Below are 111509 nucleotides of genomic sequence, written 5' to 3'. Positions count from 1 at the left end.
AACGCCATGATCGCCTCGGCCACGGACGCGAACGAGCGGCCCTCGCCCTTGACGTCACGCATCTCGCCGTCGGTGGTGAGGAAGAACAGACCGAGGACCATGTCCTGGGTCGGCATCGTCACCGGACGGCCGTCGGCCGGCTTGAGGATGTTGTTCGAGGACAGCATCAGAATGCGGGCCTCGGCCTGTGCCTCCGCGGACAGCGGCAGGTGCACGGCCATCTGGTCACCGTCGAAGTCCGCGTTGAACGCGGTGCACACGAGCGGGTGGATCTGGATGGCCTTGCCCTCGACCAGCTGCGGCTCGAAGGCCTGGATGCCGAGGCGGTGCAGGGTGGGCGCACGGTTCAGCAGCACCGGGTGCTCGGCGATGACCTCTTCGAGGACGTCGTACACCACGGTGCGGCCGCGCTCGACCATGCGCTTGGCCGACTTGATGTTCTGCGCGTGGTTCAGGTCCACCAGGCGCTTCATCACGAACGGCTTGAACAGCTCCAGCGCCATCGCCTTCGGCAGACCGCACTGGTGCAGCTTCAGCTGCGGGCCGACGACGATCACGGAACGCGCCGAGTAGTCGACTCGCTTGCCGAGCAGGTTCTGACGGAAACGACCCTGCTTACCCTTCAGCATGTCGCTGAGGGACTTCAGCGGGCGGTTGCCGGGGCCCGTGACCGGGCGACCGCGACGGCCGTTGTCGAAGAGGGCGTCAACAGCCTCCTGAAGCATGCGCTTCTCGTTGTTGACGATGATCTCCGGGGCACCGAGGTCCAGGAGCCTCTTGAGACGGTTGTTGCGGTTGATCACACGGCGGTACAGGTCGTTCAGGTCGGAGGTCGCGAAGCGGCCACCGTCCAGCTGCACCATCGGACGCAGGTCCGGCGGGATGACCGGGACGCAGTCCAGGACCATGCCCTTGGGGCTGTTGGAGGTCTGCAGGAACGCGGAGACGACCTTCAGGCGCTTCAGCGCACGGGTCTTCTTCTGGCCCTTGCCGGTGCGGATGATCTCGCGGAGCCTCTCGGCCTCCTCCTCGAGGTCGAAGGACTCCAGGCGCTTCTGCAGCGCCGCGGCACCCATCGAACCGTCGAAGTACGTGCCGAAGCGGTCACGCAGCTCGCGGTAGAGCAGCTCGTCGCCCTCGAGGTCCTGGACCTTGAGGTTCTTGAACCGGCTCCACACCTCGTCGAGGCGGTCGATCTCGCGCTGCGCACGGTCGCGCAGCTGCTTCATCTCGCGCTCGGCACCCTCGCGCACCTTGCGGCGCACGTCGGCCTTGGCGCCCTCGGCCTCCAGCTCGGCCAGGTCGGTCTCGAGCTTCTTGGCGCGGGCCTCGAGGTCGGCGTCGCGACGGTTCTCGATCTGCTGGCGCTCGACCGAGACGTGCGCCTCCAGGGAGGGCAGGTCGCGGGTACGGCGCTCCTCGTCGACGTACGTGATCATGTACGCCGCGAAGTAGATGACCTTCTCCAGGTCCTTCGGGGCGAGGTCGAGCAGGTAGCCCAGCCGCGACGGAACGCCCTTGAAGTACCAGATGTGCGTCACGGGCGCGGCCAGCTCGATGTGGCCCATCCGCTCACGGCGCACCTTGGCGCGCGTGACCTCGACGCCACAGCGCTCGCAGATGATGCCCTTGAAGCGGACGCGCTTGTACTTGCCGCAGTAGCACTCCCAGTCCCGGGTCGGACCGAAGATCTTCTCGCAGAAGAGTCCGTCCTTCTCGGGCTTGAGGGTGCGGTAGTTGATGGTCTCGGGCTTCTTGACCTCACCGTGGCTCCACTGACGGATGTCGTCAGCGGTGGCCAGGCCGATCCGGAGCTCGTCGAAGAAGTTGACGTCGAGCACTATGCGTCAATCCCTCTCAGGGTCGAAAGTCTGTGGTCTGAAACGGGGGCCTGGGGGTCGGCGGGGCCCTGTGGGTGAGGGCCCCGCCGGACTCCCGTCAGACCTCTTCGACGCTGCTCGGCTCGCGCCGGGACAGGTCGATACCGAGCTCCTCCGCAGCGCGGAAGACGTCCTCGTCGGTGTCACGCATCTCGATGGACATACCGTCGCTGGACAGCACCTCCACGTTCAGGCAGAGCGACTGCATCTCCTTGATGAGCACCTTGAAGGACTCGGGGATGCCGGGCTCGGGGATGTTCTCGCCCTTGACGATGGCCTCGTAGACCTTCACGCGGCCGGTGACGTCGTCGGACTTGATGGTCAGCAGCTCCTGGAGGGCGTAGGCGGCGCCGTACGCCTCGAGTGCCCACACCTCCATCTCGCCGAACCGCTGGCCACCGAACTGGGCCTTACCACCCAGCGGCTGCTGGGTGATCATCGAGTACGGACCGGTCGAGCGGGCGTGCAGCTTGTCGTCGACCAGGTGGTGCAGCTTCAGGATGTACATGTAGCCGACCGAGATCGGGTCCGGGAACGGCTCACCGCTACGGCCGTCGAACAGCCGCGCCTTGCCGGACGGGAGCACCATGCGCTCGCCGTCGCGGTTCGGGATGGTGTGCTGCAGCAGACCCGCCAGCTCGTCCTCGCGGGCACCGTCGAAGACCGGGGTGGCGACGTTGGTGCGCGGGGCGACCTGGTCGGCGCCGATGGCCTGCAGACGCTGGGCCCACTCGTCCGCGAGGCCGGAGACGTCCCAGCCGCGGCTGGCGAGCCAGCCGAGGTGGATCTCCAGGACCTGTCCCGGGTTCATTCGGGACGGCACACCCAGCGGGTTGAGGATGATGTCGACCGGAGTTCCGTCCTCGAGGAACGGCATGTCCTCGATGGGAAGGATCTTCGAGATGACACCCTTGTTGCCGTGACGGCCGGCGAGCTTGTCACCGTCGGTGATCTTGCGCTTCTGCGCGACGTAGACGCGGACCAGCTGGTTCACGCCCGGCGGCAGCTCGTCGCCCTCCTCGCGGTCGAAGACGCGCACGCCGATGACCTTGCCGGTCTCGCCGTGCGGCACCTTCAGCGAGGTGTCACGGACCTCACGGGCCTTCTCACCGAAGATCGCGCGCAGCAGGCGCTCCTCGGGGGTCAGCTCGGTCTCACCCTTCGGGGTGACCTTGCCGACGAGGATGTCGCCGGCGATGACCTCGGCGCCGATGCGGATGATGCCGCGCTCGTCGAGGTCGGCGAGGACCTCCTCGGAGACGTTCGGGATGTCCCGGGTGATCTCCTCGGGGCCGAGCTTGGTGTCACGGGCGTCGACCTCGTGCTCCTCGATGTGGATCGAGGAGAGGACGTCGTCCTGCACGAGGCGCTGCGACAGGATGATCGCGTCCTCGTAGTTGTGACCCTCCCACGGCATGAACGCCACGAGCAGGTTCTTGCCGAGGGCCATCTCGCCGTTCTCGGTGGCCGGACCGTCGGCGAGGACCTGGCCCTCGATGATCCGGTCACCCTCGTTGACGATGACCTTCTGGTTGACCGAGGTGCCCTGGTTGGACCGGGCGAACTTGTGCAGGCGGTACGTGATGTACGTGCCGTCGTCGTTGGCGGTGGTGATGTAGTCCGCGGAGACCTCCTGGACGACACCCGCCTTCTCGGCCTTGACCACGTCACCGGCGTCGACGGCGGAGCGGTACTCCATGCCGGTGCCGACGAGCGGGGCCTCGGACTTAATCAGCGGCACGGCCTGGCGCATCATGTTCGCGCCCATGAGGGCACGGTTGGCGTCGTCGTGCTCGAGGAAGGGGATCATGGCGGTCGCGACCGACACCATCTGGCGCGGCGAGACGTCCATGTAGTCCACGTCCTCGGGGCCGACGTAGTCGACCTCGCCGCCACGGCGGCGGACGAGCACGCGGCTCTCCTCGAAGCGGAGGTCGCTGGTCAGCGGCGCGTTGGCCTGCGCGATGACGAAGCGGTCCTCCTCATCGGCGGTCAGGTAGTCCACCTCGTCGGTGACCTGGCCGTCGATGACCTTGCGGTACGGGGTCTCGACGAAACCGAACGCGTTGACCCGACCGTAGGAGGCGAGCGAGCCGATCAGACCGATGTTCGGGCCTTCAGGGGTCTCGATCGGGCACATACGGCCGTAGTGCGAGGGGTGGACGTCACGGACCTCGAAGCCGGCCCGCTCACGGGAGAGACCACCCGGGCCGAGCGCGGACAGACGCCGCTTGTGCGTCAGACCCGACAGCGGGTTGTTCTGGTCCATGAACTGGGACAGCTGGCTGGTGCCGAAGAACTCCTTGATGGAGGCGACGACCGGCCGGATGTTGATCAGGGTCTGCGGCGTGATCGCCTCGACGTCCTGCGTGGTCATGCGCTCGCGCACGACACGCTCCATACGAGCCAGACCCGTGCGGACCTGGTTCTGGATCAGCTCGCCGACGCTGCGCAGACGGCGGTTGCCGAAGTGGTCGATGTCGTCGGTCTCGACGACGACCGTCTCGCCGTTGTCACCGGTCGTCTCGGTCTCGCCGGCGTGCAGCTGCACCAGGTACTTGATCGTCGCGATGATGTCCTCGACGGTCAGGATGCCCGCGTCCAGCGGGGTGTCCGTACCCAGCTTCTTGTTGACCTTGTAGCGGCCGACCTTGGCGAGGTCGTAGCGCTTGGGGTTGAAGTACAGGTTCTCCAGCAGCGTCTGCGCGGCCTCACGCGTGGGGGGCTCACCCGGACGCAGCTTGCGGTAGATGTCGAGCAGCGCGTCGTCCTGGCCCTGGGTGTGGTCCTTCTCCAGGGTGGCGCGCATCGACTCGTAGTCGCCGAACTCCTCGAGGATCTGCTCGGTCGTCCAGCCGAGCGCCTTCAGCAGCACGGTGACCGACTGCTTGCGCTTGCGGTCGATGCGGACACCGACCATGTCACGCTTGTCGATCTCCATCTCCAGCCAGGCACCCCGGGACGGGATGATCTTGGCGGAGAAGATGTCCTTGTCGGACGTCTTGTCGATGGAAGAGTCGAAGTAGACACCGGGGGAACGGACCAGCTGCGACACCACGACACGCTCGGTGCCGTTGATGACGAAAGTGCCCTTGTTCGTCATGAGCGGGAAGTCGCCCATGAAGACGGTCTGGGACTTGATCTCGCCGGTCTCGTTGTTGGTGAACTCGGCGGTGACGAAGAGCGGGGCGGCGTACGTGAAGTCGCGCTCCTTGCACTCGTCGATGGAGTTCTTCGGCGGCTCGAAGCGGTGGTCCCGGAACGTCAGCGACATCGACCCGGAGAAGTCCTCGATCGGGGAGATCTCCTCGAAGATCTCCTCCAGACCGGACTTGGTGGGGACGTCCTGACCGTTCTCAAGAGCCTCCTCGACCCGAGTCTGCCAGGCGGTGTTGCCGAGCAGCCAGTCAAAGCTCTCGGTCTGCAGCGCGAGCAGGTTCGGAACCTCGAGGGGCTCCTTGATCTTTGCAAAGGAGATGCGCAGCGGGGCGGTGCTTGCGCCGTTGTTCATATTCGCGGTCGAGGCAGTGCGCGAGGCGGCCAAGAGGGGGTCCTTCCGAGGGCTCGGACTCACTACGCGCGTACCGGTCCCCCTCCCGTACACAGAGACAGAAACCCAGAAACCCCAGGTCAGGGGAGTTTCGGTCGTTGTGCTCGAGTGAGGGCAGACCCCTGGTGACGGGCAGGGGACAGCTAACAGGCAGCGCAAAGGGTCAGTGTAGCCACTTGGCACACTGATGTCCAGTGCGGGTTTCGCGAGACCCTCGTTGTCCTCAACGCCTTCCGGCCTGCCTGCCCTCAACGCACGTTGATACTGCCCTCTTCGTCGTCGATCCATGCCTCGGATTCGGATCCTTGTGACGACGCGTCCTGAGAATTGCGCGCTGCGTGCGGTTCGTCAAGGCCCCCAAGCCCGAACGGAGCCGTCCGGAGACACAACGAAGATCACCATACCCCCCGCCGTGGCGAGTTCAAGGCAACCGCGGTCAGGCCCCGGACATGCCGAAGAGCGACCACCCGGATGGATGATCGCTCTTCGGTGTGCGCGCGTTACAGCCCTACGGAGCTGTAGTCAGCGTGCGGTGAGGTTCGAGGAACCCGGAAGGTCTTACTTGACCTCGACCGAGGCGCCGGCAGCCTTGAGGGACTCGGCGGCCTTCTCGGCGGCTTCCTTGTTGACCTTCTCCAGAACCGGCTTCGGGGTACCGTCGACCAGGTCCTTGGCCTCCTTCAGGCCCAGGGAGGTCAGCTCACGCACGACCTTGATGACCTGGATCTTCTTCTCGCCGGCACCGGTGAGGATGACGTCGAACTCGTCCTTCTCCTCCTCGGCCTCGGCGGCCGGGGCACCCGGGACGCCGGCCATCATGACCGGGGCGGCGGCGGCAGCGGTGACGTCGAACTTCTCCTCGAACGCCTTCACGAACTCGGAGAGCTGGATCAGGGTCATCGACTCGAACTCGGCGAGCAGTTCTTCCTGGGTGAGAGCCATGATGGCTTTCCTTCCACTAAATCGGCTGGTGCCGGATGTACATGACTGGCGGGCGTACGTTGGCCCGCTACGACCGCTGCCTCAGGCGGCGGTCATGATGCGAGCCGAATTACTCGGCACCGCCCTGCTCGTCCTGCTTGGCGCGCAGCGCGTCCACGGTGCGGACGAGCTTCGACGGCAGCGCCTGGAAGACGGAGGCAGCCTGGGACTGCTTCGCCTTGAAGGCACCGGCCAGCTTGCTGAGCAGAACCTCGCGGGACTCGAGGTCCGCAAGCTTCTTGATCTCGTCGGCGGACAGCGCCTTGCCTTCAAGGACACCGCCCTTGATGACGAGATTCGGGTTCTCCTTGGCGAAGTCACGCAGACCCTTCGCCGACTCCACCGGGTCACCGGTGACGAAGGCGACGGCCGTCGGACCAGCGAAGAGCTGGTCGTCCAGCGTGATCCCGGCCTCGTTGGCCGCAATCTTGGTCAGCGTGTTCTTCACCACGGCGTACTGGGCGTTCTCACCGAGCGACCGGCGCAGCGTCTTGAGCTGCGCCACGGTGAGACCGCGGTACTCGGTCAGCACGGCGGCGTTGGAGCTGCGGAACTTGTCCGTCAGCTCCGCAACCGCGGCAGCCTTGTCGGGCCTCGCCATAGAGCCTCGGCCTCCTTCCGGGTGATTCGGACCGCGCGGACCCGAAGGAGGACTGGGGAAAACGAAACGCCCCGGCGCAGGCGCACGGGGCGGACTCGACCGGCTGCACACGCGTGACGCGTCTGCCCCGGGAGTTCTTCCACTGTCACCTGCGCGGGTCGCCCACTTTTCAGCGGATCCTTCGGCCACCGCACCCTCGCTCGAGCGCACGGCAACGACCAGCGGTCTTTGGCTTCTGCAAGAGAGTACGGGACCCGGGCGCCGTCGAGCAAATCGGGCCGTAAAGGCGCTCAGCCCCGGGCCTTGGGCGCCGCAGGCGCGGGAACGACCACGGTGTCCCCGGCCGGAGGTCTCGCCACGCTCACCGGCTTCCCGTAGCCGCGGAAGGTGGCGGTCAGGTCGAGTTCGCCGTGCCGGCCGAAGCCGCGTATGCGCTGACGCCTGACGCGGTCCTGCCCGTCGATCCACACGTCCAGGGTCAGCTCATCGACGCCCATCTGCGCATACATGTCCAGGCTCCGCTTGCGTCCGGCGCGGCCGGGACCTCCCAGGCCCTTCAACCGGCTTCGCAGGTCGTGGACGGTGACCGTGCCCGTGTAGTGGGTGGTGCGGGTCTTGCCGACGGTCTCGGTGCCGGTGCGGCGGATGTTCTCGGCGGCGGTGAGGAACGCGGCCTCGCGGGCGGGATTCTGCGTGGCCTGGTCCCGCATTCCGCTCATGTCCATCTTCAGCCCGCCGTAGGAGCGGACGTCTGTGGTGCTGCCGAAGTCCGCCCAGTGCTTGCCATGGGTCTTCTGGGGCACACCGTGCTCGCTCATGCTCTCGTAGAGGTGGCCGTCGACCAGGCGCAGCTCGACGGCCGTGTCCGCGTCGGGGCTGCCGAGGTAGGTGATCCTGATCCGGCCGGTGGCCGGCTTGGCGCCGGTGGCCCCCTCGATGCCCAGCCGCTGTCCGGGCACCCGGCCGGTGATGCGGTAGCGCAGTGAGCCGACGGCCTCCGTCCTGCGTACGGCCTTGTCGACGGCTGCCGCCTGCGGCCTGCCGGGGGCCTTGTCGCCGTCGGCCGCCGCCGTACAGCCGGCCACGGTTGCGACGAGAGCTGCGGTCAGGGCGGCGAGCGGCATGCGTATGGACGACTTCATGGGAAAACCCCCCGAGGAACGCTCAGCTGGTGCGTGGTCGGCGCACAGCAAGATCGCGAGCGTACCTCAGCGGGTTCCCGGGGTTCCCGGTGTTCAGCTCTTCGGAGTCAGGACATGGTGCCGGTGCCGCCCGACGCGGCGCCGGCGGACTTCATCATGTCCGCGAAGTCCACGGTGTCGGCGGTCGGCGGCGCGGCGGCGGTGACCTTCACGCCGTAGTCGCTGTAGTAAGCGGTGCTGACCATGGGGCCGTTGGCCATGTCGGCCTTCTCGACCTTCTTGACCAGGAGGTTCTGGTCGCTGATCCAGAGGTCCACGTGCTCCGTGGTGATGCCCGCCTTGGTGAGCTGCTTCTTCAGGTCCGCCAGCTGGGAGGCGGTGAGGTTGTGGTTGGTGCGGTCGGCGAGGTCGGCCACGTTCACCGTGCCCGCGTAGTGCGTGGTGTGCTGGCCGGAGACCGTCTCCTCGCCGGCCTTCTTCACATCGCCGGAGGCCAGCAGCATCTTCACCGACTGGTTGGGCGTGGTGTTCTGCATCTGGTCCTTCAGATACGCACCAGAGCCGCCGCCGAGCTTGGCCATGTCGTCGTAGCCGTACCGCAGCCAGTGCTTGCCGCCCGTCTGCTGGGCGAACTTGTCGCTCATCTTGGCGTAGTAGGCGTCCGACAGGTAGCGCGCCTCGACGGACGTGGAGCCGGCCTTGCGCATCGCGTCGGCCATCTTGCCGCCGGTGTACGTGATGGTGAGGTCGCCCTGGAGGCCGTGGCCCCAGGCGAAGGCGCCGGTCGCGTCCATCGACATCGCGGTGCCGACCGACATGGTGGCGCGGACCTTCGCCGAGTCGGCGTTCTGGGTGGACTGCTCGGCGGAGCGCAGGGCGGCGATGGGGTTGACGTGGATCGGGTTCCCGCCGGCCGCCTTGTCGCCGCCCTTGCCGGAGTCCGAGGAGCCGCAGGCGGCCACTCCGGCCAGCGCGGCCACCACTGCGATGGAAAGGGTCGTCCGGCGCACGGTCGTGCTCTTCATGTTGGTGTCCCACCCCTGATGCGAGTCCTGTGCCTGCACCGTAACCCAGGCCACTGACAGTCGTACGGAAGGTCGTCGCACAAAGAAAGGACGGGCCCCGCAACCGAATGGTTGCAGGGGCCCGCCCTTTGCTTACGCGTCCGTGACGCGGCTACCGGGTGAGCGCGGGGCTCAGACGGCGGCCGGGTCCTCCTCGACGAGGAGGTTGCGGGTGCGGTTCGGGTCGACCGGGATGCCGGGGCCCATCGTGGTGGTGATGGCGGCCTTCTTGATGTAGCGACCCTTGGCGGCGGACGGCTTCAGACGGAGGATCTCCTCCAGCGCGGCGCCGTAGTTCTCCACCAGCTTGGCGTCGTCGAAGGACGCCTTGCCGATGATGAAGTGCAGGTTCGAGTGCTTGTCGACGCGGAACTCGATCTTGCCGCCCTTGATGTCGGTGACGGCCTTGGCGACGTCGGGGGTGACGGTGCCGGTCTTCGGGTTCGGCATCAGACCACGCGGGCCGAGGACGCGGCCGAGGCGGCCGACCTTGCCCATGAGGTCCGGGGTGGCGACGACGGCGTCGAAGTCCAGACGGCCCTTCGCCACCTCGTCGATCAGCTCGTCGGCACCGACGATGTCGGCGCCCGCGGCACGCGCGGCCTCGGCACGGTCACCGGTCGCGAAGACCAGGACCCGGGCGGTCTTACCGGTGCCGTGCGGAAGGTTCACGGTGCCACGGACCATCTGGTCGGCCTTGCGCGGGTCGACACCCAGACGGAAGGCGACCTCGACGGTGCCGTCGAACTTGGTCGTGGAGGTCTCCTTGGCGAGACGGACGGCCTCGAGCGGGGCGTAGAGCTTCTCCCGGTCGACCTTGGCGTCCGCAGCGCGGAGAGCCTTGCTGCGCTTGCTCACAACTTGCTCCTGTGTGTTCTGAAAGGAGTCGTGGTCCTCGGGCCGAGCAGGCCCTGCCACGTGCGGCCGGTCACGGCCGCATGACTACTAGGGGGTGGGGTCTCAGCCCTCGACCGTGACGCCCATGGAACGCGCGGTGCCGGCGATGATCTTCGCGGCGGCGTCCAGGTCGTTCGCGTTCAGGTCGGGCATCTTGGTCTGGGCGATCTCGCGGACCTGCGCCTCGGTGATCTTGGCGACCTTGGTCTTGTGCGGCTCGCCGGAGCCCTTCTCGATGCCCGCGGCCTTGAGGATCATCTTCGCGGCCGGCGGCGTCTTGGTGACGAAGGTGAAGGAGCGGTCCTCGTAGACCGTGATCTCCACCGGGATGACCCAACCGCGCTGCGACTCGGTCGCGGCGTTGTAGGCCTTGCAGAACTCCATGATGTTGACGCCGTGCTGACCCAGCGCGGGGCCGACCGGCGGGGCCGGGTTGGCGGCACCGGCCTGGATCTGGAGCTTGATGAGCCCCGTGACCTTCTTCTTCTTGGGAGGCATTACTCTCCGGGTCCTTTCATTCGGGTCCTGCCCGCCGTCCGGGGACCACCCGGATGCAGGCATACCGCACAACGATAACGGGTATGGATGTGCGGCCAAAAACCGAGCAGGTCAGACGGTCTCCCGCAGGCGGGGTCACCCCCCAGCGTGAGTCCGCCCGACCTGGCCGGTGGCTTAGATCGCCGAAGACGTCAGTTCTTCTGGATCTGGTCGAAGGACAGCTCGACCGGCGTCTCGCGGCCGAAGATCTCGACCAGGCCCTTGACCTTCTTCGAGTCGGGGTTGATCTCGTTGATGGTCGCCTGGAGCGTGGCGAACGGGCCGTCCGTGACGGTGACCGAGTCGCCGACCTCGAAGTCCAGCACCTGGACCTCGACCTTGCGCTGCGGGGCGGGCTTGCCCTCGGCCTCGGCGGCCTCGCGGGCGGCCTTCTCCTCGGCCTCCGGGGCGAGCATCTTGACGATCTCGTCCAGGGTCAGCGGGTACGGGTCGTAGGCGTTGCCGACGAAGCCGGTGACGCCCGGGGTGTTGCGGACGACGCCCCAGGACTCGTTGGTCAGGTCCATGCGGACCAGGACGTAACCCGGCAGCTTGTTCTGCTTGATCGTCTTGCGGTCGCCGTTCTTGATCTGGACGACCTCTTCCTGCGGCACCTCGGCCTGGAAGATGTAGTCCTCGACGTTCAGCGAGACGGCGCGCTGCTCCAGGTTGGTCTTCACGCGGTTCTCGTAACCGGCGTAGGTGTGGATGACGTACCACTCGCCGGGCAGGGTGCGCAGTTCCTCGCGCAGGGCCGCGATCGGGTCGACCGGAGCGGCCGGAGCCGTCTCCTCCTCGGCCTCGGCGGCCTCTTCGACCTCGGCGGCTTCCTCGCCCTCGGCGTCGTCCTCGACGTGCAGCGCGGCCTCCTCGGCCGGCTCGCCCGCCTCGGCCTCGGCAGCCTCGAACTCGTCCTGCTCGTCCGCGCCCTCGACGATGTCAAGCTCGTCGTCCACCGTCTCGTCCGGCTCGATGGCGTCGTTCAGGTTCGGGTCAGACACGATGGCTGCTTCTTCCTGGATACATAGGGGTGGAACATGCGAAAACGGGCGCCGGTACCACGGCGCCCTTCGCTCTTGGCTCAGCCGAAGACGTACTTGGCCGCGTGGTTGAGCCCATAGTCAATCACGGTCACCAGGGCGATCATGATGACGACGAAGAAGATCACCACGGTGGTGTACGACGTCATCTGGTTGCGTGTCGGCCAGACAACCTTACGGAGCTCCGCGATGACCTGGCGGTAGAAGATGGCGAGGCGCTTCAGCGGGCCCTTCTTGGCACGCTTGCCACCCTTGCGGGCCTTCTTCTTGGACTCCTGCACCTCGTCCTGGGCATCAGGCGTGTCGATGGAGCCCACGGCGTCCGTCATTCGTCCTCACCTGATCCCGGGTCGTGGCCGTGCCGCGCCCGGTTCCTGAGCCGCACGGCGGTGCATTGCTGTACGTACATACGCACACATCCTGGCGGTGTGTGTAGCAGGGCCGGAGGGACTTGAACCCCCAACCGCCGGTTTTGGAGACCGGTGCTCTACCAATTGAGCTACGACCCTTTGTGTGCCCCCCAACGTACCGCATCCGGCCGGGTGCTCGGTGTGCACCGGTTGTGGCGGCGGCTGCTGAAGGCCAACGAGGTGAGAGTGTACGTGGTCTGCGGCCCGGCGTCGAACAGAAAGAACCACTCCGGGGCGGTCGAACCGAAGATCGTCCTGGCCGGGCACGGAATTCGGACCCTTGTTCACACCGCGCACCCCGGTCGTTCCGTCCGCCGCCTTCTCGACCGCAATCGACAGCGCCACGCTCCCGGCCGGCCACGCCCCGTCACGCTCCGCGCCACCGCCGGCCGGGCCGGCCGGTGCCTTCAAGGGCCCACGGACCGGATGCTCCGGCCTGCAGCGTCAGCCATATCGTCCTACAGGTGAAACCGGCGTGCCGCGTGGGTTTCCGGTCTGAAACGATGTCCCCATGAGCGCTGCAACCCCTCCCACCGAGCGCCGGGTCTCCGCCCGAATCGGCGCGATCTCCGAGTCCGCCACCCTCGCCGTGGACGCCAAGGCCAAGGCCCTCAAGGCCGCCGGGCGTCCGGTGATCGGCTTCGGCGCCGGCGAGCCCGACTTCCCGACACCGGACTACATCGTCGAGGCGGCCGTCGAGGCCTGCAAGAACCCCAAGTACCACCGCTACACCCCGGCCGGCGGTCTGCCCGAGCTGAAGGCCGCGATCGCCGCGAAGACGCTGCGCGACTCCGGCTGGGAGCCCGACGTCTCCCAGATCCTGGTCACCAACGGCGGCAAGCAGGCCATCTACGAGGCGTTCGCCGCGATCCTCGACCCGGGTGACGAGGTCATCGTCCCGGCGCCGTACTGGACGACGTACCCGGAGTCGATCCGCCTGGCCGGCGGTGTCCCGGTCGAGGTCGTCGCGGACGAGACGACCGGCTACCGCGTCACCGTGGAGCAGCTGGAGGCGGCCCGCACGGAGAAGACCAAGGTCGTCCTGTTCGTCTCCCCCTCCAACCCGACCGGCGCCGTGTACTCGGAGGCCGAGACCGAGGCGATCGGCCGCTGGGCCCTCGAGCACGGCCTGTGGATCCTCACGGACGAGATCTACGAGCACCTGGTCTACGGCGACGCCGCGGCCGTCTCCCTGCCCGCGCTGCTGCCCGAGCTGCGCGACAAGTGCATCGTGGTCAACGGCGTGGCCAAGACGTACGCCATGACCGGCTGGCGCGTGGGCTGGATCATCGGCCCGAAGGACGTCGTCAAGGCCGCGACGAACCTGCAGTCGCACGCCACCTCGAACGTCTCCAACGTGGCCCAGGTGGCCGCCCTCGCGGCCGTCTCCGGCGGCCTGGAGGCCGTGGCGAAGATGCGCGAGGCCTTCGACCGCCGCCGCCGGACGATCGTGCGGATGCTCAACGAGATCGACGGCGTGTTCTGCCCGGAGCCCGAGGGCGCCTTCTACGCGTACCCGTCGGTCAAGCCCCTGCTGGGCAAGGAGATCCGCGGCAAGCGCCCGCAGAACACGGTCGAGCTGGCCGCGCTGATCCTGGAGGAGGCCGAGGTCGCGGTCGTCCCGGGTGAGGCCTTCGGCACGCCGGGCTACCTGCGGCTGTCGTACGCGCTCGGCGACGAGGACCTCGTCGAGGGCGTGAGCCGCGTGCAGAAGCTGCTGGCGGAGGCGCGGGACTGACGTCCGCTGCTCACGCAGGGCTCGCGCGGGACCGTGCGGGTCCAGGCGGGGGCCGGCTTCCGGATCCGGGAGCCGGCCCCCGTCCCTTTGTGCGAGCAAGACCACGTTCAGGGAAACCGCTACCGCGACTTCGGGGACGTACGGCAGGATCCTGGGATGGAGCGTGTACGTGATCTCTCTGAGCTGCCGAAAGCCCATCTGCATCTGCACTTCACCGGCTCGATGCGGCCGGAGACCGTCCTGGAGCTGGCCGACAAGTACGGCGTGCGCCTGCCCGAGGCGCTGACGGAGGCACTGACCAGCGGGGAGCCGCCGAAGCTGCGGGCCACGGACGAGCGGGGCTGGTTCCGCTTCCAGCGGCTGTACGACGCGGCGCGCTCCTGCCTTCGGCAGCCGGAGGACATCCAGCGGCTGGTCCGGGAGGCGGCGCAGGAGGACCTGCGGGACGGCTCGGGCTGGCTGGAGATCCAGGTGGACCCGACGTCGTACGCGCCCAGGCTGGGCGGTCTGATCCCGGCCCTGGAGATCATCCTGGACGCGGTGGACACGACGTCCCGGGAGACCGGCCTCGGCATGCGCGTCCTGGTCGCCGCGAATCGCATGAAGCACCCGCTGGACGCGCGCACGCTGGCCCGGCTGGCCGTGCGGTACGCGGACCGCGGCGTGGTCGGCTTCGGCCTGTCGAACGACGAACGCCGGGGCATGGCGCGGGACTTCGACCGCGCCTTCCACATCGCACGGGAGGGCGGTCTGCTCTCCGCCCCGCACGGTGGCGAACTGACCGGCCCGGCGTCGGTCCGGGACTGCCTGGACGACCTGCACGCCTCGCGGATCGGGCACGGGGTGCGCGCGGCGGAGGACCCGCGGCTGCTCAGGCGGCTGGCCGACCGCGGGGTGACCTGCGAGGTGTGCCCGGCGTCGAACGTGGCGCTCGGCGTGTACGAGAAGCCGGAGGACGTGCCCCTGCGCACGCTCTTCGAGGCCGGCGTCCCGATGGCCCTCGGCGCCGACGACCCCCTGCTCTTCGGCTCCCGCCTGGCCGACCAGTACGAGATCGCCCGCCGGGCCCACGGCTTCACGGACCTGGAACTGGCGGAACTGGCCCGCCAGTCGGTCCGCGGCTCGGCGGCCCCCACGGACGTCAAGGAACGGCTGCTGGCCGGCATCGACACCTGGCTGACCCACCCGACCACCTGAAGGCCTTCCCTGCCCGTTCCCGGAGAGCGGCCCGCGTGACCGGCTTCCCGCCGCCCGAGGTCAACCCGGCCGCCTGAGCGCGTACCCGCGCCGCCCGGGGTCGGCCCGGAGGGCCTTCTGGCCCCCACTGGGGAACCCGGCCGTCCCAGTGGCACACCCGACCGGCCCAGGCGCGCCGGCCGCCCAGGCGCGCCAGGCCGGCTCTCCGAGGCTCGCCAGCCGCCCGAGAAAGCCCACCCAGCCGCTTGACGACGTGCCGGGCGCCCCATGACCCGCCGGGCCGCCAGACCGCCGGGAACGACGGATCGTCCGCCGATGCCGCTCGTCCCGTGACGCGACAGCCGCTTCACGGCTCTGGCCCTCGCGGAGCCGGCCGTCGGCGGGTGCGCGGCGCTGACCACCCGAGGACGTCAGGAAGCGGAGCGTCAGGGGCGGGGAAGGGCGGGGTCGTCAGGTCCTGGGGCCAAGCCGTTCAGCAGGGTGCGGGCGAGGCGGGTGGCGAACTCGTCCACCGGGGGGCGTTCGCCGCTCTCGGTCGCCTCGTAGGCGAAGGCGCGCTGGGAGCAGGCGCCGAGCAGGAGGGCGGCGGCGGCGAAGGTGTCGGCGTCGGCGCGGATGCGGCCGGCGGCCCGTTCCGCGCGCAGATAGGCGTCCAGGTCCTCGATCGGCGCATGCGGGCCGGAGCCGAGCTTGCGCAGCGCCTCGTCGTGCCGCCGCTTGAGCTGCTTCTCGGCGAACAGGGACGCGGCTATCGGGAAGCTCTGCTCGTAGAAGAGGGCCGCCTGGCGGGCGATCTCGATGAGGTTCCCCTCCACGGTGCCCTGCCCCGGCTCGGCGACGAGGCTGCCCAGCAGCGGCTTGAGGCGCGGCAGCCGCTCCATGAGCACCCGCACGAACAGCTCCTCCTTGTTCGCGAAGTACTTGTAGAGCGCGGCTTCGGAGCAGCCGGCCGCCCTGGCGATCTCCTTGGTGGTGGCGCGGGCCAGCCCGACGGTGAGCATCAGTTCGTGCGCGGCGTCGAGGATGCGGACGCGGGCCGGCTTCGTCTCCATGGGGACGTCCAATCGGCTTGACGAGTGAGTGAGTGCTTACCCACTCTAGGGGGCACAAGGGTGAGTGAACGCTCACCCACCTCACAGGAGCAGGGGATGCCGCCATGAAGCTCACCGTTTTCGGCGCCACCGGAGGAATCGGCCAGGAGATCGTCCGCCAGGCCCTGGACGCCGGTCACGAGGTCACGGCCGTCGTGCGGGACCCCGCCCGGCTCACCGTCTGCGGCGAGCGCCTGTCCGTCGTCCGCGCCGACCTGGGGGACCCGGAGCCGCTGCGGGCCGCCGTCCGCGACCGGCACGCGGTCCTCTCGGGCCTGGGAGCGCGCAGCCGCAAGGACGCCGGTGTCGCCACCCGGCTGACCCGCGCGGTCCTGCGGGCCATGGAGGCCGAGGGCGTACGACGGCTGCTGGTGGTCAGCGCCGGCCCGGTCGGTCCGTCGGCGGCGGACGACAGCCTGCTGGACCGCGCGGTGCGGGGCCTGGTCTCGGCGATCCTCAAGAACGTCTACGACGACCTGCGCGAGATGGAGGCGGAACTGGCCCGCAGCGGCACGGACTGGACGTCCGTACGCCCGCCCCGCCTCCAGGACAAGCCGCTCACCGGCCGGTACCGCACGGTCGTCGGCGGCTTCCCGCGGAACGGCCGCTTCATCGCCCGCGCGGACGTGGCCCACGCGATGCTGTCGATGATCGACGACGAGGGAACGGTGAAACAGGGAGTGGGCGTGGCGTACTGAGACGGCAGCGCAGCGCCGCGCCGGACCGTACGGCTACAGGCTCACGCCCACCGTCACCGGCTCGTTGACCAGGGTCACCCCGAAGGCCTCGCGGACTCCGGCGACGACCTCGCGGGCCAGGGCCAGCAGGTCCTCGGTCGTGGCGGCGCCGCGGTTGGTGAGGGCGAGCGTGTGCTTGGTGGAGATCCTGGCCGGTCCGGTGCCGTACCCCTTGGTGAAGCCGGCCTTGTCGATCAGCCAGGCCGCGGAGGTCTTGGTACGGCCCTCCCCCGCCGGGTACGCGGGCGGCTCGGCCCCGTCGCCCAGACGTTCCCGCACGCGCGTACGGAACACCGCGAACTGCTCGTCGGTGAGGATCGGGTTGGTGAAGAACGACCCGGCCGACCATGTGTCGTGGTCCTCGGGGTCGAGGACCATGCCCTTGCCGGCGCGCAGCTTCAGCACCGTCTCGCGGGCGGTTGCCAGCGGCACCCGGTCGCCCGCCTCGACACCGAGCATGCGCGCCGTCTCGGCGTACCGGAGCGGCGCAGACAGCCCGCCCGCGTCCTCCAGCTCGAAGCGGACCCGCAGCACGACATAGCGCTCGGGGTCGGCCTTGAAGCGGCTGTGGCGGTACGAGAAGTCGCACTCCTCGTTCGTCAGCGTGACGGTCTCGCCCGCGCGCCGGTCGTAGGCGATCACCTCGGTGATGGTGGAGGAGACCTCCTGGCCGTAGGCGCCCACGTTCTGGATCGGCGTGGCTCCCGCGGAGCCTGGGATCCCGGCCAGGCACTCGATCCCGGCGAGTCCGGCCTCGACCGTGCGGGCGACGGCGTCCGTCCACACCTCGCCGGCTGCCAGCTCCAGCGTCGTCCCGCGCAGTTCGACACCGCGCGTGGCGATGCGCAGGGCGGTGCCGTCGAAGCCCTTGTCGCCGATGACCAGGTTCGACCCGCCGCCGATGACCAGCAGCGGGGTCCCGCTGTCGTCGGCTTCGCGGACGGCGGCGATCACCTCGGCGTCGGTCGGGGCGGTGACCAGCCGCGCCGCGGGACCGCCCAGCCGGAAGGTGGTCAGCGGGGCAAGGGGGGCATCGTGGAGTACCTGCACGGGCCAAGACTACGAGACCCCGCTGACAGCCCCGGCCGTGGCGTCGGCGGGCCCGGGGAGGTGCGCCCACGCGCGCCTGCGGCCCCGTCCTCGTGATCGGGGCCGCAGGCGCGCGTGGCGTTCACCGTGCGCCGTCACCGCGCTCTGTCACCGTGTGCGTCGGCGCCTTGCTCGCTTGTCTCAGTGACCGACGGTCTCCAGGGGTGACGCCGTCTCCCCCTTCACCACGGTGTGCGCCTGCGTGCGGCGCGCCGGGACGACCAGGGCCGCGACCGCCGCGAGGGCGACCACCGCCGAGCCGGTGACGAGGGCGGGCCGCAGGCCGTCCACGAAGGCCTGCGCGCTGCCGTAGCCGCCCTGTGCGGAGAAGATGGACGACATCACCGCGATGCCCAGCGCCCCGCCGACCTCGCGCAGCGCGTTGTTGGCGCCGGAGGCGATGCCCTGCTCGTGCGGGCGGACGCTGGACATCACCAGGTTGGCGGCCGGGGCGAAGAACAGGGCCATGCCGACACCGTTGATGATGAGGGCGGGCAGCTGGACGCCGTAGGAGGCGTCCGCGGTGACCACGGCGGCCAGGTAGCCGAGGCCGAGCGCCTGAAGGAAGAGCCCGGCGGCGACGACCGGTCGGCCGCCGATCCGGTCGGAGAGGATTCCGGCGACGGGCGCGACCAGCATCGGCATGCCGGTCCACGGCAGCATCCGGAGGCCCGCCTCGGTGGGCGTGTAGCCGAGCACGCCCTGCATGTACTGGCTCAGCAGGAAGATCGAGCCGAACATCCCGACGAACATCAGCAGGCTGGCCGCGTTGATCCCGGAGAACGCACGCGAGCGGAACAGTCGCATGGGCAGCATCGGATGCGCCGCGCGGGAGCTGTAGAGGACGAAGCCCACCAGCAGCGCGGCGCCGGCGAACAGCGAGGTCAGGACCACGGAGTCGGTCCAGCCGTCGGCGGGCCCGCGGACCAGGCCGTACACGATCCCGAAGAGCCCGCCGCTGGCGAGCAGCGTGCCCGGGACGTCGAGGCGGGCACCGGCGCCGAAGGACTCGGCGAGGCGAAGACGGGCGAGCGGCAGCACGGCCACCCCGAGCGGAACGTTCAGCCAGAAGATCCAGTGCCAGGAGACGTGCTCGGTGAGGCTGCCGCCGATGAGCGGCCCGGAGGCGATCGCGAGCCCGTTGACCGCACCCCAGATGCCGTACGCCATGCCGCGCTTCGCCGCGGGCACGGCGGCCGTCAGCAGCGTGAGCGTGAGCGGCATCATCACGGCCGCGCCGACGCCCTGGACCGCCCGGGCGGCGATGAGGGATCCGATGCCGGGGGCCATGGCCGCGGCGGCGGAAGCACCGGTGAAGACGGTGAGTCCGGCGAGGAAGAGCCGCCGGCGCCCGAAGCGGTCTCCGAGGGCGGCGCCGAACATCAGCAGGACGGCGAAGGTGAGCGTGTAGGCGCTCACGGTCCACTCCAGGTCGTCCAGCGCACCGCCGAGGTCCTTGCGGATGGAGGGCAGGGCGGTGGTGACGACGAGGTTGTCGAGGGCCGCCATGAATCCGGCGACGCTGGTGATGACGAGGGCCCAGACGGCTTCCCCGCGACGTGCGGTGTGCTGTGACATCGCTCCCCCAGAGCTGATCACTACGTTGATTAGTTATTGATGACTAACTTTCGCGCCCATGAGAGAGCCAGGGCGCCATCTGTGGTCGTCCTACTTCTCCAGCCGCCCGGTGACCCGGGCCGACGGGTACATCGCCTGCCAGACCCGGTGTTCGGGCGGAAACCCCATGGCCGTGAGCGTGTTGACGAGCATGCCGTACGCCAGGAAGGTCGTGGTCTCGCTGTCGTCCGCCCCCAGCGGCAGATGCACGGTCTCCCACAGCCTCATCCAGGCGGCCCTCACGGTCTCGCCGAACTCGTGGTCACCCTCGGCCTCGGCCGCCGCCACGGCGATGTACGTCTGCATCTGCATCCGCAGCCGCTCGGGGTGCTCCGTGATCAGCCGGACGTACGCGCTCGCCATGGCATGCAGGGCTTCCTCGCCCTCGAGCCCCTCGGCGGCCTCCCCGAAGACCCGGCAGGTGTCCGCCACGCACCGCAGCGAGGCGGCGACGAAGATCGCCTTCTTGCCCGGGAAGAGCCGGAAGAGGTACGGCTGCGACACACCGACCCGCTTGGCGATCGCCTCGGTGGAGGTGCCGTAGTACCCCTTCTGCGCGAACTCCGCGATCGCCGCGAGGATGACGCTCTCGCGCCGCTCCTCCGCACTCATCCTGACCATGAAAGTAAGTTAGTACTCAATCACTAACGGGGTCAAGCACAAGGGGCGCCCGCGGGAGAGCGCCCCTTGACGTCGGCATGCCCGGCAGGCGTCAGGCCAGCCGTACGACCGCCCGGGACATGCCCAGGACCTTCTGGCCGCCGCTGGTCGCGGTCAGGTCCACGCGCACGGTGCTGTCGTCGAGCTTGGCCGCGACCTTGGCGCTGACCTCGATCACCGCGCCCTTGTCGTCATTGGGCACCACGACCGGCTTGGTGAAGCGGACGCCGTACTCGACGACCGCGCCCGGGTCGCCGGTCCAGTCGGTGACCACGCGGATCGCCTCGGCCATGGTGAACATGCCGTGCGCGATGACGTCCGGCAGGCCAACCTGCTTGGCGAACGCCTCGTTCCAGTGGATCGGGTTGAAGTCCCCGGAGGCGCCCGCGTACCGCACCAGCGTCTCGCGGGTCACGGGGAAGGTCTGCGCCGGCAGTTCGGTGCCGACCTCGACGTCGTCGTACGCGATCTTCGCCGTCATCGGTTCCTCACGCCTCCTCGGCCGCGCGCGCGACCAGCTTGGTCCAGGCGGTCACCACGTGCTCGCCCGCCTCGTCGTGCACCTCACCCCGGATGTCCAGGATGTCGTTGCCCGCCAGGGACTTGATCGCCTCGATCGTGGAGGTGACGGTGAGCCGGTCACCGGCGCGCACCGGGCGGTTGTAGACGAACTTCTGGTCGCCGTGCACCACCCGGCTGTAGTCGAGGCCGAGCTGCGGGTCCTGGACGACCTGCCCGGCGGCTCGGAAGGTGATGGAGAACACGAAGGTCGGCGGCGCGATCACATCCGAGTAGCCGAGTTCCTTGGCGGCTTCCGGGTCGGTGTACACCGGGTTGGTCTCGCCCACCGCCTCGGCGAACTCACGGATCTTCTCCCGGCCCACCTCGTAGGGCGCGGTGGGCGGATAGGTCCGCCCCACGAAGGACTGGTCGAGCGCCATGGCCCGCAACCTCCTGGTCTCGCAGCGTGTGAAACGACGTGAGGCCGCCCCCCTGTCTGCTGGGGGCGGCCTCATGTACGAGCCTGATTTATCGCGTTTCGCGGTGCGCAGTGTGCGCATTGCAACGCGGGCAGTGCTTCTTCATCTCAAGACGGTCCGGGTTGTTACGCCGGTTCTTCTTGGTGATGTAGTTCCGCTCCTTGCACTCCACGCAGGCCAGCGTGATCTTCGGGCGGACGTCGGTGGCAGCCACGTGAGTGCTCCTATGACGAACGGGTGGACTGATTCAACGCAAGAAAGAGTAGCCGATCGAAGGACCGACCCCGCAATCGGCTACTGTCAGTAGCGGTGACCGGACTTGAACCGGTGACACAGCGATTATGAGCCGCTTGCTCTACCGACTGAGCTACACCGCTTTGATGAGATCAGTCCCCGTCTTGCGACGGGAACCTCTCACACCAGAGCCCCAAAACGGAATCGAACCGTTGACCTTCTCCTTACCATGGAGACGCTCTGCCGACTGAGCTATTGGGGCGAGCGATGAAGACATTACACGGTCCGCCGCCGTTCACCCAAATCCGTATCCCGGCACCCGTAAGGCGGTGCCACCTGGCGGTGTCAGGAGGAGCCGAGCGAGCCACGCGCGCGGGCGACTGGCGTACCCCCCAGGGCGGACCACACCGGTACGACTATTGCGCTCCTGCGCGCCGCGCACGGCTCGCCACCCTAGGCTCGAGTCGCTCTGCGTGATCTTGGGCACCTCACCGCCTCGACCTCTCACGCCCGGCCCGCCCCGAGCCCCGGCCCCGAGCCCGCGGCCCCGACCCCTGGAGCGCGATGCCCGACAGCCAGCCGCACCCGCACCCGCCCTCCGACCCCCCGGGGTCATCGGGGTCCTCGGGACAGCCCGACCCGGCCACCCTCCTGCTGTGCGGCGCGCGGCTCACGGACGGCCGGACGGTGGACGTACGGCTGGGCGGCGGGCGTATCGAGGCCGTCGGCACGGCCGGCAGCCTGGCGCCGGGCCCTGGGCACAGTCACGGGCCCGGTCCCGCGCCCGGTAACGGGCCTGGTCCCGCGCCGGGTCATGCCCGGGCGGGCGCCGCGCGCGTCGACCTGAGCGGCTATCTGCTCCTGCCGGCCCCGGCGGAACCGCACGCCCACGGCGACACCGCGCTGACCGCGGACCGCCCGGGGCCGGTGTCGTACGCCCCGGAGGATGTCGAGCGCCGGACCACGGAGGCGGCCCTGGTCCAGCTCGGGCACGGGGCTACGGCGGTACGCGCGCACGTGCGCGTGGGCGGCGTCCAGGGCCTCGGTGCGCTCGGCGCGGTCCTGCGGGCCCGGCGCTCGCTGCGCGGGCTCACGGAACTGACCACGGTGGCGATGCCGCGCCTGCTGACCGGGGCGGCGGGGGCCGACGGGCTCGCCATGCTGCGGGACGCGGTGAAGATGGGCGCCTCGGTGGTGGGTGGCTGCCCGGACCTCGACCCGGACCCCACGGGCTATGTGGAGGCGGTCCTGGAGGTGGCCTCCGAGCACGGGTGTCCGGTGGACCTGCACACGGACGCCACCGACCCGGCCCGGTTGTCCCGGCTCGCGGCAATGGCGGGGGGCCTGCGCCCCGGCGTGACGATCGGCCCGTGCGCCGGTCTCGCGCGCCTGCCCGCCGAGGCAGCGGCCCGGCTGGCGGACCAGCTGGCAGCCGCCGGTGTGACGGTGGTCTGCCTGCCCCAGGGCGGCTGCGGCGCCGCAGACCGCCGCGGTACGCCCCCGGTACGGCTGCTGCGCGCGGCCGGGGTGCGGGTGGCGGCCGGCAGCGGCGCCCTGCGGGACGTCTCGAACCCCGTCGGCCGCGGCGACCCCCTGGAGTCGGCCTACCTCCTCGCCTCCGGCCACGTCCTGCGCCCGGAGGACGCCTACAGCGCGGTGAGCGCCTCGGCCCGCGCGGCGCTGGGCCTGCCCGAGGTGCGCGTGGAGGCGGGCTTCCCCGCCGAACTCCTGGCCGTACGCGGCGAGCACCTGGCGGGCGCCCTGTCCCTCGCCTACAGCCGCGTCGTGGTGCACCAGGGCCGCGTGGTGGCCCGCACCAGCGCGGTCCGCCAGTACTGCAACTCGGCGGCGACAGCAGAGCCGCCCCTGCCGCGGCAGGGGCGCGGGGAGCTGTCGTAACGGGCGTGGGCCCACGGATGGCACGCAGGGTGGTGCGCGGTCGCGACCCTCGCCGGGCGCACGCCCCGGAAACGACACACGCACTCTCGGCGTGCGGCCGGAACTCATGCGGCGGATGCGGCTATTCGGGCGTACGGTCAAAGACATGCGCATCGTCATCGCTGGTGGTCATGGTCAGATCGCACTGCGCCTGGAACGGCTGCTCTCCGCGCGCGGGGACGAGGTCGCAGGGATCATCCGAAAGCCCGAACAGGGTGACGATCTGCGAGCGGCCGGCGCCGAACCGGTGCTGCTCGACCTGGAGTCCGCCACGGTGGAGGGGGTCGCCGCCCACCTGCAGGGCGCCGACGCGGCGGTCTTCGCGGCCGGCGCGGGCCCGGGCAGCGGTGCGGCCCGCAAGGAGACCGTGGACAGGGCCGCCGCGGTGCTCTTCGCGGACGCGGCCGTCCGCGCGCGCGTACGCCGCTTCCTGGTGGTCTCCTCGATGGGCGCGGATCCCGCGCACAAGGGCGACGAGGTCTTCGACGTGTACCTGCGCGCCAAGGGCGAGGCCGACGCCCACGTCGCCCGCCAGGAGGGCCTGGACTGGACGATCCTGCGGCCCGGGTCGCTGACGGACGACGCGGGCACCGGCCAGGTGCGCCTCGAGGCCCACACCGGGCACGGCACGGTCCCGCGGGACGACGTGGCGGCCGTACTGGCGGAGCTGGTGGACACGCCGGCGACGGCGGGTCTGACGCTGGAGCTGATCAGCGGCTCGACGCCGGTGTCGGTCGCCGTGAAGTCGATCGCGGGGAACTGAGAGCCCGAAGTCGGCGTCAGAAGAGCGGCAGCTGCCCGGGGAAGTCCGGCACGGTGTAGCCGTCCAACGACGGCTGGACGGGCCCTGGTTGCGCCTGCCGCCGCGACCCCGGGCAGGAGACGAGTTCCCCGCTCTCCCGTGCCCGTGGAGGATCGTGCCGGGCGAAGCGCCCCGCGACGACGGCGATCTCACGGCGGCACACCGGACAGGCTCTGCGACGGGAGGACATGCCGTCAGTCTGCCCGGCCTCGGACTCGGCCGACACGAAGATGCCCCTGCGATCCGCGGTGTGCACAGTTCGCAGGCGGCACCCGAGAAGGCCCTCGGCTCGCTGGAGGGCGCCCGGGGCAGCAGGTGCGGGGCGCGTGTCCGGAGGATGCCGAAGACCTCGTCCTTCGCCGCCCCGCAGTTCCATGAACGCGCAGTTCCATGAACGCGCAGTTCCATGAACGCGCAGTTCCATGAACGCACTGACCGAGGTGGAGGCGGTCTCCATGCCTTCTCGCCGTCCGTATGATCTTCGCCACGCCGGGGGGTCCTTCTGGCTCGGCTCAGGAGTCGGCTCGATGGAGTGTGCCCGCCGTGCCGGCCACAGCGTCGCGCTCCCGCACAGGATGTACGCCAAGGTCTTGGATCAGACCCGCGAACGGGCCGACAGCCGGATCGATGCCGCGCTGCGCGAGTGGCACGAGCCCGAGTGAGGGTTCGTTCCCACGAGGGGCGTGTGGGGGGACACGCGCTGATCAGAGGGGGTCCGGGCGGGACCGGTTGATCAGAGGGGAGTCCGGGCGGGACGGGCTGAGACACCTTCAGTGAGTCCGGCGCCGGATCGAACGGCCGCCAAGAACGAAGAAACCCCCTCCGACCTGCCGTAATGGCTGATCGGAGGGGGTCTTCTCCCGTGTGGCGGCGCCAGGATTCGAACCTGGGAAGGCTGAGCCGGCAGATTTACAGTCTGCTCCCTTTGGCCGCTCGGGCACACCGCCGGGTTTTGCTGCCGTTCGAACCGCTTTTCGGCGGTGCTCCCTGGCAACGACGTAAACAATACCCGATGCGGAGGGGTGCTTCGCCACCCGATTGATCTGCGCCCCCGGGGTCGTGGGATGGCTAGGCTGGTGCGGATGCGGTCCGGCCTGATGCCTGGCTCGGCGGCAGCCGCCTTGCACGCCCGCCCGCACCCGATACGCACCCTGATACAAGGAGCCACAGGACATGGCCGACTCCAGTTTCGACATCGTCTCGAAGGTCGAGCGGCAGGAGGTCGACAACGCCCTCAACCAGGCCGCCAAGGAGATCTCGCAGCGCTACGACTTCAAGGGCGTGGGTGCCTCGATCGCGTGGTCCGGGGACAAGATCCTCATGGAGGCGAACTCCGAGGACCGGGTGAAGGCCGTCCTCGACGTCTTCCAGTCCAAGCTGATCAAGCGCGGTATCTCGCTGAAGGCGCTGGACGCGGGCGAGCCCCAGCTCTCCGGCAAGGAGTACAAGATCTTCGCGTCGATCCAGGAGGGCATCTCCCAGGAGAACGCGAAGAAGGTGGCGAAGATCATCCGCGACGAGGGCCCGAAGGGTGTGAAGGCCCAGGTCCAGGGTGACGAGCTGCGGGTCTCCTCCAAGAGCCGCGACGACCTGCAGACCGTCATCGCCCTGCTGAAGGGCAAGGACTTCGACTTCGCGCTGCAGTTCGTGAACTACCGGTAGGACGCACGTACGCCGCGGACACCGCGTACGGAACGTGCCGCACAGATACGAAGGGCGGGCACCCGGTGGTGTCCGTTCCTTCGGTCGTCGTGCAGTCGTCGCGCAGGTGTCGTCGAGGCATCGATCAGTCGCGGGTGGTGCCGAACAGGATGCGGTGGACGACCAGCAGGACGAGTGAGCCGCCGATGGCTGCGGCCCAGGTGGCGCCGTCGAAGAAGTGCTTGCTGATGGGATGGTCCAGCCAGCGCGCCGAGATCCAGCCGCCGGTGAACGCGCCCGCGATACCGATGAGGGTCGTGCCGATGAAGCCTCCCGGGTCGCGGCCCGGCAGGAGCAGCTTGGCGACGACTCCGGCCGCGAGTCCGAGGACGATCCAGCCGATGATGCTCATGCCATGCCCCTGCCCTGCCGCGCCGTGAGCACGCCGTCCGCCGCTGAGGATTCGGTGAGGACCTGATGTCCCTCCCGCACGTGTTCGTGCCTCGTCGGTGAAGAGGACGTCACGGGTCCACCATCTGATTGCGGCGGCCCCGGTCACCGCCGCCCCCGGCGCCTCCCTTCCAGGCCGCGGTTCAGCCGGCTCCCTGCCGGTCCCGGGGGGTGCTCAGTAGGGTTCGGTGCATGACACGTCCCGGCACCGCTCTGCGACGCACTCTCGGCGTGCGTGACGCTGTGATCATCGGCCTCGGCTCGATGATCGGGGCCGGCGTCTTCTCCGCCCTGGGGCCCGCCGCGCGCGCCGCCGGGTCCGGGCTGCTGCCCGGTCTCACCGTCGCGGCCTTGGTGGCCTACTGCAATGCCACGTCCTCGGCGCGGCTCGCCGCACGCTATCCGGCTTCGGGCGGGACGTACGTGTACGGGCGGGAGCGGCTGGGCGCCTTCTGGGGCTATCTCGCCGGCTGGGCGTTCGTGGTCGGCAAGACCGCCTCCTGCGCGGCGATGGCGCTCACCGTGGGCGCGTACGTATGGCCGGAGCAGGCGCACGCGGTGGCGGTCGCGGCCGTGGTGGCCCTGACCGCCGTGAACTACGGCGGTATCCAGAAGTCGGCGTGGCTGACCCGGGGGATCGTGGCCGTGGTGCTGGCTGTCCTCGCTTCCGTGGTGGCCGTGTGCCTCGGCTCCGGGCAGGCCGCCGCCGGTCGGCTGGACGTCGGGCTGTCGTCGGGTGCGGGCGGGGTGCTCCAGGCGGCCGGTCTGCTGTTCTTCGCGTTCGCCGGGTACGCGCGGATCGCGACGCTCGGCGAGGAGGTGCGGGATCCGGAACGCACCATTCCGCGTGCGATCCCCCTCGCCCTCGGAATCACCCTGGTGGTCTACGCGTCCGTGGCCGTCGCCGCCCTCGCCGTTCTCGGCGCGGACCGGCTCGGACACACGACGGCGCCGCTGGCCGACGCGGTGCGCGCGGCGGGGGTGCCGGGACTGGTGCCGGTGGTGCGGGTGGGAGCGGCGGTGGCGGCGCTCGGCTCGCTGCTCGCGCTGATCCTCGGCGTGTCCCGGACGACCCTCGCCATGGCCCGGGACGGCCATCTGCCCGGCGCACTGGCCGCCGTGCATCCGCGGTTCCAGGTCCCGCACCGGGCGGAGCTGACGGTGGGCGCGGTGGTCGCCGTGCTGGCCGCGGTGGTGGACGTGCGGGGTGCCATCGGCTTCTCCTCCTTCGGTGTGCTGGCCTACTACGCCGTGGCCAATGCCTCGGCGTGGACGCTCAGCCCGGCTCCGCTGTCGCGGGCGGTGCCGCTGGTGGGGCTGGTGGGCTGCGCCACGCTGGCGTTCGCGCTGCCGGCGGCCTCGGTGGTCGTCGGGGCGGGGGTGCTGGCGGCCGGGGTGGCCGCGTACGGTGCACGACGCTGGTGGGCGGCCCGTCCGGCCCGCCGGTGATCTCACGGCCACGAGTTCACCTGGGCGCGTGGCCGGTCGATACTTGTCTCAGCAGGCAGTGCCGGCGGACCGACCTGGAGAGGTGCCGATCATGAAGGTGTTCAACCTGCTGCTCAACATCCTGTGGCTCGTCTTCTGCGGCCTGTGGATGGCTCTCGGCTATCTGATCGCTGCACTGGTCTGCTTCATCCTGATCGTCACCATCCCGTTCGGCATCGCGTCGCTGCGCATCGCCGGCTTCGTCCTGTGGCCGTTCGGCCGGACCACCGTGGACCGGCCGGACGCTGGGGCGGGATCGTTCGTCGGCAACGTGATCTGGGTGATCTTCGCGGGGTGGTGGCTGGCTCTGGCGCACCTGATCACGAGCATCCCGCTCTTCCTGTCGATCGTCGGTATCCCCTTCGGCTGGGCGAATCTCAAGCTCATTCCGATCTCGCTCATGCCGCTCGGCCGTGAGGTCGTGCCGACGGACCAGGGATTCGCCGGGCGCTGATGCCATGTTTGGGGACGCCGCCGAGGATCACACCGTGTGGTGACACTCGCGCGCAGGTGACAAGGGGTGAGCACAGTGGCGAAGGAGCAGAAGGCCAGGGCGAAGACGGAGCAGGCCACGGGCAAGGCCAAGGAGAGGGCCGGCCAGGCGGTCGACGACCAGGGGGCCGCGCTCAAGGGCAAGGCCCGCAAGGCCAAGGGCGATGTCCGTCAGGCGAAGGAGAAGGCGAAGGACGCCTTCAAGGACTGACAGTGAGGCACCCGGCGGGGTTCCCGTTCCCGTTCACCGAAGGGGGTCCCCGCCGCTCCTTGCGCGAAGGTGCCGTCGGTTCGCGCCACCGGCGCCGGCGGCATCACCGCAGTCCGACGCCGTCGACGTTCAGCAGTTCCATGAGCTGGGGCCGGTGCAGGCCGGCGACGCCTTCCAGCAGGTCCGGATGCCGCAGCAGCGCGGCGGCTTCGGTGTCCCGGCCGCTGGGCTCGGTCAGCCGCTGCACCCCGCCGACCTCCGTGTGGTGCTCGGTTGCCGTCAGGGCCTGGCGAGCGCGCGCGGCCAGGTCGGGGTCGGCCAGGAGACAGGCGGCCCAGCTGACGACGGTTTCGTCGACCCATGTCCGCCAGGCCAGGTCCTCCGGCTGCGGATCGCATCCGGTGAGCCAGTCCAAGCGGTCGGATCCGCTCGGCGCCAGCAGATGAAGCAGCTGCACGTCCAGGCTGGTGGGATAGCGCAGGGTGGCGGCGAGAGTGGCGGCCTGTCGGGCCTGGGCCTCGGCCAGCGCCCGGCTGAGCGCGCCTGTCGGGGCCGGATAGGCGGCCAGGAGCCAGCGGGTGGAAGCGGCTATGACAGGTGTCAGGTCGTCGGACACGGCGGTTCGTCCCTCGGCAGCTGCTCGCCTGTGTCCGTGTGATCGGTCCCGCGAGCTGTTTCACGGAGCCGCGCTGCCCCGCTCGTGACGCACCAGCGTAGGCAGCGGAGTCTGGAAGAGGGAATGGTCCGCGTCACAGCGCGGGTCACGGGGTCTACGTCGTCTGCGTCACAGTGGCCAGGCCAGAGGGTCCAGGTCGCTGGGGCCGGGTCAGACGGTCCACGTCACAGCGGCCGGGTCCAGCCTCCGCCTCCACGTCACTGCCTCCGGGACGCGGCGTCCGTCCCTGCACCCGGGTCACGGCATCCATTTTCTGCGTCCCGATCAGGTCCACAGCCCCCGTCGGAACGCGGGAGCCGGCCCCGACGGGGGCAGCAGCGCAGCGCGGGTCCAGAGCGTCCACGTCACAGCGGCCGGGTGCAGCCTCCGCCTCCACGCACCACTGCGCGCGGAACGCGGCGTGCGTGCCTGCGGGCCACGGCATCCGTTTTCTGCGTCCCGGTCAGGCCACAGCAGCCGGGGAACGCGGGAGCCGGCCCCGACGGGGGCAGCAGCGCAGCGCGGGTTCAGAGCGTCCACGTCACAGCGGCCGGGTGCAGCCTCCGCCTCCACGCACCACTGCGCGTGGGACGCGGCGTGCGTGCTTGCGGGCCACGGCATCCGTTTTCTGCGTCCTGGTCCGGCCCGCAGCAGCCGTCGGAACGCGGGAGCCGGCCCGACGGGGGCAGCAGCGCAGCGCGGGTCCAGAGCGTCCACGTCACAGCGGCCGGGTGCAGCCTCCGCCTCCACGCACCACTGCGCGCGGAACGCGGCGTGCGTGCCTGCGGGCCACGGCATCCGTTTTCTGCGTCTGGTCAGCCCGCAGCAGCCGTCGGAACGCGGGAGCCGGCCCGACGGGGACAGCAGCGCAGCGCGGGTCCAGAGCGTCCACGTCACAGCGGCCGGGTGCAGCCTCCGCCTCCACGCACCACTGCGCGCGCAACGCGGCGTGCGTGCCTGCGGGCCACGGCATCCGTTTTCTCGTCCCGGTCAGGCCACAGCAGCCGGGGAACGCGGGTGCCGCCCCGACGGGGGCAGCAGCGCAGCGCGGGGCGCCGCGGGGGCAGACAGAGCACGCGGGGGCCGGCCCCGAGGGGCGGACAGCTCGGACAGCCCATGTGCTGCCCGGTCCCGGTCCCGGAGCCGGCTCCGGGTCAGGACCTGCCGCGGCCGGTGACGAAATCGCGGGCCCGGTCCACCAGCCCCGCTCCCGGCGCGAGCAGCTTGTTCATGGGCGGGGTCGAGGGAGCCGCGGGGTGCGGGCGGGTCGGGGCCATGGCCTTGGCCCGGCGGACCTTGTCCCCCAGGTCGTCCAGCGCCTCGGCGGAGCAGGCCTGGCGCAGCATGGGGAAGAGGTTGTCCTCCTCGTCCTGCACGTGGGCGGTCACCTCGTCCATGAGCTGCTGCAGCAGCGGCATCATCTGGCGGTCGTCGGGTTTCATCCCCTCCAGCTGCTTGAGCAGCTTCTCGACCCGGCTGTGGTCCGCGATCTCCTTGTCCGCGAGGGCGTCACCGCCCTCGACGTGCTCGCGCACCGCCGGGTACAGGTACTCCTCCTCGGCGACCGAGTGACGGACCAGCTCGATGGTGACCTCGTCCACGAGATCACGCAGCTCCTGCCCGCCACCCGTCATGGTCTGGATCCGGCCGAAGAACTCCTCGACCTCCCGATGGTCCGTCATCAGCTCCTGCAACACGTTTCCGCCATGTCCCATCACGCATCCGCCTCTCGTCTGGCATTTCCGGGCCGGCTCGTCTCCCGCCCAGCGGTCAGTGATTCCACCCCGGACAGCCCCTGCACGACCGCAAGCCCGCAGCTCACCCGCTCGGACGCACCGCCGGGATGCACCTCTGGTCTGGATGCACCTCCTGTCTGGAACGCACCTCCTGTCCGTGCGCGGCTCGGAGGACTCCGAGGCGAGCGGGAGCGGCGGCCCGCAGAGCGCCGTGCAGGGCACCCCGATGCGGCGCCGGGTCGAGCCGGAAGGCTCAGCTCTTCTTCGCGTTCAGCGCGCGCTGCAGCTGCGCCTTGTTCATGTCCGAACGGCCCTTGATGCCGCGCTCCCGGGCCTCGTTGTACAGCTGGTCATACGTAGGGCCCTGGGAACCCTTGCCGGACCGCTGGCCACCGCGCTGTCCGGACGACTTGTCCTGGGTCGAGCTGCGGCTGGCGGTCCTGGACTCGCCGGAGCGGGCGCGTTCCTTGTTCACGGTCCGCGCGGCGATCTCCTTGGCCCGCTTGGGCGACTCGCCCCGGTCCTGTGCGCTCTCCTTGATGTGCTCGTACTGACGTTCTCGCTTGGGGCTCGATCCGGCCGGCATCGTGTCTCCCCTTTCCTGAGCACGGAGGTCCCACGTCATGGTGGTCCGACGCGATCAATCCGGCCTCACGGATGGTCTGGCTGCTGCTCCGGCGGCACGCCGCCGCCTTTTCCTCCGCCCTTCCGACTCCGCCGTGACTTGGGCTCGGCGCTGCGCTCCTGCGCCTGCCGTGCCTTCAGCTCGGCGCTGTCCTGCGGTGTGGCGCCGCCCTTCTGGCTGCGCCGCCGCTCAGGTTGCTGTGGATTGGACATTGCGGACACCCCGTCCGTACCGTTCCTGTCGGTTGTGTGTGGAGCACCGAGTTCCCCGTCGAAACCACCCGACGCATGCGGCCGGCACCCGTCGACCGGACGGCCGACCGTTACCGAGGTCCCTCTGTCCGTCGCCCTGCCTCGACGAACGTAGGTGTCGTCACGGAAGCTGATCCGCCGTCATGGCGGCAGCAGCGTGCCCAGCGGTCCGAGGTCGAGGTTGAGATCGGCCAGGGTGAGGCCGTAGCGGTCGCACAGTTCGGCCATCCGGTCGTGCAGGAGCATCAGGGTCAGCCCCAGACGTTCCTCCTGCTCCTCGGTGAGGTCGCCCTCGTCGACACGGTGGAGGGCCTGCCGCTCCATCAGCTGGCGCAGCAGCTCGACGATGGTCAGCACGAGCTTGACGAGGTCCCGCTCCACCGTGTCCGGCTCGAACCGCAGCCGGCGTGCGGCGCTCGAGTCCCGGCCGGTCAGCGAGGGGGAGATCTCCCCTGGGCGGGCGGGCAGCAGCGAGAACGCCCGGTTCGCGGCCTCGGCCACTTCTCGCAACCGGTCGGCGCTCGGGCGGTCAGCGGGGCTCGTCACCGTGACCGCCGTGTCCGGTGAGCGCTGCCCGCGCCGGAAGGAGCGTCGTCCATTGGTCGTCCAGCTGCTCGCGGATGGCGACCACCACGGCTCGCAGCGAGATCCGCACGAGATCGATGTCGGCGATGGACAGAACGACATCTCCGGTGAGCACCACCCCGCCGTTGAGCAGCCGGTCCAGGAGGTCGATCAGGGCCACCTGCGGCTGACGGACCGGGCCGTCGTCGTACGCGCCGTGTTCGCTCACCGCTGCCCGGCCTCCTCGTGCGCGTCGGGGGCGAGCGGGGCGGTGAAGGAGTACGGGGCCCAGGGGCCGGTGACCTCCACACGGATCCCCTCGAGGCCGTCCGCGGCATGCAGCATCCGGCTGCGGAACTCCTCGGCCAGGCGTCGCGGGACCAGATAGGCGTCGTTGGAGACGTTCGCGCCGGGCACCTGGGCCAGAGCACCCTCTTGCGGCCGGTGCCGGGCCCGTTCGACCGCCAGCCCACGGGCCTCCTCCTCCGTGCGCCGGACTGCCTCCTCGGCGAGCCGCCACGCGTCCTCGCGCTCCTGCCGCTGGCGCCTGCGGCCCCGCAGGTAGGCGCGTCCGGGGTTCACCTCGCCGGTCGGCCCACCGGCTTCCGCCGTGGCGGGCTCGGACGCGGGCGGCTCTTCGGCGTACACCTTCACACCCCATTCGATGTGATCGGCGAGCCGGTCCAGCTGTGCGGTGAAGGCTGTCTCCCCCTCGCGCAGCATGTCGCGGACCCGGTGCTCGTCCAGATACACGGTGGCCAGCCGTAGCGGCAGGACGGTGGTGTGCGCGGCCAGCGTCTCGATGACCAGGTGGTGTGCGCGTGCCGTGGCCTCCAGCCACCGCACGTCCTCCAGGCCGGACCTCAGTGCCTCCTCCGAGAACTCGTCCAGGGGCACCGGACTGACCGCTGCGGCCACCGGACCCGAGCGGACCAGGGTGACAGGGGCGCCCGCAACCCCTCGGACGCCGGCGAGGGCCGTCCGTTCCGGTTCGGCGGACGACCTCACCACGGCGTAGGCGTAGCACAGCTGCTCGTCCACCGTTCTCAGCTCCGGTCCTCGTCGTCCTCGACTTTGCGGCGTTTGCGGGGTGGCTCGGCGCTGGTCGTGCGCCGGTGCTCGTGGTCACCGGCGTCATGGGACCGGCGACGGCCGCCGGATCTGCTTTCGGTCAGCTCCGGCTCGCCGAGCTGTCTGCGCAGCGTCTCGATCTCGGCGCGCAGCCGCTCGTTCTGCTCCCGGAGGTCGTGTCGGCGGTCGGCGCGGGAGGACAGGGCGGGGTCGTTCTCCCACCAGTCGATACCGATCTCCTTGGCCTTGTCGACGGACGCCACGAGGAGCCGCAGTTTGATGGTGAGCAGCTCAATGTCGAGGAGGTTGATCTTGATGTCCCCGACAATGACGATTCCCTTGTCGAGCACGCGCTCGAGGATGTCGGCCAGGTTCGTGCTGGACCCCTGACTGTACGGGGAGAGAGGGCGTGACGACCTGGGGGCGGGCTGGTACTCGGACACGGCGTCTTACCTCGTTTCCCTGGTCCGCGGCGCCGACGACACGGGCACCGGGCGGCTCGCGCACTCCGGTGGTCGGACCCTGTCCGCGAGGGCGGCGACCCTCGGCGGCTTCTCGGTCCGCCTCGTCCTAGCGGCCTTCGGGTTCTCCGCCTTCCTCCTCGTCCTCGTCCTGTTCCTCGTCCTGTTCCTCGTCCTGTTCCTCGTCCTGTTCCTCTGCCTTGTCCTCTGCCTTGTCCTCTGCCTTGTCCTCTTCCCCGCCTCCCTCCTGCTCGTCCTCGGCCTCGTCGTCCTCGTCCTCGTCCTCGGCCCGGTCCTCGTCCCGGCCCTCTTCGTCTGGCTCCTCGCCCTCCTCTTTCACACCTCTCGCCTGCTCCTGCCGCTCCTCCGCCTCGACCTCCTCGGAGCCACGCACCCCCTGGTCGTCGGGGGTCTCCCCGCGTGTCATCACAAACGTGCGGAAGAGCTTCAGGTCCAGCCGCGCGCGACGGCCCTGGGCCCGTACGAGGCCGCCGACCCTCTCGGCGACGCCCTTGGGGAAGTACTCCAGGACCAGCAGCACCTTGGTGAGGTTCTCCCCGAGGGGATGGAAGGTGACGACGCCCTTGGTGGTCGCCTTGTCCCCCTCGGTCGTCCAGGCGATCCGTTCGTCGGGCACCTGCTCCGTGATCACGCCCCGCCAATGACGTCCCGCCTTGGCGATCTTGACTTCCCAGTGGGTGGTGATGTCGTCCTCCTGCTCGGCGCTGACGCCGTTGGCGAACGGTTCGAACTCCGTGAACTCCGTCCACTGCCTGTAGGCCTCGCGGACCGGCACGCCCACGTCGATGTCCTCGATGATGGTCAGGCCCCTGCCCACGCCCGCGCTCTCAGGAGCCCTCTCGTGCCGCTTCTCCGTGATGTCCTTGGCCTTGTCCAGCAGCGCGTCCTTGGCGTGTGACGCGGTCGACGTCAGCACGCCCGAGGGCGCGTGCTTGAGGAACTGCTTGCCGCCCTTGGCCGCGGCGGTGGTCAGCGCCCGGGGACCGATGTGCGTCTCGCCCAGCTTGCGTGCCCCCTCACCGAGCCGGTGACCCACGCCCCGCAGCATCAGCTCGAGCCGGGCCTCCAGGTACTTCTCGACCTCTTCCTTCAGCCGGTTCGCACTAGGGCTGTGCAGGGCCTCCTCACGGACCTTGGCAAGGGTCCCCGGACCGCCCGAGCCGCGTTCCGACGTCTTGCCCTCAGCCATCGTTCGGCCGCCTCCTCGCATGTGCTTCGCCGCTCCGGCTCCGGTGCTCGTCGGCCTCGCGGTCCTCTTCCTGGCGGCCCTCGTCCTCGGCCTCTTCGTCCTCTTCCTCCTGGCGGGCCTCCGGGTCGTCGTCCCGGTCCCGCTCACCGTCGGCATGCCCCTTCTCGTACAGCCCCGCGGTGCGTTCATGGATGGCGGCGGCCAGGCTGTCGGCCTTCGCCGTCAGCACAGAAGTCGCCGCGGCCTTGCCCGCGTCCGACAGCTCGGTGCGCACCTGCTCAGTGATGGTGTTGAGGAAGGGCGAGTCCTGTACGGACTTCACGAGTTGTCCGGGCCTCATCCGCGACCCCGCCAGCAGCGCGCCCAGACCCAGGGCGAGCCTGGCCTTCTTCGTGCGGCCCAGCATGTATCCCCCGACGACGGCCGCACCGATCTTGGCGTTGTTCATGGTTCCGGCTTCTTCCTTCCCCCCTCACGGTCCTCCCTGCCCGGCCTTGCGCAGCTGATAGGCCCTGATCTCCTCCAGGCGCTGCAACAACTGGTCCTCGCGCTGTTCGAACTCCTCCTCGTCGAGGCTGCCCTCCGCCCGGGCACGCTCCAGGGTCACGAGTTCTTCCTGAATGGGCGCGGGATCGTAGTACTCGTCCTCGGCGACCTGGACGACCTTGTCGAGCACCCACCAGATGCCCCGCACCGGGGCGGCCGGCAGAGCCAGGATCTGGGTGACCAGTCCCATACCGCCTCCTCGTGCTGTGTGGACCGGCAACGGCAGGACTTCAGGTGAAGCTGTACGGCGGCAACGGCCCCCGCAGCCGCAGTTCGACACCGTCTCCGCATCGCTGCTCGACTTCCTGGACGGTGCGGGCGAACTCTTCGGACCGTTCGCCGTCCACCAGGAAGGACACGTTCACGAAGTACTGCTTGGACGGTTGCGCCAGCTTCTCGGACAACGCGAGCGGACGCAGGGCGTCCAGCACCTCGGCGGCAAGGGCCTCCTGCCGGGCCGGCAGTTCCTGGGCGATGAGCTGGCCCAGCGCCAGCTTGTCCTCGTACGTCCCTCCGCCGCCGCGAATCGCATCGTTCAGCGCGCGGGCCTGCTCGGACGTCTCGAGGATGGCGCGCAGCGCCATGTCCTCCTCCTGCACGCCCTTGACGTTGAACTCCGCCCGCCCGGTGAGTTCCTCCAGGCGCTGGGAGAACTCCTGCGCGCGCGACTCCAGGACCGTGCGTACGGCGTCGTCGTCCTGGGCGACGAACCCGAAGCTCAGCGGGAGGACCGTGCCGTCGCCCCACAGGTGGTCCAGCACGTCGAAGTGCGCCTGCAGGTCCCGGCGCTTGACCGCGAGGTCGTCCGGGGCCTCGCTGACCACGGCGCACAAGGAGTCCCCGCGCACGACACGCAGCTCGGAGGGGGATTCGCCCACCCCTTTGAGGCCGTCCACGTCCAGCGGATGCGATTCCCTGGTGATCGCGTACACGTACACGGACATCGGCTAGCTCACTCCTCACGTTCCTTCGAGGTACGCCGGCTCGAGCCGCGTTCGATGTGCTCGTGCTCCCGCTCACGGCGGGAACTGCGCTCGCCCGCGTCGCTTCGGCCCTTCTGGAAGGACTCGGTGAGCGCCTCGACCGCGCCGGTCAGCGCCCCTTTGCTCTTGCCCTGGGCGCCGCTCTCGGTGATGCCCTGAACGACGTCCGTGAGCTGAGCGGGGGCCTTGCGGCCCGACTCCAGATCCAGCCGGTTGGCGGCCTCGGCGAAGCGCAGATAGGTGTCGACGCTGGCCACGACCACGCGTGCGTCGACCTTGATGATCTCGATGCCCACGAGGGACACCCGTGCGAACACGTCTATGACCAGACCTCGGTCGAGGACCAGTTCCACTACGTCGTACAGGGTTCCCGATCCTCGGGCCGGCCCGGCAACGCCACCGCCGCCCTGCGGTACAACAGTCACTGCTCTTTCCTTCGAACGAAGGGGATAGCCGCCCAGTGAGTGCCCTGTGCAGGACCTCTCTAACGTCGGCCCTCTGTTTCGACCTGCGCACGGGTGTAACGACGCACACGCTCGTACGCCATCAGAGTGCCCGCCGGATCCATGACGACCCGGTAGCCGGCCATCACGCTGCTCGTCTGCGGCACGCGCTCCAGCTCCAGGACCTCGACCTGGGCCTCCCAGCCCTGCTCGGTCGGCTTCAGTGCCGAGACCGAGTCCGGAGCCCGGCCCAGCAACTCTCCGAGCTGCTGGATGGCCCTTCGCATGGCATCAGCTGCCGACACCCGCTCCGGGGCGGATTCTTCGCGCGACGGAGTGCGTTCCTGGTTCGGCTCACGGTCGTTCGTGATCAGTCACCTTCTAGCTCTCTGTCAACCATCGACCCTGCTGCCTCTGGGGCACCGGTCGCCTGCCTGACACCGGGTTCCCAGCGGAGCGAGGTCGAACCACGACGAGTCAGCAGGACTTCAGCGGTTACGGCCCGCCATCTGCTCCAGCCGGGTGATGCGGTCCGCCATCGGCGGATGCGTGGAAAACATCCTGGTCAGTCCCTGACCCGGGCGGAAAGGATTCGCGATCATCATGTGGCTCGCGGTCTCGATCCGGGGCTCGGGGGGCAGCGGCAGCTGCTGGGTGCCGATCTCCAGCTTGCGCAGGGCGCTCGCGAGGGCGAGCGGGTCGCCGGTGAGCTGGGCGCCAGAGGCGTCCGCCTGGAACTCCCGGGAGCGGCTGATCGCCAGCTGGATGAGGGTGGCGGCGATCGGCCCCAGAATCATGATCAGCAGCAGGCCGAGCAGACCGGGGCCCTCGTCGTCGTCGGAGCGGCCGACGGGGATCAGCCAGGCGAAGTTGACCAGGAACATGATCACCGAGGCGAGGGCGCCCGCCACCGAGGAGATCAGGATGTCTCTGTTGTAGACATGGCTCAGCTCGTGGCCGATGACACCGCGCAGCTCGCGCTCGTCCAGCAGGCGCAGGATGCCCTCGGTGCAGCACACGGCGGCGTTGCGCGGGTTGCGGCCGGTGGCGAAGGCGTTGGGCGCCTCTGTGGGGGAGATGTACAGGCGGGGCATGGGCTGTCGGGCCTGTGTGGACAGCTCACGCACCATCCGGTAGAGCGCCGGGGCCTCGAACTCACTCACCGGGCGGGCACGCATCGCACGCAGGGCCAGTTTGTCGCTGTTCCAGTACGCGTACGCGTTCGTGCCGAGGGCGATGAACACGGCGACGACCAGCCCGGTGCGCCCGAAGAAGCTGCCGATGACGATGATGAGCGCGGACAGCACCCCGAGGAGTACTGCCGTCCTGAGCCCGTTGTGCCGGCGGTGCACGGTACGCCCTCCAAGTGGTGCGGCAGAGGAACCCTTTGGTCCAGTGGACCCTCCCGATCTGGTCAACGCCATGCGACGGCCGCGAGTTCCCCGGCACCTGCGGCACCGGGCCTCGGCCGTACGGGTGACGTGCTCCGCAGGGGCGAGGCCCGGGTGCTCAGACGCCCGGGTGCTCAGACGCCCCGGGTGCTCAGAACAGGCCGGTCGCCGTGAAGCGCAGCACCAGCTGGGGCGCTCCGGACAGGGCCACGCCGAGGACGCCGGTGACGGCGAGCGCAGCGGTGAGCGGGGCCGGGAGGCGGTGCCGGGCGGGCTCGCCCTCGGGAGCGCGGAAGAGCAGGGCCGTCCACTGGAGGTAGTAGAAGAGAGCGATGACCACGTTCACAGCCATGACGACGGCGAGCCACCCGAGCCCGGCGTCCACGGCGGACGCGAACACGGTGACCTTGGCGAACAGGCCGATGACACCCGGCGGCAGCCCGGCCAGGCACAGCAGGAAGAAGGCCAGGAGCAGGGCGGCCAGCGGGTTCGTGGCGTACAGGCCGCGGTAGTCGCTCACCCGGTTCAGCGACTTCGTACGGCCCACCAGGGCGGCCACCGCGAAGGCTCCGAGGTTCACGGCGGCGTACATGAGGGCGTACGCGACGGTGGAGCCGATCGCCTTCTGGGCGTCCTTGGCGTACCCGGCGGCGGCGATCGGCACCAGGAGGTAGCCGGCCTGGCCGACGGACGACCACGCGAGCAGCCGTACGGCGCTGTACGCGCGCGTGGCCTGCTGGCGCAGGGCGCCGACGTTGCCGACGGTCATGGTGAGGGCGGCCAGGGCGGCGAGCGCGGGCCCCCAGACGTCCGCGTACGACGGGAACGCGACGACGGTGACGAGGATCAGGCCGGAGAAGCCGACCGCCTTGCCGACGACCGACAGGTAGGCGGCGATCGGCAGCGGTGCGCCCACATAGGTGTCGGGCACCCAGAAGTGGAACGGGACGGCGGCCGTCTTGAAGGCGAAGCCGATGAGGGTGAGGACGACACCGGTCTGGGCGAGGGTGTGAAGCTGCCCGTCGACGTGCGGGAGGCGCTGGGCGACCTGGGTGAGGTACAGGGTGCCCGTGGAGGCGTAGACGAAGCTCACCCCCATCAGGCTCACCGCGGTGGCGGTGACCGAGGACAGGAAGAACTTCAGAGCCGCTTCGGAGGAGCGCTTGTCGCCGTGCCGGATGCCGACGAGGGCGAAGGCGGGCAGGGAGGCGACCTCCAGGGCGACGATCAGGGTGGCCAGGTCGCGGGAGGCGGGCAGCAGGGCGGCGCCGGCCGCGGAGGAGAGCAGCAGGAACCAGTACTCGCCCGCCGGGATCCGCCGCTGCTCGTCCGTCAGGGTCGTCATCGACAGCAGGGCGGCCAGCAGGGCACCGGCGAGCACCAGGAACTGGATCACGAGGGCGAACCGGTCCGCCGTGTAACTGCACGCGTGCGTGCCGTTCACGCAGAAGGTGCTGCGGTCGCCGTCCCGGATCGGCAGCAGCAGGAGAGCCGCGACGGCCAGTGCGGCGACGGAGATCCAGCCGAGGACGGCCTTCTTGGCCTCGGGCACGAACAGGTCGGCGACGAGGACGACCAGGGCCACGACGGCCGCCGTGGCGGGCGGGGCGACGGCGAGCCAGTCGACGGACTGGACCAGCGACGCGGCCAGGGGCTGGGCCAGGGCGCTCATCGGGTGCCTCCTGCGAGGAGCTGGTGCACGGCCGGGTCGGTCAGGCCGAGCAGCGCCCTCGGCCACAGTCCGGCGACGACGGTGAGGGCGACGAGCGGGGTCCAGGCGGCGAACTCGTACCCGTACACATCTGCGAGCCGCGGGGTCTGCTCCGGCAGGGCGCCCATGCAGACCCGGCGGACCACGACCAGCATGTACGCGGCCGTCAGCAGGGTGCCGAACGCGCCGATCGCCATGAAGGTGAGGAACGCGGGCCGGCTGAGGCCGGCAGCGGGTTCGAACGCGCCGAACAGGGCCAGCATCTCGCCCCAGAACCCGGCGAGGCCGGGCAGTCCGAGCGAGGCGACGGCGCCGAAGGCGAGCAGCCCGCCCAGGCGCGGGGCCTTGGCGTAGAGGGCGGCGCCGGTTTGGACCTGATCCGGTGCGGCGGAGCCGCTCGTCGAGGGGTGGTGGTCGGGCGACGCGAGGGAGAGGGTGTCGAGCTCCGTGCTGCCGGTGCGGTCCTTGAGGGCACCGACGAGGAAGAACAGCAGGCCGGTGATGAGGCCGTGGGCGATGTTGGCGAACAGGGCGCCGTTGACGCCGGTCGGGGTCATGGTGGCGATACCGAGCAGCACGAAACCCATGTGGCCCACGGAGGAGTAGGCGATCAGGCGCTTGAGGTCACCCTTCGCACCCTGCCTGGCCAGGGCCAGGCAGGCCAGGGATCCGTAGATGATGCCGACGACGGCGAACGCGGCGAGATACGGGGCGAAGATGTGGAAGCCGTGGGGCGCCACCGGCAGCAGGATGCGCACGAACCCGTACGTGCCCATCTTCAGCAGGACGCCGGCCAGCAGGACCGAACCAACGGTCGGCGCGGCGGTGTGGGCCTCCGGCAGCCAGCTGTGCAGCGGCCACATCGGTGTCTTGACCGCGAGCCCGAGCCCGATCGCCAATACGGCGATGACCTGCACGGATGTGGTCAGCGACCGGCCGTTGTCAGTGGCGAGTGCCACCATGTCGAACGTGCCCGCCTTGATCCCGATCAGGAGCAGGCCGAGCAGCATGACGACGGAGCCGAGCAGCGTGAAGAGGATGAACTTCCACGCGGCCCGGGTGCGGCCCTCGCCGCCCCAGCGGGCGATGAGGAAGTACATCGGGACGAGCACCATCTCGAACGCGAGGAAGAACAGCAGCAGGTCGAGGACGGCGAAGGTGGCGAGGGTGCCGGACTCCAGCACGAGCAGCAGCGCGACGAACGCCTTCGGGGACGGACCCGACGGCATCTTGAAGTAGGAGTACAGCGCGCACAGGAAGGTCAGCAGCGCGGTCAGGACCAGAAGGGGCAGGGAGATGCCGTCGATGCCGAGGTGGATCCGCACGTCGAGTGCGGGGATCCAGCTGATGTCGGTCGTGGCCTGCATCCTCGACGGGTGGCCGTGGTCGAAGCCGAGCGCGAGGACGACCGCGGCGACGAGGACCGCGCCGGTCACGGTCACGCCGTGGCGCAGCACGGCCTGCTCGGGTGACTTCCCCTTCAGTCCGGGCGGGGCGGGCAGGAGGGCGGCGACGGCTCCGAGGAGCGGGCCGACTACGACGAACGCCAGAAGAAACTGCATCACGGACTCGCTGATATCGATCACGCCTGCTCACGCTCCCGTGGCGACGAGGACGACGACGACCGCCAGGACGACGGTGCCGGCGAGCAGCGCGCTCACGTAGGTCTGCACATTGCCGGTCTGGGCGCGCCGTACGGCGGCCCCGAGCAGCCGGGGTAGCGCGGCTGCGCCGTGGACGTAGGTGTCGACGACCTCGCGGTCGAGGAACCGGACGAGGCTCGCCCCCGCCTGGACCGGACGGACGAAGAGTGCCGAGTACACGGCGTCCAGGTGGAAGCCGACGACCGCGTGCCGGTACAGCGGGCCGAGCAGCAGCCGTCCGGGGTCCGCCGGGTCGGGGGCGGAGGCCAGGTCGCCGTAGGCGGGTCCGTGGCTGGCGATGGCCTCGGCCTCGACCAGCCCGGCGTCGCCCTCGGGGTGGGCGGCGACGGCACCCAGAGGGACGCGGGCGGCGAACGCGGTGGCGCGCTGCCAGATGCCGTAGGTGAGCAGCCCGCCCACCGCGGCCAGGCCCGTGCCCAGGACGGAGGTGAGCAGGGTCGGGGTCAGGTCGCGGCCGTCGAACCAGTCGGGCAGCACACGGTAGGCGAGCCCGCCGAAGGCGAGGGACGGGACGGCCAGGACCCACAGCACCACGGTCATCGTCAGCGGCTGCTTTCCGTGGTCGGGGGCCTCGGCGCCCCGGCCGCGGAAGGCGAGCAGCCACAGCCGGGTGGCGTACGCGGCGGTGAGAAACGCGGTGAGGAGACCGGCGACGAGGACGATCCAGCCCGCGCCGCCGGGGGCGTGCCCGGTGGGGCCGGTGGCCGTGCGCTCGGCGGCGCCGAGGACGGACTCCTTGGAGAAGAAGCCGCTGAAGGGCGGGATCGCGGCGAGCGCGAGGAGCGCCACGGTCATCGTCCAGTAGGCGTCCGGGATCCGGTCGCGCAGGCCGTGCATGCGGGACATGGCGGCCAGCGAGTTGGTGCCGGCGGCGTGGATGATCACGCCGGCCGCGAGGAACAGCAGCGCCTTGAAGGCGCCGTGCGAGAGGAGGTGGAAGACGGCGGCACCGCGGTCGCCGACGGCGAGGGCGCCTGTCATGTAGCCGAGCTGGCCGATCGTCGAGTAGGCGAGGACGCGCTTGATGTCGTCCTGGGCCAGCGCGGCGAGCGCCGAGCCGGTCATCGTGACGGCGGCCATGACGGCCATGACCACCATCGCGGCCGAGGAGGCCTCGAAGACCGGGAGGAGACGGGCGACGAAGTAGACACCGGCGGCGACCATCGTCGCGGCGTGGATCAGCGCCGAGACGGGCGTCGGGCCCGCCATCGCGTCCGGGAGCCAGGTGTGCAGCGGGAACTGCGCCGACTTGCCCGCCACGCCCGCGAGCAGCAGCAGGGCGATCAGGGTCGGGTGGTGCAGGCCGCCGCTCGCGACGGCGCCGAGGACGCGCGTGATGCGGAACGATCCGGCATCGGTGCCGAGGGCGAACAGGCCGATCAGGAACGGCACGTCGCCGAGCTTGGTGACCAGGAAGGCCTTCAGCGAGGCGGCACGGGCCTCGGGGGTCTCCCAGTAGTGGCCGACCAGGAAGTAGGAGCAGATGCCCATGACCTCCCAGCCGACCAGCAGCACGATCAGGTCGCCGGAGTAGACGACCAGGAGCATCGCGGAGGTGAACAGGGAGACGAGCGCGGCGTAGGAGGGGTAGCGCGGGTCCTCACGCAGGTAGCCCGTCGAGTAGATCTGCACGCAGGTCGCGACGAAGGCGACCAGGACGGCGACGAGCGCGGCGAAGCCGTCGATGTGCAGGGCCAGCTCGACCGGGATCGATCCGGTGGGCGTCAGCTCCGTGTGGGCGTCGACGGCCTGCCCGCCGCCCTGGCGTGCGGCGACCAGCGCGGCAAGGACCAGCGCGGTGCAGGCCGGCAGCACGGCGAGCGGGCGGACGAACGCGGGAGCGGTGCGGCCGAGCAGCAGGCCGGCCGTGGCGCCCAGGAACGGCAGAAGGGGGACGAGGAGGGCCAGGGTGGTCGTGGTCACGCGTTGGCCTCAGCCTTCTCGGCCGCGGAGGTGTCGCCGTCGTCGGGGCCTTCGTCCTCGTGGCCCTCGGCGCTGTCGCGGAGCTTGTCGATGTCGGAGGTGCCGCGGTTGCGGTGGACGGCGAGGACGATCGCCAGGCCGATGCCGATCTCGGCGGCGGCGATGGCGATGGTGAACAGGGTCAGCGCCTGGCCGGAGTGCAGGGTCTCCACGGCGGCCCGGCTGAGCCAGACGTCGAAGGCGACCAGGTTGAGGTTGACGGCGTTGAGCATCAGCTCGACCGACATCAGGACCAGGATCGCGTTGCGCCGGGCGAGGACGCCGTACAGGCCGGTGCCGAACAGGAGCGCGGAGAGGACTGCGGGATAGGCGAGGTGCATCTCAGCGGGCGCCTTCCTGCGCGGACGAACTCTTTCGGGTGACCGAGGCGGACGGGGAACTCCCGGTGGGAGTCAGGGCGTTGTCAGCGCGAGGGGGTTGCTCCGCCTTCGCCTTGCGGGACAGGACGATCGCGCCGACCAGTGCCGCGAGGAGCAGGACGGACAGGGCCTCGAAGGGCAGGACCCAGGTCCGGAACAGGCTCTCGCCGGTGACGCGGGTGCTGCCGGCGGCCGGGCCGTCGAGGTCGATCCAGGTCGTGCGGAAGGCGTCCACGACGACCCACACCAGGGCCCCTGTGGCGGCCACGGCGACGGTCAGGGCGGCCCAGCGGTTGCCGGAGTCGGCGTCCGGGGAGCGCCCGATCGGGGCCTTGGTGAGCATCAGACCGAACAGGAGGAGGACGACGACGGAACCTACGTAGATCAGGACCTGCACCCAGGCGATGAACTCCGCCGTGAGCAGCAGGTACTCGACGGCGAGGCCGCCGAGGGCGACGACGAGCCACAGGGCGGCGTGCACGAGCTGCTTCGTGGTCACGGTCACCAGCGCGGCACCGAAGGTGGCCAGCCCGACGAGCAGGAAGGCGATCTCGACGCCGGTCGGGGACAGGAAGCCGTGGCTGTGCGCGGCGGCGGTCGTCGTGGGGTGTGCCGCGACAGCGGCTGCGGCGAGGCTCACGACTCCCCCTCCTGAGTTTCGGCTCGCGTGGCCGCCAGTTTCTCGGCGGTCTTGCGAGCAGCGGCGACCTCCTTCGGCTCCTCCGCGCCGGGGTCCAGGGCGGGCGGCGCAGGGACGGTCCACATCCACTCGCGGAGCTTGTCGCGCTCATGGGTGAGGTCGCGGATGTCGGTCTCGGCGTACTCGAACTCCGGCGACCAGAACAGCGCGTCGAAAGGACAGACCTCGATGCAGATACCGCAGTACATGCACAAGGAGAAGTCGATCGCGAACCGGTCGAGGACATTACGGCTGCGCTCACGGCCACCGGGGGCGGCGGGCGGCACCGTCTCCTTGTGCGAGTCGATGTAGATGCACCAGTCCGGGCACTCGCGGGCGCAGAGCATGCAGACCGTGCAGTTCTCCTCGAACAGTCCGATCACGCCCCGGGTGCGGGGCGGCAGGTCGGGCAGGGCGTCCGGGTACTGCTCGGTGACGTGCTTCCTCGTCATCGTGCGGAGGGTGACGGCCAGACCCTTGGCCAGGCCGGAGCCGGGGATGGGGGCCATGGTTACGAGATCACCACCTTGACGACGCCGGTGAGGGCGATCTGAGCGAGGGAGAGGGGGACGAGGAGCGTCCAGGAGAGCTTCTGCAGCTGGTCCTCGCGCAGGCGGGGATAGGTCACGCGGAGCCAGATGACGAGGAAGGCGAGGATCGCGGCCTTCAGCAGGGTCCACAGCCAGCCCAGGCCGTCGGTGCCCCACGGGCCGTGCCAGCCGCCCAGGAAGAGGACGGTGGTCAGGCCGCACAGCACGACGATGCCGGCGTACTCGGCCAGCAGGAACAGCGCGAACCGCAGGCCGGTGTACTCGGTGTACGCGCCGAAGATGATCTCGGAGTCGGCTACCGGCATGTCGAAGGGCGGGCGCTGCAGCTCGGCGAGGCCGGCGACGAAGAAGACCACCGCGCCCACGATCTGCCAGGGCACCCACCACCAGTGGAAGGCCTGGAGGATGCCGGGCAGGGAGACCGTGCCGGCCGCCATCGCGACGGAGGCCGCGGCGAGCAGCATCGGAAGCTCGTAGGCGAGCAGCTGGGCGGCCGTGCGCAGGCCGCCGAGCAGGGAGAACTTGTTCGCGCTGGCCCAACCGGCCATGAGCGAGCCGAGGACGCCCACGCCCATCACGGCGAGGACGAAGAAGACACCCGCGTCCAGGGCCTGCCCGACAGCGCCCTTGCTCGGCCCGATCGGGATGGCGAGCAGGACCAGCAGGTACGGCAGCAGGGCCACGGCGGGCGCCAGCTGGAAGACGCGGCGGTCGGCGCCCGCCGGGACCACGTCCTCCTTCTGGGCGAACTTCACCCCGTCGGCGAGCAACTGGGCCCAGCCGTGGAACCCACCGGCGTACATCGGGCCGAGACGGCCCTGCATATGGGCCATCACCTTGTGTTCGGTCTGGCCCACGATGAGGGGGAAGGTGAGAAAGACGACGAACACGACCACAAGTCGCAGGGCGACGTCCAGCGCGTCGTTCACTGCGGTCCTCCTGCGGGCTCGTCGGGGGTCGGGGTCTCGGTTTCGGGTGTCCGGTCCTCAGATGCCGGCGCGGCCTCGGAAGCGGGGACTTCCGGCGGAGCGGCGTCCGCATCGGCGGCGTCGGGGCGCTGCTGCGCTTTCCGCTCCGGCTCGTCCTTCCGTCCGGGCTCGTCCTTCCGTCCGGGCTCGTCCTTCCGTTCCGGCTCGTCGAAAGCCGGGCGGGCGTGGTGCCAGGGGGCGTCCGCGCTGCGGGCTGCGGTACCCCGCGGGGCCGGCCGGGCGGACCTTGGCGGCGCAGGGGTCTCAGGGGTGACCCCGGTTTCAGGGGTGACCGGGGCCTCGGCGCGTTGCGAGGCCGAGCCCTCCGAGGCGCTGCGGGCACGCCGGGGCCCCGAGGGAGCCGCAGCCGCCGGCTCCGAGGCCGCGGCCGGCTCCGCTCGCTGTGAGGCCGAACCCTCGCTCGCGCTGCGCGACCGGCGCGCGCCGGGCGTCCGGGCGCCGGAGACCTCGCCCGTTTCGGCCTCGCGCCGGCTCGCCGTGCCCTCCGAAGCGCTGCGGGAACGGCGTGGAGCGCCTGCGGCCGGCACCGGAGTGTCGCCGGGAGGGGTGGTGTCCGGCGTGGTCCCGGCCGTCTGGCTCACCGAGCCCTGCGCTGCCGTGCGGGCGCGTCGTACCGGACGCTCCCCCGCAGCCGCGCGCTCGCCGGCCGCCCGTGCCGGGCGTTCCCCCGCCGCACGTCCCGCGGCGCGGGCCGGGCGGGCCGGGGCGGGTGGGAGTTGGCCCTTGAGCGGGCCCCATTCGTTCGGGTCGGGGACGCCCGGGGGCAGCATCTGGCGGCGCTTCGGGCCGCCGTGCTCCGATTCGCCGGGTTCCTTGGCGCCGGGCCAGGCCTTGGCCACGCGGGCGGCGAGGACGAAGTCCTTGCGCAGGGGGTGGCCCTCGAAGGTCTCCGGGAGGAGGAGGTGCTCCAGTCCCGGGTGGCCCTCGAACACCACGCCGAACATTTCATGGGTCTCGCGCTCGTGCCAGGCCGCGCCGGCGTAGACGCCGACGGCGGAGGGCAGCGTCGGGGCGTCGTGCGGGACGGTCGTGCGCACGAGCAGACGGCGGACCGGGTACAGGGCGACGACATGGGCGGAGACACAAAAGCCCGTGCCCGGTTCGTCGACCGCGCTCAGCCAGTCGAAGTAGCTGCACGACAGGGTCGTACGGGCCGTCTCCAGGGCGGTGATCCAGGAGGACGGAGGGACGTCCACCGTCAGGACGCCGTAGGACTCCTCGGCGGTGGCCTGAGCGCCGAAGAGTTCCTCGGTGGGGGCGGGCAGCCAGCCGACCGTGCTCATCGGGCGCCCCCCTCGGCGGGCGGCGGCGGGGGCTGGACCAGGCCGCTCTGCAGGGCGGCGGCGGAGGGCCGGGCGGCTGAACCGTTGCCGTAGCGCTCGCCCAGGGACTCCTGGGCGATCTTCTCCTGGAGCTTGAGGATGCCCTGGAGCAGCGCCTCGGGGCGCGGCGGGCAGCCGGGGACGTAGACGTCGACCGGGATGATCTGGTCGACGCCCTTGGTGACGGAGTACGAGTCCCAGTAGGGGCCGCCGCAGTTGGAGCAGGCGCCGAAGGAGATGACGTACTTCGGCTCGGGCATCTGCTCGTACAGGCGCTTCACGGCCGGGGCCATCTTGTCCGTCACCGTGCCAGAGACGACCATCAGGTCGGCCTGGCGCGGGCCCGGCGCGAAGGGGATGACGCCGAGGCGGATGAAGTCGTGGCGGGCCATCGACGCGGCGATGAACTCGATCGCGCAGCAGGCGAGGCCGAAGTTGAAGACCCACAGCGAGTACCGGCGGCCCCAGTTCAGGACCACCTTCATCGGCTCGGGAGCCAGGCGCGCGAGGGCGCCCAGCCGCTGTGGCCGGGGAAGCAGCACGGGCTCCGGGGCAGACGGGTTCACGTCCATGTCAGGACGCCCTTCTTGTATGCGTACAGCAGGCCTACGGCGAGGAAGCCCAGGAAAACGAACATCTCCACGAGGGTCGTCGCGCCGTATCCGGGAGCGGCGAAGATCGTCGCCCAAGGGAAGAGGAAGATCGAGTCGACCGCGAAGATCACGTACAGGAAGGCGTAGACGTAGTAGCGGACCTGGGTGTGCGCCCAGCCCTCGCCCACCGGGTCGACGCCGCACTCGTAGGTCAGGAGTTTCTCAGGGGTGGGCACCACCGGGCGCAGCAGGCGTCCTGCCCCGAAGGCGACCGCGACGAAGAGCACGCCGACGACGGCGAGCAGCCCCACGGCCGAGTAGGACCGGAAGTATCCGGCCGCGACGTCCGCCGCGGCGAGCGTCGTGCCCCCCAACGTCTCCCGCACCGTCCGTCCCTCGCTCTCCGACCTTGTGCCCTTGTGACCTTGGTGAACTCCGTGATCCCACGCAATTTCAAGGATCCGTACGCACGGGAGTCTAGGCCCTGATAAAGAGACGGTAAGCAGCCCGTCGCGCCGTGAGACTCGGCCCGTGGCCCCTGGTGGCGTCGACGGTGACGGTGACGGCCGCCCGCTGGTGGGGTTTTCCCCCGGATCCGGAGGGCGGCGCACCACATGGCGCAGGCGGTGGCGGGCAGGGCAGGCTGGCCGCCATGACCGCTCCCACGCCCGCCACCGACCGGGCCGACGGCACCGACCGTCCGCCTGCGGCCCGGTTCGCCTACGACGCGCACACCTGGAAGGAGATCGTGCATCTCCTGCTGAACCTGCCGTCAGCGCTGTTCGGCTTCGTCTACGTGTGCACGACCCTGTTCACCAGCGCGCTGCTCACGCTCACGGTGGTCGGGCTGCCGCTGCTCGCGCTGTGCCTGCTGGGCGCCCGGCAGCTGGGGAAGCTGGAGCGGCTGCGGGCCCGGGCACTGCTCGGTGTGCGGGTGGAGGAGCCCAGTCCGCTGCGGGGCGCCGGGCGCGGGAGCCCGCTGCAGCGGCTGTGGATGGCGCTGAAGGATCCGGTGGGCTGGCGGACCCTGCTGTACGACTTCATCCGGCTGCCCTGGGGCGTCCTCACCTTCTGCACGGTGCTGACCTCGCTGTTCGTGCTGTGGCCGGTGTTGCCGTTCATCGCGCGGGGCCTGGCGAACGTGGACCGGGCGATGGTGCGCGGCTTGCTGTCGCCGTCGGACGAGCTGGAACGCCGGATCGCCGAACTGGAGTCGGACCGGGGGGTCGTGGTCGACACGGCCGCCGCCGACCTGCGGCGCATCGAGCGCGACCTGCACGACGGCGCCCAGGCCAGGCTGGTCAGCCTGGCGATGGGGCTCGGCCTGGCCAAGGAGAAGCTGCTGGAGGACCCCGACGCGGCCGCGGTGATGGTGGATGAGGCGCACGGCGAGGTGAAGCTGGCGCTCCAGGAGCTGCGTGACCTCGCCCGCGGCATCCATCCTGCCGTCCTGACCGACCGCGGCCTGGACGCGGCACTGTCCGCCGTCGCCTCCCGCTGCGCCGTCCCGGTGCGGGTCGAGGTGGACCTGCCGGCCCGGCCGGCCCCGGCCATCGAGGGCATCGCCTACTTCACGGTCTCCGAGCTGCTGCAGAACATCAGCAAGCACAGCGGGGCGCGGTCCGCCTCCGTCGACGTGTGGCGCACGGACGACCGGCTGTTCATCGAGGTCCGCGACGACGGCCGCGGCGGCGCACGGCTGGACGGCGGCACCGGGATGCGGGGACTGGCGGAACGGCTGGGCGCGGTCGACGGCCTGTTCGTCGTCGACTCGCCGTCCGGCGGCCCGACCGTGGTCACGGCGGAACTGCCGTGGCGGGACCGGACGGAACCCTAGGCTGCCGGCCGGCGGGCACCGGGGGTGGGGAAAACCCCCGGTCCAGGAGGCCGACGGCCTCCATGGTCCGCGGACCCGCCGCGCAGCAGGCTGGAGACGGAGGTACAGCGGCACCGGCAGGTCTTCCCGCCGGTCGGACGAGGAGAGCGGGACGACACCGATGACCACGGAGCACGGGCAGGGGTACGGCCACGGCCACGACGGGTACGGCCGCGAGGCGTACGGCCACGACGACGAACCGCGCCCCCTCCTGTCCCCCGCCCTGCGCGCCCCGTTCCAGGCGCGCGCCTGGCGTGAGTTCGGCTACGTGCTGCTGAGTCTGCCGGTCGCGATCGTGCTGTTCACCTGGACGGTGACGATGGTGTCGCTCGGAGCGGGCCTGCTCGTGACCTTCCTCGGCATCCCGGTGCTCGCGGCGGCGCTCGCCGGCTGCCGGGGCTTCGGCGCGCTGGAACGGGCGCGGGCGCGCGGGCTGCTGCGCCTGGACGTGGCGGAGCCGGAGCCGCTGCGGATGCGGGCGCCGGGCGTGCCGGCGTGGATCGGCGCGGTCCTCAAGAGCGGCACGTCCTGGCGGAACATGTTGTACGCGCTGGTTCAGTTCCCGTGGGCGGTGTTCTCGTTCCCCGTCGCGGTGACCTTCTGGACCTGCGGCTGGTCGCTGCTGACCTACCCGCTGTGGTTCTGGGTGCTTCCGATGTACGCGGGCCAGGGCGGTCTGCAGGTCTACGACGACGCACACCACCAGATCTATCTCGACAACCCGTTCGAGATCAGCGTGACCGCGCTGGTCGGACTGCTGTTCACGCTGGCCACGCCGTGGATCGTGCGGGCGCTGACGACGGTGGACAGGCTCCTGGTGCGCGGGCTGCTCGGGCCGTCACGGCTGTCGGAGCGGGTGGTCGAGCTGGAGTCGGACCGGGGGGTCGTGGTCGACACGGCCGCCGCCGACCTGCGGCGCATCGAGCGCGACCTGCACGACGGCGCCCAGGCCAGGCTGGTCAGCCTCGCGATGGACCTGGGGCTGGCCAAGGAGAAGCTCAGGGAGGACCCGGGCGAGGCGGCGCGGATGGTGGAGGAGGCGCACGGCGAGGTGAAGACGGCGCTCCAGGAGCTGCGTGACCTCGCCCGCGGCATCCATCCTGCCGTCCTGACCGACCGCGGCCTGGACGCGGCACTGTCCGCCGTCGCCTCCCGCTGCGCCGTCCCGGTGCGGGTCGAGGTGGACCTGCCGGCCCGGCCGGCCCCGGCCATCGAGGGCATCGCCTACTTCACGGTCTCCGAGCTGCTCCAGAACGTCACCAAGCACAGCCGCGCCCGGTCCGCCACGGTGGACGTGTGGCGCGTGGAGGACCGGCTGATGCTCCAGGTGGCCGACGACGGCGTGGGCGGTGCGGACGCGTCCACGGGCTCGGGTCTGGCCGGACTCGCCGGGCGTCTGAACGCGGTGGACGGCGTTCTGGTCGTCGACTCGCCGGCGGGCGGCCCCACCCGGGTGATCGCCGAACTGCCCTGGCGCGGCTGCGGCGCCTGACGACGGCCGACGCGCGTCAGGCCACAACCGTACAGATCGTCCACTTTCGCCCCTCCCCTGATCTCCCGCTCGAGCGTGTCACGATGCCGGTCCTGGAATGCTGGTGCCCCGTAGGACGGTTGCCGTGGAAGGAACTGGGAGAAGGATCGGCTTGTGGGGGACCGGGAGATCGTGGAGAACAGGGTGCGGGTGGTCATCGCCGAGGACTCGGTGCTGCTCCGGGAGGGCCTGACCCGGCTGCTGACCGACCTGGGACACGAGGTCGTGGCGGGCGTCGGTGACGCGGAGGCCCTGCTGAGGACGATCGCCGACCTCGACGCCCAGGGCGCGCTGCCCGACGTGGTGGTCGCCGACGTGCGGATGCCGCCGACCCACACCGACGAGGGCGTGCGGGCGGCCGTACGGCTGCGCAAGGCCTATCCGCAGCTCGGCGTGCTGGTGCTGTCCCAGTACGTGGAGGAGCGCTACGCCACCGAACTGCTGGCCGGTTCCACCCGGGGCGTGGGCTATCTGCTCAAGGACCGGGTCGCCGAGGTGCGGGAGTTCGTCGACGCGGTGGTGCGGGTGGCCGGGGGCGGTACGGCACTGGACCCGGAGGTCGTCGCACAGCTGCTCGGCCGGAGCCGCAAGCAGGACGCGCTGGCCGGGCTCACGCCACGCGAGCGCGAGGTCCTCGGCCTGATGGCGGAGGGCCGCACGAACTCGGCCGTCGCCAGACAGCTGGTGGTCAGCGACGGGGCCGTGGAGAAGCACGTCAGCAACATCTTCCTGAAGCTCGGCCTTTCCCAGAGTGAGGGGGATCACCGGCGTGTTCTCGCCGTTCTGACCTATCTCAAGTCCTGATGCTGACACTCTGTCAACAGCAGGCCGACGCGCGACGCCGTCTCAGAAAGCCGTCCACCATGCGGATGGCCTCGGGAAGGCGACCCTAACCGACGTAGGGTTGATCCTGGGATGGTCCGTGGGACGACCACGCCCGGACAGCCGCCTCGAAGGAGGTCCAGTTCAGTGACCAGCCAGGTCAGCAGCCCAGCCGAACAGGCCGACGCAGCCGTCGTCGGTGAGCAGCGCAAACCGGGCGGAGCCAAGGACGTACGTCGCCTCGACCGGGTGATCATCCGGTTCGCAGGAGACTCGGGTGACGGCATGCAACTCACCGGCGACCGGTTCACCTCGGAGACCGCGACCTTCGGGAACGACCTCTCCACCCTCCCGAACTTCCCGGCCGAGATCCGTGCTCCCGCCGGCACCCTGCCCGGCGTCTCCTCGTTCCAGCTCCACTTCGCCGACCACGACATCCTCACCCCGGGCGACGCTCCGAACGTGCTGGTCGCGATGAACCCCGCCGCGCTGAAAGCCAACATCGGCGACCTTCCGCGCGGCGCCGAGATCATCGTCAACACGGACGAGTTCACCAAGCGGGCCCTGCAGAAGGTCGGCTACGCGGCCTCCCCGCTGGAGGACGGCTCCCTGGACGGCTACAACCTCCACCCGGTGCCCCTGACCACGCTGACGGTGGAGGCGCTGAAGGAGTTCGACCTGTCCCGCAAGGAGGCCGAGCGCAGCAAGAACATGTTCGCGCTCGGGCTGCTGAGCTGGATGTACCACCGGCCCACCGAGGGCACCGAGAAGTTCCTGAGGTCGAAGTTCGCCAAGAAGCCCCACATCGCGGAGGCGAACATCGCCGCGTTCCGGGCGGGCTGGAACTTCGGCGAGACGACGGAGGACTTCGCCGTCTCCTACGAGGTCGCCCCGGCCGCGCAGGCGTTCCCGGTGGGCACCTACCGGAACATCTCCGGCAACCTCGCCCTGGCCTACGGCCTGGTCACCGCGTCCCGGCAGGCGGACCTGCCGCTGTTCCTGGGCTCGTACCCGATCACCCCGGCCTCGGACATCCTGCACGAGCTGAGCAAGCACAAGAACTTCGGCGTGCGCACCTTCCAGGCCGAGGACGAGATCGCCGGCATCGGCGCCGCTCTGGGTGCCGCCTTCGGCGGATCCCTCGCGGTGACCACGACGAGCGGCCCCGGCCTCGCGCTCAAGAGCGAGACGATCGGCCTCGCGGTCTCGCTGGAGCTGCCCCTGCTGGTCGTCGACATCCAGCGCGGCGGGCCGTCGACGGGTCTGCCCACCAAGACCGAGCAGGCCGACCTGCTCCAGGCGATGTTCGGCCGCAACGGCGAGGCACCGGTCCCGGTGGTCGCTCCCAAGACCCCCGCCGACTGCTTCGACGCGGCCCTGGACGCGGCCCGGATCGCACTGACGTACCGGACGCCGGTGCTCCTGCTCTCCGACGGCTACCTGGCCAACGGCTCCGAACCGTGGCGCATCCCGGATCTGGACGAGTTGCCGGACCTGCGCGTCCAGTTCGCCTCCGGCCCGAACCACACCCTGGACGACGGCACCGAGGTCTTCTGGCCCTACAAGCGGGACCCGCAGACCCTGGCCCGCCCCTGGGCCATCCCGGGCACCCCCGGCCTGGAGCACCGCATCGGCGGCATCGAGAAGCAGGACGGCACCGGCAACATCTCCTACGACCCGGCCAACCACGACTTCATGGTCCGCACCCGGCAGGCCAAGATCGACGGCATCACCGTGCCCGACCTCGAGGTCGACGACGTGCAGGGCGCCCGGACCCTGGTGCTCGGCTGGGGTTCCACCTACGGGCCCATCACGGCGGCGGTACGGCGGCTGCGCGCGGCCGGAGAACTGATCGCACAGGCCCACCTGCGCCACCTCAACCCCTTCCCGGCCAACCTCGGCAGTGTGCTCGGGCAGTACGACAAGGTCGTCATCCCCGAGATGAACCTCGGCCAGCTCGCCACCCTGATCCGGGCGAAGTACCTGGTCGACGCGGACTCGTACAACCAGGTCAACGGCATGCCGTTCAAGGCGGAACAGCTCGCCACCGCGCTCAAGGAGGCCATCCATGACTGACGCCGCCAACGGGCTGCTCCAGCTGGTCCCCAAGGCCGAGGCCAAACAGTCCATGAAGGACTTCAAGACCGACCAGGAGGTGCGATGGTGCCCCGGGTGCGGTGACTACGCGATCCTGGCGGCCGTCCAGGGCTTCATGCCCGAACTGGGACTGGCCCGGGAGAACATCGTCTTCGTCTCCGGGATCGGCTGCTCCTCCCGCTTCCCGTACTACATGAACACGTACGGGATGCACTCCATCCACGGCCGCGCCCCCGCCATCGCCACCGGCCTGGCCTCCTCCCGCCGCGACCTGAGCGTGTGGGTGGTCACCGGCGACGGCGACGCGCTGTCCATCGGCGGCAACCACCTGATCCACGCGTTGCGCCGCAACGTCAACCTGAAGATCCTGCTGTTCAACAACCGCATCTACGGGCTGACCAAGGGCCAGTACTCCCCGACCTCCGAGGTCGGCAAGGTCACCAAGTCCACGCCGATGGGCTCCCTGGACGCCCCCTTCAACCCGGTGTCGCTGGCGATCGGCGCGGAGGCCTCCTTCGTGGCCCGCACCATCGACTCCGACCGCAAGCACCTCACCGAGGTGCTGCGCGCCGCCGCCGACCACCCGGGCACCGCGCTGATCGAGATCTACCAGAACTGCAACATCTTCAACGACGGCGCCTTCGACGCCCTCAAGGACCGGCAGCAGGCCGAGGAGGCGCTGATCCGGCTGGAGCACGGGCAGCCGATCCGGTTCGGTGCAGACGGCGCGCGCGGTGTCGTACGCGACCGGCAGACCGGTGATCTGCAGGTGGTGACGGTGACGCCGGAGAACGAGGCGGACATCCTGGTGCACGACGCGCACGCCGCGTCGCCCACCACGGCCTTCGCCCTGTCCCGGCTGGCCGACCCGGACACCCTGCACCACACCCCGATCGGTGTGTTCCGCTCCGTCGAGCGGCCGGTCTACGACACCCAGATGGCCGAGCAGCTCGACACGGCGATCGAGCAGCGCGGCAAGGGCGACCTGGCCGCGCTGCTGGCCGGCGGCGACACCTGGACGGTCGTCGGCTGACACCCGGCTCGGCCGCAAGGCCGTGACCGCAGCACCTGCTGATCACGAGGCCCGGGACGGAAGGTCCCGGGCCTCGTCGTATGCGCGGCGGGCCTGCTCCACCTCGTCCATGCGGTGCTGCGTCCACCGGGCCAGCGCGCGCACCTGCTCCGCTCCCTCACGGCCGAGGCGGGTCAGGGAGTAGTCGACGCGGGGCGGGATGACCGGCTTGGCGTCCCGGTGCACCAGCCCGTCGCGCTCCAGGGTCTGCAGGGTCTGCGCGAGCATCTTCTCGCTGACGCCCCGCCCGCCCCGGCCACTGACGGCCCGGCGCAGCTCGCTGAACCGGTACGGGCGGTCCAGCAGCTCGATGAGGACCAGGACGCCCCAGCGGCTCGTGAGGTGCTCCAGGACGAGCCGGTGCGGACACATGGCCTCGGCTGGAAGGGGGGCCGGCGCTGCGGCGGCCGTCACCTGGCTGCTTACTGTCATGCCAGTACCTTACTTCAAAGTAGGTACTTTCCACAGGAAAGCGCCGCTCTTAGGTTAGTGGCAGATCCCACCCAAGGAGATGGCACACCATGAGCATCGTCGTCACCGGAGCCACCGGACATCTCGGCCGCCACGTCGTCGAGCAACTGCTGGAGAAGGTCCCGGCACAGCAGATCACCGCCGTCGTGCGCGACGAGGCCAGGGCCGCCGGCCTCGCCGCCCGCGGAGTGCGGCTCGCCGTGGCCGACTACAACGCGCCCGAGACCTTCGAGGGCCTGTTCACGGCCGGCGACAAGGTCCTGCTGATCTCCGGCAACGAGCTCGGCAAGGGCCGGGCCGGGCAGCACTCGGTCGTCATCGACGCCGCCAGGGCCGCGGGCGTGGCGCTGCTCGCGTACACCAGCGCCCCGGGCAGCCTGACGGCCGCGCTCGCCGACGACCACCGGGCCACCGAGGCGGCCCTGCTCGCCTCCGGCGTGCCGTACGTACTGCTGCGCAACGGCTGGTACCACGAGAACTACACCGAGCACCTCGCCCCGGCGCTCGAGCACGACACGGTCGTCGCCGCGGCCGGCCAGGGCCGGGTCTCCTCGGCCTCCCGCGCGGACTACGCGGCGGCGGCTGTCGCGGTGCTGACCGGCGAGGGGCACGAGAACGCGACCTACGAGCTGGGCGGCGACGAGGCGTGGAGCTTCGCCGAGTACGCGGCCGAGCTGAGCCGGCAGACCGGAAAGGAGATCGGCTACAACGAGGTCACGGTCGAGGCCCTCGAGGGCATCCTGGCCGGCGCCGGCCTGCCCGGCCCGGTGGCCGCGATCCTGGCGGGCGTGGACGCGTCCATCGCGAAGGGCGAACTGGTCGTCTCCTCCGGCGATCTCGCCCGCCTGACCGGCCGCCCGACCACGCCGCTCGCGGAGGCGATCAGCGCCGCGCTCAAGGGCTGACCGACCGCCTGTACGACACCCGGGGACTGTCATGACCGTATAGCGATACGGACATGACAGCGGGGGCCGCTCGGCGCTACCTTCGTCCTCGCGTGCGTACGCCGAGCACGCGTGCGCCAGCCCAGAGGGAGGGTCCGGTGGCCGGGACGTCCAAGAGTGAACAGCGGATAGGCCTGCTGAACGGCTTCGCCGCGTACGGCATGTGGGGGCTGGTCCCCATGTTCTGGCCCCTGCTCAAGCCCGCCGGAGCCGTGGAGATCCTGGCCCACCGCATGGTGTGGACCCTCGGCTTCGTCACCGTCGCCCTGCTCTTCGCACGGCGCTGGGCCTGGGCCGGACAGCTGCTGCGCCAGCCGCGGCGACTGGGGCTCGTGGTGCTGTCCGCAGCCCTCATCACCGTGAACTGGGGCGTCTACATCTGGGCCGTGAACTCCGGCCACGTGGTCGAGTCCTCCCTCGGCTACTTCATCAACCCCCTGGTGACCATCGCGATGGGCGTGCTGATCCTCAAGGAGCGGCTGCGGCCCGTGCAGTGGGCCGCGGTGGCGGTCGGCGCCGCAGCCGTCGTCGTCCTGACCGTCGGCTACGGCCGTCCGCCGTGGATCTCCCTCACCCTCGCCTTCTCCTTCGCCGCCTACGGCCTGGCGAAGAAGAAGATCGGTCTCGGCGGTGTGGAGTCGCTGGCCGCCGAGACCGCGGTGCAGTTCCTGCCCGCGCTCGTGTTCCTGATCTGGCTCACCGCGCACGGCGACTCCACCTTCACCACCGGCAGCGCCGGACACTCCGCCCTGCTCGCCTCCACCGGCGTGGTCACCGCCCTGCCACTGGTCTGCTTCGGCGCGGCGGCGATCCGCGTCCCGCTGTCGACGCTGGGCCTGCTCCAGTACCTGGCCCCGGTCTTCCAGTTCCTCCTCGGCGTCGTGTACTTCCACGAGGCCATGCCGGCGGAGCGGTGGGCCGGTTTCGCACTGGTCTGGCTGGCGCTGGTCCTGCTCACCGCGGAGGCGCTGCGCTCCGCCAGGCGGCCACGGGAGGCGGTCGTGCTGCCGCCCCGCGTCGAGGTCCCCGACTCCGCCACGGTGGAAGCCTGACGGGCCGTTGTTGTCAGTGCCGGGCGGTATACGTCGACCATGTCGACACACACGCCCGCACCACTGCACTGGAAGCTCGTCGTCGATGCCGGCGACCCGCATGCACAGGCCGACTTCTGGGCCGCCGCGCTGCGCTACGAGGCCGAGGACAACAGCGAACTCGTGGAACGGCTGCTGTCCTGCGGGGCACTGCCCGAGGAGGCCGCCGTCGAGTACCGCGGCGGCCTCGCATTCCGTGACCTGATCGCCGTACGGCACCCCGAAGACCCCTACGACCCGGACACCGGCACCGGCCTCGGGCGGCGCCTGCTGTTCCAGCGCGTGCCGGAGGCGAGGGCGGAAGGGGTCAAGAACCGGCTCCACATCGACGTGCACTCCGGCGCGGGCCACCGCGCGGACGAGGTGGCCCGCCTGGAGGCGCTGGGCGCCCGGGTGCTGCGGGACGTCAGGGAAGCGGGGGGCGAATGGGTGGTGATGGCGGACCCGGAGGGCAACGAGTTCTGCGTGCAGTAGCCGCCGCCGGTACCGGTACGGGTCGCCTACGCCTGGGCGGCGGCGCCGGCCGCGCGGTCGGTCAGGCGGACCATGCGGGCGCGGGCGCACTCCAGGGGGCGGGGGTCGTCTGCCGCGGGGCCCGGCTCCGCCATGAGGTCCGTCCACAGGTCGATCAGATCACGGCCCAGGCGCAGCCCCTCCTCGGGATCGCGCACCGCGCGCCAGGCAGTCGCCGCGCTCTGCACGTTGCCGTACGCCGCATCGGAGTCCTGCGCGCGGCGCCGCAGGCGGGCCAGGTCAAGGGAGAGGCGGCAGGCACGGACCGGCTCGCCCGCCAGGTAGGCGATGTAGGCGGTGAGTTCCCGCAGGTGCAGCACCTCGGGATGGCGGGGGCCCAGCACACCGGTGGCCTCGGCGACCGTCCGGTCGGCCAGCTCCGCCGCCGTCCCTATACGGCCCGTCCGCACGGCCTCGTTGATCCGGGTCATCGGTTCGGTCAGCAGCTCGGCCCCCTCCGCGGTCTCGGTCACGGGTCCGTCCCCCAGCACTTCCTCGGCCACGGCGTCGAACCCCCGGGCGCGGGTGTGAGCGGAGGCGAAACCGGCCTCGGGGTCGGGCAACGGGGCGACCGCTTCCGGCACGGCGACGGGGGACTTCGTCGGTACGGGTGCGGGTGCGGAGGCGATCGCGGGTGCCGGTGCGGTCGAGGGGGCGGGGCTGGGTGTCTCCACGGCGGACCCCATGGCGGGCGCCGGGCCGAACCGGCCCGTCGGCACCTGCACCGTCCTCGGCGGCACGGCCGCACGCACGGCCGCACGCGTCCCCGGTCCCAACCGCGCCGGCTCCCCCGCCACCCGGCTGGAGCCGTCCGTCGAGACCTCCAGGGGGACCACGCAGCCGACGGACTCGTCGTGGACCGTGGCCACTACGGGGGCGCCGATGCTGATGGCCAGGCGCTGGAGATGGTTCAGGACGGCCTGCCGGACGTCCTCACCCGGTGCCGCCTGCACGGCCGTCCCGCCCACCGACGCGGTGCCCGTTCCGGACACCCGGACGTGCACCGTCGCCGCGTGCGCCACGGGCTGCTGCGCCCGCTTCTTCTCGAAGCTGAGTCGAGACATCGGTTTTCCCTCACTCCCCCGGCGCCGCGATCCGTCGTGCGCGTCCTGCCGACCAGTCTGTCCGTTCCCTTCGGCCTCCGCGTCACCGCGACGTCACAGCCTCGCACCAGGCGCACCAGCCGCCCCGCCCTCCCGGGGGGCCGGAGGGAGGGGCGGGTACCGGAGATTGCATGCATGTGCATATACTCTCCATGTCTTTTCAGGGGCACGAACACCACTCGTCTGGGGGACCCATGAGCCGCTTTCTCTTCGTCCTGGGCAGCGCCCGCGCCGACGGCAACAGCGAACTGCTGGCCCGCAAGGCCGCTGAACAGCTGCCCGGCGATGTCGAACAGCACTGGATCCGGCTCTCCGAGCACCCGCTGCCCGACTTCCAGGACCTGCGGCACGACAGCGGCCACGTACGACCGTCCGCGGACGCCGAGAGCGCTCTGCTGCTCGACGCCACGCTCGCGGCGACGGACATCGTGATCGTCTCGCCCCTGTACTGGTACTCGGTGTCCGGCCTCGCCAAGCGGTATCTGGACTACTGGTCGGGCTGGCTGCGCACCCCCGGCGTCGACTTCAAGGCCACCATGGCCGGGCGCACCCTCTGGGGCGTGGCCGCGCTGGCGGACTCCGAGCCGTCGGTCGCCGATCCCTACGTCGGCACCCTGAACAACTCCGCCGCCTACATGGGCATGCACTTCGGCGGCGTCCTGCTGGGCAACGGCACCGCGCCCGGCGACGTCCTGAAGGACACCGGCGCGCTGGTGCATGCGAAGACGTTCTTCGCCCAGGAGGCGCCCCTCGCGCGTTTCCCGTACGAGACGGCCGCCGCCCTCGCGGGCTAGGCGCTGATGTCCTTCGTGGTGAACCGCGCCCAGGCCGCCGAGCCGAACACGGCCGCGTACAGTGCCTGCAGGCCCAGGTTCTTCACCAGGTCGTCCCAGTAGACGGGGTCGCGCATCAGGTCCGCGAAGGACAGCCAGTAGTGCGAGAAGAAGTACGGCTGGAGCGCGTGCAACTGAGGTATCTGGTCGAGGATCTGCACCGTGATGAGCAGGCCGACGGTGGTCGCCATCGCCGCGATGCCGCTGTTGGTCAGGGTCGACACGAACAGTCCGAGGGCCGCGATGCCGACGAGTGAGGCGGCGACCACCAGGGCTATCAGCAGGGCGCGGCCCAGCCCCTCGGTGAAGCTGATACGCGTGCCCGAGATGGTCGTCAGCTCGCCGAGCGGGAACAGCAGCGCGCCGACGAGCAGCGCCGAGCCCGCCACGACCAGGGTCGCCAGCAGGCAGAACGCCATGACCGTCGCGTACTTGCTGAGCAGCAGACGGGTGCGCCCGGCCGGGGCGACCAGCAGATAGCGCAGGGTGCCAGCGCCCGCCTCCCCCGCGATCGCGTCACCGGCGATCACGCCGACTGCCATCGGCAGGAAGAACGGCAACGTCGCCGCGAGCGCAGTGAACACCAGGAACAGGCCGTTGTTGGTGATCTGCGCGATGAACGGCGGCCCCTCGCCGTTCCCGCCGTGCACCGTGCCGCCGCCCCGTGTCTCCACCTTGACCGAGATCCCCACCAGCACCGGCACCGCGGCCAGCACACCGAGCAGCGCGAGGGTGCGCCAGCGCCGGACAGTGGTGACCAGCTCACTGCGCAGCAGCCCGAACGTCCACAGCGGACCCGGCCGGGCGGGCCCGGATCCGGGTACGGATGCGGCCGACGCCTGCACTGCCTCAGCCCGCGACATCGAAACCCTCCCCTGTCAGCGCCACGAACGCGTCCTCCAGCGAGGCCCGTTCGAGGGTGAAACCCCGGACACGGACGCCCGCGGTGACCAGCGCGGCGTTCACCTCGGCAGGATCCTGTCCGGGTGGCTCGGCGGTCACGCGGTCGTCCTCGGCGACGACGTCCGCGATGCCCTGCTCCTTCAGCACGCGTGCCGCCTCGGCGGTGTCCGGTGTCGTCACCACCAGCCGGCCGCGTGCCCCGGCGGCCAGGTCGGCCACCGCGCCCTGGGTGATCAGGCGCCCCTGCGCCATGACCGCCGCGTGCGTGCACACCTGCTCGATCTCGTCCAGGAGATGGGAGGACAGGAAGACGGTCGTACCGTCGGCGGCCAACTCCCGTACCAGAGCGCGGATTTCACGCATGCCCTGCGGGTCGAGGCCGTTGGTCGGCTCGTCCAGCACGAGCAGTCTGCGCGGCTGGAGCAGCGCGGCGGCCAGGCCCAGGCGCTGTTTCATGCCGAGCGAGTACGCTTTCGCCTTCTTGGCGGCGGCGGCGCCGAGGCCGACCCGGTCCAGCGCGGCGGCGACACGGGCGCGCCGGGTGCGCGGGTCGGCGGTCGGGTCGGCGGCGTCGTAGCGCAGCAGGTTGTCCCGGCCGGAGAGGAAGCCGTAGAGGGCGGGACCCTCGATGAGCGCGCCGACCTGCGGGAGGACCGTGCGTGCCGCGCGCGGCATGGGCCGGCCCAGCACGTGTGCGGTGCCCGAAGTCGGCTCGATCAGACCCATCAGCATGCGGATGGTGGTGGTCTTGCCGGAGCCGTTCGGGCCGAGGAAGCCGAAGACGCTGCCCGCCGGGACGGTCAGGTCGAGGCCGTCGACGGCGAGCTGCCCACCGCCGTAGCGCTTGGTGAGGCCGCGCGTGGCGATGACGCTCTCCCCCGCCTCCCCCGGGCCCCGTTGCGTGGCGGACGGTTCGTCCATCGGCTCCCTCGTCTCGTCGTACTCCAGGGGACCCGCGCGGCGGGCCCCCTCGGGGTCAATTCCCCGTCATTGCCCCGTCATTGCCCCGTCATTTCGCGTCGTTCGCCGCCTTCACCAGCGCGCCCTTGGTGACCGTACCGGCGTACACCTTGCCGTCGTCCGTGATCAGGGCGTTGACCAGGCGCGTGGAGAAGACCGTGCCCTTGCCGAACTTCCCGGAGACCTTGTCGCCGAACGAGCCGAGGAAGCCGCCGAACACACCGCCCCGGGAACCGCCCGGCAGGCCGCCCTTGGCGCCGGTGTCGAAGGCGGCGATGGACGTCCAGCCCTTGCCGAGGACCTCGTACCCCTCCATGCCCTTGGCGAAGTCCTCTCCGGAGCCCGGCGCGTGGTGCCGCGCCTCCGGCTGCTTCTTCTGCTCGGTGACCTTCGTGCCCTTGGGCGGGGTGAAGTCGAAGGTGCGGGCGGCCGGCTCGGCGAAGGACACCTGGGTGAAGCCGACGTCGACGACGGCGGCGCCGCCGCTCGCCGGGGTCAGCGTGAACTTCAGCGGCTGGCCCGTCCTCGCGTCCACGGCGATGCTGACCGCGCCGACCGTGCTGCCGGACTGCCTGGGCCTGATCAGCAGCTTGTAGGCGTCGCGGCCGGCGACCCGGGCGGTGCCGTCGACGGTGACGGACGTGGTGTCGTCCACCGACTTCAGCGCCTGGTCGGCGAAGTCCTTGGGCGTGGCCGGGGGCTCGGCCCGGTGCTCCTTGCCGGAGCCGGCCGAGGTGCCGTGGTAGACCTCGTTGCTCTGGCTGTCGTAGCCCCACACGTCCTTGCCGTTGTGGATGAGGCTGTACTCGGCGCCCTTCTCCATCAGAGACAGCTTCTGCCGGTCGGGGCCGTCGACGGCCACGCGCAGGGTGTGCGCGCCGGTGACCAGCTCGGTGAGCCTGGACTTCGGGTCCGCGGGCGAGCTGTCGCCGTGGCCGCCCCGGGCCGCCCCGGACATCAGGCTGTTCTCCAGGCCGCCGAGGTTCGGCAGGCCGAGGTCGGTGCTGATCTTCACCGTGCCGGACAGCTGCTGCGCGTCCGACTTGGCGACCTTCTCGATGAGCTGCTGTGCGGTGATCTTCGGCAGGTCGGGGTCACCGGAGTCGGCGAGCGCCGGGACAAGCCCGATCGTGGCCGCCGCCACCCCCACCACCGCGACCGGGACGACGTACCGGGCGGCCTTGCGGGGCCCGGAGCGCAGATCCCTGTCCTGCGCGGCGTCCGTTGCGTCGTCGGATTCGTACGGTGCCATGTGTGCCTTACCTCCGTCGTCGGCGGCGGCTGTCCTCACGCTGGTCCACCTGAGCCGCCATTCTCACCCGAATCGGTGAGGAGTGGTGATTTCCGTGGTTTCCATCTGACCAAATCGGCCGTGAGGAAGCGTCAGACCTCGGAGCCAACTCCGGGTACGCCTGCGGTATGACACATCAGGGCGGCAACTCCCCCGACCCGTAGGGGTAGTAGGGGGCCGCATGGCGGTCACCGCCTCGGCACCCCGTGCGGACGCGTACGGGCAGGCCCGTGCCGGGCGGACGCGTACGGGCAGGCCCGTGCCGGGCGGACGCGTACGGGCGGCCTCAGCCGGCCCGGAACACCACCGCGTCGCACAGTTCCATGAGCGCCGCCTTGGCGTCGCACTCCGGCAGCGGGACCAGTGCGGCCCGCGCCTCCTCCGCGTAGCGGACGGCGTCGCGGCGGGCCTGCTCCAGCGCGGGGTGCGCGCGCAGCGCGGCGAGCGCCTGGGCGTGCCGGGCGTCGTCGCCGAGGCCGGAGTCCAGCAGCTCGCACAGCGCGATGTCCTCGGGCAGCCCCAGCTTCGCCGCCCGCTCGCGCAGCCGGAGCACGGGCATGGTCGGGATGCCCTCGCGCAGGTCGGTGCCGGGGGTCTTGCCGGACTCGTGCGAGTCGGAGGCGATGTCCAGGACGTCGTCCGCGAGCTGGAAGGCGACACCGAGCCGCTCGCCGTACTGGGTGAGGACGTCGACGACCGTCTCGTCGGCGCCGGACATCATCGCGCCGAACCGGCACGAGACCGCCACCAGCGCGCCCGTCTTGCCGCTGAGCACGTCCAGATAGTGCTCGACCGGGTTACGGCCGTCCGAGGGACCCGCGGTCTCCAGGATCTGACCGGTGACCAGCCGTTCGAAGGCGAGGGCCTGCACCCGGACCGCCTCGGGGCCGAGGTCGGCGAGGATCTGGGAGGCGCGGGCGAAGAGGAAGTCGCCGGTGAGGACCGCGACGGAGTTGCCCCAGCGCGTGTTGACGCTGTCCACGCCGCGCCGCACGGAGGCCTCGTCCATGACGTCGTCGTGGTAGAGCGTGGCGAGGTGCGTCAGCTCCACGACGACGGCGGACGGCACCACACTCGGCGCGTACGGGTCACCGAACCGCGCGGCGAGCATCACGAGCAGCGGCCGGAACCGCTTGCCGCCGGCCCGCACGAGGTGCTGCGCGGCCTCCGTGATGAACGGGACCTCGCTCTTGGTGGCTTCGAGCAGGCCTTCCTCGACAGCCGCCAATCCGGCCTGGACATCGGCTTCGAGAGCCTGGTCCCGCACGCTCAGCCCGAACGGCCCGACGACGGTCACGAGGGGTCTCCTGTCTGCTGGTGTCTCTGTTGGCGATTACACGGTTTGTCGATAGGTCGCCGGTATCACTCAAGTCAGCGTATCCGGTCTGGGTTCGATCACCGATAGCGCCCACCGCTCGAGACCAGGCGGCCTCGAATGGCGGCCGGTATGTTTTTGATAAGCCGACAAGACCGAACATTTATTGACTTAACAGGAACGCGCACGCCGTGTCGCGAACCGAGGGGTGAGCGGAGTACTCATGCGCATCCGTACGTCCTACCCCTACGACCACGCACACGAGGACGTCCGCATCCCGCTGGCGGACGGTACGCGACTGTACGCGCGCGTATGGCGGCCCCTGACGGACGCGCCGGTGCCCGCGCTGTTGGAGTACGCCTGCGACCGGCTGACCGACGCGACGGCCGCCCGCGACGCCCAGCGCCACCCCTGGTACGCGGGCCACGGATACGCCTCCGTGCGGGTCGACGCGCGCGGGCACGGCAACAGCGAGGGGGTGCCCGCCGCGGCCGGCACCGAGACCGGTGCGGCGGCCGTGGCGGCGGACGGGGCGGAGGTCGTGGGTTGGCTGGCCGCGCGTTCCTGGTGCGACGGGAACGTGGGCATGTTCGGCATCGGCCGGGGTGGCTCCGTCTGCCTCCGGGTGGCGGCTCTGGCGCCGCAACCGCTCAAGGCGGTCGTCGCGGTGTGCGCGGTGGAGGACGCCCACGGCGACCGCTACGGCGACGACCGGCACCGCATCGGGGGTTCCGTCTCCGCGCCGGCCCTGCACGCCCGGTCGGCCGCCCCGCTCGCCCTCGCCTGCCGCCCACCCGATCCGCGGTACGCCGGCGATTCCTGGCGGGACCTGTGGACGGCCCGTCTGGCGAGCCTGCGGCCACCGGCCCTGGCCTGGCAGGCCGCCACCCACCGGCCCGCCGACGACGCCCCGGGCGAAGCGCCCGCGGAGACCGACGAACGCAGCGGCCGGCCTGTGCGCCCCGGGGCCGGCCAGGCCGCGGTGTTCGCCGTCGGCGGCTGGTACGAGCCCGGGCGGGACACCGTTCTGCGGCTGGTCGAGGCGCTCCCGGCCGACCGGGTGCGCGGCCTGATCGGGCCCTGGTCACGGCAGTACCCGGACCAGGACCTGCCGCCCGGCCCGGCGATCGGCTTCCTCCAGGAGACCCTGCGCTGGTGGGACCACTGGCTCAGGGGCCGGGACACAGCGATCATGGGCGAGCCCCTGCTGCGGGCGCACATCGCCGATGCCCACCCGCCCGCCGCGGTCCCCACCGCGCTGTCCGGCCGCTGGACCGGCGAGCCCGCCTGGCCCTCCCCCCATGTGACACCCCTCACCTACGTCCTCCAGGGCACCCCCCTCCTCGTCCGGTCCCCGATGCACACCGGCATCGACGCCGGCAGCCTCACCCCTTCCCTCGACGACGCCGGTATGCCGCCCGACCAGCGGGAGGAGGACGGCAGGTCGGCCTGTTTCGAGTTCCGGGTGGCCGAGGAGACCTGGCTGCTGGGCCGGCCCCGGGCGCGACTGCGGCTGACCTCGCCGGTGCCGCGCGGACAAGTGGTCGCGCGGCTGTGCGACGTGGCCCCCGACGGGACCTCGACCCTGGTCACCCGGGGCGCCCTGAGCCTGACGGCCCGTCACGGCCGGGACAAGGCGGTGCCCTGGGCCCCCGGCACGACCGAGGAGGTGACCGTCGAACTGGACGCCGTCGGGCACGCCTTTCCGGCCGGTCACCACATCCGGCTCGCGGTGTCCTCCGCGTACTGGCCATGGCTGTGGCCGGAGCCGGAGTCGATGTCCGGCTTCGTGCTCGACCCGGCCGACAGCACGCTCGAGCTCCCGGTGCGCTCCCCGACGCCGGACGGGTGGATCGCCTTCGCCGAGCCGGAGCAGGCGGAGCCGCTGGGCGTCAACCACCCGGCGATGCTGGACGAGCCGCACTCCGGGCGGACGGTGGTGCGGGACGTGGCCGCGGGCGAGTGGCGCCTGGAGACGGGCCCGCGCTACGGCGGCACGCGCGTCTTCCCGGACGGGCTGGAGGTCACCGAGGAGGTCCTGGAGTCGTACGCCGTCACCGAACAGGACCCGCTGTCGGCCCGCGCCCTGGCCCGGTGGTCGATCCGGCTGCACCGCCCGGAGCAGGCCTGGGACGCCTGGGTCCGCACCCGCTCCGAAGTCACCTGTGACGCGGACCACTTCTCGAGCTGCGACGAGGTGGTGTGCGAGGTCGTCCACGCGGAGGAGCGCGAGGTGGTCTTCCACCAAACCTGGGAGGAGCGAATCCCCCGAAAAGGCTGGAACTCCTAAATCCCCCGAATCCCCCATGTCTGATTTGGCATAATTTGCTCTTTCGTGAGTTGGCTCACGCACACCCATCGGCGCCGATCGCCGGGACGGGCCGCCCCCGCTCCTTCCCTGCCTTGCCGCATGGGCGAGTTGAGCGTTGGCGACCGCAAAGGATCAAGTACCCCATTCGGAACAGATCAAGGTCAAACGGATCGTTCCGTGCATCCAGTACTTGTTCCGGACATGTGCTCTCGCATACGTTCCGGGCCGTCGGGCGGACGCCGAATCCTGCCGCCGCCCGCGTGACCCATCGACGAACTCATTCGTACGGCAGGAGCGGGGGACCCAGGTAAGTCGCCGGACCGGTCGACGCATGTCGCACCGGAACGGCTAGGGGTGAAGTCGGTGCCGCCTCGGCGGCCCGGCCGGGCGCCTCCCCAGCCCGAACCCGACAGCTCACCTCGTAGGCGCCGGAGAGGACTTCCCCATGTCTGCTGCCGCCCAGCACCGCCCTGCCCGGAACAACCGTCTCCTCCGTGCCCTCGTCGCCGCGGGCACCAGCGCCGCCGTACTCGCGCTCCCGCTCATCGGCGCGACGAGCGCCTCCGCCGCCCCCGCCGCCTCCGGCACGACCAAGACGCCCGCCACCACGCTCGCCGGCTACCCGAACAACCTCGACGGCTGGATCCGCGAGTCGCTCGCGATCATGGCCCAGAAGCACATCCCGGGTACCTACCACGGCATCTACCGCAACATCATGCGCGAGTCCTCGGGCAACCCCCGCGCGATCAACCTCTGGGACTCCAACGCCCGCAAGGGCACCCCGTCCAAGGGCCTCCTCCAGGTCATCGACCCGACCTTCGCCGCCTACCACGTGGCCGGCACCTCGTTCGACCCCTACGACCCGGTCGCGAACATCACCGCCGCCTGCAACTACGCCGCCGCGCGCTACGGCTCGATCGACAACGTCTTCAGCGCGTACTGACGTACACCCCCGTCACGTTCACTCGAACGGGAACAGTCTTTCGAGGACGACGGCGATGCCGTCGTCCTCGTTCGACTTGGTGATCTCGTCGGCGACCGCCTTGAGTTCGGAGTGCGCGTTGGCCATGGCGACGCCGTGTCCGACCCAGGCGAACATCGGGATGTCGTTGGGCATGTCCCCGAAGGCGAGGGCCTGTCCGGCGCCGATCCCGAGCAGGTCGGCGGCGAGCGCGAGCCCGGTCGCCTTGGTCACCCCCTCCGGCTGGAGCTCCACCGTGCCCGGCCCCGACATGGTGACCGTCGCCAGGGAGCCCACGGCCGAGCGCGCGATCGCCGCCAGCTCGTCGTCGGACAGGTCGGGATGGCGCAGCAGCACCTTGCTGATGGGCTCCGCCCACAGGTCCTCGCGGTGGGCGACCCGCTGAGCGGGCAGGGTCGGATGGGGCATCCGGTACCCGGGCTCGATGAGCGTGAGGCCGTCCACGCCGTCCTGGTCGACGGCCGCGTACACCTGCCCGACCTCCGCCTCGATCTTGCCGAGCGCGGTCTCGGCCAGCTCCCGGTCGAGCCGTACCGACCACACCATGCGGTCGGCTCCGGCGTCGTAGACCTGCGCGCCCTGCCCGCACACCGCGAGCCCCGTGCAGCCGAGGTCGTCCAGCAGAGGCCGCACCCGGGGGGCCGGGCGGCCCGTCACCACCAGGTGCCGGGCGCCGGCCCGCGCCACCCGCGCGAGCGCGGCGCGCGACCGGTCGGAGACGGTGTCGTCGCCACGCAGCAGCGTTCCGTCCAGGTCGGTGGCGATCAGTGAATATGCGGGGGAGGCGGCCATGATCAGAGAATACGGACATCGCTGCCCGCCGACTCCCCCTCTCACCCTGTGCACTTGTGTGCTGACGTCCCCAAGTCGGGTTCGAGGTCCTTCACTTGCCCGACGGCGTCCGCCGACGGCGATCGGCGATCGGTGCGGGCGCTCCACGGTCGGTCTCGAAGGGCACACTGACGACGCTCACGGCCGCGCTTCCTCCCGTGTGCCCGCCACGGGGGTCCTCCCATGTGTCCCCTTATGGACCGTATCCAGCTTCGGGCTCTGCCCAAGACACCCACCTCGGCCGTAACGTGTGGCGCGACCACATGGAACGCAGCGTCGCGCATGGCGCCGGATGAGAGTGAGGCAGTACCCCATGCCCCCCTTCGACGTCCCCGAGGGTGACCCCTTCGGTCCGCACAACCTTCCCTATGGCGTGTTCTCACCCGCCGGCAGCACGGAGCGGAGGGTCGGCGTCCGGCTCGGGGACCACGTTCTCGACGCGGGCGCCGCAGCCACCGCCCTCGGCTCGCCGCACCAGGCGCTGCTCGCACAGCCCACCCTCAACGCCCTGCTGGCCGCCGGGCGCACGGCCTGGTCCGAGGTGCGGCGCGCGCTGACCGCCTGGGTGACGGAGCCCCAGCACCACGCGGTGATCGAACCGCTGTTCCACCCGCTGGCCGAGGTCACCCTCCACCTGCCGTTCGAGGTGGCCGACTACGTCGACTTCTACGCCTCGGAGAACCACGCGCGGAACGTCGGCCGGATCTTCCGCCCGGACGCCGAGGACTCCCTCACCCCCAACTGGAAGCACCTCCCGATCGGATACCACGGCCGCTCCGGCACGGTCGTCGTCTCGGGCACGGACGTCGTACGGCCGTCCGGGCAGCGCAAGGGGCCCGCCGACCCCGCCCCCGTGTTCGGCCCGTCGATCCGGCTGGACATCGAGGCCGAGGTCGGCTTCGTCGTGGGCACGCCGTCCGAACTGGGCAGCCCGGTCGCGCTGGGCGACTTCACGGAGCACGTCTTCGGGCTGTGCCTGCTGAACGACTGGTCCGCACGCGACATCCAGGCCTGGGAGTACGTGCCCCTCGGCCCCTTCCTCGGCAAGTCCTTCGCCACCTCGGTGTCCGCGTGGGTCACCCCGCTGGAGGCGCTGGAGCACGCGCGCGTGGCGCCGCCGGAGCGCACGCACCCGCTGCTGCCCTACCTGGACGACACGGCCGAGGGCGTCCCGCCGGGCGGCTACGACCTGCGGATCTCGGTGGCGATCAACGGCCATGTGGTCTCCGAGCCGCCCTTCTCCACCATGTACTGGACCGCCGCCCAGCAGCTCGCCCACATGACGGTGAACGGGGCCTCGCTGCGCACCGGCGACCTGTACGGCTCGGGCACGGTGAGCGGCCCGGAGGAGCGCCAGCGCGGCTCCCTGCTGGAGCTGACCTGGAACGGCCGTGACGCGCTCGAACTCCCCGACGGCAAGCGGACGTTCCTGGAGGACGGTGACGTGGTGACGCTGTCGGCGTGGGCGCCGGGGGCGGACGGGACCCGGGTGGGTCTGGGCGAGGTCACCGGGCGGATCGTGTCGGGGTGAGCTCCCTGTGACCAGTGGTCCGGACCGGACGGCCCCGACGTGACCAGCGGTCCGGACCAGACACACGCGAAGAAAGGCGGCCGAATCGTCCTCGGCACCTGACTCCTGCCGCCCTCACCGTCATACTGGCGGGGACACGCACCACCACCCGCCACCCGCACACTCTCCGACCAGGACGTGCCCGGCATGACCGTCTGTCTCCTCCTGCTGAGCGTCGTCGCCCTGACGGCCGCCGTACCGGCGCCGCGTGCCCTGACCCGGGCCCGCTGGCCCGAGCGCGAGCCCGTCGTCGCGTTGTGGGTGTGGCAGTGCCTGGTCGCCACGGTCCTGCTGTGCTGCCTGGCCGCGCTGGTCCTCGGCGCGGCGGCCGTCTTCCACACCGTCCGCGACCAGGTGTTCGCCCCGGCACCACCCGCCGTCACCGCCGCGTACGACCTCTCGACCGCGCCGGTGTGGGCCGTCGCGCTCACCGTGCTGCTGGCCTGCGGGGCCGCCTGGACGACGGCGATGCTGGCCCGGGAACTCGCCGAGGCCCGCCGCCGTCTCGGCCACACCCGCGCACACCTGCGCGAACGCGCCCCCGACCTCCCGGCCGGGCTGCCCGCCGCGCGGGGCCCGATGCTGGTGCTGGAGGACGAATACCCGGACGCCTGGTGGATGCCCGGACATCCGCCTCAGTTGGTCGTGACCACCGGGGCGCTGCAGCGCCTGACCGACCACCAGCTGGACGCGGTGCTCACCCATGAGCGGGGTCACGCCCGCGCGCACCACGACTGGCTGCTGCACCTGTCCACCGCACTCGCCACGGGCTTCCCGCGCGTGCCGCTGTTCGCCCACTTCTGCGACCAGACCCACCGTCTGGTCGAACTCGCCGCCGACGACACGGCGTCGCGCCGCTGCGGCCATCTCACCACCGCCCTCGCGCTGATCGAGTTGAACCAGCACCGGGGCGTCCTGTCCTGCGCGTCCAGCCGTCGCCTGCTGGGCGAGCGTGTGGACCGCCTCCTGGAGCCCCCGCCGCGGCTGCTGCGCCGGCAGCGGGCGCTGACGACGACAGTGGCCGCGCTGGTGCCGTTGCTGCCCCTGCTCATCACCTTCGCCCCGGGGCTCACGGCACTGTCCTGACGCGCCGGGCCACGTCGAGCCGGCTGTGCGGCGGGCTATGTCCAGTCGTCCGGCTCCGGCTGCTCCGGCGGCTCCGGCCACGCGTCCTCCGGGGACGTGTCGGCCGCCGGGGCCGGTGCGTCGAGCGAGGTCAGCACCTCGAGCACCCCTTCCCCGTACGTCGCCAGCTTCTTCTCGCCGACGCCGCTGACCGTGCCCAGCTCCCGTACCGTGGCGGGCCGGCGGGTGACGATCTCCCGCAGCGTGGCGTCGTGGAAGATGACGTACGCCGGGACACCCTGCTCCCGGGCCTGCTCGGCACGCCAGGCCCGCAGGGCCTCGAAGGCAGGGAGCAGCTCGTCGGGCAGCTCGGCCGCGGCGGCCTTGCCCGTGCGCTCGCCCCCACTCGAGGAGGAGCCCGACCGCGACCGGGAGACGGCCGGCTTCTTCGGCTCCTTGCGCAGCAGCACCTCACGCTCCCGCCGCAGCACCGAACCGCTCATCTCGGTGAGCACCAGCGTGCCGTACTCACCCTCGACCGCGAGCAGCCCCTGGGCCAGCAGCTGACGGATGACACCCCGCCACTCGCCCTCGGCGAGGTCCTGGCCGATGCCGAAGACGGACAGCTGGTCGTGGTCGAACTGGATCACCTTGGCGGTGCGCTTGCCGAGCAGGATGTCCACGATCTGCACGGCGCCGAACTTCTGCCCACGCTCGCGCTGCAGCCGTACCACCGTGGACAGCACCTTCTGCGCGGCGACCGTGCCGTCCCAGGTCTCCGGCGGGGTGAGGCAGGTGTCGCAGTTGCCGCAGCCCGCCGGGTCGGGTTCCTGTCCGAAGTAGGCGAGCAGCTGTCCCCGGCGGCACCGGACCGTCTCGCACAGCGCGAGCATCGAGTCGAGGTGGGCCGTGGCGCGGCGGCGATGGGGGTCTGCCCTGCCCTCGTCGCCGTCCCCGGACTGGATCAGCTTGCGCTGCTGTATGACGTCGTTCAGGCCGTACGCCAGCCACGCGGTGGACGGCAGACCGTCACGGCCCGCGCGGCCGGTCTCCTGGTAGTAGCCCTCGATCGACTTGGGCAGGTCCAGGTGGGCGACGAAGCGTACGTCCGGCTTGTCGATGCCCATGCCGAAGGCGATGGTCGCCACCACGACCAGGCCGTCCTCGCGCAGGAACCGCGCCTGGTGCGCCGCGCGCGTGCCCGCGTCCAGGCCCGCGTGGTACGGCACCGCCTCGATGCCGCCCGCGGTCAGGAACTCCGCCGTCCGCTCCACCGAGTTGCGCGAGAGGCAGTACACGATGCCGGCGTCGCCCGCGTGCTCCTCCCGGAGGAAGGCGAGCAGCTGCTTCCTGGGGTCGGCCTTGGGCACGATCCGGTACTGGATGTTGGGCCGGTCGAAGCTGGCCACGAAGTGCCGGGCCGCCGACAGGTTCAGCCGGTCGGTGATCTCCCGGTGGGTCTCACGGGTGGCCGTGGCGGTGAGCGCGATCCGTGGGACGTCCGGCCAGCGCTCGCCGAGGAGGGACAGGGCCAGATAGTCGGGGCGGAAGTCGTGGCCCCACTGGGACACGCAGTGCGCCTCGTCGATCGCGAAGACGGAGATCTTGCCGCGGGAGAGCAGGGCGAGCGTGGCATCCAGCCGCAGCCGCTCCGGAGCCAGGTAGAGCAGGTCCAGCTCACCCGCGAGGAACTCGGCCTCGACCGTGCGCCGCTCGTCGAAGTCCTGTGTGGAGTTGATGAAACCGGCCCGCACGCCGAGGGCGCGCAGGGCGTCCACCTGATCCTGCATGAGCGCGATCAGCGGCGAGACCACCACGCCCGTACCCGGTCTGACCAGGGACGGGATCTGGTAGCAGAGCGACTTGCCACCACCGGTCGGCATGAGGACGAGGGCGTCGCCGCCCGCCACCACATGCTCGATGACCGCTTCCTGCTCGCCACGGAAGGCCTCGTACCCGAAGACCCGGCGCAGCGTGGCCAGCGCCTCGCTCTCGGCCGCGCCCGGCCCCTCGGTCAACCCTGCCATCTCGCTGATCCCGCCTGTCCCGCGCATCGCCTTGATCCCCGTCGGTCCCCCGTGTGTCGTCCCTCGACCACTGCCTCCACGATAGGGGTCAGGACCGACAGCCCCATGAGTTGTCCACAGGCTCGGGTGCCGTGCCGACGGTTGTCGGAGAACGACGCAGCGGCCCGGCCCCAGGGGGAGGCCGGGCCGCCGTGCGCGGCGAGTGCCGGGTCAGCGCACGAACACTCCCGCCTGGCTCGCCAGGTTCAGGAAGTACTGGGGTGCCACACCCAGCACCAGGGTGACCGCCACGCCGATCCCGATCGCCGCCATGGTCAGGGGCGAGGGCACGGCCACGGTCGGGCCCTCCGGCCTCGGCTCGCTGAAGAACATCAGCACGATCACGCGGATGTAGAAGAACGCGGCGATCGCCGAGGAGATCACACCGACCACCACCAGCGGGGCCGCGCCGCCGTCCGCCGCCGCCTTGAACACCGCGAACTTACCGGCGAAGCCGGAGGTCAGCGGGATACCGGCGAAGGCCAGCAGGAACACCGCGAAGACGGCCGCAACCAGCGGGGAGCGGCGGCCGAGCCCGGCCCACTTCGACAGGTGGGTCGCCTCGCCGCCCGCGTCGCGCACCAGGGTGACCACGGCGAACGCGCCGATCGTCACGAACGAGTACCCGGCCAGGTAGAACAGGACGGACGAGACGCCGTCCTTCGAGGTCGCGATGACACCCGCGAGGATGAACCCGGCGTGCGCGATGGACGAGTACGCCAGAAGCCGCTTGATGTCGGTCTGCGTGATCGCGACGATCGCACCGCCCAGCATGGTGATGATCGCCACCGCCCACATCACCGGCCGCCAGTCCCAGCGCATCCCGGGCAGGACGACGTACAGCAGACGCAGCAGCGCGCCGAACGCCGCCACCTTCGTCGCCGAGGCCATGAAGCCGGTCACCGGGGTCGGCGCGCCCTGGTAGACATCGGGCGTCCACATGTGGAACGGCACCGCGCCCACCTTGAACAGCAGACCCATCACGATCATCGCGCTGCCGATCAGCAGCAGCGCGTCGTTGCCCATGGTGTCGGCCAGGGCCGGGTCGACGCCCGTGACCGTGCCGTCGACGACCTGCGCGATGCGGCCGTACGACACCGAGCCGGCGTAGCCGTACAGCAGCGCGATGCCGAACAGCGTGAACGCCGAGGCGAACGCGCCGAGCAGGAAGTACTTGACCGCGGCCTCCTGCGACATCAGCCGCTTGCGGCGGGCCAGCGCGCACAGCAGGTACAGCGGCAGGGAGAAGACCTCCAGGGCCACGAACAGCGTCAGCAGGTCGTTGGCCGAAGGGAACACCAGCATGCCGGCGACCGCGAAGAGCAGCAGCGGGAACACCTCGGTCGTGGTGAAGCCGGCCTTGACCGCCGCCTTCTCGCTGTCGCTGCCCGGCACGGACGCGGCCTGTGCGGTGAAGGAGTCGACCTGGTTGCCGTGGGCCGCCGGGTCCAGGCGCCGCTCGGCGAAGGTGAACAGGCCGACCAGACCGGCCAGCAGGATCGTGCCCTGCAGGAACAGGGACGGTCCGTCGACGGCGATCGCCCCCATGGCGGCGATGTGCGCCTTGGTGGTGCCGTACCCGTCGGCCGCGAGCGCGAGGACCGCGGCGAACGCGGCGCACAGCGCGACGACGGACACGAACACCTGCGCGTAGTAGCGGGACCTGCGCGGGACGAACGCCTCGATGAGCACCCCGACCAGCGCCGCGCCGACGACGATCAGGGTCGGCGACAATTGTCCGTATTCGATTTTCGGCGCGTCGATCTTCGAGATCGGTTCGGCCGCGGTTGTCCACAGGCTGTGGACGGCTACTGCGCTCACTTGGCCGCCTCCACCTCGGGCTTGGGGTCCTTCTTGTGAACGTCGGACATGGTCTGCTTGACCGCCGGATTGACGATGTCCGTGACGGGCTTCGGATAGACGCCCAGGAAGATCAGCAGCACGATCAGCGGGGCGACGACCACGAGTTCACGCGCGCGCAGGTCGGGCATCGCCGAGACCTCGGGTTTCACCGGGCCCGTCATCGTCCGCTGGTACAGGACGAGGGTGTAGAGCGCGGCCAGCACGATGCCGAAGGTGGCGATGATGCCGATCGCCGGGTACCGCGTGAACGTGCCGACCAGGACCAGGAACTCGCTCACGAAGGGGGCGAGTCCGGGCAGCGACAGGGTGGCGAGGCCGCCGATCAGGAAGGTGCCGGCGAGCACCGGGGCGACCTTCTGCACGCCTCCGTAGTCGGCGATGAGCCGCGAGCCGCGCCGGGAGATCAGGAAGCCGGCGACCAGCATCAGCGCGGCCGTGGAGATGCCGTGGTTGACCATGTAGAGCGTGGCACCGGACTGGCCCTGGCTGGTCATCGCGAAGATGCCCATGACGATGAAGCCGAAGTGCGAGATCGACGCGTAGGCCACCAGCCGCTTGATGTCCCGCTGGCCGACTGCGAGCAGGGCACCGTAGACGATGCTGATCAGCGCCAGGACGAGGATGACGGGCGTCGCCCACTTCGACGCCTCTGGGAACAGCTGGAGGCAGAAGCGGAGCATCGCGAAGGTGCCCACCTTGTCGACCACCGCGGTGATGAGGACGGCGACCGGCGCGGTCGACTCCTGCATGGCATTGGGCAGCCAGGTGTGCAGCGGCCACAGCGGTGCCTTCACCGCGAAGGCGAAGAAGAAGCCGAGGAACAGCCAGCGTTCGGTGCTGGTCGCCATGTGCAGCGAGCCGTTCGCGCGGGCCTGCGCGATCTCCTGGAGGCTGAAGTTCCCGGCGACCACGTAGAGCCCGATCACCGCGGCCAGCATGATCAGACCGCCGACCAGGTTGTAGAGCAGGAACTTCACCGCCGCGTACGTCCGCTGCCTGGACGCCGCTTCCTCGCCGTGTTCATGGGCGCGGTCCCCGAAGCCGCCGATGAGGAAGTACATCGGGATGAGCATGGCTTCGAAGAAGATGTAGAAGACGAAGACGTCGGTGGCCTCGAAGGAGATGATCACCATCGCCTCGACGGCCAGGATCAGGGCGAAGAAGCCCTGCGTCGGCCGCCACCTCCGGCTCCCGGTCTCCAGCGGGTCGGCGTCGTGCCAGCCCGCGAGGATGATGAACGGGATCAGCAGGGTGGTCAGCGCGATCAGTGCCACCGCGATGCCGTCCACGCCCAGCTCGTAGCGGACCCCGAAGTCCTTGATCCAGGCATGGGACTCGGTGAGCTGGTAACGGGCGCCGTCCGGGTCGAAACGGACCAGGACGGCCTCCGCCAGGCCGAGCGTGGCGAGCGAGACCAGCAGCGCCAGCCACTTCGCGGCGGTGCGCCGCGCGGCCGGTACGGCCGCCGTGGCGACGGCCCCGAGGGCCGGGAGCGCCGCCGTCGCTGTCAGCAGAGGAAAGGACATCGGTATCAGACCGCCCTCATCAGCAGGGTCGCGGCGACCAGGAGGGCCGCGCCGCCGAACATCGAGACCGCGTAGGAGCGGGCGAAGCCGTTCTGGAGCCGGCGCAGCCGCCCGGACAGGCCGCCGAAGCCGGCCGCCGTGCCGTTGACGACTCCGTCGACCAGGGTGTGGTCGACGTAGACCAGGGAGCGCGTCAGATGCTCGCCGCCACGCACCAGGACGACGTGGTTGAAGTCGTCCTGGAGCAGGTCGCGCCGGGCGGCACGGGTGAGCAGGGAGCCGCGCGGGGCGACCACCGGGACGGGCTTGCGGCCGTACTGCGCCCAGGCGAGGCCGACGCCGACGACCAGGCAGACCATGGTCGCGGCGGTGACGGTCCCGGCGCTGATCGGCGAGTCGCCCTCGCTGTGCCCGGTGACCGGCTCCAGCCAGTGCACGAAGCGGTCGCCGATGCTGAAGAAGCCGCCGCCGAAGACCGAACCGACGGCCAGCACGATCATCGGGATCGTCATGACCTTGGGGGACTCGTGCGGGTGCGGCTCGGCGTGCTCACCGCGGTGCTCGGCGGCGGGCTCGGCGCTGGGCTCCTGCGGGGAGCGGGTGGGCTGGTTCTTCCAGCGTTCCTCTCCGAAGAACGTCATCAGCATCACGCGCGTCATGTAGAAGGCGGTGATGGCCGCGCCCAGCAGGGCCGTGCCGCCGAGGATCCAGCCCTCGGTGCCGCCCTTGGCGAAGGCCGCCTCGATGATCTTGTCCTTGGAGAAGAAGCCGGACAGACCCGGGAAGCCGATGATGGCGAGGTAGCCGAGGCCGAAGGTGACGAAGGTGACCGGCATGTACGTGCGCAGGCCGCCGTACTTGCGCATGTCGACCTCGTCGTTCATGCCGTGCATGACCGAACCGGCGCCGAGGAACAGCCCGGCCTTGAAGAAGCCGTGCGTCACCAGGTGCATGATCGCGAAGACGTAGCCGATGGGGCCGAGGCCCGCCGCGAGGACCATGTAGCCGATCTGCGACATGGTCGAGCCGGCCAGTGCCTTCTTGATGTCGTCCTTGGCGCAACCGACGATCGCACCGAACAGGAGCGTGACGGCGCCGACCACGGTGACGGCGAGCCGGGCGTCGGGGGCCGCGTCGAAGATGGCCCCGGAGCGGACGATCAGGTAGACGCCCGCGGTCACCATCGTCGCCGCGTGGATGAGCGCCGACACCGGGGTCGGGCCCTCCATGGCGTCCCCGAGCCAGGACTGCAGCGGCACCTGGGCCGACTTGCCGCACGCGGCGAGCAGCAGCATCAGGCCGATCGCGGTGAGCTTGCCCTCGGAGGTGTCACCGGTGTGGCTGAGGACCGGGCCGAACGCGAAGCTGCCGAAGGTGGTGAACATCAGCATGATCGCGATCGACAGGCCCATGTCGCCGACACGGTTGACCAGGAAGGCCTTCTTCGCGGCCGTGGCGGCGCTCGGCTTGTGCTGCCAGAAGCCGATCAGCAGGTACGAGGCGAGGCCGACGCCCTCCCAGCCGACGTACAGCAGCAGGTAGTTGTCGGCGAGGACCAGCAGCAGCATCGCCGCGAGGAACAGGTTCAGGTAGCCGAAGAAGCGACGGCGGCGCTCGTCGTGCTCCATATAGCCGACCGAGTAGAGGTGGATCAGCGAGCCGACGCCGGTGATCAGCAGGACGAACGTCATCGACAGCTGGTCCAGGCGGAAGGTGACGTCCGCCTGGAAGCCGGCCACCGGGACCCAGCTGAACAGGTGCTTGATGAGCGTGCGCTGGTCGGCGTCCTTGCCGAGCAGGTCGGCGAAGAGGATCACACCGAACACGAAGGAGGCGGCCGACAGCAGCGTGCCGATCCAGTGGCCGACGGCGTCGAGGCGCCGGCCGCCGACCAGGAGGACGGCCGCTCCGAGCAGGGGCGCCGCGATGAGCAGCGCGATCAGGTTCTCCACGATTCTTCCGACCCCTTACAGCTTCATCAGGCTGGCGTCGTCGACCGAGGCCGAGTGGCGGGTACGGAACAGCGACACGATGATCGCGAGGCCCACCACGACCTCCGCGGCGGCGACGACCATCGTGAAGAAGGCGATGATCTGGCCGTCGAGGTTGCCGTGCATCCGCGAGAAGGTGACGAACGCGAGGTTGCAGGCGTTGAGCATCAGCTCGACGCACATGAATACGACGATCGCGTTGCGCCTGATCAGCACCCCGGTCGCGCCGACGGTGAACAGGAGGGCGGCGAGGTAGAGGTAGTTGACGGGGTTCACTTCGACGCCTCCTCGGTCCGCTTGAACGTTGCCGGCTCGATCGCGGTCCGTTCCAGGCGCTCCTCGGCGCGCTGCTCCAGGGCCCGCAGGTCGTTCAGGGCCTCCGTCGACACGTCACGGATCTGGCCGCGCTCGCGCAGCGTCTTGTTGACGGTCAGCTCGGACGGGGTGCCGTCGGGGAGCAGGCCCGCGATGTCCACCGCGTTGTGCCGGGCGTAGACGCCGGGGGCGGGCAGCGGCGGCAGGTGCTTGCCCTCGCGGACGCGCTGTTCGGACAGCTCGCGCTGGGTCTTGGCGCGCTCGGTGCGCTCGCGGTGGGTGAGCACCATGGCGCCGACGGCGGCCGTGATCAGCAGGGCGCCGGTGATTTCGAAGGCGAAGACGTACTTGGTGAAGATGAGGGACGCGAGTCCCTCCACGTTTCCGTTCGCGTTCGCCCGGCCGGTGCCGCTGAACTCCTTCAGGGAGGCGTTCCCGATCCCGGCGAACAGCAGGACGCCGAAGCCGAGCCCGCACACGAGGGCCAGCCAGCGCTGCCCCTTGATGGTCTCCCTCAGCGAGTCCGCGGCCGTCACGCCGACGAGCATCACCACGAAGAGGAACAGCATCATGATCGCGCCCGTGTAGACGACGATCTGCACGATCCCCAGGAAGTAGGCGCCGTTGGCGAGGTAGAACACCGCCAGGACGATCATGGTCCCGGCGAGGCAGAGCGCGCTGTGCACGGCCTTCTTCATGAAGACGGTGCCCAGGGCGCCGAGCACCGCGACCGTGCCGAGCACCCAGAACTGGAAGGCCTCACCGGTGGAGGTGGTGTAGGCGGCGAGCTGCGCGCTCATGCCTCCACCTCCTGGTCCTCGGGCCGCTCCCCCTTGGACACGGCGACCTGGCGGACCGTGCCGGGCGCGGCCTGCGTCACCAGGCCCCGGTAGTAGTCCTGCTCGTCGGTCCCCGGGAAGATCGCGTGAGGGGTGTCGACCATGCCCTCTTCGAGGCCGGCGAGCAGCTGCTCCTTGGTGTAGATGAGGTTGGCGCGGCTGGAGTCGGCCAGTTCGAACTCGTTGGTCATCGTCAGCGCGCGCGTGGGGCACGCCTCGATGCACAGCCCGCACAGGATGCAGCGGGCGTAGTTGATCTGGTAGACGCGGCCGTACCGCTCGCCGGGCGAGTAGCGCTCCTCGTCGGTGTTGTCGGCGCCCTCCACGTAGATGGCGTCGGCGGGGCAGGCCCATGCGCACAGCTCACAGCCGACGCACTTCTCCAGGCCGTCCGGATGGCGGTTGAGCTGGTGCCGTCCGTGGAACCGCGGAGCCGTGGTCTTCTGCTGCTCCGGGTACTGCTCGGTCAGCCGCTTCTTGAACATGGCCTTGAAGGTCACGCCGAAGCCGGCCGCGGGGTTCAGGTAACCCGGCTTGGTGTCCTTGGGCTCTTCAGCCATCGGACGCCTCCTTCCCATCCGAAGATCCGTCACTGACAGTGTCCGACCCGCCACTGACAACCAGCTCCCGCTCCTGGCGTGGGCGGCGCCTCGGCACCGGCGGCAGCTCCTGTCCGGGCAGCGGGGGCACGGGGAACCCGCCCGCCATCGGGTCGAACGCGGTGGGCTGGGCCGTGGACTGCTCGGCGGCGCCCGCCTTCGCGCGGAACATGTCGGCGACGAAGGCGACCAGCAGCAGGGCGAGGACACCGCCGCCGACGTACAGGGCGATGTCGGCGAAGTCGTAGTTCTCGTTGCGCAGGGCCCGGACGGTCGCGACGAGCATCAGCCAGACCACGGAGACCGGGATGAGGACCTTCCAGCCGAGCTTCATCAGCTGGTCGTAGCGGACCCGCGGGAGCGAGGCGCGCACCCAGATGAAGACGAACAGCAGCAGCTGGATCTTGAGGACCATCCAGAGCATCGGCCACCAGCCGTGGTTGGCCCCCTGCCAGAAGGTGCTGACCGGCCACGGGGCCCGCCAGCCGCCGAGGAACAGGGTGCTCGCCACGGCCGAGACGGTCACCATGTTCGCGTACTCGGCGAGCATGAACAGCGCGAACTTGATGGACGAGTACTCGGTGTTGAAGCCGCCGACCAGGTCGCCCTCGGACTCCGGCATGTCGAACGGGGCGCGGTTGGTCTCGCCGATCATCGTGACGACGTAGAGGACGAACGAGACCGGCAGCAGCAGGATGTACCAGCGGTCCTGCTGCTGTTCGACGATCCTGGAGGTCGACATCGAGCCCGAGTAGAGGAACACGGAGGCGAACGCCGCACCCATGGCGATCTCGTACGAGATCATCTGGGCGCAGGAGCGCAGACCGCCGAGCAGCGGGTACGTCGATCCGGAACTCCAGCCCGCCAGGACGATGCCGTAGATGCCCACGGAGGCGGTCGCGAGGATGTAGAGCATCGCGATCGGCAGGTCGGTCAGCTGCATCGTGGTGCGGTGACCGAAGATCGAGATCTCGTTGCCGGCCGGGCCGAAGGGGATCACCGCGATCGCCATGAGGGCCGGGACGGTCATGATGACCGGCGCGAGGACGTAGACCACCTTGTCCGCGCGCTTGACGACGAGGTCTTCCTTGAGCATCAGCTTCACGCCGTCGGCGAGCGACTGGAGCATGCCCCAGGGGCCGTTCCGGTTGGGGCCGATCCGCAGCTGCATCCAGGCGACGACCTTGCGTTCCCAGACGATGGCGAACAGCACGGACGCCACGACGAAGGCGAAGCAGAACACCGCCTTGATGACGATCAGCCACCAGGGGTCGTGGCCGAACATCGAGAGGTTCTCAGCGGCGAGGTACGGGCTCGTGCCGCTCATGCCTCCACCTCCTTGAGGGCCTGTTCGGCGACTGCCGCCGGACCGATACGGACGAGGGAACCGGGCTGCGCCCCGGTGTCGGAGGCGACGCCGTGGCCGAGGGAGTTCAGCGGGAGCCAGACGACCCGGTCGGGCATCTCGGTGACCTGGAGCGGGAGTTCGACCGTGCCGGCGGGTCCGGTGACGGCGATGGGGCCGCCGTCCGTGACGCCGGCCTCGGCGGCCGTCGCGGGCGACACGCGCGCGCATGCGGCGTGCCGGGTTCCGGCGAGCGCCTCGTCGCCCTCCTGGAGGGAGCCCTGGTCGAGCAGCAGACGGTGCCCGGCGAGTACGGCCTCGCCGGCGGACGGCCGCGGCAGCACGCCCGCGGACTCCATCGGCTCGGCGGCGCGCGGCCCGTCCCAGGAGCCGAGCCGGTCGATCTCCGCGCGCGTGGTACGCAGATCCGGCAGGCCCAGGTGGACGTCCATGGCGTCGGCCAGCATCTGCAGCACGCGCCCGTCGGTCGGGGCGAGGCGGCGGGTCATCTGCTCGGGCTTGAGAGCGGCCTCGAAGAAGCGCACCCTGCCTTCCCAGTTGAGGAAGGTGCCCGCCTTCTCGGCGACCGCGGCCACCGGCAGGACGACGTCGGCGCGCTCGGTGACCTCGCTGGGCCGCAGCTCCAGCGACACGAGGAAGCCGACGTTCTCCAGGGCCTCACGCGCGCGTGCCGGGTCGGGCAGATCGGCGACCTCCACACCGGCGACGAGGAGTGCGGACAGCTCTCCGGTGGCGGCGGCCTCGATGATGTCGTGGGTGTCGCGGCCGTAGCGCAGCGGCAGTTCGGCCAGACCCCAGGCGGCGGCGACCTCCTCCCGCGCGCGCGGGTCGGTGGCCGGACGGCCGCCCGGCAGCAGCGACGGCAGCGCGCCGGTCTCGATCGCGCCGCGCTCCCCGGCGCGCCGCGGGATCCACACCAGCCGGGCACCGGTCGCGGTCGCGGCGCGTGCGACGGCGGTGAGGCCGCCGGCGACCCCGGCCAGCCGCTCGCCCACCACGATCACCGCGCCCTCGGCGCGCAGCGCCTCGGCGGCCCGTGTGCCCGGTTCCTCCAGGCCGACACCGCTCGCAAGGGCGTCCAGCCACTCGGTCTCGGTGCCGGGGGCGGCCGGCAGCAGCGTGCCGCCCGCCTTCTCAAGACCCCGGGTGGCGTGCGTGGCCAGCGCGAACACCTGCTGCTTGCGCTTGCGCCAAGCCTTGCGCAGGCGCAGGAAGACGCCGGGCGCCTCCTCCTCCGACTCGAGGCCGACGAGCAGGACGGCGGGCGCCTTCTCCAGGGAGGTGTACGTGACGCCCGTACCGTCGAGGTCACGGCCGCGGCCCGCCACACGGGACGCCAGGAAGTCGGCCTCCTCGCCGCTGTGCACGCGCGCGCGGAAGTCGATGTCGTTGGTGCCGAGGGCCACACGCGTGAACTTGCTGTAGGAGTAGGCGTCCTCGACGGTCAGCCGGCCGCCGATGAGGACGCCGGCCCGGGAGCGGGCGGCGGCAAGTCCGCGTGCCGCCGCCTGAAGCGCCTCCGGCCAGGACGCGGGCTCGAGGACCCCCTCGTCGTTACGGACGAGCGGGGTCTCGAGGCGGTCCTTGAGCTGCGCGTACCGGAACGCGAAGCGTCCCTTGTCGCAGATCCACTCCTCGTTGACCTCGGGGTCGTTGGCGGCGAGCCGCCGCATGACCTTGCCGCGCCGGTGGTCGGTGCGGGTGGCGCAGCCGCCGGAGCAGTGCTCGCACACGGAGGGCGAGGAGACGAGGTCGAAGGGGCGGGAGCGGAAACGATAGGCCGCCGAGGTCAGGGCACCGACCGGGCAGATCTGGATGGTGTTGCCGGAGAAGTACGACTCGAACGGGTCGCCCTCACCGGTGCCGACCTGCTGGAGCGCACCCCGCTCCAGCAGCTCGATCATCGGGTCGCCCGCGATCTCGTTGGAGAAACGGGTGCAGCGGGCGCACAGCACGCACCGCTCCCGGTCGAGCAGCACCTGCGTGGAGATCGGCACGGGCTTCTCATAGGTCCGCTTCCTGCCCTCGAAGCGGGACTCGGCGTTGCCGTGCGACATGGCCTGGTTCTGCAGCGGGCACTCGCCGCCCTTGTCGCAGACGGGGCAGTCCAGCGGGTGGTTGATGAGCAGCAGCTCCATCACGCCGTGCTGCGCCTTCTCGGCGACCGGCGAGGTGAGCTGGGTCTTGACGACCATGCCGTCGGTGCAGGTGATGGTGCACGACGCCACGGGCTTGCGCTGGCCCTCGACCTCGACGATGCACTGGCGGCAGGCGCCGGCCGGGGCCAGCAGGGGGTGGTCGCAGAAGCGCGGGATCTCGATGCCGAGCTGTTCGGCGGCCCGGATGACCAGGGTGCCCTTGGGCACGCTGATCTCGACGCCGTCGATCGTCAGCGTGACGAGGTCCTCCGGCGGGACCGCCGTCTCTCCCCCTCCGGCGGGAGAGCTTGTGGTCACGGTCATGCGTTCACCTCCGGGCGGTCCGCCCAGGCCGTCGACTTGGCCGGGTCGAAGGGGCAGCCCCGGCCCGTGATGTGCTGCTCGTACTCCTCGCGGAAGTACTTGAGCGAGGAGAAGATCGGGGACGCGGCGCCGTCGCCGAGGGCGCAGAACGACTTGCCGTTGACGTTGTCGGCGATGTCGGCGAGTTTGTCGAGGTCGGACATGACGCCCTTGCCCGCCTCGATGTCCCGCAGCAGCTGCACCATCCAGTACGTCCCTTCACGGCAGGGGGTGCACTTGCCGCAGGACTCGTGGGCGTAGAACTCGGTCCAGCGGGTCACCGCCCGCACCACACAGGTCGTCTCGTCGAAGCACTGCAGGGCCTTGGTGCCGAGCATGGAACCGGCGGCGGCCACTCCCTCGTAGTCGAGCGGGACGTCCAGGTGCTCGTCGGTGAACAACGGGGTCGAGGAGCCGCCCGGCGTCCAGAACTTGAGGCGGTGCCCGGGCCGCATGCCGCCGCTCATGTCGAGGAGCTGACGCAGCGTGATGCCGAGGGGGCCCTCGTACTGTCCGGGGCTCGCGACGTGGCCGCTGAGCGAGTAGAGCGTGAAGCCGGGCGACTTCTCGCTGCCCATCGACCTGAACCAGTCTTTGCCGTTTTGCAGGATGGCGGGAACCGACGCGATCGACTCGACGTTGTTCACAACAGTCGGACAGGCGTAGAGCCCTTCGACGGCTGGGAAAGGAGGACGGAGCCGCGGTTGACCACGGCGGCCTTCGAGCGAGTCGAGCAGCGCGGTCTCCTCACCGCAGATGTACGCGCCGGCGCCGGCGTGCACGGTGAGGTCGAGATCGAGTCCGCTGCCCAGGATGTTCTCGCCGAGGTAGCCCGCCGCGTAGGCCTCACGCACGGCCTCGTGCAACCGCCGCAGAACGGGGACGACTTCACCACGCAGATAGATGAAGGCATGAGACGACCTGATGGCATAGCACGCGATCACCATGCCCTCGATGAGGCTGTGCGGGTTCGCGAAGAGGAGCGGGATGTCCTTGCAGGTCCCGGGCTCCGATTCGTCGGCGTTGACAACTAGATAGTGCGGTTTCCCATCACCCTGCGGAATGAACTGCCACTTCATTCCGGTCGGGAACCCCGCGCCGCCGCGCCCGCGCAGTCCGGAGTCCTTGACGTACGCGATCACGTCGTCCGGTGACATCGCCAGCGCCTTGCGGAGCCCCTCGTACCCCTCGTGCCTCCGGTAGACGTCCAGAGTCCAGGACCGGTCCTCGTCCCAGAAGGCCGACAGCACGGGTGCGAGCAGCTTCTCCGGGCTGGTGTCCTTGAGTTCGGGTACCACGGTCATCACTCCCCCTCCTCCTCGGCGGTAGGCCCTGCCGGGTGGGCTGGGTCGGAGGCCGATGTCTCCAGCGGCGCGTCATGGGAACTGAGGTGCTCGGCCGGCGACGGTTCGTGCACCGCCTCCCGCGGCTCCTCAGCGGGACCGCCTCGCGGATGCACCACGCGCGCGGGTGCGGCCTCTCCCTTGGCCAGGCGGAGGCCCACCAGTGAGGCGGGGCCCGCGCCGCCGCTCTCCTCGACGGCCCCCGGCCGCTCGTCGGGGAAGCCCGCGAGGATCCGGGCGGTCTCCTTGAAGGTGCACAGCCGGGCCCCGCGCGTGGGCTGCACCGGCCGTCCCGCGCGGAGGTCGTCGACGAGGCGCTGAGCGCTCGCGGGCGTCTGGTTGTCGAAGAACTCCCAGTTGACCATCACGACCGGCGCGTAGTCGCAGGCCGCGTTGCACTCGATGTGCTCCAGGGTGACCTTGCCGTCGTCGGTGGTCTCGCCGTTGCCGACGCCCAGGTGCTCCTGGAGGGTCTCGAAGATCGCGTCGCCGCCCATCACCGCGCACAGCGTGTTGGTGCACACCCCGACCTGGTAGTCGCCGGAGGGCCCCCGCCGGTACATGGTGTAGAAGGTGGCCACGGCGGTGACCTCGGCCGTGGTCAGGCCCAGCATGTCCGCGCAGAACCGCATCCCGGTGCGCGTGACATGGCCCTCCTCCGACTGCACGAGGTGGAGCAGCGGCAGCAGGGCGGACCGGGAGTCGGGGTAGCGCGCGATCACCTCACGCGCGTCCGCCTCAAGCCGGGCCCGGACGTCGTCCGGGTAGGCGGGCGCGGGCAGTTCGGGCATGCCCAGGCTGACGCCCCGCTCCGAGGAACTGGTGGTCACCGGTCGACGCCTCCCATCACGGGGTCGATGGACGCGACGGCGACGATCACGTCGGCGACCTGGCCGCCCTCGCACATCGCCGCCATGGCCTGCAGGTTGGTGAAGGACGGGTCGCGGAAGTGGACCCGGTAGGGACGGGTGCCTCCGTCGGAGACGGCGTGCACCCCGAGTTCGCCCTTGGGGGACTCGACGGCCGCGTACGCCTGTCCCGGCGGTACGCGGAAGCCCTCGGTCACCAGCTTGAAGTGGTGGATCAGGGCCTCCATGGAAGTGCCCATGATCTTCTTGATGTGGTCGAGGGAGTTGCCGAGCCCGTCCGGTCCCAGGGCGAGCTGGGCGGGCCAGGCGATCTTCTTGTCGGCGACCATCACCGGGCCGGGCTGGAGCCGGTCCAGGCACTGCTCGACGATCCTGAGCGACTGGCGCATCTCCTCCAGGCGGATCAGGAAGCGGCCGTAGGCGTCGCAGGTGTCGGCGGTCGGGATCTCGAAGTCGTACGTCTCGTAGTCGCAGTACGGCTGGGTCTTGCGCAGGTCGTGCGGCAGGCCGGTGGCGCGCAGGATCGGGCCGGTGGCGCCGAGGGCCATGCAGCCGGCCAGGTCGAGGTAGCCGATGTCCTGCATGCGGGCCTTGAAGATGGGGTTCCCGGTGGCGAGCTTGTCGTACTCCGGGAGGTTCTTGTTCATCTTCTTCACGAACTCGCGGATCTGGTCCACCGCGCCGGGCGGCAGGTCCTGGGCGAGTCCGCCGGGCCGGATGTACGCGTGGTTCATCCGCAGGCCCGTGACCAGCTCGTAGAGGTCGAGAATCATTTCACGATCACGGAATCCGTAGATCATGATCGTGGTGGCGCCCAGTTCCATACCGCCGGTGGCGATGCACACCAGGTGGGAGGAGAGCCGGTTCAGCTCCATCAGGAGCACCCTGATGATCTTGGCGCGCTCGGTGATCTGGTCCTCGATGCCGAGGAGCTTCTCGACGGCGAGACAGTAGGCGGTCTCGTTGAAGAAGGACGTCAGGTAATCCATGCGCGTGACGAAGGTGGTGCCCTGCGTCCACGTGCGGAACTCGAGGTTCTTCTCGATGCCGGTGTGCAGGTAGCCGATGCCGCAGCGGGCCTCGGTGACCGTCTCGCCCTCGATCTCCAGGATCAGGCGGAGCACCCCGTGGGTGGAGGGGTGCTGGGGACCCATGTTGACGACGATGCGCTCGTCGTCGGCGCGGGCCGCGGACTGGACGATCTCGTCCCAGTCGCCACCGGTGACCGTATATACGGTGCCCTCGGTGGTCTCGCGCGCCGACGCGGCTGATGCTGACTGCGTGCTCACGAGTACGACCTCCGCTGGTCCGGAGCCGGGATCTGGGCGCCCTTGTACTCGACGGGGATGCCGCCGAGGGGGTAGTCCTTGCGCTGCGGATGGCCCTGCCAGTCGTCCGGCATCATGATCCGCGTCAGGGCGGGGTGACCGTCGAAGACGATGCCGAAGAAGTCGTAGGTCTCCCGCTCGTGCCAGTCGTTGGTCGGATAGACGGAGACCAGCGACGGGATGTGCGGGTCGGGTTCCGGGGCGCTGACTTCGACGCGGATCAGCCGGTTGTGGGTGATCGAGCGCAGGTGGTAGACGGCGTGCAGCTCGCGGCCCTTGTCGGCCGGGTAGTGGACGCCGCTGACGCCGGTGCACAGTTCGAAGCGCAGGGCCGGGTCGTCGCGCAGGGTGCGGGCGACGCGGACCAGGTGCTCGCGTTCGACGTGGAAGGTGATCTCGCCGCGGTCGACGACCGTCTTCTCGATGGCGTTGCCGGGGAGGAGTCCCTGCTCCTCCAGCGCGCCCTCGAGTTCGTCGGCGACCTCGTCGAACCAGCCGCCGTAGGGTCGGGTCGCCGGTCCCGGGAGCCGGACCGAGCGGACCAGGCCGCCGTAGCCGGACGTGTCGCCTCCGTTGTCGGCGCCGAACATGCCGCGCTGGACGCGGATCTCCTCGCCGCCCTGGCCGCGCCGGCCGGGGAGGTTGGAAGCCGAGAGGGCCTTCTCGGGGTTGACCCCGTTCGTACCCGTGGCGCCGTTGGTGCCGTTCGCGTCGCTCACCGCAGCAGCCCCTTCATCTCGATCGTGGGCAGGGCCTTGAGCGCCGCCTCCTCCGCCTCGCGGGCGGCTTCCTCGGCGTTCACGCCGAGCTTGGAGTTCTGGATCTTGTGGTGGAGCTTGAGGATCGCGTCCATCAGCATCTCGGGCCGGGGCGGACAGCCCGGGAGGTAGATGTCGACGGGGACGATGTGGTCGACGCCCTGGACGATCGCGTAGTTGTTGAACATGCCGCCCGAGGACGCGCAGACGCCCATGGAGATCACCCACTTCGGGTTGGGCATCTGGTCGTAGACCTGCCTGAGCACCGGCGCCATCTTCTGGCTGACCCGGCCGGCGACGATCATCAGGTCGGCCTGGCGCGGCGAGCCGCGGAAGACCTCCATGCCGAAGCGCGCCAGGTCGTACCGGCCCGCGCCGGTGGTCATCATCTCGATGGCGCAGCAGGCGAGGCCGAAGGTGGCGGGGAAGACGGACGCCTTGCGCACCCAGCCCGCGGCCTGCTCGACGGTGGTCAGCAGGAAGCCGCTCGGCAGCTTTTCTTCGAGTCCCATGTCAGTAGGCCCCTCAGTCCCATTCCAGGCCGCCGCGCCGCCATACGTACGCGTACGCGACGAAGACGGTGAGCACGAAGAGCAGCATCTCCACGAGCCCAAAGATCCCCAGGGCGTCGAAGGTGACGGCCCAGGGGTAGAGGAAGACGATCTCGATGTCGAAGACGATGAAGAGCATCGCCGTCAGGTAGTACTTGATGGGGAAGCGCCCGCCGCCGGCCGGCGTGGGGGTCGGCTCGATGCCGCACTCGTAGGCGTCGAGCTTGGCGCGGTTGTACCGCTTCGGACCGATCAGCGTGGCCATGACCACGGAGAAGATCGCAAAGCCTGCCCCGAGGGCTCCCAGTACGAGGATGGGCGCATACGCGTTCACCGCTCCTCGCTCCTCTCAGTCGGCGCTGACTGCTGGCGGTTGCACTGGGCTCGCGTCTGCCTCACCGGTCCCTCGAACCCCACGTGTCCCGGACGAAGATCGAGAACATGTGAAGCAGGTCACAAGCCCAACTGCCTCGCATCTTATGCCCGCCGCTCTGTGATCTGCGACACGGGGTATTCCACAAGCTTTGTGATCTCCACCACCTGACGAAGGATCATGAAGTCGGATGATGAGTGATCTTCGCACGCGAAGCGTTCAGCTGATCACCAGAAGTGACATTTTCGCTTGTCATCACAGGCCAGAGGGGGCGTCTCAATATCAAGAGAGTTCCGCTGCATGCAAATTGGCGCTGGACGCCACCCCTTGATAGAGGCACCCGTTCACACGTCGGAGGGAGGTGCGGGACGGGGTGTGGACGGCATCCGGGCGCGTGCACGCGTTCACGAACTCGCGCCCGCACAGGACGCGGCCTCCCCGGTGACCGTTCCGTGACCTCCGCCACACCGGCAAGTGATCTCCCAGAACCGGGCTTGGCCATCCACCCCAACCGATGGTAGGTGGGGGGCAATTCGGACGTAATGATCAAAGACCGTGATCAAGGGCTTGATCACCGGAGTCCGCTATGTCCGTTACGGCGTCAATAAAGAGCGACACGCCCGGGATTCAGTGTCTCGATTGAGCAACTGTGGCGCACGCCACGTTTCTTGAAGATATGAAGGAGCCCCTGGTACCGGTTGTTCTCATGCCCCACACCGCTCACATACGCAGCCACCGGAAGCCCCGCCGCAGCGCGTCCACCATCGCGATGCGGGCCGGAGTTGCCGGTGGCGTCCTCAGCACCCTGGCAGTCGCCGGGGCGTCCGGTTCGGCGAACGCGTCCGAGCCGGTGACGCAGACCCTCGAACTGCCCACCCTGACGGCCGATCTGGCCGCTCAGGTCGCCCAGTCCGCGGACGCCACCCAGCAGGTCGCCGCGAACTACGAGCTGCAGGCCGAGCGTGACACGGCCGCCGCAAACGCCGCGAAGCAGGCCAAGGCGGACCTTGCGAAGGCCAAGAAGAAGGCAGCGGAGGCCAAGAAGAAGGCCGAGGAGGCAGCCCGCCGGGAGGCCGCCGCCCGTGCCTCCCGCAGCGCGGAGCGGACGACGCTCTCCACCACGGCGAGCACCGGCACCGGCACCGGCACCGCCACCGCCACGAGCACCGGCACGAGCACCGGCACGTCCACGGCCACCGGTTCGGCCGCGACCGTCCTCGCCTTCGCCAAGGCGCAGATCGGCAAGAGCTACGTCCTGGGCGCCTCCGGGCCCAACGCATGGGACTGCTCCAGCCTCGTCCAGGCCGCCTTCAGGCAGGTCGGCGTCAGCCTGCCGCGCGTCTCCCAGGACCAGTCGACCGCCGGCACCCAGGTCTCGCTGAGCAACCTCCAGCCCGGCGACATCCTCTACTGGGGCAGCGCGGGCAGCGCCTACCACGTGGCGATCTACGCCGGTGACGGCATGTTCGTCGGCGCGCAGAACCCGTCCACCGGCATCGTCGAGAAGCCGCTGTCGTACGACCCGCCGACCGGCGCCGTGCGGGTGCTCTGAGCACACCCCGCACCTCTCTCGCACGCGTAGGGCCGCTGCCTCCCGGAGGCAGCGGCCTTTCGCTTCTCCTGGCAGGATGCGCGGACGGGCCGCCGCCCGGCGGTCCGGTCACGAGTGAAGGAGACCACGCGATGCCACGCGTGTTCGTACAGGGAGTCCCAGCCGGCTACCACCCCCGCCACACCCCCGAGGCCGGCCTCGGTGCGGTGCGCCGGATCACCGAGGTCGGTGAGGAGGTGCTGCACAAGCCGTGCCGGGACGTCACCGAGTTCGGGCCCGACCTCGCCGCGCTCATCCACGACATGTTCCGCACGCTGTACGTCGCCGAAGGGGCGGGACTGGCGGCGAATCAGGTCGGCGTGGACATGCGCCTGTTCGTTTACGACTGCCTTGACGACGAAGGAATCCGGCATGTCGGACACGTCGTCAATCCGGTGCTCGAGACGCCGCCGGCCGGACGACGGCTGCTGGTCGAGGGCGAGGGATGCCTGTCGGTGCCCGGTGCCGTGATGGACGTACCGCGGCCGGAGCGGGCCGTCGTGCGCGGACAGGACAAGGACGGCAACCCGCTGCTCGTGGAGGGCACGGGGTACTTCGCGCGCTGCCTCGCGCACGAGACCGACCACACCCAGGGGCACGTCTACCTGGACCGGCTCTCCAAGCGGGAGAAAAGGGACGCGCTGCGGCAGATGGCGGCCCGGCGGGACGAGGTGTACGCCCGCCGGGCCGTCATGGCCGGGGAACTGAGGGCGCTCAGGCCTTGGGGACAGCCTTCGTCAGGGCGTTGATGATGCGGTCCATGGCGTCGCCGCCCGTGGGGTCGGTGAGGTTCGCGAGGAGCTTCTGGACGAACTTCATCAGCATCGGGTGTGTGAGCCCGCGCTGCGCCGCGATCTGCATGATCTTCGGGTTGCCGATGAGCTTCACGAAGGCACGGCCGAGGGTGTAATAGCCGCCGTAGGTGTCCTTGAGGACGCGCGGGTAGCGCTGCAGGGCGATCTCGCGCTGGGCGGGTGTGGCCCGCGCGTGGGCCTGGACGATGACGTCGGCGGCGATCTGGCCGGACTCCATGGCGTAGGCGATGCCCTCGCCGTTGAAGGGGTTCACCAGGCCGCCGGCGTCGCCGACGAGCAGCAGGCCCTTGGTGTAGTGCGGCTGGCGGTTGAAGGCCATGGGCAGGGCGGCGCCACGGATCGGGCTGGTCATGTTCTCGGGGGTGTAGCCCCACTCCTCGGGCATGGAGGCGCACCATGCCTTGAGGACCTCGCGCCAGTCCAGCTCCCGGAAGGCGGAGGAGGAGTTGAGGATGCCCAAGCCCACGTTGGAGGTGCCGTCGCCCATGCCGAAGATCCAGCCGTAGCCGGGCAGCAGACGGTCCTGGTGACCGCGGCGGTCCCACAGCTCCAGCCAGCCCTCCAGGTAGTCGTCGTCGTGGCGGGGCGAGGTGAAGTACGTGCGCACCGCGACGCCCATGGGGCGGTCCTCGCGGCGGTGCAGGCCCATGGCGAGGGACAGGCGGGTGGAGTTGCCGTCGGCGGCGACGACGAGCGGCGCGTGGAAGGTGACCTCGCGCTTGTCCTCACCGAGCTTGGCGGTCACACCGGTGATGCGTCCGGTGCGGTCGTCGACGATCGGCCCGGTCACGTTGCAGTGCTCGTGCAGGCGTGCCCCGGCCTTCTGGGCCTGGCGGGCGAGCTGCTCGTCGAAGTCGTCACGCTTGCGGACCAGCCCGTAGTCCGGGAAGGAGGCGAGTTCCGGCCAGTCGAGCTGGAGACGGACGCCGCCACCGATGATGCGCAGGCCCTTGTTGCGCAGCCAGCCGGCCTCTTCCGAGACGTCGATGCCCATCGCGACGAGCTGCTTGACGGCGCGCGGGGTGAGGCCGTCGCCGCAGACCTTCTCCCGGGGGAACTCGGTCTTCTCCAGCAGGAGGACGTCAAGTCCGGACCTGGCAAGGTGGTACGCGGTCGTGGAGCCGCCTGGCCCCGCGCCCACGACGATCACATCGGCGGTGTAGTCGGAGAGGGGCTCGGTCACGGCGGGATCTCCCCAAGGCTCGAAATCTGCGTGCCGACCGGCACTGGACATGGGCAGTCTATTCAGCAGAATTGATCACCCGGCTGAAGGGCTGCCTCCGTGAACCGACCTCTCCCCGCGGTACGACTGCGCGTTCCCACCCACGAGGACGCGGTCGCCTGGCACCGGTTGTTCGCCGACCCCGAGGTCATGGAGTTCTACGGCGGCAAGGCGGCGGCGCTGGCCGACTACGAGGAACTCACCGCGCGCCAGCGGCGGCACGACGCTGAGCGCGGTTTCTGCCTGTGGACGATGCTGGACGAGTCCGGCGAGGTCATCGGTTTCACCGGCGCCCAGCCCTGGCGGCCGGACTGGGGCCCTGTAGGAGAGGTGGAGATCGGCTGGAGGCTCGGTCGAGCGCACTGGGGCAAGGGGTACGTCACGGCAGCCGCGAAGGAGACCCTGGAGCGGGTCCGGGCGGCCGGTGTACCGGGTGTGGTGGCGATGGTCAGGGCGGGCAACGAGCGGTCGGTCGCGGTGACCCGGCGGCTCGGCATGCAGCCCGCGGAGACCTACACCCACCCTGTGCTCAACGAGCCGGCGCACTGCTTCCGGCTCACCTTCGACTGACAGAGAGTAGTCGTTCGTCACAGAAAGACACCGACTCCTTCCGGGTGATACGCCCCGGAGTTACCCTGCCAGTACCGCTGGGGGTGACATCTGTGCGCATAACACCCAAGACACCCGACGTGTGCGTCCCGCGGCTGGTCGGGCTGATGGCCGTGGACGCACGCGAAACGGCCCGGGCGCGGGGCCTGTCCCTGAGCGCGCCGGACCGCCCGGACTTCCTCCGCACGGTCGTCGACTACGTCGAACGCCAGTACCCGCAGCCCGGGGCCGAGGTGCCGCGGGACTCCATGGTGTACGTGTGGTTCGACTTCAAGGAGGGCGAGGGCGGCGGAGGGGTGCGCGAGCCGCGCATCCCCAGGCCGCCCACGGGTGGGCTGCAACGGGAACTGGACGAGCACGGCGACCCGTACGCCGTGGCCGGGTTCAGCTCTCCTTGAAACCCCGGTGCAGCGCGACCACACCGCCGGTGAGGTTGCGCCAGGCCACCTTCGACCAGCCCGCCGTGCGCAGCTGCCCGGCGAGGGCGGGCTGGTCGGGCCAGGCACGGATGGACTCGGCGAGGTAGACGTACGCGTCCGGGTTCGAGGACACCGCACGCGCGACCGGCGGCAGCGCCCGCATCAGGTACTCGGTGTAGACCGTCCGGAAGGGCGCCCAGGTCGGGTGCGAGAACTCACAGATCACCACGCGTCCGCCGGGCCGGGTCACCCGGTACATCTCGCGCAGGGCCGCGCCCGTGTCCTGCACGTTGCGCAGCCCGAAGGAGATCGTGACGGCGTCGAAGGTGTCGTCCTTGAACGGCAGCCGGGTCGCGTCGCCCGCGGTGAACGGCAGCCAGGCGTGGTTCTTCTTGCCGACCCGGAGCATCCCGAGGGAGAAGTCGCAGGGGACGACGTAGGCCCCGGTCTGCGCGAACGGCAGCGAGGAAGTGGCCGTACCGGCCGCCAGATCCAGCACCTTCTGCGCGGGGCGCGCGTCGACCGCCTTCGCCACCTCCCTGCGCCAGATCCGGTCCTGGCCGAGCGACAGCACGTCGTTCGTCAGGTCGTACCGTTCCGCCACGTCATCGAACATCGAGGCGACTTCGTGCGGCTGCTTGTTCAAGGAAGCGCGGGTCACCCGCCCATTGTTGCAGCCCCGGTTCGCCGGACCGCGCGCGGCTCAGCGTCCCCGGTACACCAGCCGCCCGGCGACGACGGTCGCGACGCACGTACCGGCGCCACGCTCCGCCAGTTCCGCCTCGTCGCGGACGTCGAAGACGGCGAAGCGGGCGGCGGAGCCCCGGTCGCGCGGGGGCGCGAACACCACCGGTACCCCGGCGGCGAACGGGTCGAGGGACGGGACGCCGGCCGGCCGGCCATGACGGCCCGCGAGCACGAGTCCGGTGCGCTGGACGGCGTCCCGGACCGCGCGGTTGCGCAGGGGGTCGCAGGCCGCCGCGACCGTGCCGTGCGCCAGCATCCGCTGCACACCGCGCCGGGCGCTCGCACCCCACCGGACGTCGTCCGGCGCGAGCGCCGCCAGCGCGTCCCCGGTCAGCGGTTCGGTGCCCAGCTCGTCGGCCTCCCGGGGATCCGGGTGGTACGCCTCCTCCAGCAGCTCGGTGCCGTGCGGGTTGACGAGTCCGGACGTGAGGATGCCGGGCCACTCGCGCACGCGGGCGTGCGGATGCGCGGCGGTCAGCTCGTCCAGGAGCCCGGTGTCCGCGATCCGCTCGCCACTGACAGCGAGGGCACGGCCCCGGGAGTCGGCGTGAATGGTCAGCACGGCGGGGTCAGTTGGTGGCCAGCAGCTTCAGCTCGGGGTGGGCGGTGCCGCCCTCGATGGCCGTGGAGGAGATGTGGGAGACCACGCGGTCGTCGATGGGGTCGTTCGCCGGGTCGTCGTGCACGACGAGGTGCTCGTACGTCGTCGAGCGCTGCGCCGGCACGCGGCCCGCCTTCCTGATCAGGTCGATGATCTCCAGGCGGTTGGAGCGGTGCTTGGCGCCCGCCGAGGAGACCACGTTCTCCTCCAGCATGATGGAGCCGAGGTCGTCCGCGCCGTAGTGCAGGGACAGCTGGCCGACCTCCTTGCCGGTGGTCAGCCAGGAGCCCTGGATGTGCCGGACGTTGTCGAGGAAGAGGCGGGCGATCGCGATCATCCGCAGGTACTCGAAGATCGTGGCCTGGGTGCGGCCCTTGAGGTGGTTGTTCTCGGGCTGGTAGGTGTACGGGATGAACGCCCGGAAGCCGCCGGTGCGGTCCTGCACGTCACGGATCATCCGCAGGTGCTCGATACGCTCGGCGTTGGTCTCGCCGGTGCCCATCAGCATGGTGGAGGTGGACTCCACACCCAGCCCGTGCGCGATCTCCATGATCTCCAGCCAGCGCTCGCCGCTCTCCTTGAGCGGCGCGATGGCCTTGCGCGGGCGCGCGGGCAGCAGTTCGGCGCCGGCGCCCGCGAAGGAGTCGAGACCGGCCTCGTGGATACGGGTGATGGCCTCCTCGACCGACACCCCGCTGATCCGGGCCATGTGCTCGACCTCGGAGGCGCCCAGCGAGTGGATCACCAGCTGCGGGAAGGCCTCCTTGATGGCCCGGAAGTGCTCCTCGTAGTACTCGACGCCGTAGTCCGGGTGGTGGCCGCCCTGGAACATGATCTGGGTGCCGCCCAGTTCGACGGTCTCCGCGCAGCGGCGCAGGATGTCGTCGAGGCCGCGGGTCCAGCCCTCCTCGGTGTCCTTCGGGGCCGCGTAGAACGCGCAGAACCGGCACGCGGTGACGCACACGTTCGTGTAGTTGATGTTGCGCTCGATGATGTACGTGGCGATGTGCTCGACACCCGCGTACATACGGCGGCGTACGGCGTCGGCGGCGGCGCCCAGCGCGTGCAGCGGCGCGTCCCGGTAGAGGACGAGCGCCTCCTCGGGCGTGATGCGTCCGCCCGCGGCGGCTCGGTCGAGTACGGCTGTGACATCTACGGAAGCGAAGTCGGCCTTCTCGGACACCGGGCGTCCCTTTCGTCAAGGGTGTTGGACGGACCGAACCAGCCTACGCCAGCCGTGTCCGCCGCCCCCCGTCAGGCCGCGCGGGCGCCGACGAGCAGCCCGGCGAGCGCACCGGCCAGCAGGAACGGCCCGAACGGGATGGCCGTCCCGCGCCCCGCCCGCCGGGCGAGCACGAGCGCACCGCCGTAGAGCGCGCCCAGCAGGAACCCGAGGAAGGCGCCGAGCAGCACGGTCGGCCAGCCGTACCAGCCGAGGGCGGTGCCCATGCCGAACGCCAGTTTCACATCGCCGAACCCCATGCCGGACGGGTTGACGCGGTGCAGCGCGCAGTAGCCGCCGCCGAGCGCGAGGGTGCCGTACAGCGCGGTGAGCCAGTGGCCGGCGTGGTCGGGCAGCAGCGCGGCCAGGCCGAGCAGGGCGAGGGCGGTTGCCGCGAGCGGCAGGGTCAGCGGGTCCGGCAGCCGCTGCACCCGCAGGTCCACGACGGCCAGCAGGACGCCGACGGGCGCGAGCAGCAGCCACACCGCCAACTCGGGCCGGGCGCCGGTGGCGGCGGCGAGGCCGGCACAGGTGACGGCGGTGACGAGGGCAGGGGCGGCGGAGCCGGAGGCGGCGGGCGCGGGGCAGTCGGCGCAGCGGGCGCCGCCGAGCCAGCCCCGGATCGGGTGGCCGCTCGGGCACCGCTCCCGCCACGGCTCGTCCGCCGGCACGGCGAAGCGGTACGCGGCGCGGGGCAGCAGCGCGCCCGCCGCCGCGCCCCAGAGGGCGGCACCGAGGACGAGCAGCCAGGACCCCACCTAGTCGACCCTTGACATCCGGGCAACCGGGTTGCCTTCGGCCGAACTGTCCGAGGTGTAGCGCAGGTCGTCGCCGACGGGGGTCAACTCGACCTGGTGGGCGGTGGGGTTGCAGCCCGGGTGGTTGTTCTTGGCGCCCACCGCCGTGGCCACGACTCGGCTCTTCGTGACCTTCTTGAGGGTGAGGACGTCGGTGCAGACGGCGCCGAGCCGGTCGGTCTGCCGCATCTTCCCCAGCTCCTCGCCGGGATCGGCCTGGTGGACGGTGACCCGGAAGGTGCCCATGGCAAGGGTGCCGCCGAGTCCGGTCGCCCGGCCCTCCCAGGTGCCGAGGTAGCGGTCCGGGACGGAGCCGGGCCGCCCGCCGCCCTGGGGCGGGTCGCCGGCGGTGGAGGGGGGTGCGCCGGCGGTGGAGGGGGGTGCGCCGGCGCCGTCCGTCGCGCTCGGTGCCGGGGAGTACGGGGCGGGAGCGCTGCCGGCCTCGGTCGTACCGCCGCCGGACCACGACTGCAGCAGCGCCCCGAGCCCCACGGAAACGGAGGCCAGCGCCCCGGCGACCGCCAGCGCCACCGTGCAGCTGATCCGCCGTCCGCGACCGCCGTCGGGCTCCGAGTTCGCCGACACGCTGACGGTCAGCTTCCCCGGTGGCGCCGAGGCGTCCCGCGGCCCGGGTACGACCGTGGGGGCTCCGAGGGCCACGGCCCCGGGACCGGTGTCGGCCGCCCCACCGGGCCCCATCACGGGAGGGGGCCCGAACACACCCACGGCGGAAGGGGCGACGGGCCCGAAGGTGCCGAACTGACCGCTGCTCCCGAATGCTCCCGACCCTGGTCCCGAACCCGACCCTGGTCCCGAACCCGAGTCCGGTCCCGAACCGGATCCCGCTCCTCCGTTTGCCGAAACCCCGTTGACCCCGTCCGCCGAAGCCCCGTTGAGCCCGTCCACAGAAGGGCTGGTGAACTCCACCGGCCCGGACGGTGTCGGATCCGCTGCCGCCGTCTCCAGGTTCAGCAGGTGCACGGCCCTGCGGCTGACCTGTTCCACCAAGGGGCCCGGGAGCCAGCCGGACGCGACCAGGCGGGCGGCCCCCTCGGGGGCGAGCCGGTGGCTCACCTCGGCGGGGGCGGGCCGGGAGGCGGGGTCCTTGGCCAGGCAGGCCTGGGCCACCTCCCGCAACACTCCGGTCAGCCGGCCCAGTTCCGGCTCCTCGTGGACGACCTTGTACAGGAGCGCGGCCGAGGTGTCACCGGAGAAGGGCGGTTCGCCGGTGGCCGCGTAGGCGAGCACCGCGCCGAGGGAGAAGACGTCCGCCGCGCCTGTCGTGCTCCGGCCGAGGATCTGCTCGGGAGACATATAGCCCGGCGAGCCGACCGACGCGCCCGTGGAGGTCAGGGATGCCGTGCCGTCCGTGGCCCGGGCGATGCCGAAGTCGATGAGGAGGGGGCCGTCGAGGGTCAGCAGCACGTTGGACGGCTTGACGTCCCGGTGGACGAGGGCCAGTTCATGCACCGCGGTGAGCGCCTCGGCGAGGCCCGCACCCAGGGCCCGTACCGAAAGAGCCGGCAGTGGGCCGCTGTCGGCGACGGCCGCCGCCAGGGACGGTCCCGCCGCGTACGCCGTGGCGACCCAGGGCACCGCGGCCTGCGGGTCCGCGTCCAGCACGGGCGCGGTCCAGGCGCCGCCCACCCGCCGCGCGGCCTCCACCTCGCGCCGGAACCGGGCCCGGAACTCCTCGTCGAGCGCGAAGTGCGGGTGCACTATCTTCACGGCGACGGTACGGCCGCCCGCGCTGCGGCCCAGATAGACCCGGCCCATGCCGCCGGAGCCGAGCCGGCCGAGCAGCCGGTAGGGTCCCACGGCCGCCGGTTCGTCGGCTCCGAGCGGCTGCATGGCGAGCACCTCTCCCCCCGTACGCCTGACTGCCCGCCTCGCAGCGTACCGGCAGCACGACGGCCGCGGCTGGACGGCCGCGGCTGGACGGCCGCGGCTGGACGGCCGCGGCTGGACGGCCACGGCCGGAGACCATGGCTGGACCGGCTACGGCTGGAGCAGATCCACCTTCACGTCCGCCGGGAACCCGGTCGACGGTCCCACCCGGCGCGCGAACTCGGCGACCGCCTCCAGTTGCGGGGCGCCGAAGCTGAAGTCGAGGGTGGTGAAGTACTCCTCCAGGGTGGCCTCGTCGAAGGTCTCCCAGCGGGCCGCCTGTTCGGCGACCTTGCCGACCTCCTCCAGGGAGAGGTTGCGGGAGGCGAGGAACGCCTCGTGGACCCGGCGGGTGATGAACGGCTCGCGCTCCAGGTAGTCACGGCGGGCCGCCCACACAGCGAAGACGAACGGCAGCCCGGTCCACTCCTTCCACAGCGCGCCCAGGTCGTGCACGGTCAGCCCGAAACGCGGGCCGTCGATGAGGTTGGCGCGCAGGGCCGCGTCGCCGATGAGGACGGCGGCCTCCGCCTCCTGCATCATCAGGCTGAGGTCGGGCGGGCAGGCGTAGTAGTCGGGCTGGACGCCGTAGCGCTCGGCGAGCAGGAGCTGGGCGAGCCGCACCGAGGTCCGCGAGGTCGAGCCCAGCGCGACCCGGGCGCCGTCGAGCCGGTCGAGCGGGACCTGGGAGACGATCACGCAGGACATCACCGGGCCGTCGCAGCCGACGGCGATGTCCGGGAAGGCGACGAGATCGTCGGCGTTCTTCAGGAACTCGACCAGGGTGATGGGCCCGATGTCGAGGTCGCCGCGCACCAGCCCCTCGCTGAGCCTCTCCGGCGTGTCCTTCGTCAGCTCGAAGTCGAGGAGCGTGCCGGTTCTCGCGAGCCCCCAGTACAGGGGCAGGCAGTTCAGGAACTGGATGTGGCCCACGCGCGGCCGGGTGCGAGAATTGTCCACATCGCGAGACTAGACCCCGTGCCGTACCGTGCTGAGACCGACCCCGCCGTCAAACGGACTACCCGGGCGTCAAACATCCGGGTGAAGTGATCTTGCCCTCTATTGCTTTCCGGTGCCCGCGTGCTACGCTCGCAGCAAGTTGCAGTTTGGTTTCCCTTGCAGTACAGAGCCTGCGGAGCATGTGACCGCGGGCTCTCGTCGTTTTCAGACATATGCAGTTGTGCGGCAACGTTTCACACTTGCAGGTTCTGGAGCAGGGCAAACCCTTTGTGAGCCCAAGGAGGGCTTATATGGCTACCGGAACCGTTAAGTGGTTCAACGCCGAAAAGGGCTTTGGCTTCATCGCCCAGGAGGGCGGCGGCCCCGACGTCTTCGTTCACTACTCCGCGATCAACGCCACGGGTTTCCGCTCCCTCGAAGAGAACCAGCAGGTGAGCTTTGACGTGACCCAGGGTCCGAAGGGCCCGCAGGCGGAGAACGTCACCCCGGTCTGAACCACTGCCTGACCGCAGAACCCAAGACCTGAGAGCAGTACCCAAGGAGCCCCGCGCCGCTCGGCGACGGGGCTCCTGCCTTTTCCCCGGTCTCTGTCTTTTCCGGTTCATTTCCGGTTCATCTGTGCCCCCCGAAGTTCAGATGTGCTGCATGATGAGAACGAACTTCGTTCCGGCGGCGAGCGCCTCGTACGCGTGCGGGACGTCCCCGCGGTACGACATGTAGTCACCGGGGCCCAGCTCCACGCCTTCCCCGCGAGGCCCGGCCTTCACTTTCCCCTCGCTGACCACGATGTGCTCGGTGGTCCCCGGAATGTGCGGTTCGGAATCCCGCACGGTCCCCGGCTCCAGCCACACGTAGTAAATGTCCCGGCGCGCACCCGGCGGGCACGCGGAGAGCAGCGACGCCAGATAACTGGACCGGTCGGAGTGGACCGTGGGGCCCTCGCCGGCCCGGATCACCTGAACGGCGGGCGCGGGCGGCTCCACGAGTGCGCTGAAGGGCACCCCGAGGGCGACCGCGAGCGCCCAGATCGTCTCCATGCTCGGATTCCCGCTCGCGGCCTCCAGCTGGGACAGCGTCGACTTCGCGATTCCGGCACGCTTGGCCAGCTCGGACAGAGACAGGCCCACGCGGGTGCGCTCGCGCCTGAGAGACGCGGCGATCCACTCCATCGGGAGCCGTGCGGATGCCTCGGACATGTCGGTGTTCGCTCCATCGGTATGATCGTTCGGCTTGACGAACGAAGGCCTGCTGTCCATTGTAGGAAACATGCGTTCGCTTCTCCGAACACCCGAGGACGCCTCCCTCGTCCGGGACAGCTCACTCGTCTGGCTGGCCAGCGGCATCGTCGGCCTCTCCTTCGGAGCCGTCTCCGTCGCCGGCGGACTGCCGGTGTGGGTGCCGGTGCTGATGTCCCTCGTCGTGTACGCCGGGTCCGCACAGTTCAGCGCGGTCGGCATCCTGATCGCCGGGGGCGGACCGCTGGCCGCGGCAGCCACCGGGCTGCTGCTGAACACCCGAACGGCCGCCTTCAGCCTCGCCGTCGCCGACATCCTCGGCACCGGCCGCGTGGGCCGCTTCCTCGGCGCCCACCTCGTCACCGACGAAACGGTCGCCTTCGCCCTCGCCCAGCCCGACCCGGCGCGGCAGCGCAGGGCCTTCTGGATCTCCGGGCTCGGCCTGTTCGCCGTGTGGAACACCGGCGTACTGGCGGGCGCCCTCGCGGGCAGCGCCCTCGGCGACACCGCGCGGTACGGCCTGGACGCGGCCTTCCCCGCCGTTCTGGTGGCTCTGGTCCTGCCCACGGTGCGTGCGGACGCGACGGTACGGAGGTGTGCCCTGCTCGGCGCGGCGATCGCCCTCGCGGTGACACCTGCGGTGCCTGCCGGAGCACCCGTGCTGCTCGCCCTGGCGGGGCTGCTCCTGCACCGCCGGCAGTCGCCTGCGCAGGCCGCCGCATGAACGCCACCGTCGTGGTGATCCTCGCGCTGGCGGTGGGCACGTACGCCTTCCGACTGGTGGGACCCGTGCTGCACGGGCGGGTGGAGATACCGGCGCGGGTGCAGGAGCTGGCCATGGCCGGGGCCGTGGTTCTGCTCGTCGCCCTGCTGGCGACGGGAGCGCTTGCCGAGGACGGCGGATTTGCGGGATGGGCCCGGCCCGCCGGGGTGTCGGCAGGGGCTGTGCTGGCGTGGCGGAAGGCACCGTTCGCCGTGGTGGTCGTGGGGGCGGCGGGGGTCACGGCGCTGTTGCGGGCGGCCGGGATCGCCTGATTTTCTGCCAACCCGCGCAGCGGCCAAGCGACTTGGCTGGTCGAGAGGTTGCGCGCGGGCTACGGTCGGCCCTTGTGACGACCAGCCGTGACTTCCTCACCACCACCCGCGCCTTCTACGACACCATCGCCGAGGACTACGCCGACCGCTTCCGCAACCAGCTCGGCGAACGACCGCTGGAGCGGGCACTGCTCGCTGCATACGCCGAGCTGGTCGGACCGGGCCGGGCCGTGGCCGATCTCGGGTGCGGGCCGGGCGTGGTCACCGCGCACCTCGCCTCCCTCGGCCTGTCCGTGTTCGGACTCGACCTCTCCCCGTCCATGGTCGCGATCGCCCGCCGCGAGTATCCGCACCTGCGCTTCGAGCAGGGGTCCATGCTGGAGCTGCCCCTCGCCGACGGCGCGTTGGCGGGTGCCGTCTCCTGGTACTCCAGCATCCACACGCCTGTGGAAAAACTTCCCGCGCTGTTCGCCGAGTTCCGTCGCGTGCTCTCCCCCGGCGGACATCTGCTGCTCGCCTTCCAGGTGGGTGACGTGCCGCGTCGCCTCGACCGGCCGTGGGGCCACCCGGTCACCCTGGACTTCCACCGGCGCCGACCCGAGCAGATCACGAAACTGCTGGCCGACGCCGGTTTCGTGCTGCGGTCCAGCACCGTGCGCGAACCGGAGGAGCCGCTGGAGGAGTCGGTCCCGCAGGCGTGCCTGTTCGCCCGGAAGGAAGGCTGACCGGGATCAGGACGACGGGGAAGAGGGTGAGGCGGGAACGGGCTCCCGCTCAGTTCGCGTGCACGCGGGACCGGAATTCGACGACCGTGTCCGCGAAGGCCCGTGCCGGAGGGCTGAGGGCGTCCCAGCGGCGCACCGCCCAGCCGACGGGAAGCGGACGCAGGCCCGGCAGCGGGACGAGCCGCAACTCGCCCTCCCCCGGCACCGGCAGCCCCGGCACCGCCGGTACGACCGCTCGCCCCACCCCCAGCTCGGCGAGGAGCAGCGCCGTGTCCCAGTCGGCGACGCTCGTGTCGTAACCGAACCGCACGCCCAGCTCGGCGCACGCGGCGTCGAGATGGGCGGCGGAGGTGGAGTTCGGGGGGAGCCGGATGAGGCGGACGTCGGCCAGTTCGGCGGCGTCGAGGGCGGGCCGCCCGGCGAGGGGGTCGTCGGCGTGTACGGCGAGCAGCCAGGGCAGTTCCGTCACCGTCCGCTGCTCGATGCCGCGCACAGGCGGGCCGACGGTGATCCAGGCGAGGTCGAGGGTGCCGTCGGTGAGGGCGTCGAAGCTGCCGCGTCCCGAACTGACCGTGCGGAACTCCAGGCTGACGCGAGGGTGGCGGCGCCGGAACGTGACCACGGCGTCGGACATGAAGTGCCGGACGGTCGTGGCGCCCGTGGCGACGCGGACATGGCCGCTGTGCCCGTCGACGAGGTCCCGCAACTGCCGCACGGCGAGGTCGAGTCCGAAGATCCCCTCGGCCGCGGCGGCCTCCAGTATGCGTCCGGCCTCGGTGGGGACCACTCCTCGCGGCTGGCGCTCCACCAGCGCCACCCCGGTTTCCCGCTCCAGCCGTCTGACGTGCTGGCTGACAGCGGACTGGGTGCAGCCCAGATCCCGCGCCACGGAGCTGAGGCTCCCGGCCCGGCACACGGCCACGAACACACGAAGGTCGTCCAGCGTCACAACCCCCAAGCTAACACTAGGACTTAGGGAGAAAACCCAAGGATTGACTCGAGTACGCGCCGGAGCGAGGATCGGCAGCGGGCCGCGACCGACCCAGGCGGCAACCCGCTCCGCGCCCCCGTCGAGTCCGGACGACACGGGAGCAGGCCGGAGCGGGTGCCGACCCCCCACGGCGTACAGGGCGGGCGGCGCGGGCCGCTTCGAGCTGCGCGGGACCGAGGGGAAGCGGCTGCGCCTGTCGGGAGAGGTGGGCTAGGAGTCCGCGACCGGCGCCGCGGACGAGGGGGGTGTCCAGGAGCGGCCCTCCAGCAGGTTGCCCAGGCCCGCCCAGGCGAAGTTCATCAGGGTGGCCGCGGCCTGCCGGGCCGTCGTGCCGGGGGTGGCGTTCGCCCAGGCGGCGAGGGACTCTGCGGCGCCCATGAGGGCCTCGGCGAGCCCGGCGACCTCATGCTCGGGCAGATCCGGGTCCTGGTGCGCCTCGCGGGCCGCCACCGCGATCAGCCGGGTCGCGAACGCGACGATCTCCTCGCGCATCGCGGCGACCTCGGCGGCGAAGGGCTCGCCGTGGGTGCGGGCCTGCAGATGCAGGACGGACCAGGCGTCGGGATGCTCGATGGTGTGCGCGAAGAACGCCAGCAGCCCGTCCCAGAGCTGGCGGTCGGCGGGCAGCTCCGGGCGCACGCCGGCGCGGACGGCCTGCGTGAGGGCGGCGGCCTCGCGCCGGATGCAGGCGGTGAAGAGGTCTTCCTTCGAGTTGAGGTAGAGGTAGACCAAGGGCTTCGAGACACCGGCGAGTTCGGCGATCTCGTCCATCGAGGCCGCCATATAGCCACGCCGGCCGAAAATCCGTACGGCGGCATCGAGCATCTGCTGTTCCCGCACCGCGCGTGGCATCCGTTTGGTCCTCGCCCCACCCATGGGGAAAGACTATGGGGTCGGCACAAGGGTTCCGGACGGACTCGACACGGGGTCCGGACGACCTGGACAGAGGGTCCGGGCGGACTCGACAGGGGGTCCGGACGACCTGGACAGGGGACGGCCTGGACAGGGGGTCCGGACGGTCAGGGCGTCAGGACGTCTGGCCCTGCGCCCGCGCGGTGTCGTCGGCCCCGTCCTCCTGGCTGCGGCTGGCCTCCAGGTTGGCCTTCATGCGGTCGACCCTGCCCACGATCCGCTCGGAGGCCCGGTCCCGCTCCTTGCGCAGGACCACCCAGCTGATCGGCGCCGACAGCACCAGGGAGAGCAGCAGGACCCACAGGGGGTTGGAGCCGCCGAAGCCGCGCGGGAAGATGCCTGAGTAGACGGCTCCCCAGACGACCACGAGGCAGCCGGCGAAGATGCCGAGGCGCATCAGCGTGTAGCGGAGCATCGCAATCCACTCGTCCGATTCCAAAAGGGTCGTCCTCCAGTGAAGCACGACCGGCGGGCGATCTTACGGGCGGGGCTCAGCCGAGCGGCAGCAGCATGATCACGTCGTCGCGGTCGTCGCCGGGCGCGACCCGGATCGCCGCGGGGACGCGGCCGACCTCCTTGTACCCGCAGGAGCCGTAGAACCGCTCCAGGCCGAGGCCGCTCCGGCAGGTGAGGCGGATCGCCTCGATGCCCTCGATACCGCGCGCCGCGTCCTCCGCGGCGGCCAGCAGCGCGCGCCCCCAGCCCTTGCCCTGGTGCCGGGGACGGACCATCACGGTGTACAGCCACAGCCAGTGCAGCATCAGGCGGTGGGTGTTGCGGGTGAGGAACGCGGCGGCGGCCACCTCACCCTCCTCGTCGCGTCCGACGAGGAGCCGGCACCGCCCCTCGGCCATCGCCGTGAAGTGCCGCACCAGCTCCGGGCGTATCGCCTCGCGGGTCACCGGGGGAACGAAGCCGACGGCTCCGCCCGCGTTGGAGACATCGGTCCACAGGTCGAGGAGGCCGTCGCGCAGTTCGGGGGTGACGGCGGGGTCCAGCGTGAAGGTAAGGGGCACTGATGGATTGTACCTATTACGACAATGCGCGCGCAGCCACTTTCAGGTCGGCCACCAGCCCCGCGTACGCCGCCCGCCGGTCCTCGTCGTCCCGCGCCCGCAGCACCGACGACGGATGCACCGTCGGCACCAGCCGCTCGGGCCGGCCGTGGAGCTCCCGTTCCAGCACGGTCCCGCGCGTCTCGCCCACCCGGAACGACGACCCGAGCAGCGCCTTCCCGGCCGACGCCCCCAGCACCACGATCAGCTCGGGCTCGACCAGCGCCAGCTCGGCCGCGAGCCAGGGCCCGCACGCCGTCATCTCCCGCAGGGTCGGCGACTTGTGGATCCGGCGCTTGCGGGGCTCGGTCTGCGTGAGGAACTTGAAGTGTTTGACGGCGTTGGTGACGTACGCCTCCGACGGGTCGATGCCGGCGTCCGCCAGGGCCCGGTCGAGCAGCTTTCCGGCCGGGCCGACAAAAGGTCTGCCCTGGCGGTCCTCCTGGTCGCCGGGCTGTTCGCCCACGAGCATGACCCGGGCGTCCGTGTCGCCCTCGCCGAACACGGTCTGGGTGGCGTCCCGGTGCAGCGGACAGCCCCGGCAGCCGGCCGCCGCCCTGCGCAGGTCGGCCAGGCCGCCGTGTTCGGGCACGAAGGGCTCGGCGGTGTAGGCGTCCTCGGGGGCGGTCGTACGCGGGCTCATCTCACCCGGGTACCCCCGCCCCCGCAGGGCCTCACACGCGCATCGGCTGCGGCGCCTCGCGGCGCAGCGGGTCCGGGCCGTCGTACTCGCGGATGACCTCGTAGCGGGTGTTGCGCTCCACCGGGCGGAAACCGGCGTCGCGGATCAGCTCCAGCAGGTCCTCGCGGGTCAGCTTGTTCGGCGTGCCGAAGTTGTCCGCGTCATGAGTGATCTTGTACTCGACCACCGAGCCGTCCATGTCGTCCGCGCCGTGCTGGAGGGCGAGCTGGGCGGTCTGCACGCCGTGCATGACCCAGAAGACCTTGACGTGCGGGACGTTGTCGAAGAGCAGCCGGGAGACGGCGAAGGTCTTCAGCGCCTCGGCGCCGGTGGCCATCTGGGTGCGGGCCTGGAGCGTGTTGCGTACCTTGCCGTCCTTCATGTCCACGAAGTCGTGCTGGTAGCGCAGCGGGATGAAGACCTGGAAGCCGCCGGTCTCGTCCTGGAGTTCACGCAGCCGCAGGACGTGGTCGACGCGGTGGCGGGGCTCCTCGATGTGGCCGTAGAGCATGGTGCACGGAGTCTTCAGACCCTTCTCGTGCGCCAGGCGGTGGATCCGGGACCAGTCCTCCCAGTGCGTCCGGTGGTCCACGATGTGCTGCCGGACCTCCCAGTCGAAGATCTCGGCGCCGCCGCCGGTGAGGGACTCCAGGCCCGCGTCGATCAGCTCGTCGAGGATCTCGGACGCCGACAGACCGCTGATGGTCTCGAAGTGGTGGATCTCGGTGGCCGTGAACGCCTTGAGGGAGACGTTCGGCAGGGCGGCCTTCAGCTCGCGCAGGGAGCGCGGGTAGTACCGCCACGGCAGGTTCGGATGCAGGCCGTTGACGATGTGCAGCTCGGTGAGGTTCTCGCTCTCCATCGCCTTGGCGAGCTTGACGGCCTCCTCGATGCGCATCGTGTACGCGTCCTTCTCGCCCGGCTTGCGCTGGAACGAGCAGTAGGCGCAGGACGCCGTGCACACGTTCGTCATGTTGAGGTGCCGGTTGACGTTGAAGTGCACGACGTCACCGTTCAGCTTCGTCCGTACCCCGTGCGCCAGGCCGCCCAGCCAGGCCAGGTCGTCCGACTCGTACAGCGCGATGCCGTCCTCGCGGGTCAGCCGCTCACCGGAGCGGACCTTGTCCTCCAGCTCGCGCTTGAGCCCGACGTCCATGCTCATCCCTTTCCTCGACGACTGTCGTAACCGTAGCCCTACACCCCTTCGGGCAGTTCCCCGACCCGGTTCTCCCACTTGGTGGAGAGCACGATGGTGGTACGGGTCCGTGAGACGCCCTTGGTCCCCGACAGCCGCCGGATGATCTTCTCCAGGCCGTCCACGTCCGTCGCCCGCACCTTGAGCATGAACGAGTCGTCGCCGGCGATGAACCAGCAGTCCTCGATCTCGGGCAGTTCCTTCAGCCGCTGGGCCACGTCCTCGTGGTCGGCGGCGTCGGACAGCGAGATGCCGATCAGCGCGGTGACACCGAGGCCGAGGGAGGCCGCGTTCACGGTGGCGCGGTAGCCGGTGATGACACCGGCCGCCTCCAGCCGGTTGATGCGGTCGGTGACGCTGGGCCCCGACAGGCCGACGAGGCGCCCCAGCTCCGCGTAGGAGGCCCGGCCGTTCTCCCTCAGGGCCTGGATGAGCTGCCTGTCCACGGCGTCCATGCGATCGAAGCCTTCCCCTGGAAAGTTCTGAGTTCCTGAAGTGATGAGAGGTACTGCGACGTGCTAGGGCGTACGGGCCCCGCCGCCGAGGTCGCCCTGCCAGCGGCGGTAGAGCCGGTGCCCGACGCCCGCGGCGTCCAGGACCCGCCCGGCGACGAAGTCCACCAGGTCCTGGATGTGGGTGGCGCCCGCGTAGAAGGCCGGGGAGGCCGGCACCACGCTCGCGCCGGCGTCGTCCAGGGTGACCAGGTGCCGCAGGGTCTGCCCGTTCAGCGGGCTCTCGCGCACGGCGACGACCAGCCTGCGGCGCTCCTTGAGCGTGACGCTCGCCACGCGCTGGAGCAGGTCCTTCGACAGCCCGAGCGCGACACCGGCGACGCAGGCGGTCGAGGCGGGCACGACGAGCATGCCCTTGGAGGGGTACGACCCCGAGGACGGCCCGGCGGCGAGGTCCCCGGCGCTCCAGTACCGCACCCCCGTGACGTCGGCGGCGAAGGTCCCGGGCTTGCCGTCGGCGCCCAGTGACAGCCACTGCCGGAGGTCCTCGCGCCAGTGGGCGTCCCGGAAGGAGATCCCCGTCTCGTCCAGCAGGGTCAGCCGCGAGGCCCGGCTGACCACCAGGTCGACGGCCTCCCCCGCGTCCAGCAGTGCCCGCAGCACAGCGGCGGCATAGGGCGTACCGGACGCCCCGGACACCCCCACGATCCAAGGCACGCGCTGCGTTTCTCCTGCGTTCACACCTTGAGCGTACCGGCGGGTCGGGGCGTCTTCAGGACCGGTGGGGGGCCTTGGGGTCGACGGGGAGGGTGCCGGTGGGGATCACCAACCTGCCGAGCGGGGAGTCGACGGTCAGCTCGGGGCCGTAGGGGACGGTGTCGCGGCCCAGGTAGCCGTCGGGACCGGGGTTCCACATAGTGACGCAGTGACCCTTGAGCGGGTCGAAGATCAGGTAGTTGGCGATGCCCCGGGAGGCGTACCAGCGCGGCTTCACCTGGTAGTCGCGGCGGACGCTCCCGTGGGACACCACCTCGACGACCAGCTCGATGAGGTCGGGCGGGTACGCGCCCTCGTTCTTGGCGACTTCCGACGCCAGGATCACAGCCAGGTCGGGGCAGAACTCGTTGTCGTCATCGAACGGGAAAGCGACGTCACTCGCGAAGCCCCACTCCGCGGCCACCTGGACCTCGAGTGCGTTCCAGACCAGTCGGATGGTCTGCGCGTGGTGAGGCTTGACCGGACTGATCATGATGTTGCCCTCGACAATCTCCATCCGATAGCCGGGGAACATGTCCTCGAACCGGCTGAGCTGCGAGTGCAGGCGGTCGTCCGAGACGGTCACGATGGCCTCCCTGAGTTCCTGCCCTCGATGGTAGGCCGCACGGTACTCAGACCGTCAGACCACGCATCAGAAGGTCGAGCAGCGCACACACGAACAGGGCAATGCCGATGAACCCGTTGACGCTGAAGAACGCCCTGTTCACGCGGGTCAGGTCGTGGGGGCGCACGATCGTGTGCTCGTAGCCGAACGCGCCCGCGACGATCAGCAGGCCCAGCCAGAAGAACGCGCCGGCGTCGGTGCGCACGGCGTACCAGGCGAACAGGGCCGTGGTGATCGCGTGGCACACCCGGGCGGCCCGGATCGCCGCCGGGACGCCGAAGCGGGCCGGGACCGACATGACGCCGATCCTGCGGTCGGTCTCGACGTCCTGGCAGGCGTAGATCAGGTCGAAGCCGCCGATCCAGATGCCGACGGCGAGGCCGAGGATCACCGCGTCCCAGTCCCAGCTGCCGGAGACGGCCAGCCAGCCGCCGACCGGGCCCATCGCCTGGGCCAGGCCGAGGATGGCCTGCGGGAAGTTCGTGAAGCGTTTGCCGTAGGGGTAGACCACCATCGGGATCACCGCGACGGGGGCCAGGGCCAGGCAGAGGGGGTTCAGCAGGGCCGCCGCGCCCAGGAAGACCACGAGCGCGACCAGGGCGCCGGTCCAGGCGTGCCGCACCGACATCGCGCCGGTGACGAGTTCGCGGTGCGCCGTACGCGGGTTACGGGCGTCGATCTCGCGGTCGATGATCCGGTTGACCGCCATGGCGAACGTGCGCAGGCCCACCATGCAGACGGTGACCAGCAGCAGCCGGGCCCAGTGGATGCTCTTGTCCCACTGGTACATCGCGGTCAGCGACGCGATGTAGGCGAAGGGCAGCGCGAAGATCGAGTGCTCGATCATCACCAG

General features: G+C 70.6%; 114 protein-coding genes, 4 tRNA genes and 1 riboswitch (2 of these 119 running past the window's edge). Of the genes, 31 read left to right on the top strand and 87 right to left on the bottom strand.

All coding sequences use genetic code 11. The annotated features are described in order from the left end of the window. The 11 genes from K7G59_RS18375 to K7G59_RS18325 all read right to left on the bottom strand — a co-directional run. Window positions 1–1841 carry the start of a DNA-directed RNA polymerase subunit beta' gene (locus K7G59_RS18375; protein ID WP_225835519.1) on the bottom strand. The gene continues 2059 nt to the left of window position 1, outside the view, so the window shows 1841 of its 3900 coding nt (coding positions 1–1841); it begins with the start codon at window positions 1839–1841; its stop codon lies off the left edge, out of view. A 97-nt stretch (window positions 1842–1938) separates the two neighbouring features. After that, window positions 1939–5424 (bottom strand): DNA-directed RNA polymerase subunit beta, encoded by a 3486-nt coding sequence (gene rpoB, locus K7G59_RS18370; RefSeq protein ID WP_225835518.1) that lies wholly within the window; start codon window positions 5422–5424, stop codon window positions 1939–1941. A gap of 564 nt (window positions 5425–5988) precedes the next feature. Beyond that, complete coding sequence (gene rplL / locus K7G59_RS18365) at window positions 5989–6375, bottom strand: 50S ribosomal protein L7/L12 (RefSeq protein WP_225835565.1); 387 nt, start codon at window positions 6373–6375, stop codon at window positions 5989–5991. A gap of 106 nt (window positions 6376–6481) precedes the next feature. Further along, window positions 6482–7012: a 50S ribosomal protein L10 gene (gene rplJ, locus K7G59_RS18360; RefSeq protein WP_184818502.1), complete on the bottom strand. Its 531-nt coding sequence runs from the start codon at window positions 7010–7012 to the stop codon at window positions 6482–6484. Between the two features lie 290 nt (window positions 7013–7302). Next, window positions 7303–8154: a hypothetical protein gene (locus K7G59_RS18355; protein ID WP_225835517.1), complete on the bottom strand. Its 852-nt coding sequence runs from the start codon at window positions 8152–8154 to the stop codon at window positions 7303–7305. A gap of 107 nt (window positions 8155–8261) precedes the next feature. Continuing rightward, a complete protein-coding gene (locus tag K7G59_RS18350; protein ID WP_225835516.1) occupies window positions 8262–9179 on the bottom strand; it encodes a hypothetical protein in 918 nt (305 codons plus the stop codon). A 171-nt stretch (window positions 9180–9350) separates the two neighbouring features. After that, on the bottom strand, window positions 9351–10076 hold the full coding sequence (gene rplA, locus K7G59_RS18345) for a 50S ribosomal protein L1 (RefSeq protein ID WP_225835515.1): 726 nt from the start codon (window positions 10074–10076) through the stop codon (window positions 9351–9353). A 102-nt stretch (window positions 10077–10178) separates the two neighbouring features. Continuing rightward, window positions 10179–10613, bottom strand: coding sequence for a 50S ribosomal protein L11 (gene rplK / locus K7G59_RS18340; RefSeq protein ID WP_023547415.1), 435 nt, complete (start codon window positions 10611–10613; stop codon window positions 10179–10181). Between the two features lie 191 nt (window positions 10614–10804). Beyond that, window positions 10805–11653 (bottom strand): transcription termination/antitermination protein NusG, encoded by an 849-nt coding sequence (gene nusG / locus K7G59_RS18335; RefSeq protein ID WP_225835514.1) that lies wholly within the window; start codon window positions 11651–11653, stop codon window positions 10805–10807. Between the two features lie 80 nt (window positions 11654–11733). Further along, window positions 11734–12021 carry a preprotein translocase subunit SecE gene (gene secE / locus K7G59_RS18330; RefSeq protein WP_225835512.1) on the bottom strand — a complete coding sequence of 96 codons (288 nt, stop codon included), beginning with the start codon at window positions 12019–12021 and terminating at the stop codon, window positions 11734–11736. 107 nt (window positions 12022–12128) lie between these two features. Further along, window positions 12129–12201, bottom strand: a tRNA-Trp gene (locus tag K7G59_RS18325). 412 nt (window positions 12202–12613) lie between these two features. Between K7G59_RS18325 and K7G59_RS18320 the strand changes: the two genes are divergently transcribed. Together K7G59_RS18320 and K7G59_RS18315 are read left to right on the top strand one after the other, a co-directional pair. After that, window positions 12614–13840, top strand: a complete 1227-nt coding sequence (locus tag K7G59_RS18320; protein WP_225835510.1) for a pyridoxal phosphate-dependent aminotransferase — start codon at window positions 12614–12616, stop codon at window positions 13838–13840. A gap of 156 nt (window positions 13841–13996) precedes the next feature. After that, a complete protein-coding gene (locus K7G59_RS18315) occupies window positions 13997–15037 on the top strand; it encodes an adenosine deaminase (protein ID WP_225835507.1) in 1041 nt (346 codons plus the stop codon). Window positions 15038–15462: 425 nt separating this feature from the next. On the opposite strand, the gene K7G59_RS18310 is transcribed toward K7G59_RS18315, so the two are convergent. Next, the gene (locus tag K7G59_RS18310) at window positions 15463–16089 is read right to left on the bottom strand and encodes a TetR/AcrR family transcriptional regulator (RefSeq protein WP_225835504.1); all 627 of its coding nucleotides are present in this window, start codon (window positions 16087–16089) and stop codon (window positions 15463–15465) included. 104 nt (window positions 16090–16193) lie between these two features. On the opposite strand from K7G59_RS18310, the gene K7G59_RS18305 reads away from it, so the two are divergent. After that, complete coding sequence (locus tag K7G59_RS18305; protein WP_225835502.1) at window positions 16194–16826, top strand: NAD(P)-dependent oxidoreductase; 633 nt, start codon at window positions 16194–16196, stop codon at window positions 16824–16826. A 33-nt stretch (window positions 16827–16859) separates the two neighbouring features. On the opposite strand, the gene K7G59_RS18300 is transcribed toward K7G59_RS18305, so the two are convergent. The 8 genes from K7G59_RS18300 to K7G59_RS18265 all read right to left on the bottom strand — a co-directional run bounded on the left by K7G59_RS18300 (window position 16860) and on the right by K7G59_RS18265 (window position 21707). Next, window positions 16860–17915: a UDP-N-acetylmuramate dehydrogenase gene (locus K7G59_RS18300; RefSeq protein WP_225835500.1), complete on the bottom strand. Its 1056-nt coding sequence runs from the start codon at window positions 17913–17915 to the stop codon at window positions 16860–16862. Between the two features lie 180 nt (window positions 17916–18095). Then, entirely contained in the window at window positions 18096–19532 is a 1437-nt protein-coding gene (locus K7G59_RS18295; protein WP_225835498.1) for a DHA2 family efflux MFS transporter permease subunit, read from the bottom strand. A 90-nt stretch (window positions 19533–19622) separates the two neighbouring features. Continuing rightward, on the bottom strand, window positions 19623–20192 hold the full coding sequence (locus K7G59_RS18290) for a TetR/AcrR family transcriptional regulator (RefSeq protein ID WP_225835496.1): 570 nt from the start codon (window positions 20190–20192) through the stop codon (window positions 19623–19625). Between the two features lie 91 nt (window positions 20193–20283). Next, window positions 20284–20712: a MaoC family dehydratase gene (locus K7G59_RS18285; RefSeq protein ID WP_225835493.1), complete on the bottom strand. Its 429-nt coding sequence runs from the start codon at window positions 20710–20712 to the stop codon at window positions 20284–20286. 7 nt (window positions 20713–20719) lie between these two features. Continuing rightward, complete coding sequence (locus tag K7G59_RS18280) at window positions 20720–21172, bottom strand: MaoC family dehydratase N-terminal domain-containing protein (protein ID WP_225835491.1); 453 nt, start codon at window positions 21170–21172, stop codon at window positions 20720–20722. Between the two features lie 88 nt (window positions 21173–21260). Beyond that, window positions 21261–21425, bottom strand: coding sequence for a 50S ribosomal protein L33 (gene rpmG, locus K7G59_RS18275; RefSeq protein WP_003948671.1), 165 nt, complete (start codon window positions 21423–21425; stop codon window positions 21261–21263). Between the two features lie 90 nt (window positions 21426–21515). Further along, window positions 21516–21588, bottom strand: a tRNA-Met gene (locus K7G59_RS18270). 46 nt (window positions 21589–21634) lie between these two features. Beyond that, window positions 21635–21707: transfer RNA gene (locus K7G59_RS18265), tRNA-Thr, on the bottom strand. Between the two features lie 302 nt (window positions 21708–22009). Here K7G59_RS18265 and K7G59_RS18260 point away from each other — a divergent pair. Then, window positions 22010–23344, top strand: coding sequence for an amidohydrolase family protein (locus K7G59_RS18260; protein WP_225835489.1), 1335 nt, complete (start codon window positions 22010–22012; stop codon window positions 23342–23344). 145 nt (window positions 23345–23489) lie between these two features. After that, window positions 23490–24146 (top strand): NAD(P)H-binding protein, encoded by a 657-nt coding sequence (locus K7G59_RS18255; RefSeq protein ID WP_225835487.1) that lies wholly within the window; start codon window positions 23490–23492, stop codon window positions 24144–24146. A gap of 16 nt (window positions 24147–24162) precedes the next feature. Here K7G59_RS18255 and K7G59_RS18250 read toward each other — a convergent pair whose 3' ends face one another. Next, on the bottom strand, window positions 24163–24375 hold the full coding sequence (locus tag K7G59_RS18250; protein ID WP_225835485.1) for a hypothetical protein: 213 nt from the start codon (window positions 24373–24375) through the stop codon (window positions 24163–24165). Between the two features lie 232 nt (window positions 24376–24607). Here K7G59_RS18250 and K7G59_RS18245 point away from each other — a divergent pair, with 232 nt between their 5' ends. Further along, on the top strand, window positions 24608–24847 hold the full coding sequence (locus K7G59_RS18245; RefSeq protein WP_225835482.1) for a hypothetical protein: 240 nt from the start codon (window positions 24608–24610) through the stop codon (window positions 24845–24847). A 203-nt stretch (window positions 24848–25050) separates the two neighbouring features. Here the strand turns inward: K7G59_RS18245 and K7G59_RS18240 are convergent. Then, window positions 25051–25132: transfer RNA gene (locus tag K7G59_RS18240), tRNA-Tyr, on the bottom strand. 226 nt (window positions 25133–25358) lie between these two features. Here K7G59_RS18240 and K7G59_RS18235 point away from each other — a divergent pair. Next, window positions 25359–25847: a YajQ family cyclic di-GMP-binding protein gene (locus tag K7G59_RS18235; RefSeq protein WP_225835479.1), complete on the top strand. Its 489-nt coding sequence runs from the start codon at window positions 25359–25361 to the stop codon at window positions 25845–25847. Between the two features lie 124 nt (window positions 25848–25971). Here the strand turns inward: K7G59_RS18235 and K7G59_RS18230 are convergent, their stop codons facing one another. Continuing rightward, entirely contained in the window at window positions 25972–26238 is a 267-nt protein-coding gene (locus K7G59_RS18230; protein WP_225835477.1) for a GlsB/YeaQ/YmgE family stress response membrane protein, read from the bottom strand. Window positions 26239–26468: 230 nt separating this feature from the next. Between K7G59_RS18230 and K7G59_RS18225 the strand changes: the two genes are divergently transcribed. The 3 genes from K7G59_RS18225 (at window position 26469) to K7G59_RS18215 (ending at window position 28467) form a co-directional block, all read left to right on the top strand. Continuing rightward, window positions 26469–27725, top strand: a complete 1257-nt coding sequence (locus tag K7G59_RS18225) for an APC family permease (protein WP_225835476.1) — start codon at window positions 26469–26471, stop codon at window positions 27723–27725. 91 nt (window positions 27726–27816) lie between these two features. Then, entirely contained in the window at window positions 27817–28218 is a 402-nt protein-coding gene (locus K7G59_RS18220; protein ID WP_225835474.1) for a YccF domain-containing protein, read from the top strand. A 66-nt stretch (window positions 28219–28284) separates the two neighbouring features. Continuing rightward, window positions 28285–28467 carry a CsbD family protein gene (locus K7G59_RS18215; RefSeq protein WP_374114246.1) on the top strand — a complete coding sequence of 61 codons (183 nt, stop codon included), beginning with the start codon at window positions 28285–28287 and terminating at the stop codon, window positions 28465–28467. A gap of 103 nt (window positions 28468–28570) precedes the next feature. On the opposite strand, the gene K7G59_RS18210 is transcribed toward K7G59_RS18215, so the two are convergent. From K7G59_RS18210 to K7G59_RS18095, 24 genes are all read right to left on the bottom strand, one after another. Then, window positions 28571–29083, bottom strand: a complete 513-nt coding sequence (locus tag K7G59_RS18210) for a hypothetical protein (RefSeq protein WP_225835470.1) — start codon at window positions 29081–29083, stop codon at window positions 28571–28573. Between the two features lie 1193 nt (window positions 29084–30276). Then, on the bottom strand, window positions 30277–30837 hold the full coding sequence (locus K7G59_RS18205; protein ID WP_225835468.1) for a hemerythrin domain-containing protein: 561 nt from the start codon (window positions 30835–30837) through the stop codon (window positions 30277–30279). Window positions 30838–31111: 274 nt separating this feature from the next. Continuing rightward, window positions 31112–31444, bottom strand: a complete 333-nt coding sequence (locus tag K7G59_RS18200) for a plasmid stabilization protein (protein WP_225835467.1) — start codon at window positions 31442–31444, stop codon at window positions 31112–31114. A gap of 431 nt (window positions 31445–31875) precedes the next feature. Further along, complete coding sequence (locus K7G59_RS18195) at window positions 31876–32280, bottom strand: gas vesicle protein K (protein WP_225835465.1); 405 nt, start codon at window positions 32278–32280, stop codon at window positions 31876–31878. Next, on the bottom strand, window positions 32264–32527 hold the full coding sequence (locus tag K7G59_RS18190; protein WP_225835463.1) for a gas vesicle protein: 264 nt from the start codon (window positions 32525–32527) through the stop codon (window positions 32264–32266). The genes K7G59_RS18195 and K7G59_RS18190 overlap by 17 nt, the downstream gene beginning before the upstream one ends. Continuing rightward, the gene (locus K7G59_RS18185; protein WP_225835462.1) at window positions 32524–33339 is read right to left on the bottom strand and encodes a GvpL/GvpF family gas vesicle protein; all 816 of its coding nucleotides are present in this window, start codon (window positions 33337–33339) and stop codon (window positions 32524–32526) included. Before K7G59_RS18185 ends, K7G59_RS18190 begins: the two co-directional genes overlap by 4 nt. A gap of 5 nt (window positions 33340–33344) precedes the next feature. After that, window positions 33345–33719 carry a gas vesicle protein gene (locus K7G59_RS18180; protein ID WP_374114245.1) on the bottom strand — a complete coding sequence of 125 codons (375 nt, stop codon included), beginning with the start codon at window positions 33717–33719 and terminating at the stop codon, window positions 33345–33347. 220 nt (window positions 33720–33939) lie between these two features. Beyond that, window positions 33940–35040 carry an SRPBCC family protein gene (locus K7G59_RS18175; RefSeq protein WP_225835459.1) on the bottom strand — a complete coding sequence of 367 codons (1101 nt, stop codon included), beginning with the start codon at window positions 35038–35040 and terminating at the stop codon, window positions 33940–33942. Next, entirely contained in the window at window positions 35033–35488 is a 456-nt protein-coding gene (locus tag K7G59_RS18170) for a hypothetical protein (protein ID WP_225835457.1), read from the bottom strand. Before K7G59_RS18170 ends, K7G59_RS18175 begins: the two co-directional genes overlap by 8 nt. Window positions 35489–35512: 24 nt before the next feature. After that, a complete protein-coding gene (locus K7G59_RS18165; protein WP_225835454.1) occupies window positions 35513–35776 on the bottom strand; it encodes a gas vesicle protein GvpG in 264 nt (87 codons plus the stop codon). A gap of 40 nt (window positions 35777–35816) precedes the next feature. Beyond that, entirely contained in the window at window positions 35817–36530 is a 714-nt protein-coding gene (locus K7G59_RS18160) for a GvpL/GvpF family gas vesicle protein (RefSeq protein WP_225835452.1), read from the bottom strand. Between the two features lie 8 nt (window positions 36531–36538). Then, window positions 36539–36994, bottom strand: a complete 456-nt coding sequence (locus K7G59_RS18155) for a gas vesicle structural protein GvpA (protein WP_225835450.1) — start codon at window positions 36992–36994, stop codon at window positions 36539–36541. A gap of 59 nt (window positions 36995–37053) precedes the next feature. Further along, a complete protein-coding gene (locus tag K7G59_RS18150) occupies window positions 37054–37383 on the bottom strand; it encodes a gas vesicle protein (RefSeq protein ID WP_225835560.1) in 330 nt (109 codons plus the stop codon). A gap of 117 nt (window positions 37384–37500) precedes the next feature. Continuing rightward, complete coding sequence (htpX, locus tag K7G59_RS18145) at window positions 37501–38364, bottom strand: zinc metalloprotease HtpX (protein ID WP_225835448.1); 864 nt, start codon at window positions 38362–38364, stop codon at window positions 37501–37503. 190 nt (window positions 38365–38554) lie between these two features. After that, window positions 38555–40075 carry an NADH-quinone oxidoreductase subunit N gene (locus K7G59_RS18140; protein ID WP_225835446.1) on the bottom strand — a complete coding sequence of 507 codons (1521 nt, stop codon included), beginning with the start codon at window positions 40073–40075 and terminating at the stop codon, window positions 38555–38557. Then, a complete protein-coding gene (locus tag K7G59_RS18135) occupies window positions 40072–41700 on the bottom strand; it encodes an NADH-quinone oxidoreductase subunit M (RefSeq protein ID WP_225835445.1) in 1629 nt (542 codons plus the stop codon). The genes K7G59_RS18140 and K7G59_RS18135 overlap by 4 nt, the downstream gene beginning before the upstream one ends. Before the next feature lie 6 nt (window positions 41701–41706). Further along, entirely contained in the window at window positions 41707–43701 is a 1995-nt protein-coding gene (locus K7G59_RS18130) for an NADH-quinone oxidoreductase subunit L (protein WP_225835444.1), read from the bottom strand. Further along, window positions 43698–44081 (bottom strand): NADH-quinone oxidoreductase subunit NuoK, encoded by a 384-nt coding sequence (gene nuoK / locus K7G59_RS18125; protein WP_225835442.1) that lies wholly within the window; start codon window positions 44079–44081, stop codon window positions 43698–43700. The genes K7G59_RS18130 and nuoK (K7G59_RS18125) overlap by 4 nt, the downstream gene beginning before the upstream one ends. A 1-nt stretch (window position 44082) precedes the next feature. After that, the gene (locus K7G59_RS18120) at window positions 44083–44760 is read right to left on the bottom strand and encodes an NADH-quinone oxidoreductase subunit J (protein ID WP_225835441.1); all 678 of its coding nucleotides are present in this window, start codon (window positions 44758–44760) and stop codon (window positions 44083–44085) included. Beyond that, complete coding sequence (locus K7G59_RS18115) at window positions 44757–45308, bottom strand: NADH-quinone oxidoreductase subunit I (protein WP_225835440.1); 552 nt, start codon at window positions 45306–45308, stop codon at window positions 44757–44759. Before K7G59_RS18115 ends, K7G59_RS18120 begins: the two co-directional genes overlap by 4 nt. A gap of 2 nt (window positions 45309–45310) precedes the next feature. Next, window positions 45311–46279, bottom strand: coding sequence for a complex I subunit 1 family protein (locus K7G59_RS18110; protein ID WP_225835439.1), 969 nt, complete (start codon window positions 46277–46279; stop codon window positions 45311–45313). Continuing rightward, window positions 46276–47622 (bottom strand): NADH-quinone oxidoreductase subunit C, encoded by a 1347-nt coding sequence (locus tag K7G59_RS18105; protein ID WP_225835438.1) that lies wholly within the window; start codon window positions 47620–47622, stop codon window positions 46276–46278. Before K7G59_RS18105 ends, K7G59_RS18110 begins: the two co-directional genes overlap by 4 nt. After that, the gene (locus K7G59_RS18100; protein ID WP_225835437.1) at window positions 47619–48233 is read right to left on the bottom strand and encodes an NADH-quinone oxidoreductase subunit B; all 615 of its coding nucleotides are present in this window, start codon (window positions 48231–48233) and stop codon (window positions 47619–47621) included. Before K7G59_RS18100 ends, K7G59_RS18105 begins: the two co-directional genes overlap by 4 nt. Next, entirely contained in the window at window positions 48224–48640 is a 417-nt protein-coding gene (locus tag K7G59_RS18095; RefSeq protein WP_225835436.1) for an NADH-quinone oxidoreductase subunit A, read from the bottom strand. The genes K7G59_RS18100 and K7G59_RS18095 overlap by 10 nt, the downstream gene beginning before the upstream one ends. 266 nt (window positions 48641–48906) lie before the next feature. On the opposite strand from K7G59_RS18095, the gene K7G59_RS18090 reads away from it, so the two are divergent. The 5 genes from K7G59_RS18090 to K7G59_RS18070 all read left to right on the top strand — a co-directional run bounded on the left by K7G59_RS18090 (window position 48907) and on the right by K7G59_RS18070 (window position 55613). After that, complete coding sequence (locus K7G59_RS18090) at window positions 48907–50091, top strand: sensor histidine kinase (RefSeq protein ID WP_225835435.1); 1185 nt, start codon at window positions 48907–48909, stop codon at window positions 50089–50091. Between the two features lie 160 nt (window positions 50092–50251). Beyond that, on the top strand, window positions 50252–51622 hold the full coding sequence (locus K7G59_RS18085) for a sensor histidine kinase (RefSeq protein ID WP_225835434.1): 1371 nt from the start codon (window positions 50252–50254) through the stop codon (window positions 51620–51622). Between the two features lie 183 nt (window positions 51623–51805). Then, complete coding sequence (locus K7G59_RS18080; RefSeq protein ID WP_225835557.1) at window positions 51806–52465, top strand: response regulator transcription factor; 660 nt, start codon at window positions 51806–51808, stop codon at window positions 52463–52465. 165 nt (window positions 52466–52630) lie between these two features. Further along, window positions 52631–54559, top strand: coding sequence for a 2-oxoacid:acceptor oxidoreductase subunit alpha (locus tag K7G59_RS18075; RefSeq protein WP_225835433.1), 1929 nt, complete (start codon window positions 52631–52633; stop codon window positions 54557–54559). After that, window positions 54552–55613: a 2-oxoacid:ferredoxin oxidoreductase subunit beta gene (locus K7G59_RS18070; RefSeq protein ID WP_225835432.1), complete on the top strand. Its 1062-nt coding sequence runs from the start codon at window positions 54552–54554 to the stop codon at window positions 55611–55613. The genes K7G59_RS18075 and K7G59_RS18070 overlap by 8 nt, the downstream gene beginning before the upstream one ends. A gap of 42 nt (window positions 55614–55655) precedes the next feature. Here K7G59_RS18070 and K7G59_RS18065 read toward each other — a convergent pair whose 3' ends face one another. Beyond that, window positions 55656–56084, bottom strand: a complete 429-nt coding sequence (locus K7G59_RS18065) for a helix-turn-helix domain-containing protein (protein ID WP_225835430.1) — start codon at window positions 56082–56084, stop codon at window positions 55656–55658. 89 nt (window positions 56085–56173) lie between these two features. Between K7G59_RS18065 and K7G59_RS18060 the strand changes: the two genes are divergently transcribed. The 3 genes from K7G59_RS18060 to K7G59_RS18050 all read left to right on the top strand — a co-directional run bounded on the left by K7G59_RS18060 (window position 56174) and on the right by K7G59_RS18050 (window position 58632). Continuing rightward, a complete protein-coding gene (locus K7G59_RS18060; protein WP_225835428.1) occupies window positions 56174–57028 on the top strand; it encodes an NAD(P)H-binding protein in 855 nt (284 codons plus the stop codon). 137 nt (window positions 57029–57165) lie between these two features. Further along, the gene (gene rarD, locus K7G59_RS18055) at window positions 57166–58119 is read left to right on the top strand and encodes an EamA family transporter RarD (protein ID WP_225835427.1); all 954 of its coding nucleotides are present in this window, start codon (window positions 57166–57168) and stop codon (window positions 58117–58119) included. Between the two features lie 39 nt (window positions 58120–58158). Next, entirely contained in the window at window positions 58159–58632 is a 474-nt protein-coding gene (locus K7G59_RS18050; protein WP_225835425.1) for a VOC family protein, read from the top strand. Between the two features lie 26 nt (window positions 58633–58658). On the opposite strand, the gene K7G59_RS18045 is transcribed toward K7G59_RS18050, so the two are convergent. Beyond that, window positions 58659–59735, bottom strand: coding sequence for a hypothetical protein (locus tag K7G59_RS18045; protein ID WP_225835423.1), 1077 nt, complete (start codon window positions 59733–59735; stop codon window positions 58659–58661). 233 nt (window positions 59736–59968) lie between these two features. Here K7G59_RS18045 and K7G59_RS18040 point away from each other — a divergent pair, with 233 nt between their 5' ends. Further along, complete coding sequence (locus tag K7G59_RS18040; RefSeq protein WP_225835421.1) at window positions 59969–60568, top strand: flavodoxin family protein; 600 nt, start codon at window positions 59969–59971, stop codon at window positions 60566–60568. On the opposite strand, the gene K7G59_RS18035 is transcribed toward K7G59_RS18040, so the two are convergent. The 4 genes from K7G59_RS18035 to K7G59_RS18020 form a co-directional block, all read right to left on the bottom strand. Continuing rightward, on the bottom strand, window positions 60565–61470 hold the full coding sequence (locus tag K7G59_RS18035) for an ABC transporter permease (RefSeq protein WP_225835419.1): 906 nt from the start codon (window positions 61468–61470) through the stop codon (window positions 60565–60567). The genes K7G59_RS18040 and K7G59_RS18035 overlap by 4 nt on opposite strands. Then, entirely contained in the window at window positions 61457–62431 is a 975-nt protein-coding gene (locus tag K7G59_RS18030; protein ID WP_225835415.1) for an ABC transporter ATP-binding protein, read from the bottom strand. Before K7G59_RS18030 ends, K7G59_RS18035 begins: the two co-directional genes overlap by 14 nt. Window positions 62432–62519: 88 nt before the next feature. Then, window positions 62520–63722 carry a DUF2092 domain-containing protein gene (locus tag K7G59_RS18025; RefSeq protein WP_225835413.1) on the bottom strand — a complete coding sequence of 401 codons (1203 nt, stop codon included), beginning with the start codon at window positions 63720–63722 and terminating at the stop codon, window positions 62520–62522. A gap of 325 nt (window positions 63723–64047) precedes the next feature. Next, window positions 64048–65058, bottom strand: a complete 1011-nt coding sequence (locus tag K7G59_RS18020; protein WP_225835411.1) for a polyprenyl synthetase family protein — start codon at window positions 65056–65058, stop codon at window positions 64048–64050. A 241-nt stretch (window positions 65059–65299) separates the two neighbouring features. Here K7G59_RS18020 and K7G59_RS18015 point away from each other — a divergent pair, with 241 nt between their 5' ends. Both K7G59_RS18015 and K7G59_RS18010 read left to right on the top strand, forming a co-directional pair. Next, window positions 65300–67366: a CocE/NonD family hydrolase gene (locus K7G59_RS18015; protein ID WP_225835410.1), complete on the top strand. Its 2067-nt coding sequence runs from the start codon at window positions 65300–65302 to the stop codon at window positions 67364–67366. A gap of 280 nt (window positions 67367–67646) precedes the next feature. Further along, window positions 67647–67828, top strand: a riboswitch (cyclic di-AMP (ydaO/yuaA leader). A 4-nt stretch (window positions 67829–67832) separates the two neighbouring features. Continuing rightward, window positions 67833–68330: a transglycosylase SLT domain-containing protein gene (locus tag K7G59_RS18010; RefSeq protein ID WP_225835409.1), complete on the top strand. Its 498-nt coding sequence runs from the start codon at window positions 67833–67835 to the stop codon at window positions 68328–68330. An 18-nt stretch (window positions 68331–68348) separates the two neighbouring features. Here the strand turns inward: K7G59_RS18010 and K7G59_RS18005 are convergent, their stop codons facing one another. Further along, on the bottom strand, window positions 68349–69161 hold the full coding sequence (locus tag K7G59_RS18005) for an HAD family hydrolase (protein WP_225835408.1): 813 nt from the start codon (window positions 69159–69161) through the stop codon (window positions 68349–68351). Between the two features lie 352 nt (window positions 69162–69513). Between K7G59_RS18005 and fahA the strand changes: the two genes are divergently transcribed. Both fahA and K7G59_RS17995 read left to right on the top strand, forming a co-directional pair. Then, complete coding sequence (gene fahA / locus K7G59_RS18000) at window positions 69514–70731, top strand: fumarylacetoacetase (protein ID WP_225835407.1); 1218 nt, start codon at window positions 69514–69516, stop codon at window positions 70729–70731. A 186-nt stretch (window positions 70732–70917) separates the two neighbouring features. Continuing rightward, window positions 70918–71856: a M56 family metallopeptidase gene (locus tag K7G59_RS17995; protein WP_225835406.1), complete on the top strand. Its 939-nt coding sequence runs from the start codon at window positions 70918–70920 to the stop codon at window positions 71854–71856. Window positions 71857–71891: 35 nt separating this feature from the next. Here the strand turns inward: K7G59_RS17995 and recQ are convergent, their stop codons facing one another. From recQ to K7G59_RS17920, 15 genes are all read right to left on the bottom strand, one after another. Then, complete coding sequence (gene recQ, locus K7G59_RS17990; RefSeq protein ID WP_225835404.1) at window positions 71892–73889, bottom strand: DNA helicase RecQ; 1998 nt, start codon at window positions 73887–73889, stop codon at window positions 71892–71894. Window positions 73890–74072: 183 nt separating this feature from the next. Further along, the gene (nuoN, locus tag K7G59_RS17985; RefSeq protein WP_225835403.1) at window positions 74073–75722 is read right to left on the bottom strand and encodes an NADH-quinone oxidoreductase subunit NuoN; all 1650 of its coding nucleotides are present in this window, start codon (window positions 75720–75722) and stop codon (window positions 74073–74075) included. Then, complete coding sequence (locus tag K7G59_RS17980; RefSeq protein WP_225835401.1) at window positions 75719–77290, bottom strand: NADH-quinone oxidoreductase subunit M; 1572 nt, start codon at window positions 77288–77290, stop codon at window positions 75719–75721. Before K7G59_RS17980 ends, nuoN begins: the two co-directional genes overlap by 4 nt. Before the next feature lie 5 nt (window positions 77291–77295). Then, window positions 77296–79242 (bottom strand): NADH-quinone oxidoreductase subunit L, encoded by a 1947-nt coding sequence (gene nuoL / locus K7G59_RS17975; protein ID WP_225835399.1) that lies wholly within the window; start codon window positions 79240–79242, stop codon window positions 77296–77298. 15 nt (window positions 79243–79257) lie between these two features. Beyond that, window positions 79258–79557: an NADH-quinone oxidoreductase subunit NuoK gene (gene nuoK, locus K7G59_RS17970; RefSeq protein ID WP_225835393.1), complete on the bottom strand. Its 300-nt coding sequence runs from the start codon at window positions 79555–79557 to the stop codon at window positions 79258–79260. Next, window positions 79554–80396: an NADH-quinone oxidoreductase subunit J gene (locus K7G59_RS17965; protein ID WP_225835390.1), complete on the bottom strand. Its 843-nt coding sequence runs from the start codon at window positions 80394–80396 to the stop codon at window positions 79554–79556. The genes nuoK (K7G59_RS17970) and K7G59_RS17965 overlap by 4 nt, the downstream gene beginning before the upstream one ends. Beyond that, window positions 80393–80995 (bottom strand): NADH-quinone oxidoreductase subunit NuoI, encoded by a 603-nt coding sequence (gene nuoI / locus K7G59_RS17960; protein WP_225835388.1) that lies wholly within the window; start codon window positions 80993–80995, stop codon window positions 80393–80395. Before nuoI ends, K7G59_RS17965 begins: the two co-directional genes overlap by 4 nt. Further along, complete coding sequence (nuoH, locus tag K7G59_RS17955) at window positions 80988–82361, bottom strand: NADH-quinone oxidoreductase subunit NuoH (RefSeq protein WP_225835386.1); 1374 nt, start codon at window positions 82359–82361, stop codon at window positions 80988–80990. The genes nuoI and nuoH overlap by 8 nt, the downstream gene beginning before the upstream one ends. After that, entirely contained in the window at window positions 82358–84862 is a 2505-nt protein-coding gene (locus K7G59_RS17950; protein WP_225835377.1) for an NADH-quinone oxidoreductase subunit G, read from the bottom strand. Before K7G59_RS17950 ends, nuoH begins: the two co-directional genes overlap by 4 nt. Further along, entirely contained in the window at window positions 84859–86205 is a 1347-nt protein-coding gene (gene nuoF, locus K7G59_RS17945) for an NADH-quinone oxidoreductase subunit NuoF (RefSeq protein ID WP_263976438.1), read from the bottom strand. The genes K7G59_RS17950 and nuoF overlap by 4 nt, the downstream gene beginning before the upstream one ends. Next, window positions 86205–87074, bottom strand: a complete 870-nt coding sequence (nuoE, locus tag K7G59_RS17940; protein WP_225835373.1) for an NADH-quinone oxidoreductase subunit NuoE — start codon at window positions 87072–87074, stop codon at window positions 86205–86207. The genes nuoF and nuoE overlap by 1 nt, the downstream gene beginning before the upstream one ends. After that, window positions 87071–88402 carry an NADH-quinone oxidoreductase subunit D gene (locus tag K7G59_RS17935; protein WP_225835371.1) on the bottom strand — a complete coding sequence of 444 codons (1332 nt, stop codon included), beginning with the start codon at window positions 88400–88402 and terminating at the stop codon, window positions 87071–87073. Before K7G59_RS17935 ends, nuoE begins: the two co-directional genes overlap by 4 nt. Then, entirely contained in the window at window positions 88399–89160 is a 762-nt protein-coding gene (locus tag K7G59_RS17930; RefSeq protein ID WP_225835369.1) for an NADH-quinone oxidoreductase subunit C, read from the bottom strand. Before K7G59_RS17930 ends, K7G59_RS17935 begins: the two co-directional genes overlap by 4 nt. Next, entirely contained in the window at window positions 89157–89711 is a 555-nt protein-coding gene (locus tag K7G59_RS17925) for an NADH-quinone oxidoreductase subunit B family protein (protein ID WP_055635348.1), read from the bottom strand. Before K7G59_RS17925 ends, K7G59_RS17930 begins: the two co-directional genes overlap by 4 nt. Window positions 89712–89724: 13 nt before the next feature. Next, the gene (locus K7G59_RS17920; protein WP_053654533.1) at window positions 89725–90084 is read right to left on the bottom strand and encodes an NADH-quinone oxidoreductase subunit A; all 360 of its coding nucleotides are present in this window, start codon (window positions 90082–90084) and stop codon (window positions 89725–89727) included. 745 nt (window positions 90085–90829) lie between these two features. On the opposite strand from K7G59_RS17920, the gene K7G59_RS17915 reads away from it, so the two are divergent. Beyond that, complete coding sequence (locus K7G59_RS17915) at window positions 90830–91675, top strand: C40 family peptidase (protein ID WP_225835357.1); 846 nt, start codon at window positions 90830–90832, stop codon at window positions 91673–91675. Window positions 91676–91806: 131 nt separating this feature from the next. After that, on the top strand, window positions 91807–92463 hold the full coding sequence (gene def / locus K7G59_RS17910; protein WP_225835355.1) for a peptide deformylase: 657 nt from the start codon (window positions 91807–91809) through the stop codon (window positions 92461–92463). Here def and K7G59_RS17905 read toward each other — a convergent pair. Then, window positions 92429–93763 (bottom strand): geranylgeranyl reductase family protein, encoded by a 1335-nt coding sequence (locus tag K7G59_RS17905; protein WP_225835352.1) that lies wholly within the window; start codon window positions 93761–93763, stop codon window positions 92429–92431. The genes def and K7G59_RS17905 overlap by 35 nt on opposite strands. A gap of 48 nt (window positions 93764–93811) precedes the next feature. On the opposite strand from K7G59_RS17905, the gene K7G59_RS17900 reads away from it, so the two are divergent. After that, on the top strand, window positions 93812–94321 hold the full coding sequence (locus tag K7G59_RS17900) for a GNAT family N-acetyltransferase (RefSeq protein ID WP_225835351.1): 510 nt from the start codon (window positions 93812–93814) through the stop codon (window positions 94319–94321). A gap of 92 nt (window positions 94322–94413) precedes the next feature. Continuing rightward, a complete protein-coding gene (locus K7G59_RS17895; protein ID WP_374114244.1) occupies window positions 94414–94758 on the top strand; it encodes a PASTA domain-containing protein in 345 nt (114 codons plus the stop codon). Here K7G59_RS17895 and K7G59_RS17890 read toward each other — a convergent pair. The 6 genes from K7G59_RS17890 to K7G59_RS17865 form a co-directional block, all read right to left on the bottom strand. Further along, window positions 94745–95440, bottom strand: coding sequence for a demethylmenaquinone methyltransferase (locus K7G59_RS17890; RefSeq protein ID WP_225835349.1), 696 nt, complete (start codon window positions 95438–95440; stop codon window positions 94745–94747). The genes K7G59_RS17895 and K7G59_RS17890 overlap by 14 nt on opposite strands. A 42-nt stretch (window positions 95441–95482) precedes the next feature. After that, window positions 95483–96088 (bottom strand): hypothetical protein, encoded by a 606-nt coding sequence (locus K7G59_RS17885; RefSeq protein WP_225835348.1) that lies wholly within the window; start codon window positions 96086–96088, stop codon window positions 95483–95485. A 7-nt stretch (window positions 96089–96095) separates the two neighbouring features. Beyond that, window positions 96096–97310, bottom strand: coding sequence for a cyclic dehypoxanthinyl futalosine synthase (gene mqnC, locus K7G59_RS17880; protein WP_225835347.1), 1215 nt, complete (start codon window positions 97308–97310; stop codon window positions 96096–96098). A gap of 71 nt (window positions 97311–97381) precedes the next feature. Further along, a complete protein-coding gene (locus K7G59_RS17875; protein WP_225835346.1) occupies window positions 97382–98107 on the bottom strand; it encodes an A24 family peptidase in 726 nt (241 codons plus the stop codon). After that, window positions 98108–99997 carry a serine/threonine-protein kinase gene (locus K7G59_RS17870; protein ID WP_225835345.1) on the bottom strand — a complete coding sequence of 630 codons (1890 nt, stop codon included), beginning with the start codon at window positions 99995–99997 and terminating at the stop codon, window positions 98108–98110. Window positions 99998–100144: 147 nt separating this feature from the next. Next, window positions 100145–100993, bottom strand: coding sequence for a menaquinone biosynthetic enzyme MqnA/MqnD family protein (locus K7G59_RS17865; RefSeq protein WP_225835344.1), 849 nt, complete (start codon window positions 100991–100993; stop codon window positions 100145–100147). A 290-nt stretch (window positions 100994–101283) separates the two neighbouring features. On the opposite strand from K7G59_RS17865, the gene K7G59_RS17860 reads away from it, so the two are divergent. Further along, a complete protein-coding gene (locus tag K7G59_RS17860) occupies window positions 101284–101487 on the top strand; it encodes a cold-shock protein (RefSeq protein ID WP_004984723.1) in 204 nt (67 codons plus the stop codon). 138 nt (window positions 101488–101625) lie between these two features. On the opposite strand, the gene K7G59_RS17855 is transcribed toward K7G59_RS17860, so the two are convergent. Beyond that, window positions 101626–102189, bottom strand: a complete 564-nt coding sequence (locus K7G59_RS17855) for a helix-turn-helix domain-containing protein (protein ID WP_225835343.1) — start codon at window positions 102187–102189, stop codon at window positions 101626–101628. A 70-nt stretch (window positions 102190–102259) separates the two neighbouring features. On the opposite strand from K7G59_RS17855, the gene K7G59_RS17850 reads away from it, so the two are divergent. The 3 genes from K7G59_RS17850 to K7G59_RS17840 all read left to right on the top strand — a co-directional run bounded on the left by K7G59_RS17850 (window position 102260) and on the right by K7G59_RS17840 (window position 103988). Beyond that, window positions 102260–102952 (top strand): AzlC family ABC transporter permease, encoded by a 693-nt coding sequence (locus K7G59_RS17850; RefSeq protein WP_225835342.1) that lies wholly within the window; start codon window positions 102260–102262, stop codon window positions 102950–102952. After that, a complete protein-coding gene (locus tag K7G59_RS17845) occupies window positions 102949–103263 on the top strand; it encodes an AzlD domain-containing protein (protein WP_225835340.1) in 315 nt (104 codons plus the stop codon). Before K7G59_RS17850 ends, K7G59_RS17845 begins: the two co-directional genes overlap by 4 nt. Before the next feature lie 74 nt (window positions 103264–103337). Further along, entirely contained in the window at window positions 103338–103988 is a 651-nt protein-coding gene (locus K7G59_RS17840) for a class I SAM-dependent methyltransferase (RefSeq protein WP_225835338.1), read from the top strand. Window positions 103989–104037: 49 nt separating this feature from the next. On the opposite strand, the gene K7G59_RS17835 is transcribed toward K7G59_RS17840, so the two are convergent. From K7G59_RS17835 to mqnP, 10 genes are all read right to left on the bottom strand, one after another. Further along, window positions 104038–104937, bottom strand: a complete 900-nt coding sequence (locus K7G59_RS17835; RefSeq protein ID WP_225835336.1) for a LysR family transcriptional regulator — start codon at window positions 104935–104937, stop codon at window positions 104038–104040. Window positions 104938–105189: 252 nt separating this feature from the next. Then, entirely contained in the window at window positions 105190–105855 is a 666-nt protein-coding gene (locus tag K7G59_RS17830; RefSeq protein WP_225835334.1) for a TetR/AcrR family transcriptional regulator, read from the bottom strand. Window positions 105856–106006: 151 nt separating this feature from the next. Next, window positions 106007–106306 (bottom strand): DUF4229 domain-containing protein, encoded by a 300-nt coding sequence (locus K7G59_RS17825; RefSeq protein WP_225835332.1) that lies wholly within the window; start codon window positions 106304–106306, stop codon window positions 106007–106009. A gap of 76 nt (window positions 106307–106382) precedes the next feature. Further along, entirely contained in the window at window positions 106383–106907 is a 525-nt protein-coding gene (locus K7G59_RS17820) for a GNAT family N-acetyltransferase (RefSeq protein ID WP_225835330.1), read from the bottom strand. Window positions 106908–106923: 16 nt separating this feature from the next. Further along, entirely contained in the window at window positions 106924–107589 is a 666-nt protein-coding gene (locus tag K7G59_RS17815) for a UdgX family uracil-DNA binding protein (protein ID WP_225835328.1), read from the bottom strand. A gap of 31 nt (window positions 107590–107620) precedes the next feature. Next, window positions 107621–108784: an aminofutalosine synthase MqnE gene (mqnE, locus tag K7G59_RS17810; RefSeq protein ID WP_225835552.1), complete on the bottom strand. Its 1164-nt coding sequence runs from the start codon at window positions 108782–108784 to the stop codon at window positions 107621–107623. Window positions 108785–108822: 38 nt separating this feature from the next. Beyond that, the gene (locus tag K7G59_RS17805) at window positions 108823–109278 is read right to left on the bottom strand and encodes an Lrp/AsnC family transcriptional regulator (RefSeq protein ID WP_225835326.1); all 456 of its coding nucleotides are present in this window, start codon (window positions 109276–109278) and stop codon (window positions 108823–108825) included. Window positions 109279–109341: 63 nt separating this feature from the next. After that, entirely contained in the window at window positions 109342–109992 is a 651-nt protein-coding gene (locus K7G59_RS17800) for a UbiX family flavin prenyltransferase (protein ID WP_225835324.1), read from the bottom strand. 55 nt (window positions 109993–110047) lie between these two features. Beyond that, on the bottom strand, window positions 110048–110617 hold the full coding sequence (locus tag K7G59_RS17795) for a Uma2 family endonuclease (protein WP_225835322.1): 570 nt from the start codon (window positions 110615–110617) through the stop codon (window positions 110048–110050). A gap of 46 nt (window positions 110618–110663) precedes the next feature. Beyond that, a protein-coding gene (gene mqnP / locus K7G59_RS17790; protein ID WP_225835320.1) for a menaquinone biosynthesis prenyltransferase MqnP crosses the window boundary here: on the bottom strand, window positions 110664–111509 show its 3' portion. It continues 57 nt past the right edge of the window; the window shows 846 of its 903 coding nt (coding positions 58–903); the start codon falls outside the window, past its right edge — the gene reads right to left on this strand; it ends in the stop codon at window positions 110664–110666.

The organism is Streptomyces sp. NK08204 (genome assembly GCF_020400585.1).
In the GTDB taxonomy this organism is placed as follows: Bacteria; Actinomycetota; Actinomycetes; order Streptomycetales; family Streptomycetaceae; genus Streptomyces.
This window is presented reverse-complemented; position numbering and strand designations above follow the sequence as displayed.

What these genes read in the sequence shown, in the direction of transcription:
- K7G59_RS18025 (WP_225835413.1), bottom strand. Translation starts at nt 63,722, where the DNA reads ATGGCACCGTACGAATCCGACGACGCAACGGACGCCGCGCAGGACAGG.
- recQ (WP_225835404.1), bottom strand. Translation starts at nt 73,889, where the DNA reads ATGCGCGGGACAGGCGGGATCAGCGAGATGGCAGGGTTGACCGAGGGG.
- K7G59_RS18085 (WP_225835434.1), top strand. Translation starts at nt 50,252, where the DNA reads ATGACCACGGAGCACGGGCAGGGGTACGGCCACGGCCACGACGGGTAC.
- nuoK (WP_225835442.1), bottom strand. Translation starts at nt 44,081, where the DNA reads ATGCACCTCGCCTATCCCGCAGTCCTCTCCGCGCTCCTGTTCGGCACC.
- K7G59_RS18220 (WP_225835474.1), top strand. Translation starts at nt 27,817, where the DNA reads ATGAAGGTGTTCAACCTGCTGCTCAACATCCTGTGGCTCGTCTTCTGC.
- K7G59_RS17850 (WP_225835342.1), top strand. Translation starts at nt 102,260, where the DNA reads ATGCGTTCGCTTCTCCGAACACCCGAGGACGCCTCCCTCGTCCGGGAC.
- K7G59_RS18140 (WP_225835446.1), bottom strand. Translation starts at nt 40,075, where the DNA reads ATGAGCGCCCTGGCCCAGCCCCTGGCCGCGTCGCTGGTCCAGTCCGTC.
- K7G59_RS18070 (WP_225835432.1), top strand. Translation starts at nt 54,552, where the DNA reads ATGACTGACGCCGCCAACGGGCTGCTCCAGCTGGTCCCCAAGGCCGAG.
- K7G59_RS18040 (WP_225835421.1), top strand. Translation starts at nt 59,969, where the DNA reads ATGAGCCGCTTTCTCTTCGTCCTGGGCAGCGCCCGCGCCGACGGCAAC.
- K7G59_RS18010 (WP_225835409.1), top strand. Translation starts at nt 67,833, where the DNA reads ATGTCTGCTGCCGCCCAGCACCGCCCTGCCCGGAACAACCGTCTCCTC.
- K7G59_RS18245 (WP_225835482.1), top strand. Translation starts at nt 24,608, where the DNA reads ATGAACGCACTGACCGAGGTGGAGGCGGTCTCCATGCCTTCTCGCCGT.
- K7G59_RS18160 (WP_225835452.1), bottom strand. Translation starts at nt 36,530, where the DNA reads ATGTCCGTGTACGTGTACGCGATCACCAGGGAATCGCATCCGCTGGAC.
- K7G59_RS17915 (WP_225835357.1), top strand. Translation starts at nt 90,830, where the DNA reads ATGCCCCACACCGCTCACATACGCAGCCACCGGAAGCCCCGCCGCAGC.
- K7G59_RS17905 (WP_225835352.1), bottom strand. Translation starts at nt 93,763, where the DNA reads ATGTCCAGTGCCGGTCGGCACGCAGATTTCGAGCCTTGGGGAGATCCC.
- K7G59_RS17995 (WP_225835406.1), top strand. Translation starts at nt 70,918, where the DNA reads ATGACCGTCTGTCTCCTCCTGCTGAGCGTCGTCGCCCTGACGGCCGCC.
- K7G59_RS17855 (WP_225835343.1), bottom strand. Translation starts at nt 102,189, where the DNA reads ATGTCCGAGGCATCCGCACGGCTCCCGATGGAGTGGATCGCCGCGTCT.
- fahA (WP_225835407.1), top strand. Translation starts at nt 69,514, where the DNA reads ATGCCCCCCTTCGACGTCCCCGAGGGTGACCCCTTCGGTCCGCACAAC.
- K7G59_RS18090 (WP_225835435.1), top strand. Translation starts at nt 48,907, where the DNA reads ATGACCGCTCCCACGCCCGCCACCGACCGGGCCGACGGCACCGACCGT.
- K7G59_RS17950 (WP_225835377.1), bottom strand. Translation starts at nt 84,862, where the DNA reads ATGACCGTGACCACAAGCTCTCCCGCCGGAGGGGGAGAGACGGCGGTC.
- nuoH (WP_225835386.1), bottom strand. Translation starts at nt 82,361, where the DNA reads ATGAGCGGCACGAGCCCGTACCTCGCCGCTGAGAACCTCTCGATGTTC.
- K7G59_RS18295 (WP_225835498.1), bottom strand. Translation starts at nt 19,532, where the DNA reads ATGTCACAGCACACCGCACGTCGCGGGGAAGCCGTCTGGGCCCTCGTC.
- K7G59_RS18170 (WP_225835457.1), bottom strand. Translation starts at nt 35,488, where the DNA reads ATGAACAACGCCAAGATCGGTGCGGCCGTCGTCGGGGGATACATGCTG.
- K7G59_RS18050 (WP_225835425.1), top strand. Translation starts at nt 58,159, where the DNA reads ATGTCGACACACACGCCCGCACCACTGCACTGGAAGCTCGTCGTCGAT.
- K7G59_RS18315 (WP_225835507.1), top strand. Translation starts at nt 13,997, where the DNA reads ATGGAGCGTGTACGTGATCTCTCTGAGCTGCCGAAAGCCCATCTGCAT.
- nuoI (WP_225835388.1), bottom strand. Translation starts at nt 80,995, where the DNA reads ATGGCTGAAGAGCCCAAGGACACCAAGCCGGGTTACCTGAACCCCGCG.
- K7G59_RS18305 (WP_225835502.1), top strand. Translation starts at nt 16,194, where the DNA reads ATGAAGCTCACCGTTTTCGGCGCCACCGGAGGAATCGGCCAGGAGATC.
- K7G59_RS17860 (WP_004984723.1), top strand. Translation starts at nt 101,284, where the DNA reads ATGGCTACCGGAACCGTTAAGTGGTTCAACGCCGAAAAGGGCTTTGGC.
- nuoF (WP_263976438.1), bottom strand. Translation starts at nt 86,205, where the DNA reads ATGACCGTGGTACCCGAACTCAAGGACACCAGCCCGGAGAAGCTGCTC.
- K7G59_RS18225 (WP_225835476.1), top strand. Translation starts at nt 26,469, where the DNA reads ATGACACGTCCCGGCACCGCTCTGCGACGCACTCTCGGCGTGCGTGAC.
- K7G59_RS18320 (WP_225835510.1), top strand. Translation starts at nt 12,614, where the DNA reads ATGAGCGCTGCAACCCCTCCCACCGAGCGCCGGGTCTCCGCCCGAATC.
- K7G59_RS18165 (WP_225835454.1), bottom strand. Translation starts at nt 35,776, where the DNA reads ATGGGACTGGTCACCCAGATCCTGGCTCTGCCGGCCGCCCCGGTGCGG.
- K7G59_RS18310 (WP_225835504.1), bottom strand. Translation starts at nt 16,089, where the DNA reads ATGGAGACGAAGCCGGCCCGCGTCCGCATCCTCGACGCCGCGCACGAA.
- K7G59_RS18005 (WP_225835408.1), bottom strand. Translation starts at nt 69,161, where the DNA reads ATGGCCGCCTCCCCCGCATATTCACTGATCGCCACCGACCTGGACGGA.
- def (WP_225835355.1), top strand. Translation starts at nt 91,807, where the DNA reads ATGCCACGCGTGTTCGTACAGGGAGTCCCAGCCGGCTACCACCCCCGC.
- K7G59_RS18235 (WP_225835479.1), top strand. Translation starts at nt 25,359, where the DNA reads ATGGCCGACTCCAGTTTCGACATCGTCTCGAAGGTCGAGCGGCAGGAG.
- K7G59_RS18255 (WP_225835487.1), top strand. Translation starts at nt 23,490, where the DNA reads ATGCGCATCGTCATCGCTGGTGGTCATGGTCAGATCGCACTGCGCCTG.
- K7G59_RS17805 (WP_225835326.1), bottom strand. Translation starts at nt 109,278, where the DNA reads ATGGACGCCGTGGACAGGCAGCTCATCCAGGCCCTGAGGGAGAACGGC.
- K7G59_RS18030 (WP_225835415.1), bottom strand. Translation starts at nt 62,431, where the DNA reads ATGGACGAACCGTCCGCCACGCAACGGGGCCCGGGGGAGGCGGGGGAG.
- K7G59_RS18200 (WP_225835467.1), bottom strand. Translation starts at nt 31,444, where the DNA reads ATGCCGGCCGGATCGAGCCCCAAGCGAGAACGTCAGTACGAGCACATC.
- K7G59_RS18290 (WP_225835496.1), bottom strand. Translation starts at nt 20,192, where the DNA reads ATGGTCAGGATGAGTGCGGAGGAGCGGCGCGAGAGCGTCATCCTCGCG.
- rplJ (WP_184818502.1), bottom strand. Translation starts at nt 7,012, where the DNA reads ATGGCGAGGCCCGACAAGGCTGCCGCGGTTGCGGAGCTGACGGACAAG.
- K7G59_RS17925 (WP_055635348.1), bottom strand. Translation starts at nt 89,711, where the DNA reads ATGGGACTCGAAGAAAAGCTGCCGAGCGGCTTCCTGCTGACCACCGTC.
- K7G59_RS17845 (WP_225835340.1), top strand. Translation starts at nt 102,949, where the DNA reads ATGAACGCCACCGTCGTGGTGATCCTCGCGCTGGCGGTGGGCACGTAC.
- K7G59_RS18280 (WP_225835491.1), bottom strand. Translation starts at nt 21,172, where the DNA reads ATGGCGCTCGACCAGTCCTTCGTGGGGCGGACCTATCCGCCCACCGCG.
- secE (WP_225835512.1), bottom strand. Translation starts at nt 12,021, where the DNA reads ATGACGGACGCCGTGGGCTCCATCGACACGCCTGATGCCCAGGACGAG.
- mqnE (WP_225835552.1), bottom strand. Translation starts at nt 108,784, where the DNA reads ATGGACGTCGGGCTCAAGCGCGAGCTGGAGGACAAGGTCCGCTCCGGT.
- K7G59_RS18230 (WP_225835477.1), bottom strand. Translation starts at nt 26,238, where the DNA reads ATGAGCATCATCGGCTGGATCGTCCTCGGACTCGCGGCCGGAGTCGTC.
- K7G59_RS18355 (WP_225835517.1), bottom strand. Translation starts at nt 8,154, where the DNA reads ATGAAGTCGTCCATACGCATGCCGCTCGCCGCCCTGACCGCAGCTCTC.
- K7G59_RS18060 (WP_225835428.1), top strand. Translation starts at nt 56,174, where the DNA reads ATGAGCATCGTCGTCACCGGAGCCACCGGACATCTCGGCCGCCACGTC.
- K7G59_RS18035 (WP_225835419.1), bottom strand. Translation starts at nt 61,470, where the DNA reads ATGTCGCGGGCTGAGGCAGTGCAGGCGTCGGCCGCATCCGTACCCGGA.
- K7G59_RS18175 (WP_225835459.1), bottom strand. Translation starts at nt 35,040, where the DNA reads ATGGCTGAGGGCAAGACGTCGGAACGCGGCTCGGGCGGTCCGGGGACC.
- K7G59_RS17965 (WP_225835390.1), bottom strand. Translation starts at nt 80,396, where the DNA reads ATGAGCGCGCAGCTCGCCGCCTACACCACCTCCACCGGTGAGGCCTTC.
- rplK (WP_023547415.1), bottom strand. Translation starts at nt 10,613, where the DNA reads ATGCCTCCCAAGAAGAAGAAGGTCACGGGGCTCATCAAGCTCCAGATC.
- K7G59_RS18065 (WP_225835430.1), bottom strand. Translation starts at nt 56,084, where the DNA reads ATGACAGTAAGCAGCCAGGTGACGGCCGCCGCAGCGCCGGCCCCCCTT.
- K7G59_RS18105 (WP_225835438.1), bottom strand. Translation starts at nt 47,622, where the DNA reads ATGAGCACGGTCGGCTGGCTGCCCGCCCCCACCGAGGAACTCTTCGGC.
- K7G59_RS18100 (WP_225835437.1), bottom strand. Translation starts at nt 48,233, where the DNA reads ATGGACGTGAACCCGTCTGCCCCGGAGCCCGTGCTGCTTCCCCGGCCA.
- K7G59_RS17870 (WP_225835345.1), bottom strand. Translation starts at nt 99,997, where the DNA reads ATGCAGCCGCTCGGAGCCGACGAACCGGCGGCCGTGGGACCCTACCGG.
- K7G59_RS18285 (WP_225835493.1), bottom strand. Translation starts at nt 20,712, where the DNA reads ATGACGGCGAAGATCGCGTACGACGACGTCGAGGTCGGCACCGAACTG.
- K7G59_RS18205 (WP_225835468.1), bottom strand. Translation starts at nt 30,837, where the DNA reads ATGGGACATGGCGGAAACGTGTTGCAGGAGCTGATGACGGACCATCGG.
- K7G59_RS18260 (WP_225835489.1), top strand. Translation starts at nt 22,010, where the DNA reads ATGCCCGACAGCCAGCCGCACCCGCACCCGCCCTCCGACCCCCCGGGG.
- K7G59_RS17815 (WP_225835328.1), bottom strand. Translation starts at nt 107,589, where the DNA reads ATGAGCCCGCGTACGACCGCCCCCGAGGACGCCTACACCGCCGAGCCC.
- K7G59_RS18045 (WP_225835423.1), bottom strand. Translation starts at nt 59,735, where the DNA reads ATGTCTCGACTCAGCTTCGAGAAGAAGCGGGCGCAGCAGCCCGTGGCG.
- K7G59_RS17830 (WP_225835334.1), bottom strand. Translation starts at nt 105,855, where the DNA reads ATGGGTGGGGCGAGGACCAAACGGATGCCACGCGCGGTGCGGGAACAG.
- K7G59_RS17825 (WP_225835332.1), bottom strand. Translation starts at nt 106,306, where the DNA reads ATGCTCCGCTACACGCTGATGCGCCTCGGCATCTTCGCCGGCTGCCTC.
- K7G59_RS18250 (WP_225835485.1), bottom strand. Translation starts at nt 24,375, where the DNA reads ATGTCCTCCCGTCGCAGAGCCTGTCCGGTGTGCCGCCGTGAGATCGCC.
- K7G59_RS18350 (WP_225835516.1), bottom strand. Translation starts at nt 9,179, where the DNA reads ATGAAGAGCACGACCGTGCGCCGGACGACCCTTTCCATCGCAGTGGTG.
- K7G59_RS18015 (WP_225835410.1), top strand. Translation starts at nt 65,300, where the DNA reads ATGCGCATCCGTACGTCCTACCCCTACGACCACGCACACGAGGACGTC.
- K7G59_RS18115 (WP_225835440.1), bottom strand. Translation starts at nt 45,308, where the DNA reads ATGGCCCCCATCCCCGGCTCCGGCCTGGCCAAGGGTCTGGCCGTCACC.
- K7G59_RS17980 (WP_225835401.1), bottom strand. Translation starts at nt 77,290, where the DNA reads ATGTCCTTTCCTCTGCTGACAGCGACGGCGGCGCTCCCGGCCCTCGGG.